This window comes from Paraburkholderia unamae, assembly GCF_003268775.1.
GTDB classification, from domain to species: Bacteria; Pseudomonadota; Gammaproteobacteria; order Burkholderiales; family Burkholderiaceae; genus Paraburkholderia; species Paraburkholderia unamae.
Map to the genome: position 1 here is coordinate 57,672 of NZ_QLSU01000014.1, position 114,093 is coordinate 171,764.

General features: G+C 65.4%; 108 protein-coding genes (2 of these 108 running past the window's edge). 57 read left to right on the forward strand and 51 right to left on the reverse strand.

The features are described 5' to 3' along the window. Positions 1-5 carry the 3' portion of a helix-turn-helix transcriptional regulator gene (locus tag C7401_RS22875; protein WP_112173690.1) on the forward strand. It extends 856 nt beyond the left edge of the window, so only the last 5 of its 861 coding nucleotides appear in the window; its start codon lies beyond the left edge, outside the window; its stop codon occupies positions 3-5. Between the two features lie 48 nt (positions 6-53). Here C7401_RS22875 and C7401_RS22880 read toward each other — a convergent pair whose 3' ends face one another. Continuing rightward, positions 54-362: a DAHP synthetase I family protein gene (locus tag C7401_RS22880; protein WP_112173691.1), complete on the reverse strand. Its 309-nt coding sequence runs from the start codon at positions 360-362 to the stop codon at positions 54-56. Positions 363-493: 131 nt separating this feature from the next. Here C7401_RS22880 and C7401_RS22885 point away from each other — a divergent pair, with 131 nt between their 5' ends. Further along, the gene (locus C7401_RS22885) at positions 494-2,251 is read left to right on the forward strand and encodes a SulP family inorganic anion transporter (protein WP_112173692.1); all 1,758 of its coding nucleotides are present in this window, start codon (positions 494-496) and stop codon (positions 2,249-2,251) included. 104 nt (positions 2,252-2,355) lie between these two features. Further along, on the forward strand, positions 2,356-3,045 hold the full coding sequence (locus C7401_RS22890; protein ID WP_112173693.1) for a VIT1/CCC1 transporter family protein: 690 nt from the start codon (positions 2,356-2,358) through the stop codon (positions 3,043-3,045). An 18-nt stretch (positions 3,046-3,063) separates the two neighbouring features. Here the strand turns inward: C7401_RS22890 and C7401_RS22895 are convergent, their stop codons facing one another. Continuing rightward, entirely contained in the window at positions 3,064-3,825 is a 762-nt protein-coding gene (locus C7401_RS22895; RefSeq protein WP_112173694.1) for a YoaK family protein, read from the reverse strand. Positions 3,826-4,178: 353 nt separating this feature from the next. Between C7401_RS22895 and C7401_RS22900 the strand changes: the two genes are divergently transcribed. From C7401_RS22900 to C7401_RS22920, 5 genes are all read left to right on the forward strand, one after another. Then, positions 4,179-5,339 carry a GGDEF domain-containing protein gene (locus C7401_RS22900; protein ID WP_112173695.1) on the forward strand — a complete coding sequence of 387 codons (1,161 nt, stop codon included), beginning with the start codon at positions 4,179-4,181 and terminating at the stop codon, positions 5,337-5,339. Positions 5,340-5,446: 107 nt separating this feature from the next. Then, positions 5,447-8,599, forward strand: a complete 3,153-nt coding sequence (locus C7401_RS45340) for an eCIS core domain-containing protein (protein ID WP_220092837.1) — start codon at positions 5,447-5,449, stop codon at positions 8,597-8,599. A gap of 10 nt (positions 8,600-8,609) precedes the next feature. Beyond that, positions 8,610-9,530: a hypothetical protein gene (locus tag C7401_RS22910; protein ID WP_146757973.1), complete on the forward strand. Its 921-nt coding sequence runs from the start codon at positions 8,610-8,612 to the stop codon at positions 9,528-9,530. A gap of 49 nt (positions 9,531-9,579) precedes the next feature. Then, positions 9,580-10,326: an SDR family oxidoreductase gene (locus C7401_RS22915; protein WP_112173697.1), complete on the forward strand. Its 747-nt coding sequence runs from the start codon at positions 9,580-9,582 to the stop codon at positions 10,324-10,326. Positions 10,327-10,511: 185 nt separating this feature from the next. Further along, positions 10,512-11,144, forward strand: a complete 633-nt coding sequence (locus tag C7401_RS22920) for a hypothetical protein (RefSeq protein WP_112173837.1) — start codon at positions 10,512-10,514, stop codon at positions 11,142-11,144. 52 nt (positions 11,145-11,196) lie between these two features. On the opposite strand, the gene C7401_RS22925 is transcribed toward C7401_RS22920, so the two are convergent. Further along, positions 11,197-11,778: a hemerythrin domain-containing protein gene (locus C7401_RS22925; protein ID WP_112173698.1), complete on the reverse strand. Its 582-nt coding sequence runs from the start codon at positions 11,776-11,778 to the stop codon at positions 11,197-11,199. A 169-nt stretch (positions 11,779-11,947) separates the two neighbouring features. Continuing rightward, positions 11,948-12,604, reverse strand: a complete 657-nt coding sequence (locus C7401_RS22930) for a TetR/AcrR family transcriptional regulator (protein ID WP_112173699.1) — start codon at positions 12,602-12,604, stop codon at positions 11,948-11,950. Positions 12,605-13,065: 461 nt separating this feature from the next. Between C7401_RS22930 and C7401_RS44455 the strand changes: the two genes are divergently transcribed. From C7401_RS44455 to C7401_RS22940, 3 genes are all read left to right on the forward strand, one after another. Next, on the forward strand, positions 13,066-13,248 hold the full coding sequence (locus C7401_RS44455) for a hypothetical protein (protein WP_133254592.1): 183 nt from the start codon (positions 13,066-13,068) through the stop codon (positions 13,246-13,248). A gap of 57 nt (positions 13,249-13,305) precedes the next feature. Next, positions 13,306-13,611, forward strand: a complete 306-nt coding sequence (locus C7401_RS22935) for a hypothetical protein (protein WP_220092838.1) — start codon at positions 13,306-13,308, stop codon at positions 13,609-13,611. A 118-nt stretch (positions 13,612-13,729) separates the two neighbouring features. Continuing rightward, the gene (locus tag C7401_RS22940; protein ID WP_165842030.1) at positions 13,730-14,326 is read left to right on the forward strand and encodes a nuclear transport factor 2 family protein; all 597 of its coding nucleotides are present in this window, start codon (positions 13,730-13,732) and stop codon (positions 14,324-14,326) included. A gap of 49 nt (positions 14,327-14,375) precedes the next feature. Here C7401_RS22940 and C7401_RS22945 read toward each other — a convergent pair whose 3' ends face one another. Continuing rightward, entirely contained in the window at positions 14,376-14,660 is a 285-nt protein-coding gene (locus tag C7401_RS22945) for a hypothetical protein (protein WP_112173702.1), read from the reverse strand. Positions 14,661-15,012: 352 nt separating this feature from the next. On the opposite strand from C7401_RS22945, the gene C7401_RS22950 reads away from it, so the two are divergent. From C7401_RS22950 to C7401_RS22975, 6 genes are all read left to right on the forward strand, one after another. Then, a complete protein-coding gene (locus C7401_RS22950) occupies positions 15,013-15,588 on the forward strand; it encodes a hypothetical protein (RefSeq protein ID WP_146757974.1) in 576 nt (191 codons plus the stop codon). 299 nt (positions 15,589-15,887) lie between these two features. Then, the gene (locus tag C7401_RS22955) at positions 15,888-16,364 is read left to right on the forward strand and encodes a MaoC family dehydratase (RefSeq protein WP_341869261.1); all 477 of its coding nucleotides are present in this window, start codon (positions 15,888-15,890) and stop codon (positions 16,362-16,364) included. 34 nt (positions 16,365-16,398) lie between these two features. Next, a complete protein-coding gene (locus C7401_RS22960; RefSeq protein WP_112173705.1) occupies positions 16,399-17,490 on the forward strand; it encodes an acyl-CoA dehydrogenase family protein in 1,092 nt (363 codons plus the stop codon). Beyond that, positions 17,478-18,680, forward strand: coding sequence for an acyl-CoA dehydrogenase family protein (locus C7401_RS22965; RefSeq protein WP_112173706.1), 1,203 nt, complete (start codon positions 17,478-17,480; stop codon positions 18,678-18,680). Before C7401_RS22960 ends, C7401_RS22965 begins: the two co-directional genes overlap by 13 nt. Positions 18,681-18,709: 29 nt before the next feature. Beyond that, on the forward strand, positions 18,710-19,876 hold the full coding sequence (locus tag C7401_RS22970; RefSeq protein WP_112173707.1) for an acyl-CoA dehydrogenase family protein: 1,167 nt from the start codon (positions 18,710-18,712) through the stop codon (positions 19,874-19,876). A 15-nt stretch (positions 19,877-19,891) separates the two neighbouring features. Continuing rightward, on the forward strand, positions 19,892-20,827 hold the full coding sequence (locus C7401_RS22975) for an HpcH/HpaI aldolase/citrate lyase family protein (RefSeq protein ID WP_244314979.1): 936 nt from the start codon (positions 19,892-19,894) through the stop codon (positions 20,825-20,827). 146 nt (positions 20,828-20,973) lie between these two features. Here the strand turns inward: C7401_RS22975 and C7401_RS22980 are convergent, their stop codons facing one another. From C7401_RS22980 to C7401_RS23005, 6 genes are all read right to left on the reverse strand, one after another. Continuing rightward, positions 20,974-21,873: an SDR family NAD(P)-dependent oxidoreductase gene (locus C7401_RS22980; RefSeq protein ID WP_112173708.1), complete on the reverse strand. Its 900-nt coding sequence runs from the start codon at positions 21,871-21,873 to the stop codon at positions 20,974-20,976. 43 nt (positions 21,874-21,916) lie between these two features. Further along, on the reverse strand, positions 21,917-22,933 hold the full coding sequence (locus tag C7401_RS22985) for an NADP-dependent oxidoreductase (RefSeq protein WP_181565656.1): 1,017 nt from the start codon (positions 22,931-22,933) through the stop codon (positions 21,917-21,919). 68 nt (positions 22,934-23,001) lie between these two features. Further along, entirely contained in the window at positions 23,002-24,204 is a 1,203-nt protein-coding gene (locus C7401_RS22990) for an acetyl-CoA acetyltransferase (RefSeq protein ID WP_112173709.1), read from the reverse strand. 13 nt (positions 24,205-24,217) lie between these two features. Further along, on the reverse strand, positions 24,218-25,669 hold the full coding sequence (locus tag C7401_RS22995; protein WP_112173710.1) for a hydroxymethylglutaryl-CoA synthase family protein: 1,452 nt from the start codon (positions 25,667-25,669) through the stop codon (positions 24,218-24,220). Between the two features lie 331 nt (positions 25,670-26,000). Further along, a complete protein-coding gene (locus C7401_RS23000; RefSeq protein WP_112173711.1) occupies positions 26,001-26,576 on the reverse strand; it encodes a MarR family winged helix-turn-helix transcriptional regulator in 576 nt (191 codons plus the stop codon). A 115-nt stretch (positions 26,577-26,691) separates the two neighbouring features. Continuing rightward, complete coding sequence (locus tag C7401_RS23005; protein ID WP_112173712.1) at positions 26,692-28,311, reverse strand: long-chain-fatty-acid--CoA ligase; 1,620 nt, start codon at positions 28,309-28,311, stop codon at positions 26,692-26,694. Positions 28,312-28,667: 356 nt separating this feature from the next. On the opposite strand from C7401_RS23005, the gene C7401_RS23010 reads away from it, so the two are divergent. From C7401_RS23010 to C7401_RS23020, 3 genes are read left to right on the forward strand one after another with little or no spacing between them, the layout of a single operon-like run. Then, a complete protein-coding gene (locus C7401_RS23010; RefSeq protein ID WP_112173840.1) occupies positions 28,668-29,150 on the forward strand; it encodes a hemerythrin domain-containing protein in 483 nt (160 codons plus the stop codon). A 34-nt stretch (positions 29,151-29,184) separates the two neighbouring features. Next, positions 29,185-30,681: a phosphotransferase family protein gene (locus C7401_RS23015; protein ID WP_112173713.1), complete on the forward strand. Its 1,497-nt coding sequence runs from the start codon at positions 29,185-29,187 to the stop codon at positions 30,679-30,681. Beyond that, the gene (locus tag C7401_RS23020) at positions 30,678-31,250 is read left to right on the forward strand and encodes a nuclear transport factor 2 family protein (RefSeq protein WP_220092839.1); all 573 of its coding nucleotides are present in this window, start codon (positions 30,678-30,680) and stop codon (positions 31,248-31,250) included. Before C7401_RS23015 ends, C7401_RS23020 begins: the two co-directional genes overlap by 4 nt. A gap of 53 nt (positions 31,251-31,303) precedes the next feature. On the opposite strand, the gene cysQ is transcribed toward C7401_RS23020, so the two are convergent. Next, entirely contained in the window at positions 31,304-32,071 is a 768-nt protein-coding gene (cysQ, locus tag C7401_RS23025) for a 3'(2'),5'-bisphosphate nucleotidase CysQ (RefSeq protein ID WP_112173715.1), read from the reverse strand. A 1,044-nt stretch (positions 32,072-33,115) separates the two neighbouring features. On the opposite strand from cysQ, the gene cysD reads away from it, so the two are divergent. From cysD to C7401_RS23045, 4 genes are read left to right on the forward strand one after another with little or no spacing between them, the layout of a single operon-like run. Next, a complete protein-coding gene (cysD, locus tag C7401_RS45345; protein ID WP_373864454.1) occupies positions 33,116-34,042 on the forward strand; it encodes a sulfate adenylyltransferase subunit CysD in 927 nt (308 codons plus the stop codon). Next, positions 34,042-35,955 carry a sulfate adenylyltransferase subunit CysN gene (cysN, locus tag C7401_RS23035; RefSeq protein ID WP_112173717.1) on the forward strand — a complete coding sequence of 638 codons (1,914 nt, stop codon included), beginning with the start codon at positions 34,042-34,044 and terminating at the stop codon, positions 35,953-35,955. Before cysD ends, cysN begins: the two co-directional genes overlap by 1 nt. Positions 35,956-36,006: 51 nt before the next feature. Continuing rightward, entirely contained in the window at positions 36,007-37,236 is a 1,230-nt protein-coding gene (locus tag C7401_RS23040) for a DUF1214 domain-containing protein (RefSeq protein WP_112173718.1), read from the forward strand. Positions 37,237-37,279: 43 nt separating this feature from the next. Continuing rightward, positions 37,280-38,551: a sulfotransferase family protein gene (locus C7401_RS23045; protein WP_112173719.1), complete on the forward strand. Its 1,272-nt coding sequence runs from the start codon at positions 37,280-37,282 to the stop codon at positions 38,549-38,551. Between the two features lie 61 nt (positions 38,552-38,612). Here the strand turns inward: C7401_RS23045 and C7401_RS23050 are convergent, their stop codons facing one another. From C7401_RS23050 to C7401_RS23090, 9 genes are all read right to left on the reverse strand, one after another. After that, entirely contained in the window at positions 38,613-39,554 is a 942-nt protein-coding gene (locus C7401_RS23050) for an NAD-dependent epimerase/dehydratase family protein (RefSeq protein WP_165842033.1), read from the reverse strand. Between the two features lie 77 nt (positions 39,555-39,631). Next, positions 39,632-40,468, reverse strand: a complete 837-nt coding sequence (locus C7401_RS23055; protein ID WP_112173721.1) for an SDR family NAD(P)-dependent oxidoreductase — start codon at positions 40,466-40,468, stop codon at positions 39,632-39,634. A gap of 39 nt (positions 40,469-40,507) precedes the next feature. Beyond that, positions 40,508-41,245 carry a glucose 1-dehydrogenase gene (locus C7401_RS23060; protein WP_112173841.1) on the reverse strand — a complete coding sequence of 246 codons (738 nt, stop codon included), beginning with the start codon at positions 41,243-41,245 and terminating at the stop codon, positions 40,508-40,510. Between the two features lie 45 nt (positions 41,246-41,290). After that, positions 41,291-42,064 carry a glucose 1-dehydrogenase gene (locus tag C7401_RS23065; RefSeq protein WP_181565658.1) on the reverse strand — a complete coding sequence of 258 codons (774 nt, stop codon included), beginning with the start codon at positions 42,062-42,064 and terminating at the stop codon, positions 41,291-41,293. An 82-nt stretch (positions 42,065-42,146) separates the two neighbouring features. Beyond that, positions 42,147-43,208, reverse strand: coding sequence for a DUF7064 domain-containing protein (locus tag C7401_RS23070; protein ID WP_112173722.1), 1,062 nt, complete (start codon positions 43,206-43,208; stop codon positions 42,147-42,149). Positions 43,209-43,225: 17 nt separating this feature from the next. After that, on the reverse strand, positions 43,226-43,861 hold the full coding sequence (locus C7401_RS23075) for a flavodoxin family protein (RefSeq protein WP_112173723.1): 636 nt from the start codon (positions 43,859-43,861) through the stop codon (positions 43,226-43,228). 61 nt (positions 43,862-43,922) lie between these two features. Beyond that, entirely contained in the window at positions 43,923-44,759 is an 837-nt protein-coding gene (locus C7401_RS23080; protein WP_112173724.1) for an SDR family NAD(P)-dependent oxidoreductase, read from the reverse strand. Positions 44,760-44,830: 71 nt separating this feature from the next. Then, positions 44,831-45,934: a Gfo/Idh/MocA family protein gene (locus C7401_RS23085; RefSeq protein WP_112173725.1), complete on the reverse strand. Its 1,104-nt coding sequence runs from the start codon at positions 45,932-45,934 to the stop codon at positions 44,831-44,833. A 297-nt stretch (positions 45,935-46,231) separates the two neighbouring features. After that, a complete protein-coding gene (locus C7401_RS23090; protein WP_112173726.1) occupies positions 46,232-47,227 on the reverse strand; it encodes a DUF7064 domain-containing protein in 996 nt (331 codons plus the stop codon). A 516-nt stretch (positions 47,228-47,743) separates the two neighbouring features. Here C7401_RS23090 and C7401_RS23095 point away from each other — a divergent pair. From C7401_RS23095 to C7401_RS23130, 8 genes are all read left to right on the forward strand, one after another. Then, positions 47,744-49,453, forward strand: a complete 1,710-nt coding sequence (locus C7401_RS23095; RefSeq protein ID WP_112173727.1) for a DUF1302 domain-containing protein — start codon at positions 47,744-47,746, stop codon at positions 49,451-49,453. 20 nt (positions 49,454-49,473) lie between these two features. Then, positions 49,474-50,850 carry a DUF1329 domain-containing protein gene (locus C7401_RS23100; protein WP_112173728.1) on the forward strand — a complete coding sequence of 459 codons (1,377 nt, stop codon included), beginning with the start codon at positions 49,474-49,476 and terminating at the stop codon, positions 50,848-50,850. Positions 50,851-51,048: 198 nt separating this feature from the next. Beyond that, positions 51,049-52,134, forward strand: a complete 1,086-nt coding sequence (locus C7401_RS23105; RefSeq protein WP_112173729.1) for a WD40/YVTN/BNR-like repeat-containing protein — start codon at positions 51,049-51,051, stop codon at positions 52,132-52,134. Positions 52,135-52,164: 30 nt separating this feature from the next. After that, positions 52,165-54,618, forward strand: a complete 2,454-nt coding sequence (locus tag C7401_RS23110) for an efflux RND transporter permease subunit (protein WP_258397195.1) — start codon at positions 52,165-52,167, stop codon at positions 54,616-54,618. A 53-nt stretch (positions 54,619-54,671) separates the two neighbouring features. Beyond that, positions 54,672-55,604 carry a thiamine pyrophosphate-dependent dehydrogenase E1 component subunit alpha gene (locus tag C7401_RS23115; RefSeq protein ID WP_220092840.1) on the forward strand — a complete coding sequence of 311 codons (933 nt, stop codon included), beginning with the start codon at positions 54,672-54,674 and terminating at the stop codon, positions 55,602-55,604. Continuing rightward, a complete protein-coding gene (locus tag C7401_RS23120) occupies positions 55,601-56,593 on the forward strand; it encodes an alpha-ketoacid dehydrogenase subunit beta (RefSeq protein ID WP_112173730.1) in 993 nt (330 codons plus the stop codon). Before C7401_RS23115 ends, C7401_RS23120 begins: the two co-directional genes overlap by 4 nt. 26 nt (positions 56,594-56,619) lie before the next feature. Further along, on the forward strand, positions 56,620-56,850 hold the full coding sequence (locus tag C7401_RS23125) for a biotin/lipoyl-containing protein (protein WP_112173731.1): 231 nt from the start codon (positions 56,620-56,622) through the stop codon (positions 56,848-56,850). A 21-nt stretch (positions 56,851-56,871) separates the two neighbouring features. Beyond that, positions 56,872-57,621 (forward strand): 2-oxo acid dehydrogenase subunit E2, encoded by a 750-nt coding sequence (locus C7401_RS23130; RefSeq protein WP_112173732.1) that lies wholly within the window; start codon positions 56,872-56,874, stop codon positions 57,619-57,621. 259 nt (positions 57,622-57,880) lie between these two features. Here C7401_RS23130 and C7401_RS23135 read toward each other — a convergent pair whose 3' ends face one another. The 3 genes from C7401_RS23135 to C7401_RS23145 are packed head-to-tail and all read right to left on the reverse strand — an operon-like array spanning position 57,881 to position 60,374. Continuing rightward, the gene (locus C7401_RS23135) at positions 57,881-58,672 is read right to left on the reverse strand and encodes an enoyl-CoA hydratase/isomerase family protein (protein ID WP_112173733.1); all 792 of its coding nucleotides are present in this window, start codon (positions 58,670-58,672) and stop codon (positions 57,881-57,883) included. Between the two features lie 30 nt (positions 58,673-58,702). Continuing rightward, a complete protein-coding gene (locus tag C7401_RS23140) occupies positions 58,703-59,512 on the reverse strand; it encodes an enoyl-CoA hydratase/isomerase family protein (protein ID WP_112173734.1) in 810 nt (269 codons plus the stop codon). Between the two features lie 10 nt (positions 59,513-59,522). Then, complete coding sequence (locus C7401_RS23145; RefSeq protein ID WP_112173735.1) at positions 59,523-60,374, reverse strand: MaoC/PaaZ C-terminal domain-containing protein; 852 nt, start codon at positions 60,372-60,374, stop codon at positions 59,523-59,525. A 318-nt stretch (positions 60,375-60,692) separates the two neighbouring features. On the opposite strand from C7401_RS23145, the gene C7401_RS23150 reads away from it, so the two are divergent. The 4 genes from C7401_RS23150 (at position 60,693) to C7401_RS23165 (ending at position 63,737) form a co-directional block, all read left to right on the forward strand. Beyond that, entirely contained in the window at positions 60,693-61,475 is a 783-nt protein-coding gene (locus C7401_RS23150; RefSeq protein WP_112173736.1) for a tyrosine-protein phosphatase, read from the forward strand. Positions 61,476-61,583: 108 nt separating this feature from the next. Continuing rightward, positions 61,584-62,993 carry an aromatic ring-hydroxylating oxygenase subunit alpha gene (locus tag C7401_RS23155; RefSeq protein WP_112173737.1) on the forward strand — a complete coding sequence of 470 codons (1,410 nt, stop codon included), beginning with the start codon at positions 61,584-61,586 and terminating at the stop codon, positions 62,991-62,993. A gap of 26 nt (positions 62,994-63,019) precedes the next feature. Next, entirely contained in the window at positions 63,020-63,397 is a 378-nt protein-coding gene (locus C7401_RS23160) for a Rieske (2Fe-2S) protein (RefSeq protein ID WP_112173738.1), read from the forward strand. 7 nt (positions 63,398-63,404) lie between these two features. Next, on the forward strand, positions 63,405-63,737 hold the full coding sequence (locus C7401_RS23165; protein ID WP_244314981.1) for a DUF1488 family protein: 333 nt from the start codon (positions 63,405-63,407) through the stop codon (positions 63,735-63,737). Between the two features lie 55 nt (positions 63,738-63,792). Here the strand turns inward: C7401_RS23165 and C7401_RS23170 are convergent, their stop codons facing one another. The 3 genes from C7401_RS23170 to kce all read right to left on the reverse strand — a co-directional run bounded on the left by C7401_RS23170 (position 63,793) and on the right by kce (position 67,215). Then, positions 63,793-64,662, reverse strand: coding sequence for an oxidoreductase (locus C7401_RS23170; protein ID WP_112173739.1), 870 nt, complete (start codon positions 64,660-64,662; stop codon positions 63,793-63,795). Between the two features lie 15 nt (positions 64,663-64,677). Next, positions 64,678-66,213 (reverse strand): AMP-binding protein, encoded by a 1,536-nt coding sequence (locus C7401_RS23175; protein ID WP_112173740.1) that lies wholly within the window; start codon positions 66,211-66,213, stop codon positions 64,678-64,680. Between the two features lie 66 nt (positions 66,214-66,279). Beyond that, positions 66,280-67,215, reverse strand: coding sequence for a 3,5-dioxohexanoate:acetyl-CoA acetone transferase (gene kce / locus C7401_RS23180; RefSeq protein ID WP_112173741.1), 936 nt, complete (start codon positions 67,213-67,215; stop codon positions 66,280-66,282). A gap of 279 nt (positions 67,216-67,494) precedes the next feature. On the opposite strand from kce, the gene C7401_RS23185 reads away from it, so the two are divergent. Then, positions 67,495-68,661, forward strand: coding sequence for an acyl-CoA dehydrogenase family protein (locus C7401_RS23185; RefSeq protein WP_112173742.1), 1,167 nt, complete (start codon positions 67,495-67,497; stop codon positions 68,659-68,661). A gap of 81 nt (positions 68,662-68,742) precedes the next feature. Here the strand turns inward: C7401_RS23185 and C7401_RS23190 are convergent, their stop codons facing one another. The 3 genes from C7401_RS23190 to C7401_RS23200 all read right to left on the reverse strand — a co-directional run bounded on the left by C7401_RS23190 (position 68,743) and on the right by C7401_RS23200 (position 72,704). Then, complete coding sequence (locus C7401_RS23190; protein WP_112173743.1) at positions 68,743-69,546, reverse strand: enoyl-CoA hydratase-related protein; 804 nt, start codon at positions 69,544-69,546, stop codon at positions 68,743-68,745. A gap of 125 nt (positions 69,547-69,671) precedes the next feature. Beyond that, a complete protein-coding gene (locus C7401_RS23195) occupies positions 69,672-71,258 on the reverse strand; it encodes a phytoene desaturase family protein (protein WP_112173744.1) in 1,587 nt (528 codons plus the stop codon). Positions 71,259-71,309: 51 nt separating this feature from the next. Then, a complete protein-coding gene (locus C7401_RS23200; protein WP_112173745.1) occupies positions 71,310-72,704 on the reverse strand; it encodes an aromatic ring-hydroxylating oxygenase subunit alpha in 1,395 nt (464 codons plus the stop codon). A 324-nt stretch (positions 72,705-73,028) separates the two neighbouring features. Between C7401_RS23200 and C7401_RS23205 the strand changes: the two genes are divergently transcribed. Genes C7401_RS23205 through C7401_RS23215 form a run of 3 tightly spaced genes read left to right on the forward strand, consistent with a single transcriptional unit; the run spans position 73,029 to position 74,160 of the window. Beyond that, on the forward strand, positions 73,029-73,460 hold the full coding sequence (locus C7401_RS23205; protein WP_112173746.1) for a PaaI family thioesterase: 432 nt from the start codon (positions 73,029-73,031) through the stop codon (positions 73,458-73,460). A gap of 42 nt (positions 73,461-73,502) precedes the next feature. Beyond that, positions 73,503-73,706: a hypothetical protein gene (locus C7401_RS23210; RefSeq protein WP_112173747.1), complete on the forward strand. Its 204-nt coding sequence runs from the start codon at positions 73,503-73,505 to the stop codon at positions 73,704-73,706. A 55-nt stretch (positions 73,707-73,761) separates the two neighbouring features. Beyond that, positions 73,762-74,160 (forward strand): putative quinol monooxygenase, encoded by a 399-nt coding sequence (locus tag C7401_RS23215; RefSeq protein WP_112173748.1) that lies wholly within the window; start codon positions 73,762-73,764, stop codon positions 74,158-74,160. An 82-nt stretch (positions 74,161-74,242) separates the two neighbouring features. Here the strand turns inward: C7401_RS23215 and C7401_RS23220 are convergent, their stop codons facing one another. From C7401_RS23220 to C7401_RS23240, 5 genes are all read right to left on the reverse strand, one after another. After that, the gene (locus C7401_RS23220; protein ID WP_112173749.1) at positions 74,243-74,770 is read right to left on the reverse strand and encodes a hypothetical protein; all 528 of its coding nucleotides are present in this window, start codon (positions 74,768-74,770) and stop codon (positions 74,243-74,245) included. After that, positions 74,767-75,831 carry a phosphotransferase family protein gene (locus C7401_RS23225; protein ID WP_112173750.1) on the reverse strand — a complete coding sequence of 355 codons (1,065 nt, stop codon included), beginning with the start codon at positions 75,829-75,831 and terminating at the stop codon, positions 74,767-74,769. The genes C7401_RS23220 and C7401_RS23225 overlap by 4 nt, the downstream gene beginning before the upstream one ends. Positions 75,832-75,843: 12 nt before the next feature. Continuing rightward, positions 75,844-77,067: an Rv3169 family protein gene (locus C7401_RS23230; RefSeq protein ID WP_112173751.1), complete on the reverse strand. Its 1,224-nt coding sequence runs from the start codon at positions 77,065-77,067 to the stop codon at positions 75,844-75,846. Positions 77,068-77,142: 75 nt separating this feature from the next. After that, positions 77,143-77,952 carry a hypothetical protein gene (locus C7401_RS23235; RefSeq protein WP_112173752.1) on the reverse strand — a complete coding sequence of 270 codons (810 nt, stop codon included), beginning with the start codon at positions 77,950-77,952 and terminating at the stop codon, positions 77,143-77,145. 222 nt (positions 77,953-78,174) lie between these two features. Beyond that, a complete protein-coding gene (locus C7401_RS23240; protein ID WP_181565659.1) occupies positions 78,175-79,332 on the reverse strand; it encodes a phosphotransferase in 1,158 nt (385 codons plus the stop codon). A 296-nt stretch (positions 79,333-79,628) separates the two neighbouring features. Here C7401_RS23240 and C7401_RS23245 point away from each other — a divergent pair, with 296 nt between their 5' ends. From C7401_RS23245 to C7401_RS23255, 3 genes are read left to right on the forward strand one after another with little or no spacing between them, the layout of a single operon-like run. Further along, complete coding sequence (locus tag C7401_RS23245) at positions 79,629-80,819, forward strand: cytochrome P450 (RefSeq protein ID WP_112173754.1); 1,191 nt, start codon at positions 79,629-79,631, stop codon at positions 80,817-80,819. Between the two features lie 46 nt (positions 80,820-80,865). Beyond that, entirely contained in the window at positions 80,866-81,030 is a 165-nt protein-coding gene (locus tag C7401_RS23250) for a rubredoxin (RefSeq protein WP_112173755.1), read from the forward strand. 14 nt (positions 81,031-81,044) lie between these two features. Then, positions 81,045-82,202 (forward strand): 4Fe-4S binding protein, encoded by a 1,158-nt coding sequence (locus tag C7401_RS23255; protein ID WP_373864453.1) that lies wholly within the window; start codon positions 81,045-81,047, stop codon positions 82,200-82,202. Between the two features lie 2 nt (positions 82,203-82,204). Here C7401_RS23255 and C7401_RS23260 read toward each other — a convergent pair whose 3' ends face one another. Further along, on the reverse strand, positions 82,205-83,533 hold the full coding sequence (locus C7401_RS23260; protein WP_112173757.1) for a hypothetical protein: 1,329 nt from the start codon (positions 83,531-83,533) through the stop codon (positions 82,205-82,207). Positions 83,534-83,713: 180 nt separating this feature from the next. On the opposite strand from C7401_RS23260, the gene C7401_RS23265 reads away from it, so the two are divergent. From C7401_RS23265 to C7401_RS23300, 9 genes are all read left to right on the forward strand, one after another. Further along, entirely contained in the window at positions 83,714-84,880 is a 1,167-nt protein-coding gene (locus C7401_RS23265; RefSeq protein ID WP_112173758.1) for an enoyl-CoA hydratase/isomerase family protein, read from the forward strand. 62 nt (positions 84,881-84,942) lie between these two features. After that, positions 84,943-85,692, forward strand: coding sequence for an electron transfer flavoprotein subunit beta/FixA family protein (locus C7401_RS23270; protein ID WP_112173846.1), 750 nt, complete (start codon positions 84,943-84,945; stop codon positions 85,690-85,692). A gap of 18 nt (positions 85,693-85,710) precedes the next feature. Further along, positions 85,711-86,658, forward strand: a complete 948-nt coding sequence (locus C7401_RS23275; RefSeq protein WP_112173759.1) for an electron transfer flavoprotein subunit alpha/FixB family protein — start codon at positions 85,711-85,713, stop codon at positions 86,656-86,658. Between the two features lie 29 nt (positions 86,659-86,687). Then, positions 86,688-87,053: a DUF4286 family protein gene (locus C7401_RS44460; protein ID WP_146757977.1), complete on the forward strand. Its 366-nt coding sequence runs from the start codon at positions 86,688-86,690 to the stop codon at positions 87,051-87,053. A 37-nt stretch (positions 87,054-87,090) separates the two neighbouring features. After that, positions 87,091-88,500 (forward strand): FAD-dependent oxidoreductase, encoded by a 1,410-nt coding sequence (locus tag C7401_RS23280; RefSeq protein WP_146757978.1) that lies wholly within the window; start codon positions 87,091-87,093, stop codon positions 88,498-88,500. A 125-nt stretch (positions 88,501-88,625) separates the two neighbouring features. Further along, positions 88,626-90,116 (forward strand): phosphotransferase family protein, encoded by a 1,491-nt coding sequence (locus C7401_RS23285; protein ID WP_112173761.1) that lies wholly within the window; start codon positions 88,626-88,628, stop codon positions 90,114-90,116. Between the two features lie 184 nt (positions 90,117-90,300). Continuing rightward, entirely contained in the window at positions 90,301-93,126 is a 2,826-nt protein-coding gene (locus C7401_RS23290) for a PEP/pyruvate-binding domain-containing protein (protein WP_181565661.1), read from the forward strand. A gap of 115 nt (positions 93,127-93,241) precedes the next feature. Next, positions 93,242-94,279 carry a hypothetical protein gene (locus C7401_RS23295; protein ID WP_146757979.1) on the forward strand — a complete coding sequence of 346 codons (1,038 nt, stop codon included), beginning with the start codon at positions 93,242-93,244 and terminating at the stop codon, positions 94,277-94,279. Between the two features lie 47 nt (positions 94,280-94,326). Beyond that, positions 94,327-95,298: an AraC-like ligand-binding domain-containing protein gene (locus tag C7401_RS23300; protein ID WP_112173764.1), complete on the forward strand. Its 972-nt coding sequence runs from the start codon at positions 94,327-94,329 to the stop codon at positions 95,296-95,298. Between the two features lie 24 nt (positions 95,299-95,322). Here C7401_RS23300 and C7401_RS23305 read toward each other — a convergent pair whose 3' ends face one another. The 15 genes from C7401_RS23305 to C7401_RS23375 form a co-directional block, all read right to left on the reverse strand. Beyond that, on the reverse strand, positions 95,323-95,601 hold the full coding sequence (locus tag C7401_RS23305) for a hypothetical protein (RefSeq protein ID WP_112173765.1): 279 nt from the start codon (positions 95,599-95,601) through the stop codon (positions 95,323-95,325). Next, on the reverse strand, positions 95,594-96,229 hold the full coding sequence (locus tag C7401_RS23310) for a cytochrome c oxidase subunit 3 (protein WP_220092841.1): 636 nt from the start codon (positions 96,227-96,229) through the stop codon (positions 95,594-95,596). The genes C7401_RS23305 and C7401_RS23310 overlap by 8 nt, the downstream gene beginning before the upstream one ends. After that, on the reverse strand, positions 96,222-96,947 hold the full coding sequence (locus C7401_RS23315; RefSeq protein WP_112173766.1) for a hypothetical protein: 726 nt from the start codon (positions 96,945-96,947) through the stop codon (positions 96,222-96,224). The genes C7401_RS23310 and C7401_RS23315 overlap by 8 nt, the downstream gene beginning before the upstream one ends. Before the next feature lie 157 nt (positions 96,948-97,104). Next, positions 97,105-97,563, reverse strand: a complete 459-nt coding sequence (locus tag C7401_RS23320) for a hypothetical protein (protein ID WP_112173767.1) — start codon at positions 97,561-97,563, stop codon at positions 97,105-97,107. 168 nt (positions 97,564-97,731) lie between these two features. After that, positions 97,732-98,562, reverse strand: a complete 831-nt coding sequence (locus tag C7401_RS23325; protein ID WP_112173768.1) for an N-acyl homoserine lactonase family protein — start codon at positions 98,560-98,562, stop codon at positions 97,732-97,734. Positions 98,563-98,625: 63 nt separating this feature from the next. Further along, positions 98,626-99,348 carry an IclR family transcriptional regulator gene (locus tag C7401_RS23330; protein ID WP_112173769.1) on the reverse strand — a complete coding sequence of 241 codons (723 nt, stop codon included), beginning with the start codon at positions 99,346-99,348 and terminating at the stop codon, positions 98,626-98,628. A 28-nt stretch (positions 99,349-99,376) separates the two neighbouring features. Further along, positions 99,377-100,282 (reverse strand): NAD(P)-dependent oxidoreductase, encoded by a 906-nt coding sequence (locus tag C7401_RS23335; RefSeq protein ID WP_112173770.1) that lies wholly within the window; start codon positions 100,280-100,282, stop codon positions 99,377-99,379. Between the two features lie 73 nt (positions 100,283-100,355). Further along, complete coding sequence (locus C7401_RS23340) at positions 100,356-101,828, reverse strand: aldehyde dehydrogenase (protein ID WP_181565662.1); 1,473 nt, start codon at positions 101,826-101,828, stop codon at positions 100,356-100,358. Positions 101,829-101,846: 18 nt separating this feature from the next. Next, positions 101,847-102,560, reverse strand: a complete 714-nt coding sequence (locus C7401_RS23345) for an ABC transporter ATP-binding protein (RefSeq protein WP_112173771.1) — start codon at positions 102,558-102,560, stop codon at positions 101,847-101,849. Then, a complete protein-coding gene (locus C7401_RS23350; RefSeq protein WP_112173772.1) occupies positions 102,547-103,359 on the reverse strand; it encodes an ABC transporter ATP-binding protein in 813 nt (270 codons plus the stop codon). The genes C7401_RS23345 and C7401_RS23350 overlap by 14 nt, the downstream gene beginning before the upstream one ends. Then, a complete protein-coding gene (locus C7401_RS23355; protein WP_112173773.1) occupies positions 103,356-104,402 on the reverse strand; it encodes a branched-chain amino acid ABC transporter permease in 1,047 nt (348 codons plus the stop codon). The genes C7401_RS23350 and C7401_RS23355 overlap by 4 nt, the downstream gene beginning before the upstream one ends. Then, a complete protein-coding gene (locus C7401_RS23360) occupies positions 104,399-105,268 on the reverse strand; it encodes a branched-chain amino acid ABC transporter permease (protein WP_112173774.1) in 870 nt (289 codons plus the stop codon). The genes C7401_RS23355 and C7401_RS23360 overlap by 4 nt, the downstream gene beginning before the upstream one ends. A 37-nt stretch (positions 105,269-105,305) precedes the next feature. Continuing rightward, the gene (locus C7401_RS23365; RefSeq protein ID WP_112173775.1) at positions 105,306-106,484 is read right to left on the reverse strand and encodes an ABC transporter substrate-binding protein; all 1,179 of its coding nucleotides are present in this window, start codon (positions 106,482-106,484) and stop codon (positions 105,306-105,308) included. A 46-nt stretch (positions 106,485-106,530) separates the two neighbouring features. Beyond that, positions 106,531-107,427, reverse strand: a complete 897-nt coding sequence (locus C7401_RS23370; RefSeq protein ID WP_112173776.1) for an alpha/beta fold hydrolase — start codon at positions 107,425-107,427, stop codon at positions 106,531-106,533. Beyond that, positions 107,427-107,825 (reverse strand): hypothetical protein, encoded by a 399-nt coding sequence (locus C7401_RS23375; protein ID WP_224041539.1) that lies wholly within the window; start codon positions 107,823-107,825, stop codon positions 107,427-107,429. The genes C7401_RS23370 and C7401_RS23375 overlap by 1 nt, the downstream gene beginning before the upstream one ends. 367 nt (positions 107,826-108,192) lie before the next feature. Here C7401_RS23375 and C7401_RS23380 point away from each other — a divergent pair, with 367 nt between their 5' ends. From C7401_RS23380 to C7401_RS23400, 5 genes are all read left to right on the forward strand, one after another. Continuing rightward, positions 108,193-109,506, forward strand: a complete 1,314-nt coding sequence (locus C7401_RS23380) for an MFS transporter (RefSeq protein WP_220092842.1) — start codon at positions 108,193-108,195, stop codon at positions 109,504-109,506. A 90-nt stretch (positions 109,507-109,596) separates the two neighbouring features. Next, a complete protein-coding gene (gene tcuA, locus C7401_RS23385) occupies positions 109,597-111,021 on the forward strand; it encodes an FAD-dependent tricarballylate dehydrogenase TcuA (RefSeq protein WP_112173777.1) in 1,425 nt (474 codons plus the stop codon). Further along, positions 111,008-112,177: a tricarballylate utilization 4Fe-4S protein TcuB gene (gene tcuB, locus C7401_RS23390; RefSeq protein ID WP_112173778.1), complete on the forward strand. Its 1,170-nt coding sequence runs from the start codon at positions 111,008-111,010 to the stop codon at positions 112,175-112,177. The genes tcuA and tcuB overlap by 14 nt, the downstream gene beginning before the upstream one ends. A gap of 87 nt (positions 112,178-112,264) precedes the next feature. Beyond that, positions 112,265-112,936, forward strand: coding sequence for a GntR family transcriptional regulator (locus tag C7401_RS23395; protein WP_112173779.1), 672 nt, complete (start codon positions 112,265-112,267; stop codon positions 112,934-112,936). 276 nt (positions 112,937-113,212) lie between these two features. Then, positions 113,213-114,093, forward strand: partial view of an efflux RND transporter periplasmic adaptor subunit gene (locus C7401_RS23400; protein WP_112173780.1) — the 5' portion only. The gene runs 280 nt beyond the window's last position; the window shows 881 of its 1,161 coding nt (coding positions 1-881); its start codon is at positions 113,213-113,215; its stop codon lies off the right edge, out of view.

The following is a 114,093-nucleotide window of genomic DNA, read 5'->3' on the forward strand; positions in this document are numbered from 1 at the left end:
CTTGAGCGGTGACCTGAGCGGTGACCTGAGGCATCCGGCCTGACCCGGCCCGGCTAGACGCGCGGCAGATCGTCCATCGATTTTTCGACGCTGCCGTCGGGCACTTCCATGTCGATGCCGTCGATGCCATTGGGATGCGGAACCGGCTTGATCTTCGGCCCGAGGTAGCGCCTGCCGCCCAGCGTGAAAACGGAATACACCACGGCGCCCGAGCGGATGTCCTGCGTGACGTCCGCGATCTCGGAGATTTTGGGCTGCGAGAGCCAGTCGTGCGTCTGGGGGTCGATTGCCGCCCAGCGCACATGCGTCACGCGGTCCGTGGAAGCGCTGATGCGCACGCCGTCGATACCATATGTAGCCATTGCCGTCCCCTCCGAGCGCAGATAGTTATGGTAGTCCGTTGCTACTCCGATAGCCAGTGACCGGCAAGCGGCGGAAAATGCCTTAATCTGGCCTGACCCCAATGGACCGGCCGATCGGCAAGGAGGAACCGATGGACGAAGGGCACGTAGCCGCTGTGAGCCAGGCAGGCGCGCCGCCGCCGCGAGGCTGGCGCGCGATCTTCACGGTGGCGCAATGGCTGCCGGGCTACCGGCTGCCCTGGCTCGGCGCGGATCTCGTGGCGGGCGTCACGCTGGCCGCGTATGCCATTCCCGTGTCGCTCGCCTATGCGACGCTCGCGGGGTTGCCGCCGCAATTCGGCATTTACTGCTACCTGGTCAGCGGTATCTGCTATGCGTTGTTCGGCTCGTCGCGCCAGTTGGCCATTGGGCCCACGTCGGCGATCTCGATGCTGGTGGGCGTGACGGTCGTCGATCTCGCGGGCGGCGATGCGGCGCGTTTCGCATCGATTGCCGCGTTGACGGCGCTGCTCGTCGCGCTCATGTGCCTGATCGGGTGGCTGCTGCGGTTAAGCTCGCTCGTCAACTTCATCAGCGAAACCATTCTGCTCGGCTTCAAGGCCGGCGCCGCGCTGACCATCGCGCTCACGCAGTTGCCCAAGCTCTTTGGCGTGAAGGGCGGCGGAGAGGCGTTCTTCGAACGTATCGCGGTTCTGGCGGGCCAGCTACCGCAGACTCATTTCGTCGTGCTTGCGTTTGGCATCGGCACGTTGGCGCTGTTGCTGCTCGGCGAAAAATATCTGCCGGGGCGGCCGGTCGCCTTGATCGTGGTGGCGCTCTCCATCGTTGTGCTAACGGTTACGCCACTGGGGGCGATGGGCTTCTCCGTTGTGGGCGCGCTGCCGCGCGGCTTGCCCGATTTGCGGCTGCCTGGCGTGCGCGTCAGCGACGTGGACGGCATCGTGCCGCTCGCGTTCGCATGTCTGTTGCTCTCGTATGTGGAGAGCGTCTCGGCGGCGCGCGCGATCGCGCAAAAGAACGGCTACGAGATCGATCCGCGCCAGGAACTGCTCGGACTCGGCGCGGCGAATCTCGCCGTGGGGCTCTTTCATGGCTATCCGGTGGCGGGCGGCCTGTCGCAATCGTCCGTCAACGACAAGGCCGGTGCGAAGACGCCGCTCGCGCTCGTGCTCGCCTCGGCTGCCATCGGCCTGTGCCTCATGTTCCTCACCGGCCTGCTGACCAATCTGCCCAATGTCGTGCTTGCGGCGATCGTGCTGGTGGCCGTCAAAGGCCTGATCGACGTGCGCGAGCTGCGCCACCTGTGGCGCGTGAGCCGCTATGAGTTCGCGGTCTCGATGGTCGCGTTCGTCGCCGTCTTGCTGCTGGGCATTCTCAATGGCGTGATCGTCGCGGTGCTCGCTTCGATGCTGCTGCTCATCGGGCGCGCCGCGCATCCTCACGTGGCGATTCTCGGGCGCATTCCCGGCACGCACCGCTATTCGGATGTCGAGCGTCATCCCGACAACGAGGCAATACCCGGCGTGCTGATGTTCCGCGTGGAGGCGTCGCTGCTGTACTTCAACAGCGACGCCGTGCGCGCCGCCGTATGGGAAGCGGTTCGCCGCGCGCCGTGGGCCGTCAAACTGGTGATCGTCGATTTGTCCAATTCGCCGGCCGTGGATATCGCGGGCGCGCGCATGCTCGCGACCTTGCACGCGGGGCTTGCCGAGGCGGGCGCGATCCTCAGGATCGTCGCCGCGCATGGCAGCGCGCGCGACGTGCTGCGCGCGGAAGGGCTGGAGCAGCAGGTGGGCCATATCGGCCGCAGCGCCTCGGTGGACGATGTGATCGCCGCGTATCTGCACGAGTTCGATCCCGGCGCCCCGGCGTCGCCCGGCCGCCCCTGATGGTGCCTGATGGTGCCTGATGGTCCCTGATCGCCCTTGATGGTTCGGTTGACTTATCATCGTTCGGGCAGTCCGTCGCGTCCGCCACCTTTCGACGAGGTCTCATGAGCAACGCCAGCAACGCCAGTCACGCCCGGCAAGACGAATCCGAAAAGCGCGAGCCGGTTCTCAATACCGTGGACCGCGTGACCGAACTGTGTTTCGGCCTCTTCATGGCCTTGACCTTCGTGGGCGCGGTCAAGGCGGTTTCGACGGGCGAAGACCTCGGGCGCAAGATGTTCTTTTCCGCGCTCGGATGCAACCTGGCGTGGGGTCTCGCCGACGCGGTGATGTTCCTCGTGCGCACGCTCGCCGATCGCGGGCAACGCCTCACGCTCGCGCTGACCGTGAAGCGCGAGCGCGACCCGGCCGCCGCCGTCCGCTCATTGCGCGACGCCTTGCCGAGGGCGCTGGAGCCGCTCGTCGACGACGCCGAACTCGAACTCATTCGCGTGCGCCTCGCGGCCGTGCCCACGCTGCCGCCCCGCGCGCATCTGGTGCGCAACGACCTGCTCGGCGCGCTCGGCATTTTTCTGCTTGTGGTCGTCTCGACCTTCCCGGTGGCGCTGCCGTTTCTCGTCGTCAGGGATCATGTCACGGCGCTCGTCGTCTCGCGCGTGCTCACGCTGGCGATGCTGTTCGGCGCGGGCTATGCGCTCGGCCGCTACACGGGCGCGGGTGCGCTGCGGGCGGGCCTTGCCATGACGGTGCTCGGCGTCGTGCTGACCGCGGCGATCATTGCGCTGGGCGGCTAGCCGAAGGGCGCGCGCGGCTCAAACACGCTCGCGCAGCGGCAGGCGCCGCAGGTCGTCGGTCAACGGAACGCTCGCGAGTATCACGAGCACCACCGACAAGGGCACGCCCGCCGCGAAGCCGAAATGGCGGAAGGCCAGCGCGCCCAGCGTGCCGCCCACGAGGAACATGGCGAGCAGGGAGCCGAGCACGCGCACGCGCTGCATGTCGGCCGCCACGTGATGCCCGGCGGCCACGGGCACGCCCCAGTTCCAGTACAGCGCCTTGCCCAGTTCGATGCCCAGGTCCGTCACGATGCCGGTGACGTGCGTGGTGCGGATTTCGGCGTGCGAGATTTTCGTGATCATGGCGTTTTGCACGCCCATGACATAGCAGAGCAGCGCGACCGTGACCGGCACGAACAGCACGCGGTGCACTTCCAGATTCGCGCCGAGGGCGGCAAAGCACAGCAGCAGGGCGGCTTCGAGCAGCAGCGGCAAGGCGTAGACGCTGTGCGCGCCGCGGCGGCGTCCCCAGTTGATCAGGATGGCCGAGGTCGCCGCGCCGCTGGCAAAGGCGATCACGGAGCTGATCGCGGCCAGCGCGATGCCGAAATCGCCGAGCGCGACGTTGTCCGCGAGCGACGAAACGATGCCCGACATGTGCGAGGTGTACTGCCCGACCGCGAGAAACCCGCCCGCGTTGATCGCGCCGGCCACCCAGGCGAGCGCGCGGCCGAGCCGCAGGTTGGCCCGCTCGGTGCGGTCGACTGAGGTGAAGCTGCGCAGGTAATGGATAGGCACGGCGGCTTTCCGGGCGGCGGGCGTGAAGTGAGATAGTGTACGACGCTCGCCTTGGGCGCGGCCTGGCCCCACGCCTTGCCGGATATGCGGCGAGTTGTCGCACGGTCGGTCGGGAAACGCCGCCGGATCGCCGTTTTCCGGATTGACCCCCAAGCGCTTTAAATGCCGTTCGACCGTATTGAGCCGTTACCCGTTTGCGATACGATACGGTTCTTTATCGCCTGGACCGATCGGGCTTTTCGCGGCTTTAACATATTTCGTTTCGCTTTCATTTGCGGTGAATTCGCGCTGTTTTAAATCGGCGCGCCCCGTGTTCGCGCCCGACTACGACTGACCCCGCCCGATCCCTTTTCATGCCCAGCACCCTCGCGCTATTCGGCATCCTGATCGCCTCGTGCCTGATGAGCGTCGCCATACTGGGTTCGCTGCGGCGTGCCGCCGTGCCCGGCATCGACCGCTGGTGCGCGGCTTATGCTCTGCTCGCGGTGGTCTCGTCGCTCGTGCTGTTCATCGACGAGCGGCCCGCGCCCGCCGCGATCATGGTCGTCGGGTTTATCACCTTCGTGGCGGTCGCGCTGCTCGTGCAGGGCACGCGCCAGTTCTTCGGCATACGTCCCGCGCGGCGCGACGAGACGGCGGCGTTCATCGTCGCCTATGGCGCGCTGGTGTATGTCACCTGCGTGGCGCCGGACGTCGAAATGCGGGTTGCGCTCGTCTCGGCCGTGCTGGCTTACGGGCGGGTCGCCGTGGGCACGCTCGTGCTGCGGCACGCGCCGCGAGACGGCGCGCGCTACGGCTACTGGTTCGTCACCGTGGCCGCGTATCTCGGCGCGCTGGTGCATGGCGCGCGCGCCGTGGGCGTCGCCATCGGCGCGATGGCGCCGGTCACCTATCTGCAACCGACTGCCTGGAGCGTGTTGTTCGTCGGGCTCGCGATCATCACGCTGCCGTGCATGTCGATCGGCATGGCGATGGTGGCGCACGATCAGCTCGTGCGCAGAATGGAGAAGCTCGCGACGATCGACGAACTGACCGGCGCGCTCATGCGGCGCGCGTTCATGGCGAAGGCGAACGCCTTGCATGCGCGCGCGCTGGCGGCGGGCGAGCCGCTTGCCGTCGCGATCCTCGACATCGACAACTTCAAGGCCATCAACGACGGCTTTGGCCACGCGGCAGGCGATCGCACCTTGACGCATTTCGGCGCGGTCGTGGCGAGGGAGTTGCGCGCGTGCGACCTGTTCGGGCGCCTGGGCGGCGAGGAGTTCGGCGTGGTGTTCGCCGGCACGCGCAAGCCCGAGGCCCTGCGGTTCACGAACGCGCTGCGGCTGGCGCTCGAGCGGGCGGCGCACGACGGCGTGCGTTGCACGTTCAGCGCGGGCGTGGCCTGCATTGCGCCGGGCGACGCGCTGGAGGCCGTGATGGCGCGGGCGGACGCCGCGCTTTACGCGGCCAAGGCCATGGGGCGCAACCGCGTCGTGACGGCCCCGGACGCCGGCGCGCTGTCGACGGTCTAGCCGCACGCCGCCTGGCAAAAGGCGCTTCGCACTGATCCGATCATTCCTATAATCGTTAGGCATGTGCGCCGGCCACGTTGCCGCCACGATCCGGGAGGCGCCCCGCCGTGTTTGCTCCCAAGGCCGCCAGGCCCAAAACGGTGCCAGCCGGGAGATCCGCGCGCCGGCCGCCGAAACCGCTCGCGAACCCGCTGTCGAACGCAGCTTCGCCCGTCCTGGGCGAGCGGCCCGGCCGTGAAACCGGCGAGATTCCCCGCTTTGCGCCCGAGCGCGCCGAACCGGCGCCGCCTGCGCGCGCGCCCGTTGCACCACCCACAGCGCCACCCATTGCGCCACCCGCGCTCGCAGCCATTCAGGCGAAGACCGTGCTGGGCCGCAGCGACGACCCGCTGGAGCACGAGGCCGACCATATCGCCGACCAGGTGATGCGCATGCCGGCCCCCGATTCCGCGCCGACCGCGCACGCGCCGCCACAGCTCATGCGCAAGCGCGCGGCGCATGACGAGACGCCGACGGCCGACCCCGCCGCCGCTACCACCACGACCGCCGCCGCTGAAGCCCCCGCCATTGTCGAGCAAACGATCCGCTCGCAGGGGCGCCCGCTCGACGCCGCCGCGCGCGCGTTCTTCGAGCCGCGATTCGCGCGCGACTTTTCGGCGGTGCGCATCCACGAAGGCGGCGTGGCGGACACGGCGGCGCGCGCCGTGTCCGCCCGCGCCTTCACCTTGGGGCGCGATATCGTCTTCGGCGGCGGCCACTACGCGCCGCATACGGCGCGCGGGCGTCATCTGCTCGCGCACGAACTGGCGCATGTCGTGCAGCAGGAAGCGGCCCCCGCGCGCGGCGTGCTGCGCCGCGATTCGACGCCGCCCGCGCTCGCGCTCAAGGCCAACGACGAGATCGCGGTGGCCGTGTACGGGCTGGCGAGCAACCCCGAGCCGGATCGCACCTATTCGCGGCGCTATCGCATCGACGCCCAGGGCGCGATCCTGATCGACGACGGGACCAACAAGGTCTCGATCGCGCTCGCCGGCCTCGCCGCCGCAGCAGCGGCCCGCAAGATCGCCGACAGCCTGGTCGATGCCGAGCTCTTTCGCGGCCCTCACGTGTGCGTCACGGGACCGGGGCAGGGCGCGCCGGTCTGCGCCGATGCGAAGACGGCGATGTCGCCGGCCGTCGCTCGGGCCTACGGCAACTTCATGGCGTATATCAAAACGACGCACGAACCGGCCGAAGCCGTCGCGCGCTATTACCAGTGGGTTCACGACCACGCCGACAGCCCGGAATTCCTCACGATCACGCCGCCCGAACTGTGGGCGCAGAGCCTGCGCCAGCCCGAGCGGCCGAAGGACCCGGAGGCGGAGCGCACCCAGGAGTGGCTGCGCTTCATGAAGGCGCGCCTGGCCGAGAACGCCAAACTTCCCGCCGAGGAGCAGGCGCGCGCGGTCGAGGCGCTGCGCCGCTTCCAGGACTGGTACGAGCAGCACCGCAACGACAAGGACTTCGCGAAGGCCGATCCGGCCAAGGTCTACGCCGAGATTTCAGTCGGCCTGCTCAAGCGCGATGTCGAGGCGTCGGCGCGCAAGAAGATCGAGGCCGACAAGGAGGCCGCCGCGCAGTCGCCGGAGGTGCTCAAGGCGAAGTCGGCCAAGTTCGACGAATTCCTCGCCAAGGCGATGAAGCTCTGGGGGTATTCGTCGCGCCGGTTCCCGTATTCGATTCCGCTCGACTCCGAGGGCAAGGACATCCTCGTCACCGGCGACCCGGCGTTGCAGCGCGTGCTCGACGCGCTCGCCAACGACCTCGTGCAGTGGGCCAGCATCCATATGCAGGATGCGAACTATGCGACGGTTTCCGTCAATCAGGTGCTGCTCAATCTGCTCCAGGGCGGCTATTCGGAGCGCATTGGCGAGGCGCAGCAAAAGCCGCTCGAACACGAGACGATCGACCGCAACGAGTTGCTGCCAAAGAGCGTGCTGGCCTCGTTCGGCGAGACCGTGGCGACGGGGCTGTTCGCCGTGGCCGTGGTGGGGCTTTTCGTGGGGGCCGAGGTCATCACGGGCGGCCAGGCGACGTGGCTGCTGGTCGGCATGGCGGGCTACAGCGGCCTGCAATCGTACCGTGCGCGCCGCGACGAGATCGAGCGCGGCAACTACGACGTGCCCGTGCCGCTCACCCTGCTGCATTCGGCGGGCGACATCATCGGCGTGAGCCAGCTCCTCGAAGGCATCACGGGCCAGCGCCTCGGCACGGAGCAGTCGCTCGGCAGCGAGGCGCGCTCGTCCCAGACGGGCACGGGCGGCGGCAGCCTGCTCACGCTGTTCCTCGGCAGCCGCGCGTATCGGGCCGGGCAGCGCGTGGGGCAGACGGCGCGGCTGTCGATGCCCGGCACCGTGCCCGCAGGCCCCAACGCGCACGTGCCGCTGCCGCCCGCGCCGCCCCGCCCGGTCGCGCCGCAGGTGAACCCGGCTATCGGCGCCGTGGAGAACGCCGCGCGCGCCGCGCTGCCCGAGAATCTGCGGCCGGGGCTCGACATCTGGTCGGCGGAGATTCGCCAGAACGGCGGCAATCCGGAAACCGTGTTCCGCAGGATTCCTGCCGAGCGCATCCGCGCGCAGGCGCAGACGTTTCTGGACCGCTACCAGGCCGCCGTCACAGCCGCCGACCGCGCCGCTTATCAGGCCGCGCACGCCACCGACGACCCGTTGCGTCCCCAGTTGCGCAACAACCAGCCGGTGCCCGATTCGAGAGTCACGCTGCACTTCGAAAACGAGCCGCCCGGTGCGCACGAGATCGCCCAGGCCACCGAACTCTCGCGGCGCACCGGCGAGGAGATTCATCTCTTCGGCGACACGACGAGCGGCATTCAGTATCCCGGCATCGACGGCACCATCGGGCAACCGCCGCGCGCGCTCTCGCTCAAGCGGGCCGTGGCGCAGGCGCATCCCAATCTCGCGCGCCAGATGGCGTCCGATGCGCTCGTTTCCGCGCAGCGCGCCGGTTACTCCCATGTCGAAGTGCGCATCGACATGCCGGGCAGCCGGGTGGCCGACATCCAGGCGGCGTGGGACGGGCCGCCGCCGCGCGCCACCGACCCGATCCCCGGCCCGGCGTTTCAGGGTGATACGATTGCCCGCATCATCGTTCGCGGCTCGGATGGCGAATGGACGCTGAGCCCGCCGCTCGCGGGACCGGCTCGCACCGGCGTGACGCCGGTTCCGCCGCGGCCCGACGTGCCCGACAAACGCAAGAAGCCCTGACCGGATGCCTGTGAGACGCACATTCCTGCCCGCAGTGGGCGCCGCCGAAGGGGCGGCCGCGCTCGCGCGCGTGCTCGCGCGGCGCGGTTGCGAGGTGCGCGCGCCCGGCGACGGCGAAGATGCGCCCGCTTCGGGCATGCGAGTGTTCCGGGCCGCCGGGGTCGTGCAGTCCGGCGTCGATGTCGCGTGGGTGCTCGAAGAAAGCGCGGCCGAAGCGGGCGGCTGGGACGCCGCGCTGGCGCAGGCGCTGTCGGCGCAAACCGGCGGATTCGCCGTGAGCGTCGAGACTTCACGCTCGCCGGGGCGCGCCGGGTACGCGGTGTTCTTCGCAGGCAGAAGCATCGAATTCATTTCGGAGAACCAGGCACAGGCGGCCTTCGCTGAAGGGCTGGCTTCCGAAGGCGTCTATGCGGCGTTCGCGCAAGTTTATCCGCTGCTGACCGGCTGGCCCTTTCCCGAGCTGCAAACATGGGCGGAACTCAAACCGGTGGCGGCGGCGCAATGCCCGGCCGAGCCCGCAGGGCGCCCGATGCCGGACGAACCAGGCGAGGCGGACGTGGCAGGCAAGCTGGCGCTGGCGGTGTTCCCGCTCGTCGCCGGCGACGAATTTTCGGCTGCCTGGCGTGGCGTCGCGCCGACCGCGATGACGAACTGGACGTGGCAAGCCGCCGAGACCGCGACCGCCGGCATTCCCTACGTGATGCTGACGCGCGCAGGCGATCTCGACGTCGCGCTGTGTGAATCGCTCGCGGTGCAACTCGACGTGCCCGCCGCGGCGGTCGGCCTGAACGGGCCGGGCGCGCCGTTCGACTGGTGGCGCGCGCAATCCTCGCAACGCGGTGCGGGCGTGGGAGCCGAGAGTTTCGCGGGCGCCCTGATGCCCGCCATGTCTGCGCTCGGCGAGCGCCCCGGCATCATCCGTCTGCGTTGACCGGGAGCGTGTCTAGCCTGCCACGCGCCGAACATCCGAGGAGGTCCGCATGCCCACTTCCACGCTTGATCTGAGCCAGCGCGTGGCGCTCGTCACCGGCGCCTCGCGAGGCATCGGCCGCGCCATTGCGCTCTCGCTGGCGGCGGCCGGTGCGGCGGTGGCCGTCAACTACCGGCAGCGCGAGTCTGAAGCCGACGAGGTGGTCGCGCGGATCGCAAGCGCCGGGGGGCGCGCGATAGCGGTGCGTGCCGATGTCTCGGTGGCGCACGAGGTCGAGGCGATGATCGACGCGGTGCAGAGCGGGCTAGGCGCAATCGACGTGCTCGTGAACAACGCGGGGACGGGGTTGATCCGCGACATCGACGAGCTCACCGAAGCAGAATTCGACCGCACGCTCGCCGTGAATCTGAAGTCGGCGTTCTTGTGCACCCAGGCCGTGTTGCCGGGCATGCGCGCGCGCCGCTGGGGCCGCATTGTCAACATTTCGTCGGCTGCCGCGCGTGGCGGCGGGCTGGTCGGCGTGCACTACAACGCGTCGAAAGCCGGACTCGAAGGCTTGACGCGCGGCTACGCGGCGCGCCTGGGCCGCGAAGGGATTACCGTGAACGCCGTGGCGCCCGCCCTCATCGACACTGAAATGGTCGCGCCGCTGAAAGCGGCGAACGTGGTCGAGCGGATGCCCGTGGGGCGGCTTGGCGAACCCGACGAAGTCGCGCAGGCCGTGCTGACGGTGGTCGGCAACGCGTTCATTACGGGGCAGACGATTGCCGTCAATGGCGGCGTGACTTTTATCTGAAACGCCGGTTGACCGACCTTCCGCACGACCGGGAAAATTCTTGCCGGGCGGCCTAAACTGGTTGCTATGGCGAACATGTGCATGCCGGTTTGAGCCCGTGGCGGTTTCGAAGCGGGCGCGCGCAGCGTGCCGGGCCAGACGATGCGCGAGCGACGCAAGCGCATGGCGAGCGTGAGGTGAGCATCATGACAGGGCGTGATCGATGCCGGCTGCTGTTCGTGGCGGTGGCGCTATGCATCAGCGCAACGGCGATTGCGGGCAGGGGCGGCGGCTGGGTTCATGGCGGCGGCGGGGGCTATGGCGGTGGCTATGGCGGCGGCGGTTACGGCGGCGGCTATGCCAGCATGAATCACGGCGGCAGCTGGAGCGGCGGCGCGCATGGCGCGTATTACGGCGGCGCGTACCACGGCGGCGGCTATTATCACGGTGGTTACTGGCACGGCGGCTACTACGGCTGGCACGGCGGCTACTATCATGGCGGCTGGTACGGCTGCTGCGGGTCGGTGAGCGTCGGCTTCTACTTCGGTCCGGGCTTCATCTACGGCTATCCGTTCTATCCGTATTACTACCCGCCTTACATCGCCAGCGTCTACTACCCCTATGTGTCCGGCGACTTTTCGCAACCCACGCAGTACATCGAGCAGGGCCAGGGCCAGGCCCAGTTCCAGGGCGGCGGCGCCGACATGAACGACCAGGGCGGCGCTGCGCCGGAACTCGCCTACTGGTACTACTGCGATGCGCCCCAAGGCTACTACCCGTACGTGAGGGCGTGCCCAGGCGGCTGGCAGAAGGTGCCGGCACGGCCGCCCGACAGTTGACGCCGTGAAGTTGCGGGGCGCGCTCGCGCTCCCCGCAGCGCACGTTCCGCGCTCAGGACTGCGGCTCGGGCATCGTCTGGACGATCAGCGTGTAAAGGCCATCGAGATCGTCCTCGGTTTCGAGACTCTCGAACGGATCGCGATTCGCGCCGAACGCCTCGTCGATCTCCACCCAGTCGGCGGTGGTGAGGTAGCGCTGCGCGGCGGGCAGAATCACCGTCTCCTCCAGGTTCCGATGATTGGCGTAGAAGCCGGCGTAGCCGTTCACTTCGTCGCGCAACGCGGCCAGCATGGCGGGGCCGCCCAGTTCGTAGCGCGTGAGCGCACGCTCCAGCGCGCGAACCCGGCGCGCGCCGTCTTCGTGCTGGCGGCCGAGTTCATCGAGGACGGCATCGCATTCGCCGGTGCGCTCGCGCAGGCGCGCAAAGAGGTATTGCTCCTCCTTCGGGTGATGAATCCGCTCGGGGAATTCCTGAATGTAGTAGAGCATCGCGCGCAAGAGCATCGCCGCCGGCGCACCGGCACTGCGTGCCATGCAATCGGCCATGCGCGTCATGCCGGCCACGACGCTCGCAAGACGCCTGTGTTCGCTCAACATCACCTGAATGGCGCTGTGCCGCGTGACGAGTTCCATGTCGCTCTCCCTGCTGGAAGCGGCCGACCGGAAGGGGGCGTGCCGTGGCCGCGGGTCTCGTTCACTATGCGCGCCGTGCGTCACGGCGCATTGATATTTGTCAAATTACGGCGGGCTGCGTGTGGGGGGAGAGGGGGCTTGCCGCAGGGCCTCGCGGCAAGCGGCGCGCCTATTGAGGCGCTTTGCTGAGCGCCTTCCACACGACCTTGGTGACCTGCCTGAAGGCATCCGAATCGGCGCTGCCCTTGCCGGCGCGCCGGATGTACACGACGAGCCCGTACAGGTGCGAAACGAGCTGTGCGCCGCGCAGTACGCATTCGTTGGCGCTGAGCGCGGGATTGAGCTCGGCAATCAGGTCGGCAAACATTTCCTGAAACTCGCCCGTGATCTTTGCCATCAGGTCGCGCGCGAATTCCTCGTGCTCCGCGAGGCTCCAGCATTCGAAAGAGAAGGCGCTCACGCTGGTGCCGGGGCCGGTCAGTGCGGCAAACGTTGCGTCGACGATGGCGTCGAGCCGCGCCTCGGGCGACTGGCGGCTGTCGCGCGCCATCGCGACGAAGTTATCGAAATAGCGCCTGACCATCTCCTCCATCGTGGTGCGCAGCAATTCTTCGCGTGTAGCGAAATAGTGTTGCAGCGTGCGCAGCCGGATGCCGGCTTCGCTGGCGATGCGCCGCTGGGTGAAACCGGCATTGCCTTGCGTGGCGAAGACGTTGATGGCGACTTCGATGATTGCCGGTACCCGGGTCGACCGGTTGCCGCGGCGCGCGGGCGCGCCCGCCGTCGTGCCGAGCACCTCTGCCGAAGTGATGATCATCTCTTTCATAGGTAGCAATTCTCCCATGCCGCAGCCTTCGAAAGGTCCGGCACGCGCGCCGCGTGTGCTGCGTCGCTAATGCGCGCCTGCATGGACGATGAGCCGCTGGCCTGCAAGCTCCCGCTTGCCTTTGACCGCCTGGATGAGAAGGATAGTCGCATGACTAACTAGATTGGGTCAATTGACTAATATCTAACATCTCGTCCGTGCGCCTCCCAATCCCGTTCCTATCGTTGCGGAGTCTCGCCTGTGCTGTCAACTCGCGAAACACCGGTCAGTGTTTTCCCCAAACTCCTTTCGCTTGAAAATGGGTCAAGCGACTACTAATATTTAGTCAAACGACACATTGTGCATCGCGTGATCGTCATGTCGGACCGACGTCTGAAAACCGGCCTTGCGACTCGATCGCACGCGTGCGCCGCGGCATTTGCCGGCACGTGCCCAGGGCCCTTCTGGTGGAGCGAAGCGTGATGAAACGACGAATGGAGATAGCCGGGTGGGTGACGCTGGGCGCGGCGCTCGCCAGTGCCTTCGCGTGGCGCGCGATGCAGGCACCGAGCGCGCCGCCAGTCAGTGCGCCGTGCTTCTACTACGCGGGAACCTGCGCGCCGCCGATCGCCATGCCGGTAGGCCGCATTCAGTTGATTCCCTGAACGCGTCCCGCGATTCCATCCAATCCAATCGCATCAAGACGACAACGACATTGCCTGATGCCGGCGCACGAGTCGCATGAAAGCGCGGGCTTAAACGTAGGGAAACGGAGGAGTGAAGTGGACATCGTAAAAATCGCCGTGGATTCGGGCTTGCAGGTGAAACTCGAAGGTTGCATCGATCGTGATGAGAACCGCAGTGTGGTCGGCTCATTGCAGGCCTTGCAGCGATTTGCGGAGGCGCTGCGCTCGTCGGTCGCGCTCGAAACGCAGGACGCGCTTGAGCCGCTTTACTGGCGCGACCCGCTTGTCGATTGCCGCGCCATCTCCAAGCTCATCGAGGCTGACCCGCTGATGTTGATTTGAACGCGCCCGCGCAGGCGGTGAGACAGGGCGGCATCGCGACTCGTCTGTCTTGTCTTGAATGGGACGCCTCGCGAGCAACAGCATTGACCAACGATCCGAACGATCACGCGAGCCGGGAATGGAACTGGACGAACCCACATTACGCACGTTGACTGAATGCGCCGACCGCGCCGCCATAGAGAAGGTGCTCGGCCTGTACTGCCGGGCGATCGACCGGCTCGACGTCGAGCTGCTGCGCAGCATCTACCACGCCGATGCCACCGACGATCACGGTGCGATGCATCTCCCGGCGCATGAATTCGCGCCTCGCATAGTCGAGATGCTGTCGCGGGTGTGCACGTACTCGATGCATACGGTCACGCACGCTGTGGTCGATCTGCATGGCAAGCAGGCGACTTCGGAAGCTTATTATTTAGGTTTCCATACGATAGACGGAAATGAAACGGCAGTCGGCGAATTCTTCGGCGCCGCCTATCTGGAAGCCCAGCGCGCCGCAGGGCTGGCGAACCAGCCACATGAATATGTGTGTGGCGGCCGCTATCTCGATCTGTTTGAAAAGCGTGACGGCGAGTGGCGCATCCTGCGCCGGAAGATCACCAACGAATTCAGCGTTTGCCGGCCGCAAAGCGCGGTCCAGGAGGGAATGCCCGCGAGCTTTTATACGCCTGGCACGCGTGACAGGAATGATCCCGTGTATGGATTGATGACCCGGTGAGCGGTTTGGGTCGAACGCCTGCGCGTTCGGCCGGCGCCTGGCTGGCGAATTAGCTGGCGAATATGAACGCCGCGCCGAGCAGCGCGCCGTAGAAGCCGAACATCAGGGCGCGTTGCTCGTCGAACGCGCGCCGCCAGAGCAACCCGGCAATGAAGCAGGCGCCGGCCAGGCCGAGAACCATCAACAGCGTGCCCAGTTGCAATCCGCACATGTCTCCAACCGTGCCGGGCATGAGTTCGAAGTGCGAAGCAGTCAGTTGCAGGCCGATGCCGACAATGCCGATCAACACCAGACCGAGTGCCGGCAAGCCGTGATGGTTCGATAGTTCTTTCATGTCTCCTCCTGCGCGCACGCGGTTCAATCACCTGGCGGTACGCGATCTTCACGCAGTATAGTATCCGTTAAGATGGTATGCATAGATTCAAATATTAGGGGATACACCGAGCAGGAAGGAGTTGGTCGTCAACCGGTTCTTGATGTAAGGAAAATTCTGGTTTCGATAAAAATCCGCTAAAAGCGCGCAAATTTTTAGTGCATCTCCTCGATGATCGCAAGGTGAGGCGGCGGGTGACGCGGTCTGTTTAAATATGTACATATGCATACGAATATTGTATATTCGACCGCCAGTTCATTCGAGGTGCCAGGGCTCGCCTCGTGACATCACACAGCGAAAAGCAGGGGGAAGCATGCAAGGCACAGCCGCCGACCGTTCCATCAGGGCCGCAAAATGCGTTCTTGCCGTCGCCATGATGGTGATGGCGTTCCACTTCTGGCAAGCCATTGCCAACGAGGGAGTGGGGCACGGTGCCGGGATGGACGTGTTCCTCGCGGGCTACCGCGCCAGCGCGTGGCAGGCTGTCATCAACGCCGACCTGATCGTGGGCTTGTTGATCGCGGTTAGCTGGATCTACTGGCGCGAGCGTGGCGCGGCGAGTGCGCTCTCCTGGATCGGCGTCATTCTCTGGTGGGGCAATATCGCCGTGGCGGCCTACGCTTATCGCCAGCTCAACCGCAGCAGCGGCAACTGGCGGGCATTCTTCCTCGGCGCGCGAGCGAAAACTGCATCCACGCACGGCGGCGCGCCGCACGAGAGACAGGGGACGTATTGCGTGCTGCTCTATCTGGCGGCGCTGCTGGTCATCGGCTTCATCGTGTTCAAGTGCTGGTCCGTGCGCTTTGCGTTGGTCCCGACGATTGGCTACGTGTGGGGCCTGGGCTGTTTCGTACCGCCCCTGCTGCTGGGCGCGCGCTCGCGCGGCTGAACCCGCGCCGGCGCGCGAAAGCGCCGGGCATACCGCATCACTGGCGCCTGCCTCGCATTCGTGTGGGCAGGCGCTTTCTTTTTGGCCCTGCGGACTATCTCACGGGCGTACGCCCGGTCTCTTCTCCGATCTTCTTCCTTGCGCGCGTGCCGCCACTGCCGCGCCGTATTCCACATCGCCTCGACAATGCGTTGCCGGAAAGGATTGCTACAACGGATCGATACATATAATATGCATGCATCCGATCTAATGGGAGACGAGTGCCGGGGCGAACGCCGCTCCGAGACGCTCGAAACAACATCAGGGAGAAAACGGCAATGGCAGGACTGTATTTCGAACAATTCGAAGTCGGCCAGCAGTTCAATCACGACGTGCGCCGCACGGTCACCGAGACCGACAACGTGCTGTTCAGCACGATGACGCTCAATCCCGCGGCGATCCATCTCGACCGCGAGTACGCGAACGGCACGGAGTTCGGCAGGCCGCTCATGAACAGCGCGTTCACGCTGGGTCTGATGGTCGGCATCTCGGTGGGCGACACCACGCTCGGCACGACGGTCGGCAATCTCGGCTGGGACGAGGTGCGCTTTCCAAAGCCGCTATTCGAAGGCGACACGATACGCGTCGAGACGACGGTGCTGGAGAAGCGCGCGAGCAAGTCGCGTCCCGATAACGGCATCGTGGTGTTTCTGCACACGGCGATCAATCAGCGTGGCGAGGTTGTGGCGTCATGCAAGCGATCCGCGCTGATGTATTGCCTCAGTGCCAAGAAATAACGGCGCGTCACCTTACCGACAGGTTCCCATCGTGATGCAAACGTCGCTGGACCCGGAATCCAAAAGCCTCATCGAGCAAACGCTGCGCCGTTTTCTCGCCGATTGCTACGACCCCGCCGCCAGGCTCGAACGGCTGGCCGCCGACGCCGTCGATTACCGCGAGCATTGGGCCACGCTCGCACATCTCGGCGTGCTCGCGCTCGCCTTCGATGAGGATCACGGCGGCCCAGGCGCATCGCCCAGGGATCTCGCCGACGCGGTGCGTGTGCTCGCGCCGGGTCTGATCCTGGAGCCGTTTGCGCAAACGGCCATCGTTGCCGGCCGCGTGCTCGCCGCAGGCGCCGACGCCGCCACGCGCGCGGCGTGTGTCGAGCGTCTTGTCGAAGGCAGCCGCGTGACCGTGCTCGCAGGCGGGCGCGACGCCCGGTGCGACCGTTTGCGCTGCGAAAGAACGGCCGACGGCTTGCGCCTGACCGGCTCGCTGCGCGTGGTGCCCTATGCGGTGCAAGCGGACGAGTGGCTGATCGTCGCCGACGACGCGCAGGGCAAGCCCGTGATCGTGCGCGTCGATGCCGCCCGAAGCCACGCAAAGTTGAGCGGATACCGGCTCATGGATGGCCGCCCGGCGGCCGACCTCGTGTTCGAAGACGAACACGTCGAGCGGGGCGGCCTCTGGCTCGAAGGCGAAGCCGCGCAACGCGCCATGGACGGCGCGCGCCTTGACGCCGTCAATGTGCTTTGCGCGGAGGCCGTGGGCGTGATGGAGTCCTTGATCGCCGTGACTGGGGAATATCTGCGCACCCGCGTGCAGTTCGGTGCACCGCTCGCGACGTATCAGGCGTTGCAGCACCGCTACGTCGACATGTACATGGCGTACATCGAGTCCAGCGCGATCTCGCGCGAATACGCCGACGCGCTTGGCGCGGAAGATCGCGAAGCGCGGGCGAGGCTGGCATGTTCCGCGGCGCTCGTGGTCGCGAGGGCCGCGCGCCTGGTGGGCCACGAGGCCATTCAGATGCACGGCGGCATCGGCGTGACGGACGAATTGATGGTGAGCCACGGCAACGCCCGGCTCGCCGTGATCACGAGCATGTTGCGCGACTGGAGGCCGGAGTGGAAAAGTTGATTGACGACGCGTTCGATGAAGAGGCGTTCCGCGAAGACGTGGCGCAGTTCGTTGGCGAACATCTTTCGGCGCGCACGCGCCACAACGTGGCGAATGGCCTGTATCTGCACAAATCCGACTACGTGGACTGGCAAAAGGCGCTGCATCGCAAGGGCTGGTTCGGCGCGGCGTGGCCGCGCGAATACGGCGGCCAGGGCTGGTCGGTCAAGCGCGAGCACGCGTTCGTGCAGATGTGCGCGCTGCACGCGGCGCCGCCCATCATTCCCTACGGCGTGAACATGGTGGGGCCGGTCATCTACACCTTCGGCTCCGAAGCGCAAAAGCAGCGCTACCTGCCCGGCATCCTGTCGAGCGATACCTGGTGGTGCCAGGGATATTCGGAACCCAACGCGGGCTCCGATCTCGCTTCGCTGAAAACCGGCGCGGTGCGCGACGGCGATCACTATGTCGTGAACGGCACGAAGATGTGGACCACCGAAGCGCACTGGGCGGACATGATGCATTGCCTCGTGCGCACGGGCAAGGGCGAGCGCAAACAGCAGGGCATCACGTTTCTTCTGATCGACATGAAGACGCCCGGCATCACGGTCGAGCCCATCGTCACGCTCGATGGCGTGCACCACACGAATCAGGTGTTTTTCGACAACGTGCGCGTGCCGGTGGAGAACGTGGTCGGCGCGGAGGGCGAAGGCTGGAAGCTCGCCAAGTTTCTGCTTTCGCGCGAGCGCGCATTCATTGCCGATACCGGCAACAAGCTGCGCATGCTGCGGCAGATGCGGGAAACCGCACAGCAATACACGGGCTCCCTGTCGCCTGGCGAACGCGAGAGCGTGATGGCGCGCATGGCGGAGTTCGACGCGTCGCTAACCGCGCTCGTGGCGCTGGAGCGCCACTACGTCGACGAATGGACCGCAGGCCGCGACGACGGCATTGGCGCGTCGATCCTCAAGGTGCGCGGCTCCGAACTGCTTCAGTCGATGACGACGTTCTGGCGCGAACTGCTCGGGCCGTATGGCGCGTGCTATCACGCGCGGGATCGCGAGGCCGGAGCGGGCCTGGGTTCGCCGCAGCCGTGGGTGCAGGCGGCCTCGATCAACTACGCGTATTTGTATGGGCGCTGCTGGAGCGTTTTCGGCGGCGCCAATGAGATTCAACGCAACATTATCGCGGCGTCGCTGCTGCGAGCCTGAGTGAAACTCGACACGGGGTGCACAGCCAAATGATTGAACGAACGCTATTTCTCGAAGAGCACGCTATCTTTCGAGCCGCAGTCCGAAAATTCATCGAGAACGAGATCACGCCGTTTCATCTTCAGTGGGAGCGTGAAGGCATCGTGCCGCGCGCCATCTGGGAGAAAGCCGGCGCGGCGGGTTTGCTCGGTTGCTCGATTCCCGAAGAATACGGCGGCACGGGCGCCGATCATCTGTTCGACTTCGTGCTGGTCGAAGAACTCGCGCGCGCGGGCATCACCGGGCCGGGCTTCGCCGTGCACAACGAAATGGTGATGCCTTATATCCTCGCGTTCGGCACAGAGGAGCAGAAGCGCCACTGGTTGCCGAAGATGGTCAAGGGCGAGGTGATCGGCGCGCTAGGGCTCACGGAGCCGCACGCAGGCAGCGACCTCAAGAACATTCATACGCGCGCGGTGCGTGACGGCGATGAGTACGTGATCTCCGGCCAGAAGGTGTTTATTTCCAACGGTCAGTTGTGTGATGTCGTTGTGCTCGCAACCAAGACGAATCCCGAGGCGTCCAGCAGCGGGGTCTCGCTCTTTATCGTCGAGGCTTGGCGCGAAGGCTTCAAGCGCGGCCGCCGGCTGGAGAAGATCGGCCTGAAGGCGCAGGACACCTCGGAGCTTTTTTTCGAGGACGTACGCGTTCCCGCTTCGAACCTGCTCGGGCCGGAGCACGGCGGCTTCAAGCTGCTGATGAAGAATCTCGCGCAGGAGCGCCTGACCCAGGCGGTGCGCTCGGCGGCTGTGGTGGAAACGGTGCTCGATTACACCATCGACTACGTGGCCAGCCGCGAGATGTTCGGCCACACGCTCGGGGACTTCCAGAATACGCAGTTCAAGCTGGCCGACCTCAAGACCGAAGTCACGATCGGGCGCGTTTTCGTTGACCGCTGCATCGAGCTATTCATGGCAGGCAAGCTCGAAGGCAACGACGCCGCCATGGCGAAGCTCTGGCTTTCGAACCTGCACGGGCGCGTGGTCGACGAATGCCTGCAATTCTTCGGCGGCTGGGGCTACATGACCGAATATCCGATCTCGCGCGCGTTCGTCGACGCGCGTATCACGCGCATTGCCGGCGGCTCGATCGAAGTGATGAAGCACATCATCGGCCGCAGCCTGTTCGAAAAGCGCGGCAACGCAAACCACCGATAAGAGGGGAGTCCACTCATGGAACCAGCGAAAGCCGTTCCGCTGCGCTCGATGCTTTTCGTTCCGGGCGACAGCGAACGCAAGCTCGCAAAGGCGGTGACGTCGCCGGCCGATGCGCTCATTCTCGATCTCGAAGACGCCGTCGCGCCCTCGCGCACGCATATCGCGCGCGAGATGGTGCTGGAGTATCTGCAATCGCGCCCGCGCAGCGGACGGGCTTCGCAGCAGCTCTGGGTGCGCGTCAATCCGCTCTCGACGCCCGCCGCGCTGCGTGACCTTTGCGTGGTTGCCGGCGCGCCGGACGGCATCGTGCTGCCGAAGGTCGACTCGGCCGCAGACGTCGTCCGGCTGGCGCGCTATCTCGACGCGCTGGAAGTGAGAGAGGGCGTCGAGGAAGGGACGATTCGCATCGTGCCGGTCGCGACGGAAACGCCGCTGTCGCTCTTCGCGCTCGGCGGCTACGGCGAATGCAGCCCGCGCCTCGCGGGCATGACGTGGGGCGCCGAGGATATCGCGGCGGCGCTTGGCGCGAGCACCAACCGGCGCGCCGATGGCGAATACGACACGGTCTACCAGCTTGCGCGCGCCCTGTGCCTGGCCGGAGCGGCGGCGGCGGGCGTTCAGCCGATCGACACGATGTTCGCGGACTATGCCGACGCGGCCGGCCTGCAAGCGGACGCGCGCGCGGCGCGGCAGGCGGGCTTTAGCGGCAAGATCGCCATTCACCCCGACCAGGTCGAGATCATCAATCGCGCGTTTTCGCCGAGCGAGGAGGAGGTGAGCTGGTCGCAGCGGGTGGTCGACGTGTTCGGCAGCAACCCCGGCCTCGGCACGGTGGGCCTGGACGGCAGGATGCTGGACATGCCGCATCTGAAGCAGGCGCAGCATATCCTGCATCTCGTGGCGAGCTTCAAGGCGCGCGCCGCGGCGGCAAACGAGGTGACGTCGGCCTGAAGCGTGAGTGGTGTTGGCGTGACGGGCACGGCCCGTCACCCGTAAAAACCAACGGGATGCCCGGTCAGTGCAAGACCGGCATCCCGTTGGTTTTTTGCTGCGCCCCTCGAAGGCCGTTGCAAGCGCTTTCGAGGGGCGCGGCATACTTACGGTTCGAGCCAGCTGTCGCGGTCGATACCGGCGTTCTTGCGCGAGAACTTGATGATGTCGGCAATCGCCTGGTCCAGTTCCTCGGGATTCTTCGTCGCGGGCGTAATCGGGCCATGCTGCCAGCTTTCCGCCACGGAATAGCCATAACCCCACGCTTCGAAAATCCGGCCGCTCACGCCGCGCGAAGCGGGACTCGCCAGCCACGTGACGAGCGCGGCGATCCACTCGGGATTGCGCCGCTCCAGCTGCTCGGGCGTCCATTCCTTGAGGCCGTGCGTCATGCGGGTTTCGGCGCGCGGTGCGAGCGCGTTCACGGTGACGCCATAGCGCGCGAGTTCGCGGGCCGCCACGATCGTCATGGTGGCCACGCCGGCCTTGGCGGCCGCATAGTTGGTCTGGCCGATGTTCGCGTAGAGCGCCGAATGCGAGGTCGTATTGATCACGCGCGCATCGACGGGCTTGCCGGCCTTCGACTGCTCGCGCCAGTAGGCGGCCGCGTGGTGCATCGGCGCGAAGGTGCCCTTGAGGTTCACGCGAATGACGGCGTCCCAGTCGGCCTCGGTCGTATTGACGAGCATGCTGTCGCGCAGGATGCCCGCGTTGTTGATGAGGATGTCAAGGCGTCCGAACGTTTCGACGGCGTTCTGCACCATGCCCGACGCCGCGCTCCAGTCGGCCACGTCCGACGTGTCGACGATGGCCTCGCCGCCGAGCGCGCGAATTTCGTTGACCACGTCCTGGGCCGGCGCGACGTCGTTGCCGAGACCGTTGGCGGCGGACCCCAGATCGTTCACGACGATTTTGGCGCCTTGCCTTGCGAGCATCAACGCGTGGGCGCGGCCGAGTCCGCGGCCTCCGCCCGTCACGATAGCGACACGACCTTCACAGATTTTCATGGGTTTGCTCCGACTGTTGATGGGTGACTTCAATGAGGGATGGCTAGCGGTGATGCAGATGGATCAGCCGCTTGCCATGGTTTTCGCCGCGATACAGCGATGCGATGGAACCGGGCGCCTGCTCGATGCCTTCGACGATCTCTTCGCGATAGCGCAGCCTGCCATCGCGCACCCAGCCGGCGAGCCGAGTGACGGCCTCTTCGTAACGGTGCTCGTAATCCCACACGAGAAAGCCTTGCATGCGCGCGGCCTTGTTGAGCAGATGCCGCTCGACGCGCGGGCCGTGCGGCCAGGGCTCCCAGTTCGCGACCGACGCCGTGCCGCAGACCACGATGCGCGCGCCCTTGTTGATGTGCTGCAACACGGCGTCGCTGATCGCGCCCGCCGTGTTGTCGTAGTAGACGTCCGCGCCGCCGGGCAGCGCCGCGGCGAGCTCACGCTCGAACGTGGCGCTCTTGTAGTCGAGCGCGGCGTCATAGCCGAACGCTTCGACGCAGAGTTGCGCCTTGGCGGGCCCGCCGGCGATGCCGACCGTACGGCACCCCGCGATCTTCGCGATCTGCCCCACGGCCGAACCCACCGCGCCGGCCGCGGTCGACACGACGACCGTGTCGCCCGGCCGCGGCTCGCCGACTTCGCTCAGGGCGAACCACGCGGTAATGCCGTTGATGCCGAGCACGCCGAGCGAAAGCGAGAGCGGCAAGTCTCGCTCCTTGACCTTGCGGCGAATGGCCTTGCCGTCCGTGAGCGCATACTCCTGCCAGCCGAGCATGCCCATCACGAGGTCGCCCTCTTCGAAACCCGGATGACGCGAGGCGACGACTTCGCCGGCCGAGAAACCGCGCATCACTTCGCCCAGGCCGACGGGCGTGCTGTAGTTGGCGGCGCTGTTCACCCAGCCGCGCATGGCGGGTTCGACCGAGAGATACGCGTTGCGAACCAGCAATTCGCCTTGCGCGAGTTCGGGCAAGGGGCGGCTGACAATCTCGAAGTGTTCGGCCTGGGGAATGCCCGCCGGCCGGGTTTTCAGTAGAACTTGACGGTTTTCACGTGGCAGCATGGTGAGGGATGCGAAGGGTTTGAGCGCAGCACGGCGAGCCGCGCCACCGGAGGGCGGCGCGGCGGGGATCAGCTATGCAGGCCGAGCACCGAGATCGCCGCGATGCCGAGGTAGGGAACCCCGCCGAGGTTGTGCGTGAGCCCGATGCTCGGATTCGCGAGCTGTCTTTCCCCGGCCCGCCCGAGCAACTGGTTGTAGACCTCGTAGGCCATGCGCAAACCCGACGCGCCGATAGGGTGTCCAAAGCACTTGAGCCCGCCGTCCACCTGGCAGGGCACGCCGCCGCCGGTGCGGTCGTAGAAGCCGTCGAGCACGTCGTGAACCGCGCGGCCTTCGGGCGAGACGAACAGGTCTTCCATCGTCACCAGTTCGGTGATCGAGAAGCAGTCGTGCACTTCCATGAGGCTTAGCTGCTTGCGCGGGTCGGTGATGCCCGCTTCGGCATAGGCGCGCTTCGCGGCTTCGCGCGTGGTGCGCACATAGCTGCCGTCCCATTGCGTGGTGGCCGTTTCGACGCCCGAGCCGATGGCGAGCTGAATCGCCTTGACGGTCACCATGTCGCGGCGGCCCATCGCGCGCGCGATTTCCGGTGTCGTGACGATGGCGGCGGCCGCGCCGTCGCTCACGCCGCAGCAGTCGAACAGGCCGAGCGGGTCCGCGATCATCGGCGCGGCGAGGATCTGCTCGATGCTCACGCGCTTGCGGATATGCGCCTTGGGGCTCAGCACGCCGTTTTCGTGGCTTTTCCACGAGACGTGGGCGATGGCGCGCTTGAGATCCTCCTTCGATATGCCGTGCCGCGAGCGATAGCCCGCCGCAAGCTGCGCGAAGCCGGCCGGCGCCGAGCCGAGCGGCATCCACATGTCGTTGAACGTGCCCTTGAACGGCGGCGGCAGGCCGCCGTAGCCCGTGTCCTTGAGTTTTTCCGCGCCCACCGCAAGGGCGATGTCGGCCGCGCCCGACGCCACGGCGTACACCGCGCCGCGCAGCGCCTCGGTGCCCGTCGCGCACATGTTTTCGACGCGGCTCACGGGAATGCCGTCCAGTCGCAGCGCCATCGAAGCCGGAATCGCGGAGTTGCCGATATTGACCGCGTCCATGCACGAGCCGAACCAGGCGGCGTCGATCTGGCTGCGCTCGATGCCGGCGTCGGTGAGCGCTTCCTCGAAAGCCTCCGCGAGCAGCGCGGGCGTGCCCGCGTCCCAGCGCTCGCCAAAGCGCGAGCAACCCATGCCCAGTATTGCGACCTTGTCCTTGATGCCAGTTGCCATGGTATTTCCTCGATTACGCCTGAATCGGCGTGGCTTTCCAGAAGTAGCGCGGGTAGCCGCGCACCTTGTCCATTTCCTTGATGCGAAACACCATGCGCAGCGGCGTGCCGACATCGAGCCCGGCCTGGCCCACGTCGACCACTTCCATGAGCAGGCGCGCGCCGTTCTCGAATTGCACGAAGCCGACGTAGAGCGGCGGAGCAGGGTGATAGGAGAGCCAGTCGGCGGTATGCGTGAGCATGGAGGCGCTTGCGTCGGCGAGCGAAACCGGTTCGAGCTTGCCGCGCGGCGCATTGCAGCCCGGCGTCACGCAGTAGGGCAGTTGCGGGAACTGCACCGTGTTGCAGCAACGGCATTGGCCTGCCACGAAGCTCGCGAGCTGATCGCTCGAACGGTATTGTTCGGTGAGCGCCGTCTTGGCGTTCTTTTCGGCGCGCATGCCCCATTCCGCGTCGAGACCGCCTTCGTAGGAGAGCAAACGAAGATAGGCGTCGTGCGATTGCGCATCGGCAAGCGCGCCGCTCACGCCGCGGCGCGGCGCGAACTCGCGGATCGCATCGGTCGCGCGCAACACGAGCGCGTCGCATCCCTGGCCAAAGCCGACCAGCAGGATCACCTCGCCGGGCGCGGCCTTTTCGAGGACGTGCGCGAGCATCAGCAACGCATGCGTGCTGCCCGTGTAGCCGCAGTTTGCGTCGAGGTTGTCGGCTTCCGCGCTGGCCGGAATTTCCAGCTTTTTGGCCAGTGCGCTTGCAATGCCCTTGAACGGCGCGGGCATCACGAAATGGCTGACCTCGGAAGGATCGACGCCCGCTTGCGACAACGCCGCGCGCGCCGCGTCGGGCACGAGCTTCATATAACCTTCGTCGCGAATCCAGCGCTCTTCCCAGACGTAGTCGTAGTCCGCGCCGGCGGGGCGGAAGTGATCGACGAACAGCTTCGTCACGCTCGCCGCGCCGAGCAGATTCGCGATGACCCCTTCGCTGCCGAGCGTGAGCGCCGCCGCACCGGCGCCGCTCGCGATTTCCTGCGTGCTGGCGGCCTTGCCGCGCGGACGATCGCTCGCCACGAGCAGCAGGTTGCCCTGCGCGGCGCGCAAGGCCGACAGCAGCGCCGAGGTGGCGGCGCGCTGCGAGTGGGCGCAGTCGAGGGTTTGAACGTGGGCCGGCAGATTCAGTGCGCCCGCAACGATCGCGCTGTTCTGCAAATCGGCGAACGGCATCGTGCAGGAGCTTAGCCAGAGCGCCGAGAGGTCGGTGCGCGCGCGCTCGCCGAGCGCGTCGCGCGCAGCTTCGACCGCCATCGTCACGCTGTCCTCGTCCCAACTGCCGAAGGCACGCTGGCCCTTGCCCAGCGACCGCAGCGACGGCGCCATCCAGCCATGCGCGGCGGCAATCGCCGCGCGCTGCATCCTGAGCCTCGGAATGTAGCCGCCGAAGCCGGTAATCCCATAGGTCGAAGTCATCACATTGTGCCCTTCAAGGTTATCCGATTATATGGTATGCATGAATACGATACTTGACCATACCGAATCGAGTCAAGGCATTCGTGGGACAACGGTGCGGATAGCCGGCGAAGGGAGCGGCGGCAATGAAGGCGCGTTAACGCGGCGCGGCCACGCGCGTGGCAGCGTCAAGGTGCGAGGCAAATGGAGCGGGGATTGCGGGGAGTCGCCACGGACGTGGCGCCCGCGATGCGGGAGAGGGGAGAAGGCGCCTCGAACCGAAGCCGTTCAGGCTCGCCATTCAGGGCATGCGCAGCGGGGCGCGGCGCATGGATTGCGAGGCGCCGTGGTATCAGTGGTCGAGTTCGAAGCTCGTCAGCTCCTCGGTGTCGTCGACGTCGCTTTCATGCTTGAGCGACAGCAGATTCTTGCGCACGAGCTGGAGCATGGCGGCGAGTTGCACCCGCTGCTCACGGTCGAGGCCCGCGAGAATCAGCTCGTTCATTTCGTGGTTCTTCAGGCGCATCTGGCGCACGAGCTGGTTGCCGGCCGTGGTCAGATACACGCGCTTGACGCGCCGGTCGGTGTCGTCCGGGCGGCGCTCGGTGAAGCCCGAGACTTCGAGGCGGTCGATCAGGCCGCCCAGGGCGGCCTTGCCGAGCTCCAGCACGTTGGCGAGATCGCTCTGGATCATGCCGTCGTGGCGCGAGAGGTAGGCGATCACCCACCACTGCGAGCGCGTGATGCCGAGCGGCTTCATGAATTCGTCGAAGACGATACGCCGCAGGCGCGATACATCGTGCATCACAAAACCGAGGCGTTGATCCCAGTTCTCTTCGTCAGGCACCCGCGCGGACGCCCTCGCGGATTGACGACCGGCAGCCGCGGCACTCGTGGGCGCGTCTTTCTTTGCTGCGGTGTTTTTCATACGGTTTTCCTCGGTCACTGGGTTCAAAAGCAGCGCGCCGGCAGCGCCCGGCGCACTTTATTTCGGGTAAATACCGTAGACTAGAATACCATTTGGTTCGAGTCAAGACACGCAATCAAGGGTTGCCGCCGGCGTTTGCGCCCGCGGGCTCGCTGGCGCCGGCCAGCTTCGCCCGGATCTGCTTGCGCACCTCGACCCGTTGAATCTTGCCGGTCGCGGTGCGCGGCAGCGCGGCCATGTCCTCCAGCGCCTTGGGCAGCTTGTAGCCCGCAATCCGCTGGGCCGCGAACGCGCGCAACTCCGCAAGGCTCGCCTGCTGTCCGGTATGCCATTCGACTACCGCCACGACGATTTCACCCCAGGTCGCATCGGGCGCGCCCACCACGGCTACATCGCGTACCGCGGGATGCTGGCGCAGCACCTGTTCGACTTCGGCGGGATAGACGTTCTCGCCGCCGGAAATAATCATGTCCTTGATGCGGTCGGTGAGAAAGAGATACCCCTGGTCGTCCAGGTAGCCGCCGTCGCCGGTGCGGTACCAGCCGTCGATCAGCGCTTCGGCTGTCGCGTCCGGACGATGCCAGTAGCCCGACATCAGCGTGGGCGACTGAATCCAGATCTCGCCGGGGGCGCCTGCGGCCTGCGACTGGCCGTGCGAGTCGCGGATATCGACAAGCATGCCCGGCAGCGGCTTGCCCACCGAGCGCAGCAGATGTGGCCGGTTGACGTCGTGATCGCACGGCGGCAGGAACGTGACCGTGCCGCAGTTCTCCGTCATGCCGAAATACTGGCCGAACGCGCAGCCGAACGTTTCGATGCACCGCGCGAGCAGCGTCGCGTCCATGGTCGAGGCGCCGTAGTACACCGTCTTGAGCCGGGGCGCGGGCGCTTGCGGACCGATTTGTTCGAGCAGCATGCGCACGACGGTCGGCACCATGAACGTGCGCGTCACGCCATGCGCGCGCGCGAGCCGCAACAGGTTGGCGGGCGAGGCGTCCGCGGTGAGGATGCAGGTCAGCGAGCGCATCAGCCCGATCAGCATCCACGAGAGTCCGCCCACGTGGAAGTTGGGCATGGGCGAGAGAATGATGTCGTCGTCGTTCCAGTCGGTCCAGTGCGGCGAGCCCACTTCGACATGGCGCGAGAGGGACAGCGCCCGGTGCGAGAGCATGACGCCTTTGGAGCGCCCGGTCGTGCCGCTCGTGTACATCAGCATGGCGCAGGCGTCGGGCGCGCCGCGGCGCGCGGTCTCGTCCACAGCTGTGGTCGAGCGCAGCACGTTTTGCAGCGACTCGGCATCGCTTGCGCGCGTGGGCAAGAGCGCCGGTTGCTGCGGGATCTGCGTGAGCGCCGCGTCGATCGTGCCCCGAAACTCTTCGTCGTGGATGAGCAACCGGCTTTGCGAATCGTCGAGAATGAAAGCGATCTCGCCCGGCGCGCAGCGCCAGTTGATCGGCACGAGGGTCACGCCGGTGCGCAGGCAGGCGAAGAAAACGGGAAAGAACAACTCACTGTTCTTGCCGAGGTAGGCCACGCGCGCACCGGCGCCGATGCCGCGCTCCTGGAGCCAGGCGCCGAACCGGTCGCTCGCGCGATCGAGCTGCGCATAAGTCAGCGTGCCCTGGTCGGCGACGATGGCCAGCCGGTCAGGAAACCGCATCGCACCGCGTGACGGATAGTCGGCCATCCAGAGCATGGCGTCGAGATCGCCGATAGGTTGTGCTGCTTGTCTCATAGGCTTTTGGCTTCGCGATGAAGCGGCTGGTTTCGAAAAGACCCTTGGCATACGTGCGGTTCGCGCCGGGCGAGGGCGAACCCGGATATGATTGTACCTATATCGTCATCTAGCATACGAACTATGATGCGAAGTATGTGAGTGAGACGATTGACTGTCAAGACGTGATCAGCCATGGATAGATACGGGTAAACCGCGAATTCCGTGCCGCCGCTTTCCGCCCTTCGTTGTCGCGAGACCTCTTGCTCGACTATTTCCGTATGCACAAATAATATATTTAAAGGATCGATTTGCGGGGCGGCAATGTCCCCCGAAGTCTTTCCTTCGATCGAACATCAACGCTGGGGATGAATCGCATGAGTGACGATTCCGGATTCGGCTGGACAGATGCTTACCTCCTCGGGTATCAGCCGATGGACGCGACCCACCACGAATTCGTAGAGTGTGTGGACGCCCTGCTGAGCGCAAACGATGCGCTCGCGCCTGCGGCGCTCGATGCATTGATCGACCACGCGCGCCGCCACTTCGGAGAGGAGCGCGACTGGATGGAGGCGAGCCGGTTTCCTGCGCGCCAGTGCCACATCGAGGAACACGACAAGGTGATGGCCTCCGTGCTGGAGGTGCGTGCGCTCGTGGCCCAGGGCGATTGCACCTATGTCCGCCCGCTCGCGCGGGAGCTTGCGCGCTGGTTTCCTGGACACGCCGACCAGATGGACTCCGCGCTCGCGCAGTGGATGGTGCGCAAGCGCCTTGGGGGCGCGCCGGTGGTGCTCAGGCGCGACGTGCTTGCGAACGCGGCGCTGGCCGCCGGGTCGCCCCACGATCATCCACCATCATGATAATATGCTAGCGAACTAATAAGTGGGGGAGACAATGCTGATTCCGGCCAATCGTATCTGGACCGCGTTGAACGAGGAGTTCGCGAAACTCCAGGCGTATATCGCGGACAGCAGCGTGGATGGTTCCGCTGCCATGTCCATCGCGAACGCGCTGCAATTGCTGTTCAATCGCGAGACGGGGGGCGTGGCGGCGCTGCATGCGCGCGCCGCTCAACTCGACGCCGTGCTCGCGCGCATGCAGGACACACTGCGCGCTGCGGCACCGCAAGCCGTGGAGGAGCTGGCGGCGATTCGCGCGAGCCTGCTCGCAATGAAGGACGGGGGGCACGCGCTGCCGGCTTGCGAGAACGCGTGGCGCGACGCACTGGTTCGATTGCAGGCCGTCGTGGCGAGCGTCAATGCGCAGGCCGCGCTGCCGGCGAGCGTCAAGGCCGCACTCGCTCGCGAGCTGGCCGCGTGGGAGTCGGCCTATTTGCTCGCGCATACCGGGCAGGGCGATGAGGCGGCGAGCACCGGCCAGAGCACGGAAATCACGCGAGAAAACCTGAGCGCCTATTTGCAGGACCGCTTCGATGAACCGGGGCTTCGGGTCAGCGCGTTTCAGCCGCTCGCGGGCGGTTATGGCAAGCAAACGGTGCTGTTCGATGTCGAAGGCAAGGCATTGTCGGGATCGTTCGTCATGCGAAGGGATATCGGTTCCAAACCGTCGGTTGCAAACGACTGCCATTTGATCCGTGATGAATTCCCGGTGATCAAGGCCGCGCACGCACGCGGATTCCCGGCGCCCGACGCGGTGTGGCTCGATACGGCGCACCGGCTGCTGCCGGGCGGAGACTTCATCGTGATGCGCCGCTCGCCGGGCAAGCTGCCCGGCAACTTCTTCGGCGCGCGCAGCCAGGTGCCCGCGAGCCTCGCTTCGTCGCTTGCCGACGTGATGGCGCAGTTGCACACCATGCAGCCGCTGACCGAGTTGGGCGATCTCACCGAATCGATCTGCACGCAACGCTGGAACCTGTCGCGCGGCGAATGCACCGCACTCTACATTCGTAGCTGGTACGAGCTTTACCTGAAGACGGAGCACACGCCTTCACCCGCGCTCACCGCCATTTACGGCTGGCTGCTAGACAACGTGCCGATGCGCGCCGGCCGGCCTTCGCTGTTGCATGGCGACATTGGCTTTCACAACTTCCTGTTCGATGACGACCGGCTTTCGGCCGTGCTCGACTGGGAGTTCGCGCACGTGGGCGATCCGGCCGAGGAACTCGGCTATGTGAGCGTGACGGTGGGCGGCTCACTCGACTGGGCGCAACTCATGCAGCGCTATATCGAAGGCGGCGGCGAACCCGTTGATGACGCAACGATGCGCTTCTTCAAGGTATGGGCCTATGCGCGCAACGCCACGGGCGCGAATCTCCTGTCCACGCTGTTCTCCACCGGCCACGCGGCCGACCTCAAGCTTGCCATTCTGCCGGTGGCGCATATTCCCCATTTCATTCGCGGCGCGCAGGCGCTGATCGACGAGCGCGCATGATGAGCACGACGACCCCGACAGCCCAGGCTCAAGGCGAGCACGCCGCCGCGCCGCGCGACGCGCAACTCCAGGCGCTGCTCGACAAGGACGCGCTTTACGAACTCGCCGTGCGCTACGCGCGCGCCATTGACCGGCGCGATCGCGCGCTGCTTCTGAGCGTCTATCACGAGGACGCCGTTGACGACCACGGTGTGATGTTCAAGGGCGCCGCCGCCGCATTCGCCGACTGGCAGCCCGAAGTCATGGCGCCGTTCGAGGTCACGGCACACTACATCATGAACACGTCGTACCGGCTGGACGGGGATCACGCGCAAGGCGAGTTGTATTTCGTGGCATATCACCGCACGAAGGCGCCCGATGCGAAGGAGGTGGTGATCGGCGGGCGCTATCTGGACTGCTATGAACGTCGCGCGAACGTATGGAAGATCGCGCATCGCACGCTGGTGTGGGACTTCTCGCGCGAGAATCCGCTCGATCCCGCGCAGCGCGACTTCCTTGCGTCGCTTGGCGAATCGGGCTGCGGCGGCGACGACGTTTCATTCGGCTTGTTGCCGCTTTTCAAGCGCTAACCGGCGTTGACAAAGGGGAGGGCGCCGATCGGCCCCGCCCCCGCCTTCCCGCTTCAATCCAGACCGCTCGCGACAAAATGCGGATTGTCGAGCCCCGGCTTGGCGTAGCGCAGTTCGCTGCCTTCGAGCGTGCGCACATGGCCGCCCGCCGCGCGCACCACGGCATGACCGGCGGCGATGTCCCATTCCATGGTGCGCCCGAAGCGCGGATAAATGTCGGCCTCGCAGGCGGCGATCAAGCACAGCTTGAGCGATGAGCCGGCAAATACCGAGCGCGCCACGCGGCGGCCCGCCAGGAAGTCGGCGAGCGGCGCCTCGCTGCCGTGCGAGCGGCTCGACACCACCGTGCAGCCTTCGAGCGGCGCGCGCCGGCACGTAATGGCGCTACGCACGCCCTTTTCCTCGACATAGGCGCCCGCGCCCACCACACCCGCGAACAGCCGGTCGAGCGCCGGCGCGAAAACGACGCCCAGCACAGGCTCGCCATGCTCCACCAGCGCGATGTTGACCGTGAACTCGCCGTTGCGGCCGATGAACTCCTTGGTGCCGTCGAGCGGATCGACGAGCCAGAAGCGATCGGTCACGTCGGGAATCCGCCCCGCTGACGCCGCTTCTTCCGAAATGGCGGGAATGTCCGGCGCGATGCGCGCGAGGCCGGCCAGGATCACGGCTTCCGCGCGTTCGTCGGCGAGCGTGACGGGCGACGCGTCGGCCTTGTTGTCCACGGTGAAGTCCGTGGCGTAGACGTCGAGAATGACTTTGCCCGCCTCGCGGGCGACGGCGGCGATCTCTTCACACAATTGTTGCGGGTCGGGGCACATGGGCTGCGGTTTCCTTCGTCTTGTGAGTATGCCTTGTATGCTAGCCGTCCCGCGGGCCGCAATACCGGGAAAATTGATATTTACAATAAGATATGCATGCGATACAAATCGCGCATGGATACGCCCGAACGCTCAGCCCTGACGCTCGATGAGCTCAATCACAAACGCACGGAGGCGGTCCGGCTGCGCCTGGCGGGCGCGACGCTACGCGAGGTACGTCTAGCCACGGGCCTCAGCACGCCGACCATCGTGGCGGCGCACCGCGCATTCCTCATGGGCGGCTGGCCGGCGGTCAAGGTCAGGCCGCGCGGTCGTATGCCGGGAGACGGTCGATGCATCGACGCGACGGCGGAAGCGCAATTCGTGCGGTTGATGCTCACGCATACGCCCGAACAGGCGGGCGCTGGCGCTGCGCTATGGGACGCCACTGTTGCACGCCACGTATTGCGCGAGCGCTTCGCGCTGGAGTTGGGCGCGCGCAGCATGACCAATTATCTCGCCCGCTGGGGGCTCGCGGTAGAGAAGCCGCACGAGCGGCGCGAGCGCGCAAGCGAGCCCTTGCGGCGCTGGCATGCAACGATCTATCCGGGCATCGCCGCGCGCGCCCATGCGGAAGGTGCGGACATACTGTGGGTCGATGAACTCGCGCTGCACTTGCCAGGCGGTGCGCAAGGGGCCGCCGTGCGGGCCGTGAGCAATCGCGGCAAGCAGATGTGGCTCGCCTACGAAGGCGTATTGCGCGCGCCGATCCTGATCGAATTCCTCGACCGTCTGATTCGCACGACGCAGCACAAGGCGTTCGTGCTGTTCGACGGCATGCAGTGGCACCGCGCCGCCGCGCTCACGCACTGGCTCGCGGACCGGGCCGAACGCATTCTGGCCTTTCACCTGCCGCAAAGCTTGGCCGACAGCGTACTCGTGGCGCCGGCGCGCCCTGTGGCACCGGCGCCGTTGCAGTTTCGCTGCGCGGACCCTTTCGCCGCGCAAGTCAAATATCTAATTGCTCAGTCGGCGTTGTCGGATGCAAGCATACGATATCCAACCATAACCAGTGGGAGGAAATCGACGACTATGACACTGACTCATCTTCAACGGCTCGAAGCCGAGAGCATTCACATCATGCGCGAGGTGGTCGCGGAGGCCGAAAACCCCGTGATGCTCTATTCGATCGGCAAGGACAGCGCCGTCATGCTGCACCTTGCCATGAAAGCGTTCTATCCGGCCGTGCCGCCATTTCCGCTGCTGCACGTGGATACGACGTGGAAGTTCCGCGCCATGTACGAGCACCGCGATCGCATGTCGCGCGATCTGGGCATGAACCTCATCGTGCATACGAACCCCGAGGGTCTTGCGCAAGGCATCAATCCGTTCACGCACGGCTCGGCGATTCATACGCAGATCATGAAGACGGAGGCGCTCAAGCAGGCGCTAGAAAAATACGGCTTCGACGCGGCGCTTGGCGGCGCGCGGCGCGACGAGGAGAAGTCGCGCGCGAAGGAGCGGATCTTCTCGTTTCGCTCCGCAAGCCACCGCTGGGACCCGAAGGCGCAACGCCCCGAACTCTGGAAAGTGTTCAACGCACGCAAGCACAAGGGCGAGAGCATGCGCGTGTTTCCGTTGTCGAACTGGACCGAGCTGGACATCTGGCAATACATCTACTTGCAGAACATTCCGATCCCGCCGCTCTACCTGGCGCAGGCGCGCCCGGTGGTGGAGCGCGACGGCATGCTCATCATGGTCGACGACGAGCGCATGCCGCTGCGTGAAGGCGAAGTACCCATGCTGCGCAAGGTCCGCTTTCGCACGCTCGGCTGCTATCCGCTCACGGCGGCGATCGAATCGGAGGCCGACACGCTCGAGGCCGTGATTCAGGAAATGTTGCTCACGAAAACCTCGGAGCGTCAGGGCCGGCTGATCGATCACGATTCGGCGGGGTCGATGGAGAAAAAGAAGCAGGAGGGGTATTTCTGATGTCACACGTATCCGAACTCATTGCGTCCGATATCGGCGCCTATCTGAAGTCCCATGAACACAAGAGCCTGTTGCGCTTCATCACCTGCGGCAGCGTAGACGACGGCAAGAGCACGCTGATCGGGCGGCTGCTCTACGAATCGAAGATGCTGTTCGAGGACCAGCTTGCGGCGCTCGAAGCGGACTCGCGCAAGATGGGCACCCAGGGCGAGCAACTCGACTTCGCGCTGCTCGTGGACGGCCTCGCGGCGGAACGCGAGCAGGGCATCACCATCGACGTGGCGTACCGCTTCTTCTCGACGGACCGGCGCAAGTTCATCGTCGCGGACACGCCGGGCCACGAGCAATACACGCGCAACATGGTGACCGGCGCCTCCACGGCCGACGTGGCGGTGCTGATGGTGGACGCGCGCAAGGGCATCCTCACGCAAACCCGCCGCCATAGCTATCTCGTCTCGCTGATCGGGATTCGCAAAGTCGTCGTCGCGATCAACAAGATGGACCTCGTCGATTACTCGGAGAAGGTATTTCGTTCGCTATGCGAGGAGTATGCGGCCTTCGCGAGTCATCTCGGCTTCGACGCCATCACCTACATTCCGATGTCGGCTTTCAAGGGCGACAACATCACCGGGCCCAGCGAGAACACGCCGTGGTATCGCGGCACCACGCTGATGGGCTACCTCGAAACCGTGCCCGTGGACGAGGAGCATTTGCAGAAAGCGCCGTTCCGCCTGCCGGTGCAGTGGGTCAACCGCCCGAATCTCGACTTCCGCGGCTTCGCGGGCACGATTTCGAGCGGCATCGTCAAGGCGGGCGACGCGGTGCGCGTGTTGCCCTCGGGGCGCACCAGCACCATCGCCCGCATCGTGACCGCCGACGGCGACATGGAGCGCGCCGTGGCCGGCCAGTCCGTCACGGTCACACTGGCCGACGAAGTGGACTGCTCGCGCGGCGACGTGATCGCCTGCTCGGACGCCCCGCCCGAATGCGCGGACCAGTTCGAGACGACGATCGTCTGGATGCACGACGAGCCCATGCTGCCGGGGCGCACGTATCTGATGAAGCGAGGCAATCGCACGGTCAACGTTCAGGTCACGGACATCAAGTACCAGGTCGACGTCAATTCGATGGAACACCTGGCCTCGCGCCAGCTCACGCTCAATACCATCGGCGTATGCAACATCAGCGTGGACCAGCAGATTCCGTTCGACGCCTATCGCGAGAATCGCGACACGGGCGGCTATATCCTCGTCGATCGCCTGAGCAATCACACGGTGGGCGCGGGCATGCTGCACTTCGCGCTGCGCCGCTCGAAGAACATCCATTTGCAGCCCATGGAAGTGGAGAAGGCGTCGCGCAGCGCGATCAAGGGGCAAAAGTCCTGCGTGCTGTGGTTCACGGGACTTTCTGGCGCGGGCAAATCGTCCATCGCCAACGCGCTGGAAAAGCGCCTGCTAACCATGGGCCGCCATACCTATTTGCTCGACGGCGACAATATCCGGCACGGCATCAACAAGGACCTGGGATTCACGACGGCCGACCGTGTCGAGAATATCCGGCGCGTGGGCGAGATCGGCCGCCTGATGGTCGATGCGGGCCTGATCGTGCTCACCGCGTTCATCTCGCCATTCAGGGCGGAGCGCGAGATGGCGCGCAGTCTGCTCGCGGCCGGGGAATTCATCGAAATCTTCGTCGATACGCCCATTGAAGTGGCGGAGCGGCGCGATCCCAAGGGACTCTACAAGAAGGCGCGCCGCGGCGAGCTGACGAACTTCACGGGCATTTCCTCGCCGTATGAAGCGCCGGAAACCCCGGAAATCCGCATCGACACCACGGCGCTTACCGTCGAGCAGGCCAGCGAGGCGATCATCGCGCACCTGAAGCAGTTCGGCATTCTCGTCAACGACAAGTGAGCGCATGCGCCTGGCGCGCGCCACGACATCATATCAACCGGAGGAAACGACATGACAGCTTCACAGATTACGGCAAGCCCGCAGTTGAACGAGGCGTGGTTCGCTTACCACGCAGCGCTCGATGAAATGCGCCAGCAGATGGAGGCAACCCCGCGCTTTCAGCAAACGCCGCAGCATCGCGCCAAGGCTTATCACACGCTGATGGAAATGCAGGCAATGGCGTACAACTTCGCGATTGCGCCGCGCATGCTGCATCCGCGCATCTTCGTGAATTGCGGCTGGTCCACCGACATGTACACGCTCGGCCAGAACGGGCAGGACTTTCTGTACGGCGTGGCGTTCGTGGACGGTGCGCAGACTTACCGGTTGAAAGGGCGCATGGGAGACATATCGCTCTTTCTGCTGCAAACGCTCAACGGCCTGTTCGGCGAGCCGGACGTCAAGGTGGACGGCAATTACGACTGGGCCGACTTCAAGGTGGACGACGACGGGCGCTTCGAAGTGATCCTGAGCCCGCAGCGGCATGACGGCAACTGGATTCGCCTCAATCCCGAGATCGGGTTCCAGTTCATGTTGATCCGCCGGGCGCTGCCGCGCTGGGACGGCGATCCGGGCGAACTCAGCCTCGAACGGATCAGCGAGTTGCCGCAAGACCACTACGACGGCGACGAGTTCGACGAAGCCACCATGGCCGCGCGCATCCGGCGCGCCACCTTGTTCGTGCGTTACCTCACGCACGACTTCAACGTGAACCTGTACGACATGTATTTCGCGCAGGCGGGCGGCAAGAAGAACGTCATGGGCCTGCTGCCGGGCACCGTGACGAGCCAGGTGGGCAGCCCCACCTCGAACTATGCGATGGGCGTTTTCGAATTGAAGGACGACGAGGCACTCGTGATCGAAATGGACCAGGTGCCAAACGGCGTGTACTGGTCGTTCCAGCTCGGCGATGTGTGGTCGCGCTCGCTGAATTTCAGTTCGCGCCAAAGCAGCCTCAACAACTGGGAATCGACCGTGGATGGCGACGGCAAGCTGCGCATCGTGGTGTCGCTGCGCGACCCCGGCGTGAACAACTGGCTCGATCCGTGCGGTCGCGTGGAAGGCACGGTGGTGTTCCGCAACTATCGCGCGACGAGCAGCCCGGTGCCGACGTCGCGGCTCGTGAAGTTCGCGGAGCTGGAGCGCCTGTTGCCCGCCGGCACGAAGCGCGTGAGCGCCCAGGAGCGCGAGGCCGCCATGGAACGGCGTCGTCAGGCCATGCTGAAGCTGTACGGCGAATAATTTATTATTGCGCCCCCGCAAGGGGGCGGAGGAGGAGATAACTGTGAGTGACAACAACTATCGCGTGAAATCGTGGACGCCGCCGCCGAGGCCCGAATGGGTGCAGCGCATCAACGAGGAGGGGCGGCATCTGGACCTGCGCGGCATTATTCCGCTGGATGCCGATTCATTGATCAGTCATGCGAAGCGAAATACCGGGCTTGACGACTTTGGCGGCGACGACTGGCTCGAACCATTTCAGATCTACGTGCGCTCGCTCGACGAGGAGGCGGATCTGAACCTGATGGGCCGCATCCTCTCGCGCAGCGACCTCTTGATGTATCTGGAGTTGCGCTTGCGTGTCGAGGCACTGTACAAGCAGCACCCCGAGATCGACGACGTCGTGCTCGCGCCGCCGGTGCTGGTCACAGGCTCCGGGCGCAGCGGCACCTCGGCGCTACAGAACCTCATGGCACTCGACCCCGACAACGGCACGCCAACCCACTGGGAAGCGCTCTTTCCGTGCCCGGCGCCGGAGGCGGCCACCTACCATAGCGACCCGCGCATCGATCTGGCGCACGCGCGAATGACGCAATGGAACCGCGTGACGCCGGAACTGACGTCGATTCACGAGTTCGGCGGCGCCATGCCGACCGAATTGATCCAGCTTGAAGCGGCGAGTTTCCAGAGCCCCGCGTGGATGATCTTTTGCGGCTTCACGCCGAGCTACGACCAGTACATCTATGCGCGGCCAAGCCATAAGCCTGCTTTCGACTATGCCAGGCGCGTGCTCAAGGTGCTGCAATGGAAGAATCCGCGCAAGCGCTGGCTGCTGAAAAGCCCCGACGCGCTGCGGGTGCTGCCCGACTTCTTCGCGGCGTTCCCGAATGCGCAACTGCTCTGGATACACCGCGACCCTGTGAAGACGATGTCGTCGGTCACGAGCCTGATCGGCACGATCATCTGGACGCGCAGCGACCGTCCGATGCCCGAGCAGGCGGTGGCGCAACTCACCAATCCGCGCGGTTTGGCAGGGCTGTTCGACAAGGTCATTGACGAAATCGAAAGCGGGGCGATTCCGCGCGAGCGCGTGCACCATATGCAGTACGGCGATTTCATTGCCGATCCGGTCGGCCAGGTCGAGCGCGCTTACGGTCAAATGGGCATCGACCTGAGCGATACGGCGCGAAACGCCATGCAGGCGTATCTGGAAGCGAACCCGCGCGAAAGCCGGCCCGCGCACAAATACAACGTGGACGCGCAAGGCCATCTCAGCGAGGAACGCGAACTCTTCAAGCGCTATCACACGTACTTCGACGTCAAGACCGAAGCGTGACGCACGCGCCGGACCTACGATGAACCCGCCGCGCCTTTAAAGGCGCGGCTTTTTTCTTGCGTCAGGCCGGTGCGCGAACCCAGGCCGGCAGGGCGCGTTCGCCCATGGCGTCGCGATAGGCGGGGGCCACGCAGTCCTCGAAAATGTCGAGACGGGTGTCTTGCGGCGTCCAGCCGAGTTCGGCGCGCGCGCGCGGCGAGCGCGTGCGGCTGCACGACGAGAACACGATCGGCCCCATGAACTTGTCCCAGATCTCGGCGGCTTCGCTCACGGTGACGCTGCGTGTCGCCACGTTCAGATGCCGCGCAATCTGCTGCGCAAGCGAACGGTAGCTCGCTTCGCCTGAAACGGCATGGTAAAGGGCACCCGCCACGCCTTTTTCCAGCGCGAGCCGGTACACCTCTGCCAGGTCATCGACGTGAACGTTCGAATAGACGTTGAGCCCGCGCCCCACGTAGCACACGGCGCCGGTTTTCGAGGCGGAATGGTACAGATCGGCGATCACCTTGCTGCCGCCATGTCCCCACACCAGCGGCGGCCGGATGCAGATGGCGCGCACGCCGCGCTGCGCATGCGCGCGCACCATGTTCTCGATATCGAGGCGCGGCGCGATCTGGCGGCGCGGCGGAAAAGCCTCGTCCTCGGCATAGTTGTTTTCGCTCCAGTCGCCATTGGTGCGCTCGGAAAGCAGGCTCGTGCCGCCCGTGAAGAGGAACGGCTTGTCCGTGCCCTCGAAATTGGCGAGCAGCGTGGAGACGACATGGCGCTCGTCTTCGAGCATCAACTGGGCGGCCCAGACGATGGCGTCGTGCTCGCGCCCGAGCGTGGCGAGCAGGGCGTCGTCGCTCAGGTCGCCCTGTAGCGTGACGAGGCCGGCCGCTTCGAGCGCGGCGGCGCTAGAGGCGTTGCGGATAAAGCCGGTGACGCTGTGGCCCGTCGCCAGCAGGCGCGCGGCGACATGCTTGCCGATATAGCCCGTGGCCCCAAACAATAGGACATTCATAATCTGCATTCCTGTTTAATTTGCTGATCGATTGCCGCGCGACAAGGCACGCTAAAACTCCGCAGTGCGCGACGCGCTCACGCCTTGCCGGTTGCGAAGCCTCGGCAGTGTTCGCGGTCGTAAAGCGCGCCTGCGCCTTCATAGGCGCTTTCCGAGCCCGGCAGCTCCTCCAGGTAGGGAAAGCGCGTGAGCTGGTTGCCGCCGCTCACGTCCAGAACGGTTCCGGTCACGTAGGTCGCGCCCGCGAGCCAGCGCACCGCGTCGGCCATGTCGTCGGGCTCGCCGAGCCTGCCGAGCGGCACCTCGCGCACGAAGCGCTCGCCCACGCCAGGCGTGTTGTAGAGGTCGCGCGCCATCTCGGACATGACCGTGGCGATGCGAATGCCGTTCACGCGCACGCGCTTCGGGCCATATTCGATCGCCGCGTAGCGCACGAGGCATTCGGTGCCGGCCTTCGCGCATGCATAGGAGAAATGCGGGGCGATGGGGTGGGTCGCGCTCATCGAGGAGATCAGCACGATCGATCCGCCGTCGGTCATCGCTTCGGCCATGTCGCGCACGAAGTAAGTCATGCCGAACAGGTTCACCTGCACGGCCTGCTGCATGATGGCGGGCGTGGCGTTGGCGATCATGCTCATGGTGGGCGTGGCCGCCGAGTTGACCGCGATATCGATCCTGCCGTAGCGCTTGAGCGTTTCGTCGCGCAGCGCCGTGATCTGCGCTTCGTCGCCGCCGTCGCACGCAATGGCGGTGCCGCCGATCTTCTCGGCGAGCCGCTTGAGCGGCGCGAGGCTGCGCGCGGCGACCACGACCTTGGCGCCCGCCGCCGCGAGTCCTTCCGCGATGCCCCAGCCGGTGCCGCCCTCGGCCGACGCGCCGAGCACGACCGCCACCTTGCCTGATAGATTGTCCATGTGTGTCTCCATTGGATTGGTTTGAGAGAAACGCGCGCGTTAGCGGCAAGTCAGTCCGCCATCGACGACATACTCCGCGCCCGTGGCGAAGCGCATGTCGTCGGAGGCGAGCAAAAGCATCATGTGCGAAAGTTCGTCGGGTTCGCCTACCCGGCCGGCGGGTACCACCGAAAGAATCTGCTGGAGCGAATCGGAGTCGCCCGCGGTCATGTGGGTGCGAAACGGGCCGGGGTGCAGCGAATTCACGCGTATGCCGTACTGCGCCAGTTCGAGCGCGGCGACCTTGGTCATGCCGCATACGGCGAATTTGGAAGCGGTGTAGGCGAGCGTGCAAGGCACGCCGCGCAATCCGCTCGTCGACGACACGTTGATGATCGAGCCGCCGCCCGCGCGGCGCATGGAGGGCAGCACGGCCTGCATGCCGAGGAAGGTGCCGATCTGGTTCACGGAGATGACGTTGCGCACGTCCTCTTCGCTGAGCTGCTCGATGGGGGCGACCACGCCGAGCACGCCCGCGTTGTTCACGAGCACGTTGACCGGCCCGAACTGCGCTTCGGCGAGCGCCACGCTGTGCTCCCATGCTTGCGTGCGAGTGACGTCGTGGTGAACGAAGCGTGCGCGCTCGCCGAGTTCGTGAGCGAGCGCCTCACCGGCCTCGTCCAGCACGTCGCATAGGACGACGCTCGCGCCCTCCGCGATCAACCTGCGTGCAAAGGCGGCGCCCAGCCCGCGCGCCGCACCCGTGACCAGTGCGGTCTTTCCGCTGACTCGTCCCATGATGGTCATGTCCTTTCCGGTTCAGTGAATTCGATGAATGTGCGTCTATTCGGCGAGGCTGCCGCCGTCGACGACGAGCGCATGGCCGTTCACGAAGCTCGCCTTGTCCGAACAGAGCCAGATGGCCGCTTCGGCCATTTCGTCCGGCGTGGCGAGGCGTCCCATGGGCGAGTGGTTTTCGAGCATCTCGCGCACCTGGGGCGACGTCTGCATGATTCCTTCGATCATCGCCGTGCGCGTGACGCCGGGGCACAGCGCGTTGACGCGAAGGTTCTGCCGCGCATACTGGAGCGCGGCCGACTTCGTCGCGCCGATGACGGCATGCTTGCTCGCGGTATAAGCGGGTTGAAACGAGGTTCGCGAGGCAATGAAGCCCGCGAGCGACGCGGTATTGACGATCGCGCCGCCGCCGTTGGCGAGCATCGCGGGAATTTCGTGGCGCAGGCACGCCATCACGCCGAAGAGATTCACTTCGAAGGTTTTGCGCGTGGTTTCCTCGCGCCATTCGCCGTCGCCGGAGAGCGCGACGCCCGCGTTATTGAACGCGCAATCGAGGCGGCCGAAACGCGCGAGCGTGCCGCGCACGAAGTCGGCCACGACCTGGTCGTGCGTGACGTCGCCATCCAGCGCAATCGCGGGTTTGCCCAGTTCGGCGATCAGGGCGGCCGTTTCGTCGGCGCGTTCGCGGCGCACGTCGGTGACGACGACGCTCGCGCCGCGCCGCGCGAAAAGCAGGGCGGCCGCGCGCCCGATGCCGTCACCCGCGCCTGTCACCAGGGCGACCTTGCCGGTGAACCACTGTTCGATGCTATCGGTCATTGCATTCCTCGTCGGTGGTCGCAACGGCGGCGCGCATCTGGCGCGCACAGACCGTTTGCGTGAGGCGGAGCGCGCGGCGGCCTCAGCGCGCCTGCACCTCGCGAATATGGAAATTGGACCAGGTGTCCATGAGATCGCCTTCACCGCGCCGTCCGTCGTAGCGCAAGCGCATGCAATGCATATGGACGAGCAGGTTCTGCCAGTACATCTTGGGAATCATCGAGACCGTTTCGCCCACTACGTGGTGGACGTCGCCGCATGCGTCTTCGATATCGATTTCGATGGCCTTGACGACCAGGCTCTCGTTGTCGATCTGCGTGCGCACGTCGATGCGCACGACGGGCCGAGGCTCGCCGTTCACCGCGAACCAGCCGCTACGCAGGTTCAGGCTGGGCGTGGGACCGCCGGACTCCCACTTGTTGGTGCCTTGGCTGTCGGGGCCTTCTACGCTCTGGTGCCAGCCCGGCCCGAATGCCTCGCTCTCCAGCAAGCCGGTATCGAGCCAAGCGAGCACGAAAGCGCAGTCGGCGCCGAACCAGCCTGTGATCCAGCGGTAGGGCGGCGTGCGTTCCGGTTGCTCGGGGCGCGCATAACCCCACGAACGGTCGCGCACATAGAAGCCGTCGATCACATGGCGCTTCGCGTCGAGCGTGAGTTCGCCGCGCGTTTTCATGAGCTGCGTGAAGTGCTTGCCGCCTGGCCGCCCCACCGGTGGCAACGCGGCTTCATAGTTCAGGCGCAGGGCGAATGCGCGTGCCGGATCGTCGACTTCGATCGAGATACGGTCGAGCGGCTTGTCGATTCGCAGCCGCATTTCGCAGGAGCCCATTTGCAGGCGATAGTCGCGGATATCGGCGACGGCGGGCAGATATTGATGCTCGACGAAATAGTCGGCGGCGAGTTGATGGCGCAGAATGCGCGCACCCTGATAAACGAATATATGCGCCGACATCGTGTTGAGCACGGGATGCCAGAGCAGATAGATATTGCACTGAATGTCCTCGTGCGGAATGTTGAATCCGTAGAGATTCGTTTCAATGCTGGTGAAGGGCGCATCGGGCGCCACGGGATGAAGGAAATCGTCCTCGGGCGTGATCTCGCTGAAGGCGAGCGCGCAGCCCGCGTGAGCGCTTTGTTTCCACATCGAAGGGTTCTCCGGGTTCACACGCGGGCAACGACGAGGCGCGTGAAGCGCGCCACGCGCTGCCGCGCGACTTCGGACAGACCATAGGGCGGCAAGGGCAGGCGCAGGCCGACAAAGCGCGCGATTCTCTCGCCGGAGGACATCAGGTAGGTGATGGTGCGAATCAGGCTTCCCACATTGCTGCCGTGGTGCTCGAAACGCTCACCGCCGACGAAGCGCCCGCCGTGCTGCTCGGCCTCCTCGCGAATAAGCGCGAGATTCCTTTTCGACGAGCGCCGGCACACCACATAGACCGCGAACGCCGTGGCCTGTAGCGCGGCGCGCATCTCGGCGCGCGCGAGCAGCGACCAGATCGGCACGCACGGATGGTGCTGCCACGTGTTGGAGACGAGGCAGATCAGGTCATAGCGCGCGCCAAGCGCCTGCTCCGGCTCCACGACGACGGGCAGGCGCGCCCCCGCTGCCGCCGCTCGCGTCCAGCGCTTGACGTCGGCAGGCGAAAGCGGTCGTTGCAGGCGCAACGATGGGTCGGCGAAATCGACCCGCGCCGTGGCGACTTCGTAGCCGGCAAGGGCGAGTTCGCCCGAAGCCAGTTCCACCACGCGCTGCGCCTCGCCCGTGAACGTGTAATAGATGAGCAGCGCCTTTTTCATGACCGTGCCTTTCGTGCATGGGAAAGAGATAGCCGGGCGCGCGGCATGCGCGCCATGCACGTCACGCCTCGCCGCCCATGAAGCTCGCCACGATGGCTTCGATTTCCGGGTCGGTCTTGCGCGCGACTTCGCAAAGGAAACGCGAGTCGTTGCCCACGGGGTAGCGAATCTGCGGCGAATCCGCTTGCAGCGCGGCCAGCACGGTGTCGGCGATCACGGAAGGGTCGAGCATCGTGTCCCATGACTTGTTCGCCACGGCGAGAAACCCGTCGTAGAACGCGCCAAAGCGTGCCGCGTGTTCGGGCGAGAGCGCCGCACGATCGCGCGCCACGCTCTCGAGTTGCCCCGTGACCATGGGTGTCTTCACGCCGCCCGGCTCGATCAGGACGACTTCCACGCCATCGGCCTTGGCTTCGCGGCGCATCACGTCGGCCATGCCCTCCAGCGCGTGCTTTGACGCGACGTAGTGGCCGAGAAACGGCAGGCCGACCTTGCCGGCGAACGAGCTGATGAGCACGAGGCGGCCCTTGGCGGCGCGCAACGCGGGCATGCAGGCCTGGAAGATCGCCGCAGCCGCCACGGTGTTGATTTCGAGCGTGCGGCGCAGGCCCGCGAGCGAGGCGATTTCGAGCGGCCCGGTCGGGCCGACCGCCGCGCAGACCGCGACCGCGTCGAGCGACGGCAGGGCAAGCGCCTTGAGGTCGTCGAGCACGCGATCGGCGTCGGCCAGATCGAGCTTGAGCGTGCGGCTCACGCCCGGTGCGCTTGCGCGCAGGTGCGCGGCCTCGTTGTCGTTCAAAACTGTCGCGGTGACGGCGTAACCCTGCTGCACCAGTTGCTTCACCACTTCGGTGCCCATGCCGCCGGCCGCGCCGACTACCAATGCTGTGCGACTCATTCAGTTCTCCTTGTTGTCCTTGTTACCTTGGGGCGCTGCTCGCCCCGCCATGTCTTGAGTGCTTGCGTCGTTCAATTCACCCGCTGCCGCTCGCCCGTGCGCGCGGCGGTTTCGATGGCGTGCAGCAGCTTGTGCCGGATCACGGCGTCGTCGAAGGTGGGACAAAGCCGCGTGCCGTCGCGCAGGTCTTGCGCGAGCCGGACATAGGCCTGCGCGACATTGAAGGAGAATCCCGGCGCGGGTTGCGGCGGCGCCCAGCGGTAGCGCCCGGGGACAGGCAGCGCTTGCAATGCCGTTTCTCCGCCGCGTGCGCCGAGTACCGAAAGCTCGAACATTTGCGCGTGGCCGCCGTTCGAGACGATCTGGATATCGCCTTCGCTGCCGTTGATTTCCCACAGCAGATTGGTGCCGCGCGAGACGCCGCCGCGATAGTGAATGGCGAGCGCCGCGCCGTTGCCGAGAAGGCCCGTCACGCAAAGCTGGTCATGAGCGGTCATCGGCAGCACCTCGCCGGTTTCGGCCACGGTGAAGCGCGTGTTGCGGTTCGCCGCGGTTGCCGTGACTTCGGTGATTTCGCCCAGCACGTGGCAGAGCGCATCCACGGTATGGCCAAGCGGAATCGTCAGCATGGTCGCGCCGTTGCGGATATCGCCGGTGTAGGCGTTGGGCTGCTCCATGACCGGCCCCCAGTTCATGCCGGAGCCGATCAGGGTGGTGGACAGCACCTCGCCTACGTAGCCTTGCTGGATCAGGTCGCGCACATAATTGATGGCGGGCGCGCTGCGCGCCTGCAAACCGACCACGGCATGCAGGCCTTTGCGACGCGCCAGTTCGGCCAGTTCCGCGGTTTCGGCGAGACCATTGCCAAGCGGCCATTCGCAATAGACGGCCTTGCCCGCTTCGAGCGCGGCGCTCACGAGCTCGTAATGGTGCGGCACCTTCACGGCGACCACGACGAGATCGACGTCGGGGCAGGTCACGAGATCGTGATGATTGTCGAACGCGTGCGCAACGCCGAACTGGCGCGCGGATTCGGCGGCCGTGCTCGCGCGGGTCGTCGAAACCGCGGTGAGGGCGAAGTCGGGGATCGACTTGAGCGCGGGGATGTGCGCAACCGCGGCCCAGCCGCGGTCCGGACTTGCCCCGATGATGCCGACGGAGATTGTACGGGTCATGTAACGGTTCCCAGGGTGTCGCGCACCGCTGGCGGCGGCGAATAAATATGAATAGATATGGTATGCAACAATACAATAATTGCGCGGTGAGCGCGACCTGGCTTGTGCTCTCGTATACCCGTATGGGAAGAATGTGGCGGGATTGCGCCGTTGGCGGCGACGATGCGGCCGCCATCGCATGCCGGACTACGCGAGCGCGCGAGCAGTGGAGGGTGAGTTGCGCGAGGCGCGCGAGAGCTCAAGCGCGCGAGGCCCGTGTGCTGTTGCACGGTGCTTCGCGCGCGGCGTGGCGCCGGTTCAATCCGGCTGGTTCATCTTCCACACGTAGTCGTTCCACTGAACTTCCTGGGTTTCGCCCCAACCCGTCTGGCCGTTCCAGTCCCATTCGACGAGCCCGACGTGACAGTTCATGTTCGACCAGCCCGACCAGTTGCTTTGCGCGGTGACCTTGCCGGTGAGCCGGTAGACCTCGCCGGTGCTGTCCTCGAACTCGTACTCGTGGCTGAGCGGGCGGCACAGCGGAAACTCCCGGTGCGTGATTTTCGATGCCCGCACGATGCGGCGCTGCTCGCCGCGCACGACCACCCAGCCGTCCTTGAAGATGCCGGCCGGAGGCTCGAACTTGCCGATCCAGTCGGGGTTTCTCGCGGGGTCGTCGTGCGAGCCGACGCAGAACGCGAAATCGGCGCCGAACGCACCGGTCACCCACGTATAAGGCGGCACCGGTGCATGCGCCTCCGGTCGCTGCTCGCCCCACGAGCGGTCGCGCACCGGGTAGCAGTCGACTGCATGGCGTTCGCCGCGCAGCACGAGCGTGCCGGTTGCGTGCATGACCTGCTCGAAGTGCTTGCCGTTGGCGCGCATGACGGGCCGGTCGGTTGCCTTCAGTTCGACGTCGAACGACGTCTCGCGTACCGGGTCGTCGAACGTGAGCCGCACGTGCTCCGTGGGCACGATCACCTGGGCGCGAAAGCCATTGGGCAACTGGATATCGTGCCCGTCGCCGATCACGGCCGAGGCCATGTAGTCGCGGAACTCGAACAGCTCACATTCGAGGTGCTGCTGCTTGTGGCCCTTGAAAATCATCAGGCCGGCGGTGACGACCTTGAGGTTAGGGTGCACCCAGCAATACGCGAAGCAGTTGATCGCGGCCTGGGGCACATGGAAGTTCCAGTACCACGTTTCGGTCAACGTGTCGCCGGGCTCCCCCGTGCCGTGGAAGAACTCGTCGGCCGGCGTATGCACGCCAAAGCCGCCGCCTAGGTTGCTGTTCCAGTCTGTGTCTTCAGCCACGATTTTCTCCTGATTCGGTAGTGAGCAGAATGCCAGCCTGCGCCAGCCGCGGACAAGCCGTGCATGCGCGCGGCAAACCACGGGCGCGGCGGCCGGCACCGCGGGTGTTCACGTTAATAATGCTTGTATAACGTATTCATCAATACTAGATGATCGTGGCCGACATTACCTGTCCGCCGCGACATCGTCAATCCCCACCACTACCACGGTGTCAGCACGACGGCACATCCGCACAGCGCTTATTCCACCGCTCATTCCAGCGTATCTCCGGGCTTCCCGCCGTTAGCGCCGCGCGGCACGTCAACGCCGGTGAGGATCTCCGCGGCACGCTCAACCCGGCGGGAAACAGTCATCCAAAAAGCGTGTTTGAAAAATTATTGACTGCATGAGAACGGTATGCCAGCATACGAACACGGTGACGAAAAAGGGTGCCGGTAGTGAAAGAGAAAGGTCCAGGCGGCGCAAGACAGGTCAGCTTCGGGCCACACATAACATACACATGGAGACGATACGCAAATGGCGGAGGAGACTAGGAGCGAGTTCCACAGATTCTGGCGTGCGGTGCTGGCGCTCAGTGTCGTTACGATTTGCGCGCTGCCGGGCGTGGCGCGCGCATGGCAGTTCGACACCGGCATTCCGGACCTCACGGTCCAGTGGGACAACACGGTGCGATACAACCTGGGCATTCGCGCCGAGGATTGCGATCCCAACATTTGCGGCAACGGCAAGGGCGCCGGCGACGTGACCGCGCACCAGTCCGATTCGAAGTTCGCCAAGGCGGGCGATATCGTTCAGAACCGTATCGACCTCGTGTCGGAACTCAACGTCATCTACAAGAACGACACCGGCGTTCGGGTGAGCGGCACGGGCTGGTACGACTTCGCGTATGCGGGCGGGCCGTCGGGCGATCCCTTCTTCCTCTCGCAAGGGATCAACGCGTTTCCGAACAACAAGTACACGAGCTATATCGACCGCTGGAACAACGGGCCTTCCGGGCAACTGCTCGACGCCTTCGCGTTCACGAAGTTCAACGTCGGCAGCGTGCCGATCAGCGTGAAGCTCGGTCAGCACGAAATCTACTGGGGCGAGTCGCTTTTCTGTTTCGTGTGCGGCGTGGCGTACAACCAGGGACCGGTCGATATCCGCAAGGCCATGACCGACCCCGGCGCGCAGGCGCAGGAACTGTTCCTCCCGCGCCCGCAGATCTCGTTCTCCGCCGCGCTTCCTTATAACCTCACGCTGGCGGGCCAATACTTCTTCGACTGGCAGGCGTCGCATCTGCCCGACGGCGGCACCTATTTCGGTCCGGCGGACTTCTTCACGCTGGGCGGCGGGACGGTGGTGCCGATTCTCGGTGTGCCGACCAACTTCGTGGGCAAGCAGAACCCCGACCACCAGACCGGCGACTTCGGCATCGCGCTCAAGTGGCACCCGGAGTGGCTCGACGGCACCGCCGGTTTCTACTATCGCGAGTACACGACCACCTTCCCGCAGATGGTGATCGACGGCGTGTCGAACGGCGTGCTCAACGTGGGCCTGAACTACAACGCGCCGCGTGAACGGATGTTCGCCTTCAGCTTGTCCAAGCAGATTGCCGGCATCTCGTTCGGCTCGGACCTGACTTACCGCACCAACGCCGAGCTTTCCGCTTATCCGTTCGCCAACGTGATCCAGCAGAACCTCTCGGGCGCTGACTGGATTCCGCGCGGCGACGTGTTCACGGCGGTGGCGAACATGGTGGCGTTCGTCGGCAAGACACCGATTTTCGACTCGGCGACGTTCACGGCCGAAGTGAATTACGCAGGATTGCAGAAGGTGACGCACGACCCGTACAGCCTCTATTACGGTCTTGCGCAGAACTGCGGTTCGGACGGCGTGGCGACGCACCACGGCTGCCCGACCCGGAACGCAGTGGGCATCGCGGTTCAGTTCATGCCGATCTGGTACGGCGTCGGGCCGGGCATGAACCTCAGCATGCCGCTGTTCGTCGGCGTCGGACTGAGCGGCAATTCGCCGGTCATGTTCGGCGACAACCAGGGCCAAGGCTCGTACAGCATTGGCTTGAGCCTCGATATCCAGCAGCAGTACACGGTGTCGCTGAAGTACAACGGCTTCCTTGCCTTGCATAGCAACGACAGCCTCGGCGCCGCCTCGTTCAGCAATTCGAGCCTCGGGAAGTATTGGGACCGCAACTGGGTGTCGTTGACACTCGAGGGCAAATTCTAGGCATCATCAGGAGACGCAACATGATTCGCACCATTCGATTCGTGCCCACCGTACTTGCACTGGCGTTCGCGGGGCAAGCCTTCGCCGCGGTGAGCGCGGACGACGCAAAGCAGCTGGGCGGCGCCACGCTCACCAGTTTCGGCGCGGAGAAAGCGGCCAGCAAGGACGGCTCGATTCCGGAGTACGACGGCAAGGGCATCGCGCCGCCGGCCGACTGGGATCCGAAGCAACCGGGCCGCCGTCCGGACCCGTTCCACGAGAAGCCGCTTTTCTCGATCAACGCGCAGAACTGGCAGACCTATGCGGACAAGCTGACCGAGCTGCAAAAGGAGATGTTCAAGAAGTACCCGGACTACCGCATGGACGTGTACCCGTCGCATCGCACGATGGTGTTTCCGAAGTACGTAATCGACAACACCTTGAAGAACGCGACGTCGTGCAAGGCGGTGGACAACGAACTGCGCCTCGACGGTTGCTATGCGGGCATTCCGTTCCCGCTGCCCAAGACGGGCAAGGAAGTGATGTGGAACCACCTGCTGTTCTACGGCACCCCGACCAACGCCGAAAACCAGCGCACGTGGCACGTGCCGCCCAATGGCAGCGCGTATCTCGCCAGCGCCTCGCATGGCTTCGAGGCGTTTCCGATCTACGATCCGAAGCGCACCACGCCGCTTGACGGCAAGGACGTCTACTGGCGCGTGCGCCTCGACGACTACGCGCCGGCGCGCGCGAACGGCCAGAAGCTGATCCTCGTGAACGCGGTCGACCAGGTCAACATCGGCCAGCGCGCCTACCAGTATCTGCCGGGCCAGCGGCGTGTGAAGCTCGCGCCGGACCTCGCGTACGACACTCCGTCGCCGACCAACGGCGGCGTCGGCACGGTGGACGACGCGAAGCTGTTCCTCGGCGCGATGGACCGTTTCGACTTCAAGCTCATCGGCAAGTCGGAGAAGTTCCTCGCCTACAACACCTATGGCGCGACCGACTACAAGACCTGCCCGGAGGACAAGCTGGTTTCGACCAAGCACTTCCCGAACCCCGACTGCATCCGTTGGGAACTGCACCGCGTGTGGGTGGTGGACTCGACGCTCAAGCCGCAATTCCGCCATATCTACCATCGACGCACGTTCTATTTCGATGAGGACGGTTACGGCGCGGGCATCCAGGAAGCCTATGACGCCTCCGGCAAGCTGTATCGCGGCGCGTTCAACACCTTCTATACGTACTGGGAAAAGGACGGCGGCAACGACGGCTCGGTCGTCAATCTCGACCTGATCACCGGCGAGTACGTGATGCAGGGTACGGCGGGCGCACCGGGCGCCGGGTTCTGGCCGGTCGAACCGAAGCCCGATGTGTTCTACAGCCCCGAGGCGCTGGCCGGGGAAGGGATCAACTAGCTTCCGGCGGTACGAGTGGGCTCTCGCGAAGTCAGCACACGAATGAGCGTCCGCTCTCTTGCCGCGACGGATGGGGCGGCGCCGCGCCGTCGCGAGCGACGTACATGAACGAGCGCAATGTTTTGGGCTATGAGGTGCACAGTGCTATTACTTGAGAGTCTTCGCAGCGTTTGCAGGGCGGCGCGCGGCCGTCACGCGATGTGGGGCAGCGCCGTCGGGGTGTGTGTTGCGGCGCTGCTGGCGGCCGCGCCCGCGCACGCATTCGAGAATCCGGAGCGTACGCCCGCGATGTCGAGCACGCTGGCGGCGCGCTCGCCGCTGATCGGCACGGCGCGCGCGGGCAAACGCATTGTCGCGGTGGGCTTGCGCGGGCATATCGTTTATTCGGATGACGAAGGAAAAAACTGGCGGCAGGCGAGCGTACCGGTTAGCACGGATCTGGTGGCGGTCTCGTTTCCCACGGCGCAGCAGGGCTGGGCGGTGGGGCACGGCGGGATCGTGATTCACAGCGTGGACGGCGGCGCCACGTGGACCAAGCAGATGGACGGCGAACGCTTCTCCGCGCTGGCGGTGAGCTACTACGGCAAGCTTCAGCAGACCAATGCGTCGCCCGAGACGAAGCGCGCGCTGAACCAGGCGCAGACACTCGCGACGGACGGCAGCACGCGCGCCTTGCTCGACGTGTATTTCGACAGCGAAACGAGCGGCTTTGTCGTCGGCACCTTCAACCGCATCTATCGCACGGAGGACGGTGGCAACACCTGGACGCCGTGGATGGAGCGCTCGGGCAATCCGCGCGAACTGCACTTCTATTCGATTCGGGGCGAGAACGGCCGCGTGCTGTTGACAGGCGAACAGGGGATGGTCTGGCAACTCGACGCGACGCGCACGCATTTCGAACCGATCCAGACGCCCTATAAGGGCACGCTGTTCGGCTCGGTGCTTTCCGGCGCGGACATCTTCGTGTTCGGCATGCGCGGCAGCCTGTTTCATAGCGCGGACAGCGGCCGGACCTGGGAGAAGGTCAAGGTGCCGAGCGAGGCGGGCATCACGGGCGGCATGGCGCTCGGGCCGGGCCGCATGCTGCTCGTCAACCAGGCGGGCACGGTGCTCTATACCGGCGACGACGGCAAAAGTTTCGAGACCGTCAAGCTGCCCCACCCGATGGCCTATTACGGCGTGGGAGACGCACCGGACGGCAACATCGCGCTCGCGGGTTCGCGCGGCGTGCGGGTGGAGGCATTGCCCGAAGCGGACCGCGCGGCGACACGCGGTGCGAATTGATCGAATCGCGCTAAAGAAGGCATAGACATCATGGTGACAACAGGCAGCGACGAGTCGATGGCGGTCGTTTCGGACCCCAAAGATTTCGACCAGAAGTCGGGGAATTTGCTGGAGCGGCTCATTTTCAACCACAGAATCTGGGTGGTGGCCGGCTGCATCTTCCTCACTCTGTTTTTCGGATTCCAGTTGCGTGGGCTGGTCGTGGGCGCGAGCTACGACAAGATGCTGCCGCACGCCCACCCGTACATCAAGAATTTCCTGGAGAACCGTGGGGAGTTGCGCGGCCTCGGCGACACGTTTCGCGTGGCTGTGGAGAATCCTCGGGGCGATATCTTCGACCCGGCGTATCTCGACGCGCTCGCGAAGATCAATGACGAAATCTTCCTGCTGCCGGGCGTGAACCGCGCGTGGATGAAGTCCATCTTCACGCCGGTCGTGCGCTGGACCGAGGTCACCGAAGACGGCTTCGTCGGCGGGCCGGTGTTGCCCGACACGTTCAACGGGTCGCCCCAGTCGATCGAGCAGTTGCGCATCAACATCGCGCGCGCGGGCGTGGTGGGCAGCCTTGTTTCGAACGATTACCGTTCGAGCATGATCATCGTGCCGCTGCTCGGCGACGGCGCCGAAGGCAAGCGCGTGGACTATCACGCGCTGTCGGTCGCGCTCGACGAGATTCGCGCGAAGTACAGCAAGCTCGGGCCCGACGGCAAGCCGCTCGTGCGCGTGCATGTCATCGGTTTCGCGAAGCTCGTGGGCGATCTGATTCAGGGCCTGGGCGAGGTGATGTACTTCTTCCTCGCCGCGGCCGCGGTCGCGACGATCATCATCTTTCTGTTCACGCGCTGCGTGCGCAGCACCGTGCTGGTCGTTGCCTGCTCGTTGATCGCCGTGGTCTGGCAACTCGGCATGGTATCGATGCTCGGGCGCGAACTCGATCCGTTCTCGATCCTCGTGCCGTTCCTCGTGTTCGCGATCGGCGTGTCGCATGGCGCGCAGAAGATGAACGGCATCATGCACGACGTCGGCCGCGGCACGCACAAGTGGGTGGCGGCGCGCTACACCTATCGGCGTCTGTTCTTCGCGGGCATGACGGCGCTGCTTGCCGACGCCGTGGGCTTCGCGGTGCTGACCGTAATCGACATTCCCGTGATTCGCGAGCTGGCCCTGACCGCGAGCCTCGGCGTGGGCGTGCTGATCTTCACGAACCTCATCCTGCTGCCGGTGCTGCTTTCGTATGTGGGCGTGAGCAGGAAGGCGGCACTGCGCGCGCTCGCGCAGGATCAGGACGAGGCGCGCGGCAAGGGCATGGGCCGCATCTGGACCGTGCTCGAGCGCTTCACGGAAAAGCGCTGGGCGATCGGCGCGGTCGTGCTGGCCGTGATACTGGGCGGCGTGGGCTACGTGGGCGGCATGAAGCTGAAGGTGGGCGACCTCGATGCGGGCGCGCCCGAATTGCGGCCCAACTCGCGCTACAACCTCGACAACGCGTTCATCACGAGCCACTACGGCATTTCGAGCGACGAACTCGCCGTGATGGTCAAGACGCCCGCCGGTAAATGCGGCACCTTCGAGAACCTCACGGAAGCCGACCGCCTGGCGTGGACGCTCGCGCAAGTGCCGGGTGTGCAACGCACTACGTCGCTGGCTGACACGATTCGCTCGTACACCATGGGCTCGTTCGACGGCAACCCGAAGTGGATGACGATCAGCGAGAGTCAGAGCCTGATCGACCCGCAGGTCAATAACGCGGTGGCGTGGAATTCCGAGTACCTGAACGGCGATTGCACGCTGCTGCCCGTCATCGCCTATCTGTCCGACCACAAGGCCGAGACGCTCGACCGCGTGATCCAGGCGGCGAGCGACTTCGCGGCGCGCCACGACACGAGCGAGCGCAAGTTCCTGCTCGCCGCGGGCAACGCGGGCGTGGACGCCGCGACGAACATCGTCGTGAACGAGGCGAATCACACGATGCTGCTGTACGTGTACGGCGCGGTGATCCTGCTGTGCGCGATCACGTTCCGCAACTGGCGCGCGGTGGTGGTGGCGGTGCTGCCGCTCGCGCTCACGTCGCTGCTGGCCGAAGCCGTGATGGCGGCGCTCGGCATTGGCGTGAAGGTGGCGACGCTGCCGGTGGTGGCGCTGGGCGTGGGCATCGGCGTTGACTATGCGCTGTATCTGCTGAGCGTGCAGCTCGCGCAGCAGCGCCTGGGCCTGAGTCTTTCGCAGGCCTACAAGAAAGCGCTGGGATTCACCGGCAAGGTGGTGGGGCTCGTGGGCGTGACGCTCGCGGCGGGCGTGGTGACGTGGGCATGGTCGCCGATCAAGTTTCAGGCCGACATGGGGATCATGCTGACGTTCATGTTCCTCTGGAACATGGTGGGCGCCCTCGTGCTGATTCCGGCGCTCTCGTGGTTCCTGCTGCGCGGCGTTCGGCAAAGACAGACGACGGCGGTCGTTCAACTGGATGGACTGGGAGGACAATGATGAATCGACAAGCGGGACCGGATAGAAAGACGCTGGTGGAGATGTACCGGAAGATGACCTTGATAAAGCAGAACGACGAACGGTTCCGCTCGGTCATCAAATCCGGCAAGCTCGTCTTGCCGTATTACTCGCCGCGTGGCCAGGAGGTGATCCCCTCGGCGGTTTCGGTGCATCTCACCAACGAAGACTACGTGTGCACGATCTATCGCGGCATGCACGACATGCTGGCCAAGGGCGTGCCGACGAAGCTGCTGTGGGCGGAATTCGCGGGCAAGGCCACCGGCACCTGCAAAGGCAAGGGCGGCCCGATGCACATCACGCACCCGGAAAGCGGCGTGATGGTGACCACCGGCATTGTGGGCAGCAGCATGCCCATCGCCAACGGCCTGGCGCTCGCCGCGCAGGTGCGCGGCGAGTCGCGCGTGAGCGTGGCCTACTTCGGCGACGGCGCGAGCAATATCGGCGCGTTTCATGAAGCGCTCAATCTGGCCGCGGTGTGGAAGCTGCCCGTGATCTTTGTGTGCCAGAACAATCAGTATGCCGAACATACGAAGTACGAAGTGGGCACGGCAGCCGCGCGCATCGCCGATCGCGCCGTGGCGTATTCGATGCCGGGCGTGCGCGTGGACGGCAACGATCCCGTCGCCATGTGGAGCGCGGCGCGCGACGCCGTGGCGCGTGCGCGCGCGGGCGAGGGACCGACGCTCATCGAAGCGATGACTTTCCGCTTTCACGGCCACGTATTCGGTGACGCGGACGGCTATATGGAGCCGAAGGAGAAGGCCGCCGCCATGGAGCGCGATCCGGTGCCGGCGTTTCGCACGTGGCTCATCGAGCGCGAACATGCCACGGAGCCGGAACTGGCCGCCATCGAAGCGCAGGTCGAGAGCGAGATCAACGAGGCGCTCGAGTTCGCGATGTCGAGTCCGTATCCCGACGTGGCCGAGCTGAAACGGGACGTCTACGCACAGGAGCTCACAGCATGAGCGAGGCAACGAAGAACGTGAATACGATCCAGGCGATCAATCTGGCGCTGGATCACGCGCTGGCCGAGGACCCGCGCGTGCTGGTGTTCGGCGAGGACGTGGCCGATCGCGAGGAAGGCGGCGTGGTGGGGGTGACCAAGGGGCTCTCCACGAAGCACGGCGCGAGCCGCGTGCGCTCGACGCCGATCTCGGAGCAGGCGATCGTGGGCGCGGCCATCGGCGCGTCGATCGCGGGCATGCGTCCGGTGGCGGAGATCATGCTGATGAACTTCACCGCAGTGGCGATGGACATGATCACCAATCACGCCGCCAAGCTGCGTTTCATGTCGGGCGGACAGACCAGCGTGCCGCTCACGATCCGCACCATGACGGGCGCGGGCTTCAGCACGGGCGGCCAGCACTCGGACTTTCTGGAGGCGTGGTTCGCGCACACGGCGGGGCTCAAGGTCGTCGTGCCCTCTACGCCCGCGGACGCCTATGGCCTCCTGCTCTCCTGCATCGACGATGAGGATCCCTGCATTTTCGTCGAAAACATGGTGAGCTACTGGACGCCCGGCGAGCCGCCCGTGCCGGGCCGGCGCATTGCGCTCGGCAAGGCCAACATCGTGCGCGAGGGCAGCGACGTGACCGTGATCGGCTACAGCCGCCAGGTGGCCGACATCAGCGCCGTTGCCGAAAAGTTCGCGAAGGAAGGCGTCAGCGTGGAAGTGATCGATCTGCGCACGATCTCGCCGCTCGATACCGAAACCATCCTCAACTCGGTGGCGAAGACGCGCCGCGCCGTGATCGTCCACGAGGCGGTCAAGAACTTCGGCGTGGGCGCCGAGGTGGCCGCGTGCATTCAGGAAGCACTCTTTGGCCAGCTCAAGGCGCCGGTGCGCCGGGTCGCTTCGGCGTTTTGCCCCGTGCCGTTCGCCAAGCCGCTGGAGGCCGCGTTCGTTCCTGGGCAGGACCAGATCGAAGCCGCCATTCGTTCGACGCTGGATTGAATCACTTTATCGACGCAGGGGTTAGTGTGACTACACAAGTTCTTTTTCCGAAGATCGGCTTCTCGATGGAAGAGGGCACGCTCGCCGAGTGGCTCGCGGCCGACGGCGCGGACGTGGCCGAGGGGCAGCCGCTCTACGCGCTGGAAAGCGACAAGTCGGTGCAGGAGATTCCCGCGCCCGCAAGCGGCAAGCTCAAGATACATGGCGCGATCGGCGAGCTTTACAAGGTCGGCGATCTGCTGGCCGAAATCGGTTGAGCCTCGGAACGGGAGTTCGCAATGAGCCACACACTTGAACTCGCCTTGCCGCCGTGGCCCGATGTCGATTACGCCGCGTTCGGTGAAATCGAAACGGTCCCGCTGTCGCGCATCCAGAAGCTCGGCGCGGGTTATCTCGCGCGCAACTGGGTGACGATACCGCATGTCACCCACCAGGACGAGGCCGATATCACGGCGCTCGAACCCGTGCGCAAGCGCCTGAGCGAGGAGTCGGGCGTCAAGGTCACGCTGCTGCCGTTCCTCATCAAGGCGGTGGCGGCGGGACTGGCGCGCTTTCCGGCGTTCAATGCCTCGCTCGACGCGGACGGGCAAACCCTCGTGCTCAAGAAGTACTTCCACGTCGGCTTCGCCGTGGATACGCCGAAGGGCTTGATCGTGCCCGTGGTGCGCGACTGCGAGCGCAAGAGCGTGGTCGAGCTTGCGTCCGGGATCGCCGCGCTCGGTGCGCGGGCGCGCGACAAGGGCCTGCCGATGGCGGACATGGTGGGCGGCTGCATGACCGTCAGCTCGCTCGGCCATATCGGCGGGACGGGCTTCACGCCTATCGTGAACGCGCCCGAGGTGGCGATACTCGGCGTGATGCGCGCGCAGTGGAAGCCGCAGCGCGAAGGCGACGGCATGAGCTGGCGGCTCATGCTGCCGTTGTCGCTGAGCTACGACCACCGCGTGCTGAATGGCGCCGACGTGGCGCGCTTCGCGGCGCATCTCGCCGACATGCTGGCGAAGCCGGAGAGCTTCCCGCTTCTCTGAGTGTCGCCCCGGCGCTGTAGCGGCCCGCGCCGACGGCGCCTGCCTTTACCTTGCGTATATTCCCATGCACATCGGAGTGCCCGCGGCCACGCGGGCGAACGAAACCCGCGTTGCAGCGACGCCGGAGAGATGGTGTTCGGCGATGCGAAGCAGGTTATCGAGGAGATGGTGAAGGCGGCGAGCCGGGCGGTTGGTGTGTGGCCGGTGTGCGGCGCGAGCGTCGTCAAATGAAAACGCTCGCGCCGCGCCGCTCAGGCGCTCAGTCGAACTTCGCGCCGCTGCGCGAGAGCATGGCGGTGACGCCGTTGCCGAAGTCGGTGCTTTGCGCGCAACGCGCCACCGCATCGGCCTCCATGGCGAGCAGGCGCGAAAAGTCAGGATAGGCCGCGCTGTTCAAAAGCCGCTTGGTGCCCGCCATTGCCACCGACGGTCCGGCGGCAAGACGCGCGGTCAGTTCGCTCACCTTGTCGTCCAGTTCCTCGTCGGCAACGACGCGCGTGACGACGCCAAGTTCGAGCGCCTCGTGCGCGTCGATGCGCTCGCCGAGCAGGGCAAGGCGCTTGGCCGCTTTCACGCCCATCGCCCCCACGAGCAGCCCGCTCAACCCGCAGTCCAGGCTCAGACCAATCAGCACATGTGCGGCGAGAAAATAGCTGCTGCTGCCGCAAATCACGAAATCCGCGGCGAGGCACAGGGCCACGCCCGCACCGGCCACGGAGCCGCGCGTGGCCACGACAATCGGCTTGCTGCAATCGAGCAGCACTTGGGGCAGCCGGTTGCCCACCATCAGGCGGCGCTCGAACACGTCGTAGCGTTCGTCGGGCGGCAGCGTCAGGGGCTCGTGGAAGCTCTTGACGTCGCCGCCGCCGCAGAAGTGCGCGCCCTCGCCGCGCAGCAGGATGCATTTGACGTCGCGCTCGCTATCGGCCAGGCGCACGAGTCGAATCAGTTCGCCCGTGAGTTCGGGGCTCAGCGCATTGCGCGCGTCGGGACGATTGAGCGTGATGGTGGCGACGCGGCCGGCCACGTCATAGGTGATCTGGGTAGTCATGGTGACGATCCGTAGAGAGTGGGGCGGAGATCACGGCGCGGGAAAGCGCGGCTTGCGGCCCTCGCGAAAGGCGGCAATGCCCTCCTTGAGTTCGCCGTTCTGGAGCAGCGTCAATCCTTCGCAGGCAAGCGAGTTGTCGAGCACCGAAGCGATCATCTGGCGCAGCGGCAAGTTGGTGCACATCTTGGTGTAACGGATGGCCGACTGCGCGCCGTTGGCGATCTGCCGGGCGAAGCGCTGCACGGTGGCGTCGAGATCCGCCTCGGCCACGCTGTAGTTGATGAGGCCGATGCGCGCCGCCTCGCCGGCGTCGAGACTATTGCCCGTCAACAGGAACTCCTTGGCCCGCGCATAGCCCACGAGTTGCGGCCAGATAAGCGCGCCGCCGTCCCCGGCGACGAGACCGATGCGCACGTGCGGGTCGGCAATGCGCGCGCTGTCCACGGCCACGATGATGTCGCACAGCAAGGCCAGCGTCGCGCCAAAGCCGATGGCGTCGCCGTTGATGCGGCAGATCACCGGCTTGGGGCATTCGAGCACGCCCGCGACGATCTTGCGGCCTTCGCGCAGCGAGTGCAGAAACGGCTGGCGATGCTCGATCTGCCGCGTGAGCCAGTTTAGATCGCCGCCCGCGCAGAAGGCGCGCCCCGCGCCGGTCAGGACGACGACCGAAACCTCCGCGTCGTCGGCGAGGTCGTCGAAGATCGTCGCCAGTTCGCGGTGCAGCGTGGCGTCGATGGCGTTCAGCGTGTCGGGCCGGTTGAGCACGACGGTGGCCACACCGGCCTCTTTCGTGATCGCAAGGCTCTCGTAGCGTGCGTAGTCGATGGTGGGTTCCATATCGGCGGCCTCAGGCAATGTCGGCGCGGCCGTTGTTCAGCACGACCACGTCGCGTTCGGCCACGCGCGCGACGAAGCTGATCGTCGAACCGTCGCGCCAGAACTCGGTGACGATGGTCTCGCCCGGATAGACGGGCGAGGAAAAGCGCAAGCGCAGCGAGCGCAGGCGCGCCGGGTCGTTGTCGCACCATGTTTGCAGCACCGCTCGCGTGGCGACGCCCAGCGTGCAGAGCCCATGAAGAATCGGCTGCTCGAAACCGGCCTTGCGCGCGAGCGCCGGGTCGGCGTGAATCGGGTTGTAGTCGCCCGAGAGCCGGTAGAGCAGGGCGGCGCGCCCGAGCGTCGGAATGCTGCAACGCGCGTCGGCGGGGCGCTCGGGAATGGGATGCGGCGCGGGTGCCTCGTTTGTCGTGCCGCCGCTGCCGCCGTCGCCGCGCAGCACGTAGGTCGAGGTCACGGTGCTCACGAGGCGCTGCGTGTCCTGCTCGTGCAACTGTTTTTCCTGGTAGAGCATCACGCCCTTGCCGGGTCCTTTGTCGACCACGCGCGTGACGCGAAAGCTGCCCACATACGTCTTGCCGACTTCGAGCGGCTGGTGCATCTCGAAGGCCTGTTCGCCGTGCAGCAACCTGACCCAGTCGATTTCCAGCGCCGGGTCCTTGACCCAGCCGCCCGGGTGGGAGATCACGTTGACCATGGAGGGGAAGACCTTGAGGCCGTCCTCATAGGCGAACTGGAGCTGGGCCGGGTCGTGCGGCGCCTCGCCGATGCCGATGCCGAGCGCGTACAGCATGCAGTCGCGCGCGACGAGCGGATGCTCGATGGCCTCGAATTTTCTGGAAAGTACCTTCTCGAGATTCATGGTGGGTCTGCTCGTGTGAGTGGGTTGCGCAGGCGCGACCGGAGGGCGCGGAGCACGGCCGATCGTTAAAATTAATATACGGAAGCATACTAAATGTGTCCACGATTTTGTGGGTGAAAACGAGCAATGGCGCGTGATTCAAAGAATAGTTGCGTTTGTTTTGGTGAAAATTATCGTTCGCAACATGACGATATTTGAATTGGATGTTATGCTTCAGAACGAATATCGACCGGCGGCTTTCGCCCGACGTGATTCCACGCCGTGGTTTCGCGTGGTGTTTCCAGGTAGTGACGACCAGTGACGACGAAAGAGATCACCATGACCGACGCTTACATCCGCCTGCGCGGCGCGCCGAATTTCCGGGACTTCGGCGGCTATCACACCCGCGATGGGCGCTACGTGCCGCAGCGCAAGCTGTTTCGCTCCGACGTGCTTGCCGGCTTGACGCCCGAGGACTTCGGGCAAGTGGCCGGGCTCGGCATCCGGCTCGTGTGCGATTTGCGCGGGGCGCTGGAGCGGGAGCGCGAGCCGACGCCCTGGCCCGCGGGGCAGTCGCCCGAGGTCCTGCACATGGACGTGAACGCCGATCTGCGCTCCGGCGAGTCCTGCATTCTCGACATGCTGCGCGAGAGCACCACCCAGGCCGCCGCCGAAGCAGCGATGCTTCAGACCTATCGCGAGATCGCGCATGCGTTGCAGCCGCATCTCGCGGCCTTGTTCAAGCGGCTGGCCGAGGGCGAGGGCGCGCCGCTCATCATTCATTGCACCGCGGGCAAGGACCGCACCGGCGTGCTGGCGGCCGTGATCCAGATGGCGCTCGGCGCGCCGCGCGAGCACGTGCTTGCCGATTACCTGCTGACGGCGCGCTATCGCGACCCGGCCCGGCTCGAACTCACCATCGCCGACCTGTTGCTCGTGCTGCTGGGCCGCGAGCCGTCGCGTGCCGTTGTCAGCGCGCTGGCGGCCGTGCGCGAGTCGTATCTGGAGACGGCGCTGGAGGTCATCGAACTGGAAAACGGCTCGCTGGAGGGCTATCTCGCGGCAGGCGGCGTCGATGCCGCCACGCTGCGCGAGGTCCGCGAGCGGCTGCTCGCCGGATAAGGCGCACGACAGCCGCGCCACCGCAGTCCCACCGTGCTCTACCCGAGCCATCCATTTCGTCCGGCGCCCACGCGTGCCGGCCAACATTGACAATACGAGAGGTTTGAAATGACCGGCACTACTTCTGGGGAGCGCAAGCGCGGCCACGCGTCGGCTGTGAGTCCGCTCGTTTGCGAGCTTCATGCGAACGACAGCCGTCCGCTTCCGCTTGCGCTGCGCGCGGCGGGCACTGTCGATCCGCTGGCCCGTCCGGTTGCCTTCGCGAAGTATTGGGACGCGGCGTTTGCACAGCGTGAAACGGAGCATGTCTGGAAGAAGACGTGGCAATTCGCGTGCCGCGAAGAGGATATTCCCGCCGTTGGCGATCGCGTCAATTACGACGTCGGCAACCTGTCGTTCATGATCGTGCGGAGCGCACCCGATGAAATCCGTGCGTTCTACAACGCATGCCTGCATCGCGGCACGCGCCTTTGCGGCGGGCTTGGCTCCGGCGAGCGCGTGCGCTGTCCGTTTCACGGCTGGGAATGGAATCTCGACGGCAGCCTGCACAACATTCCGAGCCAGTGGGACTTCCCGCAGACCGAGGGCAGCGACTACAGCCTGCCCGAAGTGAAGGTGGGCCGCTGGGGCGGTTTCGTGTTCGTGAACGCCGATCCCGAGGCGGCGCCGCTGGTCGAGGCGCTCGGCGTGCTGCCCGAGCATTTCGCCAGCTGGAAGCCGGAAGAACGCTTCACCTTCGTGCATGTGCGCAAGCTCGTGCGCGCGAACTGGAAGGTCACGCTCGAAGCGTTTCTCGAGGCCTATCACGTGATCGAGACACATACGGACGCGTTGCCGTTCACCGGTGACGCCTCCACGCAGTACGACATCTGGGACGACGGCAAGAGCCACGTGAGCCGGCTCATCACGCCGCTCGGCATTCCGAGCCCGCATCTGGGCGACGGCGCTTCGGCCCAGGCGGCCGTCGACGCCGTCACCCAGGTGTTCGCGATGGCCATGGGGCCCGACGCCGTGGTGCCGCGTTTCGACGCCGCAGCGGGACGCGGGCGCGCCGAAGTCGCCGAGTGGCGCAGGCAGTTGATGAGCAAGGCCCTGGGGCGCGACTTCTCCGCGCTCACCGACGCGGAACTCGTGGACACCGTCCAGTATTTCATGTTCCCGAACTTCTGCCCGTGGTACGGCGAAGGGCTGCCGCTGAGCTATCAGTTCCTGCCTTACAAGGACAATCCCGAGGAGTCGGTGATGGTGATCCGCCTGCTGCTGCCGCTGCCGGGCAACGGCGTGCCGCGTCCGCCGTCGGCGCCCGTGATCGAACTGGGTTTCGACGAGACGTTCGAGGGTGTGCCGCAACTCGGCCTCATCAGCCACATCTTCGAGCAGGACATGAGCAATCTGCCGAACATTCAACTCGGCTTGCGGGCCGCGAGCGACGCGCGCGCGTTTGCAACACTCGGGCAGTACCAGGAGTGCCGCATCAGTCATTTCCACGAGACGCTCGATCGCTACGTCGACCAGTGAGCCGGGCTTGACCCTGAGTTGAACTTATGGAAACGGAAAAGGTAGCCGCCGGGGCGCAATTCGTCGACGCCATGGCGTCGTCGGAGCTGGCCTCGGGCGCGCAGCGCGCGGTGAACGTGAATGGCCGAAGCATTCTGCTTTGCCGCGTGGGCGGCGAGGTGCATGCGCTCGCCAATCTATGCCCGCATGCGCACCAACCGCTGGAAGGCGGGGCGATCGAGGGGGGCGCGATACGCTGCCCGCGTCACGGTGCGTGTTTCGACCTTGCCAGCGGGGCGTCGCTGAACGGCGTGACGCGTACGGCGGTGCGCACGTTCGCGGTGCGCGAGCGCGCGGGGCGTATCGAAGTCGATGCGCCCCGCGCGAACGTCGGCTATTTTCCGGATTTCAGTCAGGATGCCTGAGGTTGTGATGATGCCTGTATCGATCGTCGTAGTGGGCAGCCGGCGCGCCGTGCGCTACGAAGAAGTGACGCTTTCGCGCGACGGCAGCCTGGTGCTTTTCACGGGCCGCTTCGGCGAGCGCGAAGTGCGTTGCGCCATTGCGCGCGAAACGCTGGAGCAGCATTTCTGGCTGCCCGAGGGCGCGAGCGAGTCGTATGTCATCAAGTCGTTTCTCGACGGGAGCCAGCGCATCACGGCGGCCGTCGAGCGCCGCTTGCTCAGGGAGCGCCGCGAGCCCGTGATGCTCGGTTCGCGCGACTTTCGCGATCAGGCGAAGGTCGCGCTGCATGTAGCGGCTTGAGCGCCGGTTAGCGCCGGATAGTGCCTGGGCGCGTCCACCGGCGCACGCGAGCGCTTCAGGAGCCGCGTTTCTGCGCGAGTGCTTCCTCGCGTTCATCCCGGTCCGTCGAGACGGACAAGGCTCGCCATGCCTCTATATTGGCCCGGAAGCTGTCGATCTTCGCCAGTGCGAACTCGACGGCGTCGGAACCGGCAGCGTACCGCAGCGGCGGGCTGGCGGACTCGGCAAGGCCAAGCAGCGCGCCCGCGAGCTTCGCGGGGTCGCCAATCTGCCGATGGTTCATCGAGCGATGCCGTTCCACGAGTTGCGCCGTGAACGGCGCGTAATCGTCGATATCGAACTGGCCGTAGCCGATCGAGCTGGCGTCGAGAAAATTCGTGCGAAAGAAGCCGGGCTCGACCAGCGTCGCGTGGATGCCGAACGGCTTGAGTTCGTGCGAGAGTCCTTCCATCCAGCCTTCCAGTGCGAACTTCGAGGCGCTGTAGATGGAGGAGCCCGAGAACGAGACGAATCCCGCAATGGAAGACACGGTGAAGATGTGCCCGCCGCGCTGCTTGCGCATGGCGGGCAGCACGCCGCGCGTGAGGTTCATCGCGCCAAACACGTTGGTTTCGAATTGCGCGCGCACTTGCGCGTCGGACGTGTTCTCGAAGCAGCCTACCTGACCGTAGCCGGCGTTGTTCACGAGCACGTCGATGCGCCCGAAGCGCCGGTACGCGGCGTCGAGCGCCGCGTGCACGTCGTCGCTGCGCGTCACGTCCAGCGGCACGGCGAGCAGGCGCTGCGCGTGCTGCGGCGGCGCTTCGATCGCGCCGGGATGGCGCGCCGCCGCGACCACCCGATGTCCCGCTTCCAGGGCGGCTGCAACGATTGCCGCGCCGATGCCGCGCGACGCGCCCGTGACCATCCAGACCTTGCCCGTCATCCGTGTTCTCCTCGTCTAGTTGTGCGCCGTGCGGTGGCGCGCCTTGAGCACCCTGCGCAGGAGCTTGCCGGTTTCGGTTCTCGGCAGTGCGTCGACAAACTCGATCGTGCGCGGGCATTTGATTTTCGAAAGCCTCGCGGCGCAATGCACGAGGAGGTCCGCGCGCACAGCGTCGCCGCAGGCGCTCGCGGGCTTGAGCTGCACGACGGCCTTGACCTGCTCGCCGTAGACGGCGTCGGGCACACCGATCACCGCCGCATCGAACACGGCCGGGTGCGTCAGCAAGACGTTTTCGATCTCCTGCGGGTAGACGTTCACGCCTCCCGTCACCACGAGATCGGCGCGCCGGTCGCTGATGTAGAGGTAGCCATCGGCGTCGAGATGGCCGATGTCGCCGTATGTCGCCCAGCCGCGCGCGTCGACGGCCGAGGCCGTTTTCGCGGCGTCGTTGTGATAGGCGAAGCCCACGCCGCCGCTGAACCAGATCGAACCGGTTGCGCCCGCAACGAGTTCCGCGCCGTCGTCACCGACGATATGCGCGGCGCCGCATATCGGCCGGCCGACCGAGCCGCGATGCCGCAGCCAGTCGTGCGAGTCGATATAGGTGACGCCCGCGTTTTCGGTGCCGCCGTAATATTCGTCGAGAATCGGACCCCACCATTGGATCATCGCGTCCTTGAGCTCGGGCGGGCAAGGCGCGGCGGCGTGAATGGCGCGGCGCATCGAAGCGAGGTCGTAGCGCGCTCGCGTTGCCCCGGGCAGTGCGAGCAGCTTCACGAACATGGTGGGAACCCAGTGCGAATGCGTGACCCGATGCCGCTCGATGGCGGCCAGCGCCGCCTCGCTGTCGAACTTGTCCATTACCACGGCCGTGCCGCCGCACTCGATCACGCGCACGTTGAAGCGCCCCGTGGAGTGATAGAGCGGCGACGGGCTCAGGTAGACGGTGCCGGCGGAAAGCTCGAAGATCGCGCGCAAGCGCTGTTCCAGTTCGGGCAGCGCGTAGCGGTCCTCGTAGCGCGCGAGCGGCCGCCGGATGCCGCGTGGCTTGCCGGTGGTGCCGGAGGAATAGAGGAATTCGCGTCCCACGGGCCGCGGCGGCAGTTCGCCTTCGTCGCTCGCGGTGAGCACGGCGGCTTCGTAGCACTGCGCATGGTTCTGGGTCTCGCCAATCACGAAGTGCCCGATCAACTCGTTTTGCAGGAGCGGTGCGAGATCGTCGGCGATAGCCGCGGTGCGCGTGGTGGTGATGAGCAGTTTCGCGCCGCAATCGTTGACGATGTCGGCGACCTCGAAGCGGGTGAGTTGCGTGCTCAGCGGCGTGTAGTAGATCCCCGCGCGGCGCGCGCCGAACCACAGCTCGAAGGTGCGCGGGTCGTTGTCCATCAACAGGGCGATGCCGTCGCCGGGCGCGAGGCCGAGCGAGATGAGCCAGCGCGCCACGCGCGAGGCGCGGCGGTCCAGTTCGCCGTAGGTGAGGGAGGCGCCGCCGGTGAACACGGCGGCGACCTTGCCGGGGTGCAGCATTGCGTTGTCGTGCAATCGGTCCATGCAGGCGCCTTTTGTCGGTTCGTTAGCCGGGGCGTGATTGAGTCGTGCGTCGCCGCGCCGTTCCGGTCAGAACGCGACCTGGTCGCCGCCCTTGAGGTCGAGCATCTTGCGCGCTTCGTCGGGCGTCGCGACTTCGAGCGAGAGTTCTTCGAGAATGCGGCGGATCTTCGCGACCTGCTGCGCGTTCGATTGCGCGAAGCGGCCGCGCTCCAGATAGAGGCTGTCCTCCAGACCGACACGCACATGCCCGCCGAAAAGCGCGCTTTGCGTGACGAAGCGCATCTGGTGACGGCCCGCCGCGAGTACGGAGAGGTAGTAGTCGTTGCCGAACAGACGATCGGCGACCGCCTTCATGTGCGCGAGATTCTCCAGGTCCGCGCCAATGCCGCCGAGAATGCCGAAAATGCACTGCACGAGGAACGGCGGCTTGAGCAGGCCGCGCCGCACGAAATGGTCGAGCGTATAGAGGTGGCCCACGTCATAGCATTCGAATTCGAATTTCACGCCGTGACGATGCCCGAGTTCGACGATGATCGTCTCGATGTCCTGGAAGGTGTTCTTTAGCACGAAGTCCTTCGTGCTCTCCAGGTAGGGGCGCTCCCAGTCGAACTTGAAGTCGTCGATCTTCTGCGCCGCCCCCGAGATATTGAAGTTGATCGACCCCATGTTGAGCGAGGCCACTTCGGGGCGCGCCGCGCGCGCGGCTTCCACACGCTGGTCCATCGACATGCCGAGGCCCGCGCCGGTGCTGACGTTGAGCACGGCGTCGGTGCGGCGTTTGATGGCCGGCAGGAACTTCATGAACAGATCCGCGCTGGGCGAGGGGCGGCCGGTTTGCGGATCGCGCGCGTGCAGATGAATGATCGACGCACCGGCTTCGGCCGCACCCACCGCCGCTTCGGTGATCTGCTCGGGTGTGATGGGCAGGGCGTCCGACATGGTCGGCGTATGAATCGATCCGGTGACGGCACAGGTGATGATGACTTTGTCTGCCTGACGCATGAGCTCGCTCCTGATGGCGGGATGGGCAAGGACGGCCGCATCCTCTATTGTGTTTTTGTGCATACGATACGTAAGGATACTATATTTCGGCGCGACGGGAAATCACTGGAGTTGGGATATGAGCGCGGAAATGGATGCGGGCTGCCACGTACCGATGATTGAGCGTCTCGTCGTCAGCGCTTGAATAAGCGTTGCATATCGTATGCAAGCGTACTAGAATTGCGCCAGAAGAGTGCCATTGAGGGTGCTCGCTTGTTCAACGTCTGCGATCGAGTCTCTATGAACTTCGCCTTGTCAGAACTGCACCAGGAAATCGATGCCAACGTCCGCAAGGTCTGCGCGGGTTTCAGCGACGAGTACTGGACCGAATGTGAGGAGCAAAGCCGCTTTCCGCAGGAGTTTTACGCGGCCATGGCGGCCGCCGGATGGCTCGGCATCACGATGCCCGAGGAACTCGGCGGCTCGGGTCTGGGGGTGACCGAGGCGGCGGTGATGATGCATGCCGTGACCTCCAGCGGCGGCGCGTATTCGGCCGCCTCGACGCTCCATATCAATCTGTTCGGCCCGCATTCCATCGTGGTCCACGGCACGCCCGAGCAGAAACGCCGCTGGCTCGTGCCACTCATCAAGGGCGAGCAGAAAGCCTGCTTTGGCGTGACCGAGCCCGACGCGGGGCTCGACACGACCAGCATCTCGACACTGGCTACGCGCGTGCCCGGCGGCTATCGCGTGACCGGCCGCAAGCTGTGGACGTCGACGGGCCAGGTCGCCGACAAGATTTTGCTGCTCGCGCGCACCACGCCGAAAGTCGACTGCGCGAAGCCGACCGAAGGCATGTCGCTGTTCTACACCGACCTCGACCGCAGCAAGATCGAAGTGCGCCGCATCAAGAAGATGGGCCGCAACGCGGTCGATTCGAACGCGGTGTTCATCGACGATCTGTTCATTGAGGAGGCCGATCGAATTGGCGAAGAAGGCCGCGGCTTCCACTATCTGCTCGACAGCCTGAATCCCGAGCGCATTCTCGTGGGCATCGAGTCGGTCGGGCTCGCGCGCGACGCGATCCGGCGCGGCGCGAACTACGCGCGCGAGCGCATTGTGTTCGGCCGGCCGATCGGGCAGAACCAGGGCATTCAGCATCCGCTCGCCGAATGCTGGACGCAAACGGAGGCGGCCTACTGGATGTGCCTGCGCGCGGCGTGGCTCTACGATCAGGGGCTGCCCTGCGGGGCGGAAGCCAATGCGGCGAAGCTGCTCTCGGCGCGCGCGGCCTTCGATTCGAGCACCCGCGCCGTGCTCACGCACGGCGGCATGGGCTATGCGCGCGAATACCAGGTGGAGCGGCTCTTTCGGGAGTCGATCCTGCCGCGCATCGCGCCGGTGACCGAGCAGATGATCCTCTCGTTCATTGCCGAACGCGTGCTCGATCTGCCGAAATCGTACTGATATGACCCGGCCGCGATCCGGCGGCCTCATACCGGCGCGGGCCGCATAGGCCCGCGCCGTTTGCGTCGATGCCTTGGTGCCTCAGCGATTCTTCCACACCGGCGCCCGCTTTTCGAGGAACGCGCGGCGTCCTTCCTGCGCGTCCTCGCTCGCGAGCACCGCGCGAAGCGACGGATACTGGGCGGGGTCGAGCGCGCTTTCGAGGTCGGGCAGATCGAGGCTTCGATAAGCCATCTCGCGCGTGGCCGCGAGCGAGAGCGGCGCGTTGCGCGAGAGCTTCACGGCGAGCGCGCGCGCCATTTCCATGACGTCGCCTTCGGCGACTGCGTTCACGAAGCCAAGGCGCAGCCCTTCGGCCGCGGTGATGATGTCGCCCGATAGCGCGAGGCCCAGTGCGCGCTTGGGCCCCAGCTCGCGCGTGAGGCGCACGACGCCGCCCGCGAGCGCGGCAAGTCCCACCTTCACCTCGGGCAGGCCGAAGCGTGCGCCCGCGCCAGCGACGATCAAGTCGCAGGCAAGCGCAAGCTCGAAGCCGAAGCCTAGCGCCACGCCATTCACGGCGGCGATGACCGGCTTGCGCCCGCGCGCGCGGCGCACGAGTTCCGAGCCGAACATCGGCGCCTCATACAGTTCCGGATGCGCGTTGGCGTATTGCAGATCGAAGCCCGCGCTGAACGCGCGCTCGCCCGCGCCGGTGATGAGCGCGACGCGCAGCGCCGGGTCGTGCTCGAACGCGTCGAGCGCCGCGCCGAGTTCCGCGCACGCGGGTGGATGAAAGGCGTTCAGCACGTCGGGCCGGTTGATCGTGAGCGTGACGACGCCATCGGTGGCGGAGGCCTCGATGTACCGGAAATTTTCGGCGAGGGAGGGTATCGGGCTGTTCATCGCGGGAAGAAGAAGTGGCAACGGCCGCCGGCAAGACGCGCGAACCAATGCGTCGTGCCGAGGCCGTTGTGTGGAGGCGGTAGATGAAGCGCCCAGAAGCACGGCAGGCGCTGCTCAAACAAGGCTCAAACGGCGGCGATCCCCGCCAGCTTGATGCCGAGATCCTGCATCACCTTGATGGCGGTTGCGCGGCCGCCGCCCGTCACGGCGCCGCCCGGATGCTGGAACGGACCCGAGAGGTACAGCCCGCCGATGCCCGGCACCGCGTACTGTGCGATTTCGGAGAACGGACGCCGGCCCGACCACTGATGAATGTACGAGCCCACGCCGAAGATGTCGCCGTTGCGGAAGTTCGGGTTCCAGTTCTGCATGTCGAGCGGCGTTTCAGCATAGCCGGCGATGATGTTGCTCTCGTCCATGTTCGTGCAGTACTTCGAATACTCGGTAATGACCCACTCCTTCACCTCGTCGCGTTTGCGCTCCCAGCCGGCCAGGCCCCCGTCGGCGAGCAGGAGCGGCGCGAACGTGTAGAGATAGAGCGTGTGCTTGCCCGCGGGCGCGCGCGACGGATCGTGATTGGTGTGCACCTGGATCACGGCGTTGAAGTCGTCCGGCATGCGCCCGTAGCGCATGTTGTCGAACGTCTTGCGAAAACGCGCCATGTCGGCCGGCACGACTTCCGTGCATACGGCCGTGTTGCAGCGCGCATCGGCCTTGTACTTCGGCGCTTCGTTGAGCGCCCAGTGCGTGTTGACCGCGCCGAACTGGCTCAACTGCACCTTTCTGCCCTGATCGATCAGATACGGATCGAGACCCGGCAGGAACTTGCCCAGGTCGTGCGGGTGGATGCCGCCGATCACCGCGCGGCTCGCGCTCAGCGTTTCGCCGTCCTCCAGCTTCACGCCGGTGCAGCGGCCGTTCGAGACGATGTATTCGGTGACGAGCGCGTTCGTGCGCACCTCGCCGCCGTAGTGTTCGATGCAGCGCTTGAGCGAGTCGGCCAGCGACTGCGAGCCGCCGACCACGATGCCCGCCTTCTTGCGGTGCTGGATCGCGGCGAGGAAGTAGGGCGTGACGCCCGTGCCTTTTTCCTCGGGGCCGATCATGAGCTCCGAGGCCCACTTGAGGAAGTGCAGGCGCACCTTCTCGTGCGTGTAGATCTCGCAGATGACGTCGTAGCTGCTCTTGAGCATGGCCGAAACGAGTTCACGCCCTTCGCGGCTTTGTTCGAGCAGCGAGATGAACTGGCCGAACGGCAGCGGCGGCTTGAACGTGCCGGAGAGGAACAGCTCCGACATGGGCATCATGCGTTGCACGAGCGAGCGGTGGGCTTCCGCGTCGACGGGCGACACCTCGGCGATCGCCTGGCAGGTCTTGTCGAGGTCCGTGTACGTGAAGAGCGCCGTGCCGTCGTCGAATGCGGTGGCGTGAAACGGGGCGTCGCCGGTGTCGGCGAACGAAAGGCCGAACTTCGAAAGCAGGCCCAGTTCATCGCTCGCGATCATCGGATTGGCCATGACGAGCACCATGGTGGTCGCATGGGTATCGTGCATGAAGCCCGGCGCCGTGACCGCTTTGGACACCACGCCGCCGCCAACCTGGCCGTTCTTTTCGAGCACCAGCACTTTCAGCCCGGCCTTCGACAGATAGGCCGCCGCAGTCAGCGCGTTCTGTCCCGCGCCCACGACAATCAGGTCATAAGACTTCGACATACTCTTTCCTCTTATAGGTGAGACACATTGCGTGCGCTGCGCAGCCGGCCTTCATTGCGGCGGCGTGGCGCTCAGATAGCGGTCGATTTCGGCGTGCAGTTGCAGGATCCGCTGCTCCTGCTCCGAGTAGCGGTTGAACCGGAACGCGCGCGAGTGCAGGCCGCGCTGCACGCCCTCGACGTTCGAGATGTCCTGGTCGAGCACCTCGCCCAGTTCGTTGTCGAGCTTCGAGTTGTAGCGGCGCGCCGGACGCGTTTCGCCGCTAATGTCCACGTGCGGCTCGACGCCCATATAGGCGGGCGGGCGCACGTTCCCTTTGAGCTTCCGGCTGATGACCCAGACGTGGTAGTAGCTCTTTTCGGGGTCGGTCGGGTGCGGCAGGAAACGCATGACGAGCACGCCTTCCGGGTGCGTGTTGAACGTCATGTTCGGGAAGATCGAGTAATTCCAGTCGTCGGTGACCTGGCTGTCCGAAAAGCCGCTGTAGTCGATCCCGTAGGGGTTGTCCGGCACGCGCTTGGCGGCGAGCAGCGCGTCGCGCGCCTGCATGGCGCGGCCCTCGTACGCCGCCGGGTCGACGCCCGCCTCGGCGAGCATATAAGCGAGGCCCGGCGCCACGGTGCTGCGGTCCTCGCAGCGCGGGCTCGGATAGCCGATGGCTGTGTGCAGCCGGCCGTGGCCGTTGCGAAAGAAGTCCAACTGGTAATGCACTTCGTCGACGAACGGCTTGGCCTGAGGATGCGTCTCCTGCAAGTGATAGGACTCCAGGAACGCTTCGAGCACGACCTTCCAGTTGGCGTCCAGCTCGATCACGACGTCCTTGACCACATGCATCTGCTCCATCTGGTAGCTCTGCATGAAATGCGGAATTTCAGCGAGGAAGTCGGCAAGCGGCGGGGCCTCGTCGTCCATGTTCACGAACACGAATCCCGCCCACGTCTCGCAGCGCACCGAGGGCAGGTTCAGGCGGCCTTTGAGGACTTCGGGCTTGAAGGTCGACACATCGGTGATGAGGTTGGTCTGGCCGTTGATCTTCCATTGCCAGCCGTGAAACGAGCAGGTGAAGCGCTCGCTCTTGCCGAAGTCGCCGTGCACGAGTTGATTGCCGCGGTGCTGGCAGACGTTGTAGAACGCCTCGATGCGATCGGCCTCGGTGCGCACGACCAGGATCGATTCGCGCCCGAGGTCGTACTTGAACCAGTTGCCCGTTTCGGGAATATCGGACGCCCGGCCGGCGCAGGTCCAGGTGCGGGTCCAGAGCCCGTCCCACTCTCGCTGCGCGTGCGCACCGCTGAAATAGCGCTCCGGGCTCACGTGCAGGTAGTCGTCGCGATTGGGGTAGAGCTCGCGCATGGGCGGCGATTTCTCGTCGTGACTGCCCGGCGGCGCCTCGGGAGCGATGGTGTACTCGCCCGGAACGACTTCCTTAGGGTAATGAAACGGCATTGAAGTCTCCTTCTCAGTCTCTGAGTGGGTCAGCGCCCGCACCTCGCGCGCATGCGCCGGAATCCGTATTTCTGATTATCGTATGCAACAAGACGATACGCTATGTGAGAAAAACGCGTCAAGCTGAATTGCCGGTCGACCAGCAAAATATCCGGCAACATTCGTCAATCTTGTATGCTACGATACGATATGTCGAAAGACATGAGTGAGACAAAAGCGTGAGCGACGGAGCACGCGAGAAAAAACGGCGCGGAACAGGGAGGTGAGCGCGATGAGCGCTCGCCGCGCGCTCGAACAGGACACGGTGTTCACAAGAGGCATGCGATGCACCATTCGGAAGACACGATTGCCGAACGCTCCTTTCAGGAGCTGCTCGATTTGCGCCACGACGCCGGACCCGACGGCGAAGCGCGCACGGTGCTCGCCATCGAGGCGATGCACCTGAACGCGGGGCGCGTGCTGCACGGCGGCGTGGCGATGACCATGCTCGACGTGGCGATGGCCAACGCATGCCGCGCGCGCGACACGCTCGGGCGGCGCGCGGTGACTGTCGAAATGAAGACCAGCTTCTTGCGGCCGGGCGGGGTGGCGGGCGACCGCGTGGCGGCGAGCGGGCTGGTGCGGCACGTCACGCAGTCGATGGCGTTCTGCGACGGCGAGTTGCGCGACATGGCAGGCACCTTGCTGGCCACGGCCTCGGGAACGTTCCGATACGTGAGCCCGGGCTCGCCCATCGGCACGACAACGGCCGGCTGACGCGGCTGCACGCATTCACAAGAGGATTGAGGAGGAGATCGGATGAAACTTTATACTTCGGACAACTCGGAATTGATGGAAGTGACGGCCATCAATTCGAACGGAACGCGGTTGATCGTCACCGGCACGATCATGGGCGCGATGCCTGTGGAGGCCATCCTCACCGGCACCGAATTGCGCAAGATCTTCGCGCTGCTCGGCTTCAGGACCATCCTCGCCGCATTGAGGATCATGTTCACGAAATAGGCAGCATTCAAAGGCATTTCAGGATCACTGACACGGCTTAACGGAGGAGACACGCATGGCATCGGCAATCGTCACGAAGGACAATCTGTTCGTTTCGCGCTTCAAGGTCGACCCCGCGCGCAAGACGGAATTTCTTTCGATCTTTCATGCGCTCGGCAGCGGCGCACTCCCGGTTCTCGAAGCGCAGACCAATCTCGTTTTTTGGGGTTGGGGGCGCGACGGTACCGAGTTCGTCGCCATCGAATCGTGGAAGAACGAAGCGGTGGTGAACGAGGTGCGCGCGTCGCCCGACTTCAAGGCGGCCGTGGGGGCGATGCTCGCGTGCTGCACGGCGCCGATGACGATGGAGCTGTTCAGCGGCATGGATGGCGCGCGCGACGTGTTCGAACTGTATCCGAGCGGCCCTTCGCAGGTGCACCCGAGCAGCGGCGATATCAACGTCAAGTTCATCTGAGGCGTAGCGTCTGCGTATTGTCGGGAGCGCATGAAGCGGGCGTGCCGTAAGGTCCGCCCGCTTCGTCGTTTTGCGCTCGGGGTCAACGGCGCGGACCTTGGCCCTTGAACGCCGGCGCAATGAGCCGGGCCTCCTGTTGCAGTTCATACGCGATGTATTCGCGGATCAGGCCGCGCGCCTGCCGGTAGTGCGCGGTGTCCTTGATGCCGGTGTCAAGCATCTGGAGCATCTGGAGCGCAGCAAGCGTTTGATAGACCTGCTCGCGCAGGTTCAGGGCGCGGGCCCGCACGCGCGGGAGATCGTCGCCAGCGCTTTCGAGTTCCGCTGACTCGTTGTCGAGCGTCGAGCGTATGCGCTGTGCAAGGCTCGCCTGGGCTTCGCCCAGCGTGTCGATCTGGGCGGCCAGTTGCGTGAGGAGCGAACGGGTCTTGTCGATATCGTCGAGCAGAATTGCCGTTTCCAGGCGAAGGCGCACTTCGACGTGACGCACCATGTGCCGGCACGTTGCGAGCGCGCTTTTCACGGACATGCGCCCAAGCTCGGGATCGGAGGCGTCGAGCAAGGCATGATCGACGCAGTGCAAGATTTCCGTGGCGGTTGGATAGATCACGGCGCGTTCTCCACCGAGGTGTTCAGTTCAGCGAAATAGGACGGATCGGGCGCGGGCACCAGGCCCATGGCGTGCGCGAGCAGGAGCTTGCTGAAGTGCAGCACTTCGGTGCCGGTCCAGGCCTGCCGGATCGGCGTGGCGGGCGAGCGATGGACCGACGCGCCGGCGCGGTGGCTGAACGCCAGCATGCGCAGCGCGCGCACCATGTAGTAGTACTGCACCGAAGCCGCGCTGACCGGCGCCCCGCCAACGCTGCGGTAATAGTCCAGCGCTTTCTCCAGATCCCACAGCACCTTGCCGTCGCGCACGATGGTCGGCGTGAACTCTTGCAGGAAGGCGAAGTCCGCGGCGGGGTCGCCGATATGCGCTTCCTCCCAGTCGCTCATCGCGACGATTTCGCCGTTCGCGAAGATCTCCTCGCCAAGCCCGTTGGTGCCCTTGCACAGCGTGATGCGCGAGGCGGCAGGCGCGCGCTCCTTGAGCCATTCCACCGCTTCGAGCACGATGGGTATGGGCTCGATGCGCTGCGACTCGATCAGCGCGAGGACCGAGTCGAGGTAATGATGCGCCGCGCTCGCAGTGTCGGGCGCGGTGCCGAGCACCGCGTTCAGTTCGAGGGCGCGCCAGTCCACCGCGTGGACGAGTGCCAGCTTGCGCATGTGCTCCTGCGAAATGCGCATGCGCAGGTCGTCGTATTCGGGCGAGGGGTCCTTGAAGTGGGGAATGTCCCAGCTTCCGGCCACATGCTCGCGAACATAGAAGGGCCGGTCGGTCCATGCGGGGTCGTCTTCCCACCAGAGCACGCGCGCGACCGGCACCGCAGTGCGGCCCAGGCGCTCATAGATGAAGTGCTCCTGGTTCAGCGGCGAAAAGTCCACGCTGCCGGTGGCCGGGTCGCGGCGAAACACCAGATGCCGCGCCTCGCCCTGGCCGCCGGCGCACGTGACGAACCAGGTTTCGCGCGACGTGCCCCGGCCGAACTTCTCGACCTCGACGACCTCGCATGCCGGGCCGAGCTTGTGGCGCAAATAGGGTGTCAGGCTCGCTTTCGAGAATTCCATCGCGCGCGCTCCTTATTCGAAACCATAGGGCGCATACCGGCCCTGAATGAAGTTTTCCACCTGACCCTGGCCGCGATGGCGCGTGCCGTTCGGCGCGATCAACTCCGTGCGCACCAGAAACTCCAGGCCGTGGATCTTCTCGCCCGAACCGAGCCCGAACGCGGCGAGCACTTCCGCGCTGGTCGCGCCGCGGCCCGTTTTCGGTTGATAGGGCGTGTAGAGAAAGGGTTGCTCGCTGAAGTCGAAGTCGTCCCACTCCATCGCCAGCGTCTCGCTGCCGTGGTAGGTGTGCATTGTGCCGCCGTCTTTCCAGCTGCCGGGCGTATAGCCCATCGTCTGCACGACCCAGGGCGGCGCGGCCACTTCGAAGTGCTGCGTCCACGCGCGATTCTGGTCGTCGGTGAGGTGAATGGTGCCGCCCGTGAAGATGCGCGTGCCTTCCTTGAAGCGCAGCTCGTGGCGAGCCGCCTTCAGCGCCACGGTCGGGCCCTGCCAGCCGTTGAACAGGTTGCCTTCGAACGGCGCGCCGAAGACGTCGTTCATCTTGACCTGCTCGCCGTCCGGTGACTCGTGGATATGATAGAAGCCCGACCACTCGCCCGCTTCGAACAGCGTCCAGAAGCGCAGTGCGCGCGGCACGGCCGGGGCTTCGCGCGGCGGCAGCCATTCATGATGACCGCCAAGCGGCTTGCGGTCGGCATAGAGCCCCCAGGAGTGATCGCGTGCGCCGCTCCAGGTGCCGGGTGTCACGTCATAGCGCTTGCCGTCGAACTCGATCACGCCGCTCGCCACGCCGGGCTGCGAATAGCGGGTCTGGTCGGTGGTGATGCGGCCGCGCGTTTCGGCGATATGGTGGGCCTCTTCGAACGCCGGGGCCACGCCGGTCCACATGATGTCGAACGACAACGCCGAGTCGTTCGCTTCGAGGCGCAGCCGGATCGCCTTCATCGGCTCGACGAACTCGTAGCTGAGCGGGCCGATCACCGTGTCGATCTGCTGGCGCCAGCAGCGCGAAAAACGCACGGAGTGCTGGCGGCCCGCCACGTTGATGATGGCGTAGGCGCCCACCATGTCTGCGTTGGGATTGATGCGCATGCCCGTGAGCAAAAACACCTTGTGCTCGGCGCTGAACACGCCGAAATAGTAGCCGTCGTCCCAACTCAGGTCGGTGGACGGAATGTGCGCGAACGGACGTGATGCCTGGTGAACCGGAAACTCATCGTATTTGCTTAGCATGGCTAAATGGTCGATATCGAGTTGAGAAACGGTGTGCGCGGCTCAGGGGCCGCTCAGGTGTGGCTCAGATGCGCCTCAAGCGCCAGCCTGTTGCAGTAGCGCTTGCGAGCTTTCCTGCTTCTGCCTTGCGACGAGCGGAATGGCGAGCCACGCGATAAAGAGCGCAAAGAGAATGGTGAGCGTGGCGGCGAACACCTTGACGCCGTGGCCATAGGGGCTGTTCAGCGCGAACCACACCGGCCAGCAGGCGCCGGCCGCGCCCGCGATGGCGCCGATCGGGGCGAGCGCCACGATCATGATTCGGCTCCAGCCCGGCAACAGCGCTTCATAGCGCGCGATGAGCGCAGTGGGCGTGATCAGCATGGCCATGCTGGCGAACGACCAGTAGACCGGTTGCAGGCCGAACGGTTGGTACGGTTGATCGCCGAAATACGACCACAGGCCGACGCGGATCAGCGGTACCTCGTAGATCCACGCGCTGGCGGTCACGCCAAAGAGCATGAGCCAGATCGTGCGCGCCGTGTAGCGCCGCTCGCGGAATGCGGGCACGAGCGACAGATACGCAAGGCCGAAGTAAAACGTATAGGAAATCGCGGCGTGCCACGGCACCCTCTGGCCGAGGCTTTCATACGCGAGCTGCTGGCCGTTTTGCGCGTGCGTGGCGTCGAGCAGGCGCGTGAGCAGCGGTTCCAGAAAGCACGTGACGGTGCCGCCCAGACAATAGAGCAGCGGGTTGGGAGAGCGTTCGGCGATGCAGCGATACATGGCCAGCAGGTAAGTCAGCACGGCCAGTGCGGAAAAGAGATAGAGCGCCCACATTTGCGCGTCCTGCGGCATGTCGAAGAGCGGCACGCGCATATAGTCGGGCATCGTTTGATACACCATGATTTGTCTCCTCACATACGATAGTCGCCTGGATGTGACGCATATTCGACTCCATCGAAAAAGTGGAAAAGATGGAGGAGGCAACGATCGGGTTGGCTTGTTTTGACTACATAGTACGCATACGTACAATATAGTCAAGCGACAATGGCGGGGATGACGACGAAGAAAGCGAGGAGCGGGCTCGCCGGTGTATCTGCGGCGAGCCTCGCATGGGCGGCGGGATTATGTGGCCAGTGCGTCGAGCGTGCCCACGTCGTCCATTGCCGTGGCAATGCGGCGGATGAATTCGAGCGTGATATCGCGCGGCTGCATGTCGGGCAGGCCGGGCGGCGGCGTCAGCGTGACGGTCCACCAGGTCAGCGCCGTGACCAGTTGCTGCCGGTAGGCGTTCCAGCCCTCGTCGAAGGACACTTCGGGTCCGCCCGCGTCGCGCAGCGCGTCGAGATAGCACTGGATCAATTCGCGCTCCCAGGCCCTGCGGTCTTCGACGGTGAGCGCCGTGGCCAGGGTGTACGCGAGGTCGCGCCCCCAATGGCCGCGCGAGGCGCACTGCCAGTCGCTCAGGCCCATTTCGCCGCTTCCCGCGACATACCAGTTCTTCAGGTGCACGTCGCCATGCGAGAGGAAGTGGGGCGCGGCGGCGTGCAGGTCCATGCTGCGCAGCGTCGCGGGCCAGATTTCCTCGTAGCGGCGATAGAGGCGGGCGGGAATGACTGCTTCGGCGGCAAGGAAGCCCTGGCTCGAACCCGCCTTCAGGCCGAATGCGCCGCACTTTTCGAAGTAGGCGGGCCACGTGGGCAACTGTTCCAGCGCGGCGCGTATTGCCGGATGCGCGTAGGTGGTCCCGTGCATCTTGCCGAGCAGGCGCATCTGGCTGCGGGCGCGCTCGATCGTCATCACCGTCTTGTGATTGCAGAACTCGGTCACGCTGCCCGATAGATCCTCCAGCATGATGATCGAGTTGAAGCTGACCGGATCGAAGCGCGCGTGGAATCCGCGCGGCACCTCCACGTCGAGATGCGGGCGAATGGCGTTGTAGAAGTGGACTTCCGTGAAGGCGCCACCCGAAACGCCCAGCACGATGCGATTGGCCAGTTCATGGCTCGCTTTGCAGAACAGCGCCTGCGGCAGGCCCGCTTCGCGCCCCGCGCGGTTGTACTCGACTTCGATGCGGCGGCGGTTCGACGACCCGCTGTCGGCCGGTCCCAGTGTGTGGCCGGTCACCGCGGCGCCCGGCACGCCCCGGCATAGCACGGCGCTCAGCCAGCGGTCGGTGATCGAGTCGAATGAAACGGGAAGGTCGTCGGCCGTCGTTGCCTCGGGCTGGCGTTGATGATCGCGCTCATACGCTGTCTGTATTTCCGAAATCAAATCGTTCATGTCGTTTGTCCCTCTCTCCTGTCTCTGCCAAATGCCTCCGGATTCCCTGACGCTCTTGCCGCGCATTTTGCGCGACACACAAGGAATGCTACACCTCTCATAACGTATGCTACCATACGTAAATTGAATCGATGGTCTGTATCGGCCTACATCTGTCGCGCAACGTGAGGCCAGAACGAGTGAATCGCGTTTTTATACTAGAAAAACGTATCCATCGATATCAAGACATTCACTGACGTAGTGGTGAACCCTGGGTGCAAACGAACCCAACAAGGAAACGAGGAGGACGACAGATCATGCAAGCGACCGTGCCGGACCATGTGCCCGCCGAACTGGTAAAGGATTTCAACTACGCGGACATGCGTGGCGAAACCGATGTCTATGAACATTTCCGCAAGCTGCACGACGGGCCGGACATTTTCTGGTCGCCGCATCATGGCGGGCACTGGGTGGTGACGCGCCACGAGGATATCGCCCACGTGCTGACGAACAAGACGGACTTCTCGAACCGCTTCCAGTCGTTGCCGAAGAATCCCATCGCCTTGCCGCTGCTGGAGTACGACGATCCGCTGCACATGGACTTCCGCAAGGTGCTGGCGCCATTTTTCACGCCCAAATCGATCGGTGCGCTCGAGCACGTCTCGCGGGAGTTGACCAATCGCTTGATCGACGACTTCCACGCGAAAGGCCATTGCGAATTCGTCAAGGAATTCTCGCAGCGCATGCCCATCATGATTCTCATGAGCCTGCTGGCGCTGCCCGAAGAAGACACGCCGTATCTTCTGAAGATTTCCGAGGAGATCGTTCGCTCCGCCGATCCGCAACTGCAAGAAGCCGCATTTGCGCGCGTCGCCGGTTATATCGCCGAAAAGGTGTTGCCCGCGCGGCGCGCGAATCCGGGCACCGACATTTTCAGTTCGATGCTCCAGGCAAAAGTGGATGGCGGCCGGGCGATGAGCGACGAAGAGATCATCGGTTTCGGCACGCTGCTGATCGCGGCCGGGCTCGACACGGTCGCCTCGATGCTCGGGTTCATTACGCTCTTTCTCGCGCAGAACCCGGCGCAGCGGCAACAACTGATCGACGATCCCGGCTTGATCAACGAGGCGCTGGAAGAATTGATGCGGCGCTTTCAGATTGCCAACGTGGCGCGCATGGTGATTCGCGACATGGAATACAAGGGCGTGCAGTTCAAGGCGGGCGATTGCATCCTGACGCCGACTTCCGCCGCGGGTATCGACGCGCGTCGCTATCCCGATCCGTTCTCGGTCGACTTCAAGCGTGCGGACAAGAAAAGCATCGTGTTCGGCTTCGGCGCACACCAGTGCATCGGCGCATTTCTCGCGCGCACGGAATTGCGGGTGTTTTTGCGCGAGTGGCTGCTGCGCATTCCGCACTTCGAACTGAAACCGGGCGAGACCGCCGTTGCCGTGCCGGGCAAGGCGAACGGCATGCGCTATTTGCCGCTGGTCTGGGATCGGGCATGAGCGACCACGCCACGGTAGCAACGAGAGGGACGGGGGCAATGGCCGAATGAAAACGTATATCTGCCTTTTTTGCGGCTTCGTCTACGACGAGGCGGCCGGCATGCCGGAACACGGCATTGCCGCCGGCACGCGCTGGGAGGACGTGCCGGAAGCATGGGAATGCCCCGATTGCGGCAATCCGAAGTCGGCCTTCGTCATGGAAGAACTGTGAGCGGGAGATTGCCTGTGAGCACGCACGACGATGTGATCGTCCAGCACCTGATCGACCCGGAACTGTGCATTCGCTGCAATACCTGCGAGGAGACCTGTCCTTCCAATGCGATCAGCAATGATTTGCGCAACTACGTCGTGGACGTGGATATCTGCAACGGCTGCCAGGCCTGCGTGAGTCCCTGCCCGACGGGCGCCATCAATAGCTGGCGGCCGGTGCTCAGGCAATCCGCCTACACGCGCGAACAGCAGTTCGCGTGGTCGGCGTTGCCCGAAGCGCCGAGCGACCCGGCGCTGGACGCTGTGCCGCCGGGGCGAGGCAGAGGGGACGGCAGCGTCGTGGTCGAAAACCGCTTTACGCCTGCACGTCCCGCGCTCGCGCGCGTCGTGGAGAATCGCTGCGTTACGCCGCGCGCCGACGCGGCGGTTCATCACATCGTGCTCGATGTGTCGAACGACGATTTTCCGTTTCTGGAGGGGCAATCCGTGGGCGTGCTCGCGCGCGGCGTTGACGCGCAAGGCGCACGGCACGCCATGCGGCTCTATTCGGTAGCGTGCTCGCGCGACGGCGAGGAGGGCGTGGCGGGGCGGCTGGCGCTAACCGTCAAGCGCGTGATCGAAAATCGCGGGGGCGAGGAGGCCCGCGGAATCTGCTCGAATTATCTCTGCGATCTGACGCCGGGCGACGCCGTGGAACTTGCCGGGCCCTATGGCGCGGACTTTTTGATGCCTGACGACACGACAGCGCCGCTCATCATGATCTGCACGGGCACGGGCGTCGCACCGATGCGGGCCATGCTCGACAGAAGCCGGGCCTTGCCCGCGCCGCTCGCGCCGAAACGGCTGTTCTATGGCGGCCGCACGCCACAGGAGATGGCGTACTTCGACGAGTTGCAGACGGTGCACGGCGCAACGTGCGACATCGGGTTCGCGCTGTCCCGGCAAGCCGGGGAGTCAAAGCGCTATGTGCAGGACCTGCTGCGCGAGCGCCATGACGTTCTCGCGCAACTGCTCGCACGCGAGAACACGCACGTCTATCTGTGCGGTTTGCGCGGCATGGAGGCGGGCGTGTTCGAAGCGCTCGCGCAGGTATGCGAGCGGCACGGCCTGAACTGGCAGGCGCTGGAAGCGGCGATGACGCAGCAGCGCCGCCTCCATGTCGAGACCTATTGAGCTCAGACCGCTTGCGCGGCGCTTGCCTGCCGGTCTTCGGGGGCGCGCCGCGCGAACTCGCGCAGCGCAGCGCCGATCTGGTCGTCTTGCCATTCGCTGAGAAAGACGACCAGTAGCTGGAGTTGGGCGCGCGCGAGAAAGTTGTTTCTGAGCGCCGGGTCGTGGCGGCCCTCGATCGCGCGAATAGCGCCGATTTCGCGCTCGATCAGCGCGGGCGCATCGAGTATCCACGCGATGCCCAGCACGGCGACCGCGAGCCTCACGAGTTGCGCGAGCTCGTCGAGATCGATGGCAGGGCCGCCGCCACGCCGGTATTCGTCGACGAAAAGCGCCAGCAGGTCGCGCCGGTGCGCGTGCAGAAAACCGGCTTCGGCCGCGCACGTCATGCCATAAAACGCCTGCGCGACGTTCATCTGGCCGACGCTCCCCCAATCGAGCAGACCGGCCTGCAACTCGCCGCGAGCATCGCGCCAGAACCATGCGTTGTCGAGATTCATGTTCCAGTGGCACAGCGCAATATGGTCGGCCGACGCGTTGAGCGCGGCGCGGATCGCCAGTTCATGCTCCAGCACGAAGGGCGCTTCGTTCACGAACTGGTTGAGGAAACCGCTGTTGCGCAGGTGCTCGGGAAAGAGCTGCGGGGCTTGCGCCACGAAGTCCAGCAGTTTCGCGAGCTTGGCCTGCAATTGCTCCGGCGTATAGGGAATGCGGCTGCCGGGGTCGATGTGCTGCGCGTCGAAGGGAAATGCCTGCTGCGTTTCAAGGCCGAAATTCCCGGCCTTGTGATAGGCGGCCAGGCGAGCCATGGCTTTCGTGAGCGCGCGATAGTGCTCGACAGGATTATCCAACTCGTCATCCAGGCATTTGTCATGGCGCGGCTCGATGCCGTTTTCGCCATATTCGATGCGTTCGGTGATGAGGATGCCGGTCGTGGTCGCCGCATGGTAGTCGGCGAAATAGCAGGTCGGCACCGCAACGGGAAAGCCGCTTCTGCGTGACAGCAAGGCAAAGCGAACCTCGGGTTCCATTAGTGGTCCGAACAGTTCGCGCAGCGGGTCGCCAAAGTCGCGCGTGAACTTGACGAACAAATGGGTGTGCAGCCCCGGATCGTCGCGCGCATAGGCCACCGAAAGCGAGACCTTGCGCCCCATGCCGCCGCCGAAGAATTCGGTAAAGCCCGTGATGGCCGTGACGCGGTTGTCCTGCGCCAATGCGCCGGTCCACCGGAACGCCGCGGTGAGGAAGTCCGCGCCCGCTTCGCGCAGGGCTTCCACGCTGACGGGAAACGGCAGCGCCGATCGATCTCCCACGACGCGATCTGGATCATTCATGGCTGGCGGCCTCAGTTGATGAGTGAACGAATGTTGTCAATCAAGAATATCATATTGAAGCGAACAAAATACGGTGACATCGTCCAGCAAGCACTTGAGTATCGTATGGATGCATACTACAATGCGTTTCAAGCGTGACCAATCCCCGTTGCCGTCTCATGCTGCAAAGGAAAAGAGTTCATGAGTGACGTACTGGATGTTGTCGACGCAGTGACGCCTGGGCGCGCCGTGACGGTTGCGGCGAATGATGCGCCCGAGCCCGCGCTCGACTTTCGGTTGTCCAACCGCGTCGCCATCATGACGCTCAACCGTCCCGCGGTGATCAACGCGCTGTCGCACGACATGGTGCGTGAGATGGCGAGCCTCGTCGAGCGCTGCCGCAGCGACCGCGAGATCGTGGCCGTGGTGCTGCGCGGCGCGGGCGTGAAGGGCTTTTGCGCAGGCGGCGACGTGCGCGCGCTCTATCGGGCGGCGACGCTCGGTTACGGCAACTGGCGCGAGTTTTTCGTGGACGAGTATCGGCTCGACTTCGCGCTGCATTCGCTGCACAAGCCGCTGGTGGCGTTGATCGACGGCGTGACGATGAGCGGCGGTATGGGGCTCGCGCAGGCGGCGTCGCTGCGCATCGTGACCGAGCGCACCCGCCTCGCCATGCCCGAAGCGCGTATCGGTTTCGTGCCCGACGTGGGCGCCACGCGCTTTCTCGCGGACCTGCCCGTCGAACTCGCGCTTTATGTGGCGCTGACGGGGCAATCGCTCACGGGCGCCGACGCCATCCGTTACGGCCTGGCCGACGCTTACGCGCCGGGCAGGTCGCTTCAGGGTTTCGAAAAGCGCCTGGGCATGCTCGACATGGACGACGTGCGGCAGAGTATCCGCGATGTGTTCGTGTCGCCCGCCAACGCCGTGCCGCCGTCGGAAATCGTCGAATTCATGCCCTTGATCGGCGAGCACTTCGCGGCGCGAAGCTCGGTCGAGGAAATTGTCGAGTCGATCGAGTGCGCCTTGCAGCGTGAGCGCCCGGTGCGCGAGCGCGAATGGCTACAGACCACGCTCGACGCACTGCTGGCGGGCTCGCCGCTCATGCTCAACGTGACGCGCGAAGCGCTGCTGCGTGGCCGGGCCATGTCGCTTGCCGACTGCTTTCGCATGGAGTTCGATCTGGCCACGCGTGCGATCGAGGTGGGCGACTTCTGCGAGGGCGTGCGCGCGCGCATGGTCGACAAGGACGGCGCGCCGCGCTGGATGTTTCGCGCGCTCAAGGACGTCAATCCGGCAATCGTGCGGCGCTTTCTTTGTGCGCCCAGCCGGGTGGGACCGCATCCACTCGCCGATCTGGGCGCGTGAGTGCGCGAGGCGCGACGACATGGGCGGCAATGGACGATTTTTACACGGAAGAACCTGAATTTATGAAGATCCTGGTTGCAGTGAAAAGGGTGGTGGACGCCAACGTGAAGGTCGGCGTGAAGTCCGACGGGTCGGGCGTCGATGTCGCCAGTCTGAAGATGGCAATGAACCCGTTCGACGAGATCGCGGTCGAGGAGGCGGTCCGGTTGAAGGAAGCCGGAGTCGCCAGCGAGGTGATTGCGGTGTCGTGCGGTGTTTCGCAGTGCCAGGAAACATTGCGCACCGCACTCGCCATCGGTGCGGATCGCGCCGTGCTGGTCGAGACCGCCGGGGAGTTGCAGCCGCTGGCCGTCGCGAAGCTGCTCAAGGCGCTGGTGGACAAGGAGCAGCCTTCGCTCGTGATTCTCGGCAAGCAGGCGATTGACGACGACTCCAATCAGACCGGCCAGATGCTCGCCGCGCTGGCAAACCTGCCGCAAGCGACCTTCGCTTCGAAGGTCGTCGTGGCGGACGGCCGGGCCACCGTGTCGCGCGAGGTGGATGGCGGCGCGCAGACGCTCTCGCTCTCGCTGCCCGCGGTCGTCACCACCGATCTGCGCCTGAACGAACCGCGCTACGTGACGCTGCCTAACATCATGAAGGCGAAGAAGAAGCCGCTGGAGACGCTCAAGCCCGACGAACTGGGCGTTGACGTCACGCCGCGCCTGACGACGCTGAAAGTCGTCGAGCCGCCGAAGCGCAGCGCGGGCGTACAGGTGCCGGACGTGAAAACGCTGGTCGGAAAGCTGAAAAGCGAAGCCAAGGTGCTGTGAGAAGGGAGCAAGAGAAAAATGACGATTCTGGTGATTGCCGAACACGACAATGATTCGGTCAAGGCAGCGACGCTCAACACGGTTGCGGCGGCGCAAAAGTTGGGCGGCGAGATTCACGTGCTGATTGCGGGCCACCACGCGCAGGCGGCCGCGCAAGCCGCGGCGAAAATCGCGGGCGTGGCGAAGGTGTTGCTGGCCGACGCGCCGCAACTCGAAGCGGGCCTTGCGGAAAACGTGGAAGCCACCGTGCTCGCGCTCGTGCAGCAGGCGGCGAATGCGTACTCGCACATCCTCGCGCCGGCCACGGCGGCGGGCAAGAACGTCGCGCCGCGCATTGCCGCGAAGCTGGACGTCGCGCAGATCAGCGACATTACGGCGGTCGTGAGCGCGGACACGTTCGAGCGCCCGATTTACGCAGGCAATGCGATCGCAACGGTGCAGTCGCGCGACGCCGTGAAGGTCTTGACAGTGCGCTCCACGGGCTTCAGCCCGGTGGCGGAGGAAGGGGGCGGCGCTTCGATCGTGAGCGTCGATGCCGCGCCCGAGAGCGGCCTCTCGCGTTTCGTGAGCCGCGAAGTCACCAAGCTGGACCGGCCGGAACTCACCAGCGCGAGCATCATCGTCTCGGGCGGCCGCGGGCTTGGTTCCGGCGAGAACTACACGAAGGTGCTGGAGCCGCTCGCCGACAAGCTCAACGCGGCGCTCGGCGCATCGCGCGCGGCCGTGGATGCCGGCTTCGTGCCGAACGACTACCAGGTCGGGCAAACGGGCAAGATCGTCGCGCCGCAGCTTTATCTTGCGGTGGGCATTTCGGGGGCCATTCAACACCTGGCCGGCATGAAGGACTCGAAGGTCATCGTCGCCATTAACAAGGATCCCGAAGCGCCGATTTTCGGCGTCGCCGACTACGGCCTCGTGGGCGATCTGTTCGAGACGGTGCCGGAACTGCTTGCCGAGCTCGGCTAGGAACTGGACCGTTTGAACAGGAAGCGACGATGAAAAGGCATGCGCTGATCGTGTTCTCGAACCCGGTGCCGGGCCGGGAGAGCGAATTCAACGAGTGGTATTCGCAGCGGCACATTCAGGATGTTCTGGAGGTGCCGGGTTTTCTGAGCGCCCAGCGCTTCCGGCTCGCGCAGGACGACGCGAATGCGCAGTGGCAGTATCTCGCGATCTACGAGTTCGAGGCCGAACTGCCCGAGGGCGTGCTCGCGGAACTGTTCAACCGCGCGGGCAGCGCCCGCATGGTGTTGTCCGATGCAATGGACATGCAGCACTACAGCGCGACGCCGTGGGTCGCGATTACCGAAAAGCTGGGCGCGAACCCAAACCCAAACCCAAACCCAAACCCAAACCGTTAGCCGGCTCCGGCCCGGCATCACAAGAACAGGAGACGAGATGAGCAGGGACTTCGATATCGTGATCGTGGGTGGCGGCGGCGCCGGGCTTGCGGCGAGCATACTCGCGCGCGAAGCGGGCGCGAGCGTGATGGTGCTGGAAGCGGACACGAAGCTCGGCGGCGCCACGGCGCTGTCCGCCGCCGTGATGTATGCGTGCGCAACGAGTGTGCAGCGTGCGCGCGGCATCGACGATACGCCCGACGCCATGTATCGCTACATGACGACGCTCGCGGGCTGGGAGTGCAACACGCATATCATGCGCGTGATGTGCGAGCAAAGCGGCCCCGCGCTCGAATGGCTGATCGGGCTGGGCGTGCATTTTCCGCCCGAGTATCTGCTTTGCTCGGGTGTGGACGAAGTGCCGCGCGGGCATCCGAGTCACGGCGTGGCCGACGCGCTCATCAACGCCGCGGGCGCTGCGGGCGTGGAGTATGCGCTCGGCACGCGCGTCGACCGCTTGCTGGTCGAGAACGGCCGGGTGGTGGGCGTGTCCGCGGGCGGGGAGGAACTGCGCGCGGGCGCGGTCATCATCACGACCGGGGGTTTCGGCAACAGCCCCGAAATGATCGAGCGTTTCTTCCCGACCGCCGCTTCGCACGGCGACTGGACCTATGCGGTTCACTACGCCGCGCCCTATATCGTGGGCGACGGCCTCAAGCTCGGGCAGAGCGTGGGCGCGGGCGTGGTCGGCGTGGATTGCGGCCTGTTGCTGCCCACGAGCGGTCTGGGCAAATGGATCGAAGCGTTCCTGCCGCCGTGGATCATGCTCGTCAACACGGCGGGGCGGCGCTTCATGGATGAGTCCGCGCCGTATGCGGTGTCGGGCTATCTGCTCAACAGCCAGGCGGACAAGCGCGCGTATGCGATTTTCGACGAGCCGACGCTGGAGAAGGCAAGCCAGGACATGCGCTTCGCCGACCCGTACCACAGCGGCACGGCCATGCCAACGTGGGAGTACAACCTGCTGCGGCAGAGCATCGAGAACGGCAAGGTCCTCAAGGCGGACAGCATCGAGGAGCTGGCCGCGAAGATCGGCGTTGATAGCGAGACGCTGCGCGCCACCGTCGAGCAATACAACGCCGATTGCAACGAGGGACGTGACAGTCAGTACTTCAAAGCGATGGAGCAGCGCTTTCCGGTGCGCACCGGGCCGTTCTATGCGCGCGAAGTGCGTGCCTGCGTGATCGGCCAAACCGGCGCGGGGCTCGACATCAACGACGACGCACAGGTGCTCGACGAACACGGCCGCGTGATTCCGGGGCTCTACGCGGCGGGCGAGGTGCTGGGTTGCGCCGTAGGCAAGCGGTATTCGGGCGGCGGCATGGGCATCTGCAATGCGATGGTGTTCGGTCGTATCGCGGGGCGGGCGGCGGCCGAAGAAGCCTTGCAGTATGCGCTCGAACAGTAGAAGGCCGTGAAAATGCCGCTGGTGTGTCCGCGCCAGACGTGCTGACTGCTTGGCGGTATGTCGGCCAACCGGCGGCTGAAAAGCAATCTCCGTAATTCCTTCGTGACAGACGATGAGGGGAAGCGATGCTCATACCGGCACAACGGATCTGGAGCGCGTTGAGCGACGAAGTCGCGAAATTGCAGGCGCAATTCGCGGACAGCGACGTGGACGGCTCGGCAGTCATGGCGATTTCGAACGGCCTGCGATTGCTGCGAAATCGCGAGGCGGGCGGCGTTGCCGCGTTGCGCGTGCAATGCGACGGGCTCGATGGCGTGCTTGCGCAACTGGAGGTGATGCTAGGCATGGCCGGGAGCGATGTCATGGACGACCTGCGCAAGCTGCGCACGCAGTTGGATGTGGCGCGAGCGCAGACCGCGTTGCCCGGCATCGAAGCCGCATGGCTTGCCGCGCTCGGCCGCTTGCAGGCGCTCATGGCGCGCGTGAACCAGGGCGGAAGCCTCGCCCCCGGTGCGAAAAAGGCGGTCGCGCGCATCCTGACCGATTGGGAAACCGCGCACATGTCGGCACAAGGCGCGGCCTCGGCGTGCAGCGGCGGCGACGCCGGTGCGACGCAAATCGATGCGCAAAAGCTCGAAGCGTACCTGTGCGATCGCTTTGACGAGCCGGCGCTTCGCGTGACCTCGTTCCGGCCGCTCGCGGGCGGCTTCGGCAAGCAGACGATCTTGTTTGACGTGGCAGGCGAGGCGCTCAGCGGGGCGTTCGTGATGCGCCGGGACATGTCGGAGCGGCCGTCGGTGGAGGGCGATTGTCACCGCACGCGGGACGAATATCCGGTGCTCAGGGCCATGCGCGCGCGGGGCTTTCCCGCGCCGGAGGCGCTTTGGGTCGACACGGCGCACAGGCTTCTCCCTGGCGGCGATTTCATCGTCATGCGTTGCTCGCCGGGCAAACTCTCCGGCAGCGTATTCGGCGTGCGCGCGCAGGTACCGGAGAGCCTCACCGTTACGCTGGCGGACACCATGGCGCATCTGCACACCATGGCGCCGCTCGTCGAAGTGGGCGAGTTGACCGATTCCTTGTGCGCCGAAGGGTGGAAGCGCTCGCGCGGAGCCTGCACGGCGCGTTATGTGCGCAACCTGTATGAGCTTTATTTGGAGGCGGAGCACACGCCTTCGCCCGCGCTCGTCGCGATCTATGGCTGGTTGCTCGACAACGTGCCGGACCGCAAGGGGCCGCCGTCCATGCTGCACGGCGACTTCGGGTTTCACAATTTCCTGTTCGAAGGGGACAGGCTTTCCGCCGTGCTCGACTGGGAATTCGCGCACGCCGGCGACCCGGCGGAGGATCTCGGCTATGTCCACGTAACCGTTGGTGCGGCGATCGACTGGGCGCGCATGATGGAGCGCTACGTGGCGGGCGGCGGCGAACCGGTGGACGACGACACGCTGCGGTTTTTCCGCGTGTGGGCGTATGTGCGCAACGCAACGGGCGCAAATCTGCATGCGGCCATGTTTTCCAGCGGCCGGGCCGACGACCTCAAGCTGGCTATCCTGCCCGTTTCGCACATTCCGCAGTTTATCCGCTGCGCGCAGGCATTGATCGACGAGGCGTAGGTCCACAGTCACCTCGCCGCCGCGCGAAGCCCATACCAGGCAGTCCTTTGTTCACGAATGGATAAAGCGGCAAGCAGTCCCGGTTAAGACTGCCATGCGCAATTGCGTTGAAATGATCTCGCAGGTTTGACCCGCCAAAACGATGAGCCGGGTTGTGAAACAGCGAACGGGAGACATCCAGATCATGCGAATCAATGAAGCGCAACAACAAGGGGCCGGGGTCGAATCCGGGGGCAATGGGTACGCGCACGCGCCGCAACGCGCGCCAATGGTGCTCGGGTTCGACGACCCGGCGTCGCACGGCGCGCTCGTCGGCGGCAAGGGGCGCAATCTTGCGCTGATGAGTCAGGCAGGTTTTCGGGTGCCGCCGGGCGTCACGATCACCACGCAGGCGTATGCACACATGCTGGCTTCGGCCACGGTGCGTGAGCGGATCGGCGCGTTCGTGCAAGGAATGCGCTACGACGACACCGATGACCTCGCGAAGCGCACGGCCGGGATTCGCGAGTTGATCGAAGCGACGCCAATGCCCGAGCAGGTCGCGTCGGAAATCCTGGCGGCCTATGCGCGCCTTGCCGAGCTGGCGGGCGGCGCGCAGCCCTACGTCGCGGTGCGCTCCTCCGGCACGGCCGAGGATCTGGCGGAGGCCTCCTTTGCCGGCCTGCACGATACGTATCTCGACATCAAGGGGGGCGAGGCCCTGCTGGAGGCGGTGCGCCGTTGCTGGGCGTCGATGTGGACCGCGCGCGCGGTCGCCTATCGCCACACGAACGGCTTCGACCACTTCGCCGAGGCGCTCGCCGTGGTCGTGCAGGTGATGGTGGAAGCCGATGCGGCCGGGGTGATGTTCACGGCGAACCCGCTGAGCGAGCGGACCGACGAAATCCTGATCAATTCGAGCTGGGGCCTGGGTGAGGCGGTGGTGAGCGGCATCGTGACACCCGATGAATTCTTGCTCAGAAAGCGCAATCTTTCCGTCAAGGCGCAAACGCTGGGCGCGAAGCAGTCGTTGATTCGCCGGAAAGCGGGCGGCGGCACGCTCCACGAGGAGACCGCGCAGGCGCGGCGCGATCAATTCAGCCTCGACGTGGAGCAACTGGCCTTGCTTGGCGACCTGGGGCGGCGCGTCGAGGCGCACAGCCAGGGCCTGCCGCAGGACATCGAATGGGCATTGGCGGGCAACGTCATTTACCTGCTGCAATCGCGCCCGGTGACGGGCGTGAACTTCGCATGGGAAGAGGACATCGAACTTCCCGAGAAAGAAGAAGACGAGGACGGCACGATCTGGGAAAAGTCGTGGGCCGAGGAGGGGTTGACCGGCGCGAATTGCCCGCTGTTCTATACCACGCGCGCGTGGGCCTACGATCGCGCGTACACGAATCAGCTCAAGGTGTATGGCTTGAAGGAAGGGGATTTCAATCTCAAGCACTTCAAGTATTACCGCAGCGCGATCTATTACAACACGGCGACGGAAAAGGCCTTCGCACGCCACACGATGATTCCGCACGCGCGCAACAGCCCGTTTTGCTGGGGCGGCACGCGCTTTATCGAGCCGCAGGCGCACGATGAAATCGTCAACGCGCCGTTCTCGTGGACCCAATACCTGAAGATGGTCGCGCGGCTTCAGCTTCATCCCATGACGGCCTATATCGGCTGCCGCGCGCATGTCATGAAGACGTGGTTCCAGCGGGAAAAGTGGAATCCCAAGGCATTCGACCGCCATGCGCTGAGAAATCTCGACGACGAGACGCTCAAGCGTACGATCCTCCAGTGGCTTTACGACGAGCAGCTATACGACGACGAAATCACCGTCTGGTTCTACAACCTGCGCGACGCCATCAATATGCTCGCATGGCTCGTGGCCAAATGGTACCGGGGCGACAATCCCACGGCGATGGTCGACCTGATCAGCGGCGCGGCCGGGGAAACGCCCACGTCGCGGGAAAACAAGGCGCTGTGGGAATTCACCCAGCGCATCCGCAATAGCCCGGCGCTCAAGGCATGTTTCGACGAATACAAGGAAGAGGCGTTCTTCGCAAAGCTCGCGCAGTCGGATGAGGGGCGCGCGTTCCTGACCGATTACGAGGCCTTTGCCGCCGAGCATCCGCATCGCGGCCATAGCGACCGCGACATCTACTGGGTCCGCCGTGGCGAAAGTCCCGCTGTCGACTACCGGGCCATTCAGGCGCTCATGACGGCCGACCCGGAAGACAGCCCGCACAAGCGCGAAAAGGAGACCAACGCTCGCCGCGCCGCCGTGATCGAGGACGTGACGCGCAGCATCGCCCAGCAGGCGCTCGGGCCGATCAAGGTGCAGGCCTTCAAGGTCGTTCTGGAATATGTGAGCACGTTTCTCGTGGAGCGCGATCTCGAACGGTATTCGTACGACAAGCACACGTATATCCAGAAGCTCATGTTCCTCGAAGTCGGCCGGCGCCTGAAGGAGCGCGGCATCCTCACGGGCGAGCGCGACTTTTATTTCCTGGGCAAGGAGGAACTGTTCGCCGTGCTGGAGGGGCACGCCAACATGACCCTGGCGCGCGCGAAGATCGCGGGCCGCATGAAGAATTTCGACGCCTATCACCACAAGGAGTGGAGCCCGCCGCCTTATCTCGTGAAGGGCAACGCTCACGATCCGAGCCGGCTCGACGACGGGAGCGATCCCAACCGGCTGCGCGGCATTCAGCAAAGCCGCGGTGTCGTGACGGGCCGCGCACGCGTGGTCAAGACGCTCGACAAGATCGGCACGATCCAGAACGGCGAGATTCTCGTTTGCAACGCGACGGATCCGGGCTGGACGCCCGCGTTCCTGATCATCAGCGGCATCGTGACCGAAACCGGCGGCGTGCTGTCTCACGCAGCCTGCCTGTCGCGAGAATATGGCTTGCCGGCCGTGCAGATTCCCAATGCCATTCAACGCATTCAGGACGGCGCGACCATTACCGTGAACGGCGACACCGGTGAAGTGATACTCGCGGCCGAAACACCTGAAGCCGCCGAAGCGGCCTAGCCGCATAGCGGATCGCAAGGTTGCGAGCCGGGCGGCGGCGCTGGCATGCCGCCCGGTACGAACCCGGACACAACCTCAGTCACAGCCTCACTTCAACGGCTGCTGGAGCATTGAAATGCAAGCGAAAACCCGAGGTGTGCCTCGAATCGTGGTGTATGGCGTCGGTCAGTTCGGACAACATATCGTCCGCTTCGCGGTGGAGAAGGGCTGGCCGATCGTGGCGGCCTACAACCGCGCGGGGGACAAGATCGGCAAGGATGTGGGACGGCTCGCCGGGCTCGGCTATGACCTTGGCGTGCCGGTGCAGGACTGCGAGACAGCCGACTATGCCGGTGTGCAAGCCGATATCGGCGTGGTGACCACGACCAACCGGCTGGCGCAGAACATGCCCGCCTACCGTCGCTTGATGAAAGCGGGCCTCAATGTGCTTTGCCACGGTGCGGAGGCCTATTATCCACGCGCGGTGGACAAGGTGCTCGCCGCCGAAATCGATGCCCTCGCGCGCGCGAACCGGGTGACGTTCACCGGCGGCGGGATCTGGGACATGTCGCGCATCTGGATGGGCATTGCCGCCGCCGGTCCTTGCACGGAGCTTCGCGCGCTGCGTCATTCCAGCATTTCCGACGCGCAGAGCATGGGCCGGGAGCAAATGCTGATTTGCGGCGTCGGCATGAGCGTCGACGAATACGAAGAACGCATGGTCAAGGTGGCCGGAGAAATAGGCGGCTATTACAAAACGATTCCGTGGCAGGTCATGGCCGCGCTCGGTTACGACGTCACGCAGGTGAGCGAGCGTCGCGAGCCGGTCTTGTTCGACACGCCGATTTACTGCGAACTGCTTGAGCGAGAACTGGAGCCCGGCGTTTGCGTCGGCACGCGCCTTGTCATCGAACTGGAAACGGCGCAGGGCGTGAGCGTGAGCGCCAGGATCGAGCCACGGCTGTTGCGTCCCGGCGAGGTCGAGCACACGCTCTGGGAGATCGACGGCAAGCCGGTTTCGCGTATCCGGGTGGAGCGCGACGATCAGGCGCATTACAGTGCGTCCAGCCTCTTTAACCGCATACCCGACGTGATCGGCGCGCCGCCCGGCATCATGCCGGTTTCGAAACTCGGCATGCTCAGGCACACGGCCTCGCGCGGCGCGCCGGTTTGAGGACCGGGTTGCGGGAAAGACGCCGGTCGCGCCCACGGGAGCCAATCATGCTGGACATGCTGGAATCTCGCAGTGAGACGCATGACGATGCGTGCAACATCGACACCTTCCGGGCGCGCTTCACGTCGTCGATATGCTCGAGCGATCTGTACACCATCGAAGGCGGGGCCGCGTTTTCGATGCGCTTCGACGGCGTTCAACTGGGCGCGGTCGAAATATTTCGCTTCGACGGGCAGGGCATTCGCGGCGGCATGCGCACCCGGCGGCATATCCGCTGCCAGCCCGCCGACGATGTCTTTCTCGTGCTGCCGTTGAACGACGCGCTGGAAATCTCGCAACGCCAGCATCGAAACGTGGTGCAGCCGGGGCACTTCGTGTTCATTTCATCGGCGGCGCCGTCTGAGGGCACGTGCGGGGTTGCGCCGAACCACATCTATTCGGAACTCGTCATCAAGATGCCCAATGCGCTGCTGCGCCAGCAGGTGCCGCATATCGACGATATCTGCGCCGTGCCGATCGACTCGAATACGGGGGCGGGCCGGGTGGTGCGCAACCTCATCGAGTCGCTGCTCGCCGAGGGGCGCGCGTTGACGAATGCACAGGCGCTCACGTTCGGACCGGTGCTGATCAACGCTGTGGGCGTCGTGGCGCGGGAGGCGAGCGGCTGCGAGGAGCCGGGCCGCCGCGCGCGCAAGCACGCGCACGAGCGCATACGCATGAAGGCGCTTGCGTTTATCGAATCACATTTGTCCGACCCGCAACTCGATACCGCGAAGGTGGCGGAGCATTGCCGCGTGTCGCTACGCCATCTTCACGCGAGTTTCGATTCGGCGGCCACCTCCGTTGGCGCGATGATTCGAGAGATGCGCTTGCAGTGCTGCCGCGCCGAACTCGTAAACCCGTTGCTCAGCCACAAGTCGATCATCGAAATCGCGATGGCCTGGGGCTTCAATAGCTCCGTGAGTTTTACGCGCGCCTACCGGCGGCGGTTCGGCGTGGCGCCCAGCCAGGAGCGCTGATCGTGTGGTGGTCGATGCGCGTGTTCACGGTGACGCGCTTGCGGTTGACAGCCAGATCGCGGCCACGGCGGTGCCCACGCCCAATGTCCAGCCCGCGAGGCCGAATTTCAGCGGCCAGGGCGCGGTGCGTGCGTCCATGAATTGCATCATCACGGCCGCCGTTTTGGCGAAGGCCAGCACCACGATGACGAGCGCGGGCGCAACGCCGAACGCCAGTGCATTGCCGCCGGTTTCCCATGATGCGATGGTGGCAGCGACGAGCACGGCCCACCAGACGATCAGACGCCGCCCGGTTTTATCCACGCGCGCCTCCCAGCAGGTAGAACAGGGCGAACAGCACGATCCACAGGAGATCGACGACGTGCCAGAACAGCCCGCCGCTCTCGATCAGAAGGAAACGTTGCGCCGTTAGCGGCGGCCGCGCGGAAGCGCGCATGAGGACGAGGACCACGAGGCCCAGCAGCACGTGCAGCAGATGAATGGCCGTGAACGTGAAGTAGTACATGAAGAAGTCGCTCGTGAGCGGCGTTACGCCCCGATGGATCTTCTGCGCGTATTCGGCGAGCTTGCAGACGACGAAGCCGCCGCCAAGCGCGATCGAAATGCCGAAATGGCGCCTGGCGCCAGGACGTTGCTCGCGCAACCGATGCATGCCGAGCGCGACGAACAGGCTGCTGGAAAGCAGAAGCAGACTGCCGAGCAGACCCAGGCGCCGGTCCAGCAGCAGATGGTCGGCGGCAAAAGCGGCGGGGGCGTTGGAGCGCGCCAGCGCGAAGCACAGGAAGAAGGCCGCGAAAACCATCAGGTCGCCGAATATCAGCACCCAGACGCCGGGCTCGCCCGGTATGCGCGGCGAAGCGCGCAAGGCGTGCATGGCGGGCGTGGCGTCGCGCGGTTCCTCGCAGGCGGCAACGGTGCTCGCCTTAGCCACACTGGCACTCCTGGCGCGTGATCGCTTTCAGGCACAGCGTGCACATGACGGAAATCCAGATACCGAAGCCCACGAGGGGAAACCAGAAAACGAACAGACCGTTCCATGCGAAGGGCCCCGTGCGGGGAATGAAGGCAAACGCGCCGGCCTCGAAAATGATGGCGATCCAGATGGTCAGGAAACCGAACCAACGTGGAAACGCGCCGTTGCGCGCGGTGCCGGCCTTCAACGCGAGCCAGCCGATCGGCACCATCTGGAAGATGAAGTATTGGTCGGTGGTGACGAGCGTCAGGTTGGCGAGGTCGTGAATGAGCGCGGTGGCGTACGCGGCGCGATCCGGATGAAAGGCCGCCGCGCCCCACAGGATGGGCGGGAATACCAGAAACATCGACATGAGCGCGCCGCCCACGAGTTGCAGGACGGACCAGATTGGCCAGCCCGTTTCCAGCTTCGACATCTGAACGCATACGACCATGGCGATCGGCACCATGAACGCGCCGGTCCACGAGCAAATGGTGGCGCCAATGCGGATTGGGATCGTGTTCGCCTGATAGAAGGCCGCGACCTGCTCCGGCGGCCAGGTCGCGGCCGGCAATGGCAGCAGCCGGATGAGGAAGCCCCATGCGAGGGCAAAGATCACCGCGAAGGCGACGCCCCACCAGATCAGCAGGCGCTGCGCCCGCGGACTCGTTGACAGTCTGATGCTCAATTCGGCCATTCTCGCTCCATACCGATGCAAGTTATCGACGCATGTAACTCATACATATGGTATTGAAGCATACGAGAAAGGTGAAATTAGCGCAAGCATCCTCAGTCCGCACGGGGAACGTGCGGATCTGTCGCGCCGGGCAGTCTGGGCAAACCTCGCGAAGCCGTCAGGCAGAGTGGCCGAGGTCGCCGCAGAAGAGGTTTGAAAACCCGTCCGCCGGGCTCGCCCTGAGCACGATCGCGTAGTTGCCCGAGCGCAGTGCGGACATCGCGGCCGGAACGCTTTTCCAGATTTGCATCGGTCGCGTTTCGTCGAGCAGGACGTGCTGGTTCAGATCGAACGCCGGTTTGGGCCCCAGATTTGCGCAGGTGCCCGGGTAGATGTATGAATACATCGTCGCGGGTCGTGCGGTTTCGGAGGGCAGGCCGCTCACGAGGAGCATGACCTGGGTGGTCGCGGGGCCGGTCGGCATCAACGTCGCCACCGCAATTTTCCCGGCGTTTTGCGGCGTAGCCGCAAGGGGAACTTCGACCGCTGCGGGGCGCTGCTGCGCAGCCGCCATTCCACCGGACATGGCGGCAATGCCGAGAACAGCCGCCAGCGCGGGCCAGGCATGAACGTTCATCGTCCACCTCCTGCTTCGAGCCAGATACTGGGCACTACCTCGATAAATATAGTTCGTTTCAGGGAAAACACGGCAACGAGGCACGCAAGTCGCGCGACATCGAAGCGGCTCGCGGCGTCGCACAACGACGCCGCCGGATCGGGGTGACGGATTGCCTGGGCTTGCGGCTCAGATGGGTGCGCGCTCACCCACCGCGCCGCTCACGCAGTCCGAAGACACACAGGCGATCTTCAACCCCGCGCCCTCCACGAGCGGATAGCGTTCGAGCACCAGCGGGTCGTGCCCCGGAATGAAATGATCGGGGGAATCGGCCAACGCCATCAGCTTGCGGTAGCCCGCCAGCATCGCGGCAACGTCGGCGGCGATCGGAAACGGGTTGTTCTGCTCGAGGTTGGCGTAGTAGTGCGCGGCGTCGGAAGCCAGCACGATCCAGCCGCGCGCCGTATGCACGCGTACGGCTTGCAGGCCGCGCGTATGGCCGCCCACGAATACGCCTTCGATGCCGGGCTTGAGCGTCCAGTCGCCCGCGTGGAATTGCACGCGGTCCTCATAAACGCGCCGCACGAGGTCGCAGACGTCGTCGACCGAATACGCGCGCCGCAGGTAGGGCTCGCACATGCAGCGCCCGGTCGCGTATTCCACTTCGGCGTCCTGAATATGAATGCGCGCGGCGGGCAGTTTGTCGAGATTGCCCGCATGGTCCCAGTGCAGGTGCGTGAGGATGGCATCGGTGATATCGGCGGGCGCCACGCCGAGTGCGCCGAGCGCCTCGATGGGGCAGTGGTCGAGCTCGCGCTTGCGGCTCGCCGCGCTGCGCGCGCCGAAGCCGGTATCCACGAGCACGGTGGTCCCCGGTCCCTGGATCAGCCAGACGAAGAAGTCGAGCGGCATGGGGCCGTCGTGGTCTTCGAGGTACATGAAATTGTGGCGGCGCGGCCGCGGCATGCGAGCGAAGCGCAGCGCGTGAACCGTGTATTGGGGCAGGTCTGTTGTCGTCATGAAGGTTTGGATTGAAGTCTCGCGCGCCGCTCGATCGCCCCTCAGCCGGCTCTCAGTCGCCCGTCATGCGGCGGGCCAGCGGCCGCCCAGGCGTTCGCTGAGCGCGCGGCCCGCTGCGAGCAGCAGCGGCGTCATGTGGGCGATGGCTTCTTCTGAGTAGCGTTCGAGCGGGCCGGAAAGCGACAGCGCGCCGACGAACTGGTCGCCGCTGCCGAACACCGGGCACGATACGGCCGCGCACGAGGGGTTGCGTTCGCCGAACGAGGTGAAGACGAGCGGCGTGTCTTTCGGCAGCGAAGCGCATGCGCGCCCGAAGTAGTAGTTGATGACTTTCGCGGGCGCGCCGCGGCCAAGCGGCAGCAGGTCGCCCGCGTTGACGTTGTCGAGCGTCGAATGGCGCGAGTCGACGCGGAACAGGCACAGCCGTTGTTCCTCATCGTAGCGCACGTGAAACGACGCGCTTTCGGTGCCCTGGCCGACCAGCCGGTCGAGCGTTTCGAGCACGCGCTCGCGCAGCGGGTGGCTCGCGTCGTAGGCGCGGCCAAGCCGGAACGCGAGCGGGCCGAGCTCGTACTTGAGGTCGGGGCGCTGCACCACGAGCGCGCCTTTTTCCAGCGAGGCCACGAGGCGCAGAATCGTGCTCTTGTACAGGCCGGTGAGGCGCGAAAGCTCCGACAACGAAACCGGCGCGGCCGCGCCCTCGACGGCGGCCACGATGGCGAGCGCGCGGTCGACGGCGGCGACGCCTTCTGCGTCTTTGGGCGGGGTGGCGGTTTCCTGGGTCATGGGCAAGGCGTGATGGAGAGCGAAAGCGTTATTTTCCCTCAAAGAGCAGGCTGATGGCCGGTGCGTACCGTTCGCCATGCCCGGCGGCAATGGCGCGGTCGAACGTCTCGACCAGATTGCGCGCGCCGCATGCGTCCACGCCCACGCGCTCGGCGAGCGCCACCGCGTAGCTCACGTCCTTGCGGGCGTACGAAACCGGAAAGGCCTTTTCCGGAAACGCTTGCGGCAGGATCGCCTTGAAGCCGTGGTTGCGCAGCGCGAAGCTGTCCGCGGAGCCTTTCGAGAGCGCGTCGAACAACACCTGCGGATCGACACCGGCGCGCCGCCCGATTGCGGCGGCCTCGGCCAGTGCGAGCACGGTTTCGTAGAGCACCATGTTGTTGAGGATCTTCACCACCTGGCCCGCGCTCACCTTGCCCGCGTGCAGCACGTCGCTCGCGAAGGTGCGGATCAGCGGTTCGAGGCGCGCGTACAGGTCGGCGTCGGCGCCCACGGGCACGGCGAGCGTGCCGGCTTCGGCGGCGGCGCGCGTGCGCATCACGGGGGCGTCGGCAAAGCGCACGTGGCGGCGAGCGAGCGCTTCGGCCACGTCGAGCGTGATGTCGACCGACGAGGTGGAGAGATCCACCACGCACTGGCCTTCATGCAGGCGCGCGGCGAGGCCGTCCTCGCCGTTGCTGCCATCGGCGCCGCATACGACCGAGCGCACGGCCTCGCCCGAAGGCAGGGAAAGGAAAATGATGGACGCCTCGTTGGCGATCTGCTCGACGCTGGCGCGCGTGACACCGTGCTGCGCGAGCCGTTCGAGCGGCTCGGGGTTGCGGTCGCACGCCAGCACGCGCGCGCCGCTTTTGGTGGCGAGATGGCGGCACATGGGCTCGCCCATGACGCCGACACCGATAAAGCCGAGAACGAGAGAAGCGGGTTGGGTCATCAATTGAAATCCGTATGGGTTTGCAAGGAAAATGCGGAATCGGGAGCGCCTGAATGAGACTATCAAGTCGCTATCAAGCCGGCACATTGGCCGGATTCATGCTCCAGTAAATCCCTTTCGACTGCTGATAGAGCCGCACGCCGCTCACGCCTTTCTCGCGGCCGATGCCGCTTTCCTTGAAGCCGCCGAAGGGCGTGGCGATCGAAAGCTGCTTGTACGTGTTGATCCAGACGGTGCCCGCTTCGAGCGCGCGCGCCACGCGCCATGCGCGCTGGTAGTCGGCGCTCCAGATGCCGGAGGCGAGGCCGAACACGGTGTCGTTGGCCTGGGCGATCAGATCGTCTTCGTCGTCGAACGGCAGCACGCACAGCACCGGGCCGAAAATCTCTTCCTGCACGGTGCGCGCGCGGTTGGAGAGCCCCGTGACGATGGTCGGCAGGTAGAACGAGCCGGCGTCGAGCCGCGCGTCGTCCGGGCGCGCGCCGCCGCACACGATTTCACCGCCTTCGGCACGCGCGGCGTCGACGAGCGACTCGATGCGCGCGCGATGCGCGAAGCCCGCGACCGGCCCCATTTGCGCGCCTTCGGCGTCGGGCAGATCCACGCGCAGGGCGCGCGCGCGCTGCGCGAGTTTTTCGACCACGGCTCCGAGCACGCGGCGTTGCACGAAAAGACGCGAGCCCGCCACGCACGACTGGCCGCTGCCTTCGAAGATGCCGTCCACCACACCGGCGACGGCGGCGTCGAGATTCGCGTCGGCGAACACGATATGCGGCGACTTGCCGCCCAGTTCGAGACCGACCGGGATCAGGCGCTGCGCCGCGACCCCCGCGATGGCGCGCCCGCTCGCGGTGCCGCCCGTGAACGACACCATGCCCACGCCGGGATGCGCGACCAGCGCCTTGCCCGCGAGCGCGCCGGTGCCGGGCACCACGTTGAGCACGCCGCGCGGCAACCCCGCTTCGAGCGCGATGCGGCCGACGCACAGCGCCGCGGAAGGCGTGATTTCCGAGGGCTTGAGCACCACGGCGTTACCGGCCGCGAGCGCGGGCGCGACCTTTTGCGCTTCCATGGTGAGCGGCGAGTTCCACGGGGTGATGGCGGCCACGACGCCATAAGGCTCGTAGGCGGTCATCGAAAGATAGTCGCCGCGCGAGGGCGTGACTTCCGCACCGAGCGTCTCGCAGACGGCCGCGTAGTAGCGCCAGGTCGAGGCGGCGCTCGCCACCTGGGCGAGGCACTCCTTCCACACCTTGCCGTTCTCGATCATCTGAAGCTGTGCGAGTTCCGCGGCATTCGCGTCGATGCCGTCGGCGATTTTCGCGAGCACGCGCGCGCGCACATGCGGCAGCATGGTGCGCCACGCTTTCGAGGCGGCGGCTGCGCGCGCGCTTTGCACGGCGGCGGCGATCTGCGTGTCGCCCGCGGCGCTCACGCGGTAGTTCACCGCGCCATTCGCGGGATTCACCGACTCGAAGGCGTGGCTGTCGTCGCGCACCCACTCTCCGTCGATCAGCATGGGCTTCAGTTCGTCATTCGATTTCATCGTGTTCGTTTCCTTGGGTCAGATGCCGAGAAAGGCTTTTTGCACGTCGGCGTCGGCCAGCAACTCCGCGCCCGTGCCGCTGCGTGTGATCGCGCCCTGTTCGAAAACGTAGGCGCGCCGCGAGAGCTTGAGCGCGAGCCGCGCGTTCTGCTCGACGAGCAGGACGGCGAGGCCCCGTTCGCGGTTCAGGCGTTCGATGGCCTCGGCGATTTCGGCGACGATCTTCGGCGCAATACCGAGCGACGGCTCGTCGAGCATCAGCAGCGCGGGCTGCGCCATGAGCGCGCGGCCAATGGCGACCATCTGCTGCTCGCCGCCCGAAAGGGAACCCGCCTGCTGGCGGCGGCGCTCCGCCACGCGTGGAAAGAGCGCGTAGATCTCGTCGAGCGTGCGTTGCTTGACCGCGCGCGAGCGCACCGTGTGTGCGCCCACTTCGAGGTTTTCGAGCACCGTCATGTCCGCGAACAGGCGGCGGCCTTCGGGCGAGAGCGCGATGCCGCGCGTCACGCGCTGGGCCGCGCCGCGCGCGCGCACGGATTCGCCGTCCCACAGGATGTCGCCGGAGGCGGCGGGCACGAGGCCCATGACGGCCTTGAGCGTGGTGGATTTGCCCGCGCCGTTCGAGCCGATCAGGGCGACGATCTCGCCTTGCGCCACTTCGAACGACGCGTTGCGCACCGCTTCGATCTGGCCGTAGTGCACGGCGAGGCGGCTGACTTCAAGCGTGCGCATGGTCGGGCGCTCCCAGGTAGGCTTCGATGACGGCGGCGTCGCCGCGCACCCCGGCGGGGGACGCGTCAGCGATCTTGCGGCCCTGCACGAGCACGACAATGCGGTCGCACAGGCTCATGACGAGCGCCATGTGGTGCTCGACCAGCAGCAGCGTGAGCTTGCGCTCGGCGCGCAGGGTGCGCAGCAGTTCGCCGAAGGCCACGCACTCTTCGGGGTTCAGTCCCGCGGCCGGTTCGTCGAGCAGCAGCAACTGCGGGCGCGTGGCGATGCCGATCGCCACGCCGAGTTTCTTCTGGAGTCCGTATGGAAGCGCGCCGGCCAGGGTGTCGCGCACGGGACCGAGCCCCGTGAGTTCCAGCACCTCGTCCACTTCGTGGCGCAGGCGTTCGAGGTTCGCGCGTTGCAGCATGCCGCCGCGCCACTGCGTCCATACGGAGCCGGGCAGCGTGGAGATCGCGCCGCGATAGAGGTTCTCGGCCACGCTCACCTGCGGATACACCGCCGCCGACTGGAACGTGCGCGCGAGCCCGAGGCGCACGACGCGGCTGGGCGCAAGCCCGGTGATGTCGTGTTCGCCAAGATGCACGGTGCCCGCGCTCGGCTTGAGCGCGCCGCAAATCAGGTTGAAGGCGGTGCTCTTGCCCGCGCCGTTCGGGCCGATGAGGCCCACGGTTTCACCGGCGGCCACATCGAAGCCGAGATCCTGCACGGCGCGCAGGCCGCCGAAACGTTTGGACAGGCCCTGCACGCGCAGGAGCGGCGCGGGGGCGTGGGTTGGGGCGTGGGTTGTGCCGTTCATTGCGCACCTCGCTGCGGACGACGGAAATGGGCAGCAAAACGAGCGGCAAAACGACCCGGCACGCTCGCGAGACCTTGCGGCATGAAGCGCAGGATCAGGATGAGCGCGCAGCCGTAGAAGATGTTCTGCGTTTGCACCGCGCCGCGAAAGAGTTCGGGCAGCGGCGTCATGATGAGCGCGCCCACCAGCGGCCCGAGCGCATAGCGCCGGCCGCCCACCACCAGCATGATGATGAGGCTGACCGAAAGGCCGTACTGGAAGCTCTCGGGCGAAACGAAGCCGATATACGGGGCGAGCAGCGCGCCCGACAATCCGGCAAACGCGCCCGCCGCCGTGAAGGCGAAGTGCTGCGTGCGCCGCACGCCGAGCCCGCTCGCTTCGGCCAGCGCCGCGTTTTCGCCGACCGCCTCGATCGTGTGACCGGCGGGCGAGCGGAACAACGCGACGAGCGCGCCGATCGACAGCAGCGCGAGACCGGCCGCGAGGCAGTAGAACGACAGGCTGGAGTCGAGCGCGAAGCCGAACAGCGAGGCGGGCGGAATGCCCGCGATGCCGTTCGCGCCGCCCGTCATGCTCTCCCAGGCGAGCATGACGAGCCGCACGAACTCGCCGAACGCAAACGTGAGCAGAACGAAGTACACGCCGCGCAGGCGCAGCATGACGAAGCCGAGCAGGAGCGCGACACCGGCGGCGCACACCGTGGCGCACAGCGCCGCGAGCGCGAACGGCAGGTTCAGGCGCATGGAGGCGAGCGCGCAGACATAAGCCCCGATGCCGACGAACGCGCCGTGGCACAGCGACACCTGGCCCGTGCGCGTGAGAATGGCGAGCCCTGTGACGGCAATGGCGTTGATCGCCACGAGCACGGCGAGGTGCAGATAGAAGGGCCGTTGCAGCACGATGGGGATGGCGGCGAGCAGCACGAGCGCAACGGGCGTGATGAGCGCCGTGCGGTGCGTGAGCCCGCGGCGCGGCGGCGCGGAACTGGGCGCGAGCGCGCCGCCGCCCGCGAGCGCGCGGTTGGAAAGAGGTTTGGTTTTCATGCCGTGGAGCGGCCGAAGAGGCCGGTGGGACGAATGATCAGGATCGCCATCACGAGCCCGAAGATCGCGATGTCGGAAACGCTGCCGTCGAGAAACGTGCTGCCGAGACTCTCCGCCACGCCTAGCAGCAGGCTGGCGAGCGCGGCGCCGGGAATGCTGCCGAGGCCGCCGAGAATGACCACGATGAAGGCCTTGAGCATGGGCGTCGCGCCGATGAAGGGCGACACCGAAAAGAGCGGCGCCATCAACGCGCCCGCCACCGCGGCGAGCCCCACGCCGAGGCCAAAGCCGAGCGGATAGACGAGGCGCGCGCGTATGCCTTGCGCCGTGGCGATCTCCATGTCCTGCACGACGGCCCGCAACGCGCGGCCCCAGCGCGTCCAGCGCAGGAATACGTAGAGCAGGGCGAGCGCCGCGGCCGAGCAGCCGACCACGACGAGGCGCGAGGCGGGCAGCATGACCGGCCCGAGGCTCACCGCGCCCACGGCTACCGGCGGCATGAACTGCGGGTCGGGGCCGAACGCGATGAGCGCCAGGTTTTGCAGGATCATGCCGAGCCCGATGGTGGCGATCATGCCGTTCAGTTCGTCGTTGCGAAACGGCTTGAGCACGACCCACTCGACGAACCCGCCGAACAGCACGGCCGCGACGAAGGCGAGCAGCACGGCGGCATAGAACGTCAGGTGCCAGTCGGACACGAACACGTAGGCGGCGACCGCGCCGAGCATGTAGAACTCGCTGTGCGCGAAGTTGACGATACGCATCACGCCGAAAACGAGTGTGAAGCCCACCGCCATCAGCAGATACAGCAGTCCGATGATGACGCCGTTGCTCAGCGCCTGAACGATCAGGGAGGTCAGGTCCATGGTGGCGATCTCCGTTGGAGGGCGGCGGAGCGCGGCGTCACTGGCAGGCCGCGGGCGTGCAGCGCGCGCGCACCACTTCCTGGCCGTCCTTGACTTCGGCGATATAGAAAGGCGCGTCGATCTGATGATTGATGCCGTACTTCGCCGCGCCGGTCCAGTTCAGTTGCCCGAGAATGCCGGCGTAGTTCTTCGTCGATTCGAGGGCGTTTTTTACGCGTTCGCTGTCGGTCACGGTGCCGGCCTGCTGCATGGCGGCGAACAGCATGTGCGTGCCGTCATAGAACGCGGGGCTGAAACCGTTCATGCGCTTGCCGTATTTCTTGTAGTAGCGCGCCGAGTAGTCCTGCACGGCCTTGTTCGCGGGATCGATCGGCGTGTTCACGAGCATGCCTTCCGCTGCGTCCTTGCCCGCTACCGCGACGATCTCGGCTGTGGCCGGTCCGCCGCTGCGCACGATCAGCCCCTTGAAGCCCAGTTCGCGCGCCTGGCGCACGATCAGGCCGGCGGTGGCGGGAGAGTTGCCGTCGAGTTCGATCGTGTCGACGCCGGTGGCGATGATGCGCGTGAGCAGCGGGACCATGTCCACGCGCTGGCGCTCGAAGAATTCCTTCGAGGAAAGCTGCGCACCCGCGCGCGCATAGGAGGCGTCGAGATCGCGCGCGATCTGCTGGCCGGTTTCGTCGTTCGGGAACAGCGCGCCGACCTTGCGGATATGTTTGGCCTTCACGAGCCAGTCGATCTGCGGCTGCGAGGTTTCCTCGGTCGTGAGGTTCGGGCGGAACGCATAGGGCTTGTCCTTGCCGAGCGCCTTGGGCGTGAAGCCGAGCGTGAGGATGATGACCTTGTTGCGCTCGGTGACCGGTTCGATGGCAAGCGCCGCCGCCGCGCCCACGGGGCCGATGATGTACTTGACCTGGTCCTCCGAAACAAGCCGGTTCGCAGCGGTCACGGCGTCGTTCGCCTGGTACTTGTCGTCGTACGGGACCACCTGGACCTTGTACTTCTTGCCGCCGACGTCGAGGCCGCCCTTGGCGTTCACGTCGTCGGCGGCGAGTTCTGCGCCGTAGAGCAGCGCCTGGCCCCAGGCCGCGCCCGCCCCGGACAACGTGACGATCGCGCCGATCTTGAGCGTGTCCTGCGCGTGCGCGGCGCTCGCGCCGAAGGCGCCCAGGGTGCCGATGGCGGCAAGCGCGGCGGCGGCAATACGGTGGTTCATCGAGAGTCTCCTTTTCTGGTTCTGTGTCTGTTTCTGGTGTGTCTTGTCAAACGTCGCGCGAGGCGGCGTGAATGCGATCGAGCACGGGCAGCAGATAGCGCCGGAACTGCGCGGGGTTTTCGCTCATCGGAAAGTGACCGACCTCTTTCATTTCGATCACTTCGGCGCCAGCGATGCCGGCCGCCGTGCGCCGCGTGTCGTCGGGCGAGCACGAAAAGTCGTATTCGCCGGTCAGCAGCCAGAGCGGCGTGACCGTGGTGTCGATGTTGCCGAGACGGCCGCGCAGATCGCCGTCCACGCGGTAGAAGTGCAGGTCGCCGCGAAACACGCCGGGGCCGCCCTGCATGTATTGCCAGAGCGTTTCGTCGCGGTACTGCGCGGGGCTTTGCGGCGCCACGAGCCCGGAGACGAGCGCTGCGCACACTTCGCCGCCGTGGACGTCGCCGCGATGCAGCCAGGATGTGTCGTACCAGGGCGCCTGGTAGTCGGCGGCTTCGACGCCGATCAGCGCGCGAAACTCGGGGCCGTGGTCGTTGGCGAGTTGCAGGACGATGCGCCCGCCGATCGAGCAGCCCATGACGACCGGCTGGTCCAGCCCGAGCGCGCCGATCACCGCGCGGATCGTCTCCACATAGCGCGCCGTCGTGAGGGCGTATTCGCCGGGTTGCGCGCCGGGCGGCGGATACGACTTGCCGTGCCACGGCATGTCGAAGGCGATCACGCGAAAGCGTTCGGTGATGGCGTCGTCGCACATCAGGTGGCGGTACTGGCGCGCGTCGGCGCCTGCGGTGTGAAGGCACACGAGCGGGATACCCTGTCCCGCTTCTTCCACGTACACGCGGCAGGCCTCACCGCCGATGGGCACGCTCAGATAGCGGCCGATGATCGCCTCGTACGGGGGCACGGCCTGCGGCTTGTCGCGGCTCTGGAATTCGGCGCTCATCAGCGGGCCTCCTGGCGCGGCAGGTTGAGGACGTCTTTCACGTATTGCAGGTGCGCCAGCAGGAATTGCATGTCGCCTTCGATATGCATCTCGCCGCGTTTGGTGAGCGCGAACAGGTCGTGCCAGCCGGCGCGCGGCATGGTCTCCCACAACGCCTGCCATGCGCGTGCGCTGCCGCTGACCGAGAGGCGCGTGGCGTGCAGCAAGGGCACGCGCGCCTCGCAGGCGCTCACGCGGCCCGCCTCGCAACGCACGAGATGCGCGATCGAACCGATCCGCACGATCCAGTCGGCGGTGAACGTCGGCGCGCGCCGGGCGAACGCGTCGCTGCGCGCTTCCGGACGCTTCATTGCGGTGACGAGGCGCTCGCTCAGCGCCTGCTCGTCGATGCTGGTCACGTGACCTCCTTGCGGTTCGGTTTGCTTCGATGGTCTGCTAGACAGACCGTCTGTTCTGTTTTATGAGTGAAGTTTCGCGACGAAGGACAGTCGAGTCAAGCGGATTGAAGCCAGGGAATGTCCTGGGAGAAGCCCGGTGAGGCGCCTGGATATTCAAGTAAATCGATGATTGAAAGGGGTAAACAGCGCCGATCCGATTTTTCGCCCCCATTTTTTCGGCGCTGAAAACCGGCTTCTCTAACTTCCCGCCTGCTCACTGCCTCTTGAGTATTGCTGGATCAATGTATACATTTCAGCCTCGTGCAAGACGACGCATGTAGACATTGAAGGCGGGCGCTGCGAGCAGCCCGCAAGAGGAGACGACATCGTGGTGATCGACGAACAAGTGGTGCTCGGCCGGATACGCCGGCACATCCTGCCCCTCTTGATGCTGTGTTATTTCGCGGCCTATCTGGACCGGGTCAACCTCAGTTTTGCCGCGCTTTCGATGAACGCCGATCTGGGGCTGTCGGCGTCCGTGTTCGGCGCGGGGGCGGGCATCTTTTTCCTCGGCTACGTTTTGTTCGAAGTGCCAAGCAATATGGCGATGCAGCGCTTCGGCGCGCGCCGCTGGTTCGCGCGCATCATGCTTTCGTGGAGCGTGATCTCGCTGCTGTTCGCCTTCGTGCGCACGACGCCGCAATTCCTGGGGCTGCGCTTCCTGCTCGGCGTGGCCGAGGCCGGCTTCTACCCTGGCGTGATGTTGTTTCTCACGCGTTGGTTTCCTTCGGCCTCGCGCGCTCGCATGATCGGCGCGTTCGCCGTGGCGTTGCCCGCTTCGGCGGCGATCGGCGCGCCGGTCTCGGGGTTCATTCTCAATCTGCATGGCTTTCTTGGCCTGCGCGGCTGGCAGTGGCTGTTCATTCTCGAAGCGTTGCCCTCGCTCGTACTTGGCTTCGTGCTGCTGCGCAAGCTGGTCGATTCCCCGCGCGAGGCGCACTGGCTCGCAGCCGACGAAAGAGCGTGGCTGGAGCGAACGCTCGCGGCCGAGCGCCGCGCGTTGCCGCCATCGTCCGCGCACGGCGCGGCGGGCGCATGGGGCGCGCTGCGCAATCCGCTCGTGTGGCTGCTGGGCTTCATTTATTGCGGCATCGTCGCCGCGAATTACGGCGTGAGCTTCTTCTTGCCGCAGATCGTCCGGGCGTTCGGCGTGTCGTTGACGGCTGTCGGCCTGCTGTCTTCGCTGCCCTTCGTGGCCGGCGCGCTCGGCCTGCTGTGGTGGGGCGCGCGCTCGGACAAGCGGCGCGAGCGGCGCTGGCATCTGCTCGTGCCCGGCATCGTCGCGGTGCTCGCGCTGATCGTTGCGGCCGCAACCGACTATCCGCCGCTGCGCTTCGGCGCGCTGGTGTGCGCAGGGTTCGGCGCGTTCGCGAACCTGCCGGTGTTCTGGACGCTGCCCGCCTCGATGCTGCCGGAGAGCGAGGCGCCGGCCGGCATCGCGGTGGTGAGCTCGATCGGCAACGTGGCGGGCTTTGCCGCGCCCTATGCGGTGGGCGCGCTCAAGGATATGACCGGCACGTTTGCCAGCGGCATGGCGGCGCTCGCGGTCTTCATCGCCGTGACGGTGGTGGTGGCGGCGCGTGTGGTGAACCGGCGCTCAGGTGTCGCGCAAGGGCTCGTCGCGCCGGACGCGGGCGCTTGAGAGGCAAATGCGACACAAGCGCGAGAGCAGCGCTCGATGAACGCAGCGCCTGAATTGACGTATCGGACTGGAAGGGAGAGAAGGGAACTCATGATAGATGTGCTCGTGATCGGCGGCGGCAACGCTGCGCTGTGCGCCGCGCTGATGGCGCGCGAAGCGGGGGCTTCGGTGCTGATGCTGGAGGCCGCGCCCCGCGCCTGGCGCGGCGGGAACTCGGCGCATACGCGCAACCTGCGTTGCATGCACGACGCCCCGCAGGACGTGCTGGTCGACGCCTACCCGGAAGAGGAGTACTGGCAGGATCTGTTGAAAGTCACGGGCGGGCTGACCGACGAAAAGCTGGCGCGGCTCGTCATACGCGCGTCGTCGAACTGCCGCGGCTGGATGCGCCGCCACGGCGTGCATTTCCAGCCGCCGCTTTCCGGCGCACTGCACGTGGCGCGCACGAACGCGTTTTTCATGGGCGGCGGCAAGGCGCTCGTCAACGCCTACTATCGCAGCGCCGAAAAGCTGGGCGTGCAGATTCGCTACGAAACGCCGGTGCAAACGCTCGATCTCGACGACGGACGCTTCATCGCGGCGCGCCTCGCCAACGGCGAACGCATTGCGGCGCGCAGCTGCGTGCTGGCGGCGGGCGGCTTCGAATCAAATCGTGAATGGCTGCGCGAAGCGTGGGGCCAGGTGAACGGCGAATGGGTCGCGGACAACTTTCTGATTCGCGGCACGCGCTACAACCAGGGCGTGCTGCTGCGTCACATGATCGATGCGGGCGCCGACATGACCGGCGACGCCTCGCAGTCCCACTGCGTGGCCATCGACGCGCGCGCGCCGCTCTATGACGGTGGCATCTGCACGCGGGTGGACTGCGTGTCGCTCGGCGTCGTGGTGAACCGCCAGGCACAGCGCTTCTACGACGAAGGCGAGGACTTCTGGCCCAAGCGCTATGCGATCTGGGGGCGTCTCGTTGCGCAGCAGCCCGGTCAGATCGCCTGGTCGATCATCGACAGCAAGGCCGTGGGCCGTTTCATGCCGCCCGTGTTCCCCGGCACCAGGGCCGGGTCGCTGCCGGAGCTGGCGCGCGCCATCGGTCTCGACGAACCGGCGTTCATGCAGACGCTGAACGCCTTCAACGCATCGTGCAAGGTCGGCAGCTTCGATCACGCGGTGCTCGACGATTGCCACACGCAAGGCATCGCGCCGCAAAAGAGCCACTGGGCCTTGCCGCTCGACACGCCGCCGTTCTACGCGTACGCGCTGCGGCCGGGCATTACGTTCACCTATCTGGGATTGAAAACCGACGAGACGGCCGCGGTGCGCTTTGGCGGCCGTGCGAGTCCGAACCTGTTCGTGGCGGGAGAAATGATGGCGGGCAATGTGCTGGGCAAGGGCTATACGGCGGGAGTCGGCATGTCGATCGGCACGGCGTTTGGCCGTATCGCCGGAACGAATGCGGCGAGCGCGGCGCGCGGGGCGGCCGATTCACAACGCAATGGAGCCTTGCATGCAGCAGCTTGACGCCCTCACTCGCGAAGCCAGTGCGCTCGGCGCGGGCGAATACGCCGCTGTCGATGCGCGCGCCGCCGAACAGGAAGTGGCGCGCGTGATGCAGATCTGCAATGCGTGCCGTTACTGCGAAGGATTTTGCGCCGTGTTTCCGGCCATGACGCGCAGGCTGGAGTTCAATCGCAGCGACGTGCATCTGCTGGCGAACCTTTGCCACAACTGTAGCGCCTGCCTCCATGCGTGCCAGTACGCGCCGCCCCACGAATTCGCCGTGAACGTGCCGCGCGCGATGGCGCAGGTGCGCGCTCACACCTATCGCGAGTACGCGTGGCCGGCCGCGCTGGGTTCGCTGTACGCGCGGGCCGGGCTCGCGGTGGCGCTGGCGACGGCGGGCAGCCTCGCCGTGTTCCTGATGCTGGCCATCGCGCTAACGGGCGGCCTGAATACGCAGCCGGGCGACGCGAACTTCTATGCAGTGTTTCCGCACAATCTGCTTGCCGTGCTGTTTGGCCTGGTGCTGCTGTTCGTCTGCGGCGTGTTTGGCGTTGGCGTCGCGCGTTTCTGGCGCGAGGGCGAGGCGCATCCGGTCGAAGCCGGTGCGATCGGCGAAGCGGTGCACGATGTGCTGTCGCTGCGCTATCTGGGCGGCGGCCACGGCGAGGGATGCAACAACGAGAGCGATGCGTTCACGCTGGCGCGACGCCGCTTTCATCACCTGACGTTCTACGGCTTCATGCTGTGCTTCGCCGCGACCTGCGTGGCGACGGGCTATCACTATCTGCTGGGCTACGAGGCGCCTTATCCCTTGTTCAGCGTGCCGGTGGTGCTGGGCACGCTGGGCGGCCTGGGCTTGCTCGTCGGACCGGCGGGCCTGCTGTGGCTCAACCTGAGGCGCAATCCGCTCCAGACCGATCCCGGCCAGAAGCCCATGGATCGCGGCTTTATCGCCTTGCTGCTGCTCGTTGCGGGCAGCGGGCTGCTGCTGCTGGCGCTGCGCGAGCAGGCGAGCATGCCGTTCTGGCTCGCGCTGCATCTGGGCTGCGTGATGGGGCTGTTCCTGACCATGCCGTATGGCAAGTTCGCGCACGGCATCTACCGCAGCGCCGCGCTGCTCAAATGGGCGGTCGAAAAGCGCCGGCCCGCCAGGCTCAAGCTCGGCGGCGACTAAACCACGAAGCAGGGCGCCCGGCTCCCGGCGGATACAATGACGCCTTGAATTCGCGCCGGGCGCCCTGGCACGACCTGCCGTCTCACCATGCCACTCAAACCGTTTACCTCCGAGGACGACGAGAACCCGGCGCTGCCGCGCGCCGAGTTCGTCTACCGGCAACTGCGCAGCGCCATTCTGGAAGGTGGGCTGCCGGCCGGCACGCGGCTGCGCGAGATCGAACTGGCGCAGCAGATGGAAGTGAGCCGCACGCCCGTGCGCGAGGCGTTGCGCCGTCTGGAGAGCGAAGGCATGGTGACGGCCGACCGCGCGCGCGGCCTGATCGTCACCGAACTCACGGGCGAGATGGTGCGCGAGTTGTACGCGATGCGCGAGATGCTGGAAGGCACGGCCGCGGCATGGGCGGCGCGCAACGCCACGGCGGTCGAGCTGGCGGCGCTGCGCACCATTGCGGACCAGGACGCCGCGCTCGTGGGCGATCCGCTGCGCCTCGCGAGGAACAATCATCTGTTTCATCAAACGCTGTACCGGGCCGCGCATAACCGCTATCTGCTGAAATCGCTCAGCTCGCTTCAGGCTTCGATTGCGCTGCTTGGCAGCACGGGACTGGCCGCCGGACAGCGCGCGCATTTCGCGGTGAGCGAGCATCAGGCGCTCCTCGCCGCCATCGAGCGCCATGACGCGCGCAGCGCCGAGGACATCGCGCGCTCGCATATTCGCGGCGCGCTGGAGGCGCGGATGCTGGTGTTGGGGCGGTAGGTTTTTTTGGGGCCGGTTTTCCTCTGCGTAGCGTGTTTTTCAGCGTCCAGTCTCCCGTATCCCGTGGCTAGAGGATGATCGCCGTTGCCCTATCCGTACGGGAAACATAGGGAATTGCATTTCGAGCGGTGCCCGTAAATGGCAGTCGAGGGAGCGACCGCAAGGCGTTTATGGTTAACTACGTGCGTGACATCGCCATGAGGCGATCAAGCTCACGCGTGACGAGCCATCGGACGCCGAAACCTACCGTCCAGATCTTCTTCGGTGGAGCCTCGAGTGCCAGACTTCGAACCCAAACGCTGTCGACCGTGGCTGATCGTTCTTGCGGCGCTGTTGCCGCTGGCGGGTTTCGGATGCCGCGACCAGCAAGCCCAGAGCGGCGCGGCGCCGCCGCCGAGCGTGCTGGTCGAAACGGTTGCGGCGCACGCCATCCCCCGTGTGATCGAATTGCCGGGCCGCATCGAAGCGATCCGCTCCGCGGAGGTGCGCGCCCGCGTGGACGGTATCGTCGAGCGGCGTCTGTTCGAGGAGGGCACCGACGTGCGCGCCGGCGCGCCGCTCTTTCTCATCGATCCGCGCGACTACCAGGCCGCATTGCAGCAGGTGCAGGCGGCGCTCAACCGGGCTCAGGCCGTGCGCGGCAATGCGGCCTCCGAGGTCGCGCGCTTCAAGCCGCTGGTGGCGCGCCAGGTCGTGAGCGCCCAGGAATACGAGGCCGCGACTGCCGCGCTCGAGCAGGCCGAGGCGAACGTTGCGGACGCACGCGCCGCCGTGACGCTGGCGCAACTGCGTCTCGATCGTTGCACGGTTCGCGCGCCGATTGCCGGCCGCGTGGGGCGGGCGCTCGTCACCGAAGGCGCGCTCGTCAGTGCGGCGGGCGCGACCTTGCTCACGCAGGTCAATCAGCTCTCGCCCGTGAACGCCGTTTTCACGCAGTCGAATATTTCGCTGCTGGAAGTACGCAAACAAATCGCGTCGGGTTCGCTCTCCGCGCCGGCCGCCGAGAGCGCAAACGTGCGTCTCACGCTCGCGAACGGCGACGATTATGGCGAGACGGGCGTGCTCGACTTCACCGATCTCGTCGTCGATCCTTCCACCGGCACCCAGGTTCTGCGCGCGCGCTTCAATAATGCGTCGCGCATTCTGTTGCCAGGGCA

Coding starts and splice junctions, on each gene's coding strand:
- C7401_RS22880 (WP_112173691.1), bottom strand. CDS start 362: ATGGCTACATATGGTATCGACGGCGTGCGCATCAGCGCTTCCACGGAC.
- C7401_RS22885 (WP_112173692.1), top strand. CDS start 494: ATGGACGAAGGGCACGTAGCCGCTGTGAGCCAGGCAGGCGCGCCGCCG.
- C7401_RS22890 (WP_112173693.1), top strand. CDS start 2,356: ATGAGCAACGCCAGCAACGCCAGTCACGCCCGGCAAGACGAATCCGAA.
- C7401_RS22900 (WP_112173695.1), top strand. CDS start 4,179: ATGCCCAGCACCCTCGCGCTATTCGGCATCCTGATCGCCTCGTGCCTG.
- C7401_RS22915 (WP_112173697.1), top strand. CDS start 9,580: ATGCCCACTTCCACGCTTGATCTGAGCCAGCGCGTGGCGCTCGTCACC.
- C7401_RS22920 (WP_112173837.1), top strand. CDS start 10,512: ATGACAGGGCGTGATCGATGCCGGCTGCTGTTCGTGGCGGTGGCGCTA.
- C7401_RS22925 (WP_112173698.1), bottom strand. CDS start 11,778: ATGGAACTCGTCACGCGGCACAGCGCCATTCAGGTGATGTTGAGCGAA.
- C7401_RS22930 (WP_112173699.1), bottom strand. CDS start 12,604: ATGAAAGAGATGATCATCACTTCGGCAGAGGTGCTCGGCACGACGGCG.
- C7401_RS44455 (WP_133254592.1), top strand. CDS start 13,066: ATGAAACGACGAATGGAGATAGCCGGGTGGGTGACGCTGGGCGCGGCG.
- C7401_RS22935 (WP_220092838.1), top strand. CDS start 13,306: ATGCCGGCGCACGAGTCGCATGAAAGCGCGGGCTTAAACGTAGGGAAA.
- C7401_RS22940 (WP_165842030.1), top strand. CDS start 13,730: ATGGAACTGGACGAACCCACATTACGCACGTTGACTGAATGCGCCGAC.
- C7401_RS22945 (WP_112173702.1), bottom strand. CDS start 14,660: ATGAAAGAACTATCGAACCATCACGGCTTGCCGGCACTCGGTCTGGTG.
- C7401_RS22950 (WP_146757974.1), top strand. CDS start 15,013: ATGCAAGGCACAGCCGCCGACCGTTCCATCAGGGCCGCAAAATGCGTT.
- C7401_RS22960 (WP_112173705.1), top strand. CDS start 16,399: ATGCAAACGTCGCTGGACCCGGAATCCAAAAGCCTCATCGAGCAAACG.
- C7401_RS22970 (WP_112173707.1), top strand. CDS start 18,710: ATGATTGAACGAACGCTATTTCTCGAAGAGCACGCTATCTTTCGAGCC.
- C7401_RS22975 (WP_244314979.1), top strand. CDS start 19,892: ATGGAACCAGCGAAAGCCGTTCCGCTGCGCTCGATGCTTTTCGTTCCG.
- C7401_RS22980 (WP_112173708.1), bottom strand. CDS start 21,873: ATGAAAATCTGTGAAGGTCGTGTCGCTATCGTGACGGGCGGAGGCCGC.
- C7401_RS22985 (WP_181565656.1), bottom strand. CDS start 22,933: ATGCTGCCACGTGAAAACCGTCAAGTTCTACTGAAAACCCGGCCGGCG.
- C7401_RS22990 (WP_112173709.1), bottom strand. CDS start 24,204: ATGGCAACTGGCATCAAGGACAAGGTCGCAATACTGGGCATGGGTTGC.
- C7401_RS22995 (WP_112173710.1), bottom strand. CDS start 25,669: ATGACTTCGACCTATGGGATTACCGGCTTCGGCGGCTACATTCCGAGG.
- C7401_RS23000 (WP_112173711.1), bottom strand. CDS start 26,576: ATGAAAAACACCGCAGCAAAGAAAGACGCGCCCACGAGTGCCGCGGCT.
- C7401_RS23005 (WP_112173712.1), bottom strand. CDS start 28,311: ATGAGACAAGCAGCACAACCTATCGGCGATCTCGACGCCATGCTCTGG.
- C7401_RS23010 (WP_112173840.1), top strand. CDS start 28,668: ATGAGTGACGATTCCGGATTCGGCTGGACAGATGCTTACCTCCTCGGG.
- C7401_RS23015 (WP_112173713.1), top strand. CDS start 29,185: ATGCTGATTCCGGCCAATCGTATCTGGACCGCGTTGAACGAGGAGTTC.
- C7401_RS23020 (WP_220092839.1), top strand. CDS start 30,678: ATGATGAGCACGACGACCCCGACAGCCCAGGCTCAAGGCGAGCACGCC.
- cysQ (WP_112173715.1), bottom strand. CDS start 32,071: ATGTGCCCCGACCCGCAACAATTGTGTGAAGAGATCGCCGCCGTCGCC.
- cysN (WP_112173717.1), top strand. CDS start 34,042: ATGTCACACGTATCCGAACTCATTGCGTCCGATATCGGCGCCTATCTG.
- C7401_RS23040 (WP_112173718.1), top strand. CDS start 36,007: ATGACAGCTTCACAGATTACGGCAAGCCCGCAGTTGAACGAGGCGTGG.
- C7401_RS23050 (WP_165842033.1), bottom strand. CDS start 39,554: ATGAATGTCCTATTGTTTGGGGCCACGGGCTATATCGGCAAGCATGTC.
- C7401_RS23055 (WP_112173721.1), bottom strand. CDS start 40,468: ATGGACAATCTATCAGGCAAGGTGGCGGTCGTGCTCGGCGCGTCGGCC.
- C7401_RS23060 (WP_112173841.1), bottom strand. CDS start 41,245: ATGGGACGAGTCAGCGGAAAGACCGCACTGGTCACGGGTGCGGCGCGC.
- C7401_RS23065 (WP_181565658.1), bottom strand. CDS start 42,064: ATGACCGATAGCATCGAACAGTGGTTCACCGGCAAGGTCGCCCTGGTG.
- C7401_RS23070 (WP_112173722.1), bottom strand. CDS start 43,208: ATGTGGAAACAAAGCGCTCACGCGGGCTGCGCGCTCGCCTTCAGCGAG.
- C7401_RS23075 (WP_112173723.1), bottom strand. CDS start 43,861: ATGAAAAAGGCGCTGCTCATCTATTACACGTTCACGGGCGAGGCGCAG.
- C7401_RS23080 (WP_112173724.1), bottom strand. CDS start 44,759: ATGAGTCGCACAGCATTGGTAGTCGGCGCGGCCGGCGGCATGGGCACC.
- C7401_RS23085 (WP_112173725.1), bottom strand. CDS start 45,934: ATGACCCGTACAATCTCCGTCGGCATCATCGGGGCAAGTCCGGACCGC.
- C7401_RS23095 (WP_112173727.1), top strand. CDS start 47,744: ATGGCGGAGGAGACTAGGAGCGAGTTCCACAGATTCTGGCGTGCGGTG.
- C7401_RS23100 (WP_112173728.1), top strand. CDS start 49,474: ATGATTCGCACCATTCGATTCGTGCCCACCGTACTTGCACTGGCGTTC.
- C7401_RS23105 (WP_112173729.1), top strand. CDS start 51,049: ATGTGGGGCAGCGCCGTCGGGGTGTGTGTTGCGGCGCTGCTGGCGGCC.
- C7401_RS23110 (WP_258397195.1), top strand. CDS start 52,165: ATGGTGACAACAGGCAGCGACGAGTCGATGGCGGTCGTTTCGGACCCC.
- C7401_RS23115 (WP_220092840.1), top strand. CDS start 54,672: ATGACCTTGATAAAGCAGAACGACGAACGGTTCCGCTCGGTCATCAAA.
- C7401_RS23120 (WP_112173730.1), top strand. CDS start 55,601: ATGAGCGAGGCAACGAAGAACGTGAATACGATCCAGGCGATCAATCTG.
- C7401_RS23130 (WP_112173732.1), top strand. CDS start 56,872: ATGAGCCACACACTTGAACTCGCCTTGCCGCCGTGGCCCGATGTCGAT.
- C7401_RS23135 (WP_112173733.1), bottom strand. CDS start 58,672: ATGACTACCCAGATCACCTATGACGTGGCCGGCCGCGTCGCCACCATC.
- C7401_RS23140 (WP_112173734.1), bottom strand. CDS start 59,512: ATGGAACCCACCATCGACTACGCACGCTACGAGAGCCTTGCGATCACG.
- C7401_RS23145 (WP_112173735.1), bottom strand. CDS start 60,374: ATGAATCTCGAGAAGGTACTTTCCAGAAAATTCGAGGCCATCGAGCAT.
- C7401_RS23150 (WP_112173736.1), top strand. CDS start 60,693: ATGACCGACGCTTACATCCGCCTGCGCGGCGCGCCGAATTTCCGGGAC.
- C7401_RS23155 (WP_112173737.1), top strand. CDS start 61,584: ATGACCGGCACTACTTCTGGGGAGCGCAAGCGCGGCCACGCGTCGGCT.
- C7401_RS23160 (WP_112173738.1), top strand. CDS start 63,020: ATGGAAACGGAAAAGGTAGCCGCCGGGGCGCAATTCGTCGACGCCATG.
- C7401_RS23165 (WP_244314981.1), top strand. CDS start 63,405: ATGATGCCTGTATCGATCGTCGTAGTGGGCAGCCGGCGCGCCGTGCGC.
- C7401_RS23170 (WP_112173739.1), bottom strand. CDS start 64,662: ATGACGGGCAAGGTCTGGATGGTCACGGGCGCGTCGCGCGGCATCGGC.
- C7401_RS23175 (WP_112173740.1), bottom strand. CDS start 66,213: ATGGACCGATTGCACGACAACGCAATGCTGCACCCCGGCAAGGTCGCC.
- kce (WP_112173741.1), bottom strand. CDS start 67,215: ATGCGTCAGGCAGACAAAGTCATCATCACCTGTGCCGTCACCGGATCG.
- C7401_RS23185 (WP_112173742.1), top strand. CDS start 67,495: ATGAACTTCGCCTTGTCAGAACTGCACCAGGAAATCGATGCCAACGTC.
- C7401_RS23190 (WP_112173743.1), bottom strand. CDS start 69,546: ATGAACAGCCCGATACCCTCCCTCGCCGAAAATTTCCGGTACATCGAG.
- C7401_RS23195 (WP_112173744.1), bottom strand. CDS start 71,258: ATGTCGAAGTCTTATGACCTGATTGTCGTGGGCGCGGGACAGAACGCG.
- C7401_RS23200 (WP_112173745.1), bottom strand. CDS start 72,704: ATGCCGTTTCATTACCCTAAGGAAGTCGTTCCGGGCGAGTACACCATC.
- C7401_RS23205 (WP_112173746.1), top strand. CDS start 73,029: ATGCACCATTCGGAAGACACGATTGCCGAACGCTCCTTTCAGGAGCTG.
- C7401_RS23210 (WP_112173747.1), top strand. CDS start 73,503: ATGAAACTTTATACTTCGGACAACTCGGAATTGATGGAAGTGACGGCC.
- C7401_RS23215 (WP_112173748.1), top strand. CDS start 73,762: ATGGCATCGGCAATCGTCACGAAGGACAATCTGTTCGTTTCGCGCTTC.
- C7401_RS23225 (WP_112173750.1), bottom strand. CDS start 75,831: ATGGAATTCTCGAAAGCGAGCCTGACACCCTATTTGCGCCACAAGCTC.
- C7401_RS23230 (WP_112173751.1), bottom strand. CDS start 77,067: ATGCTAAGCAAATACGATGAGTTTCCGGTTCACCAGGCATCACGTCCG.
- C7401_RS23235 (WP_112173752.1), bottom strand. CDS start 77,952: ATGGTGTATCAAACGATGCCCGACTATATGCGCGTGCCGCTCTTCGAC.
- C7401_RS23240 (WP_181565659.1), bottom strand. CDS start 79,332: ATGAACGATTTGATTTCGGAAATACAGACAGCGTATGAGCGCGATCAT.
- C7401_RS23245 (WP_112173754.1), top strand. CDS start 79,629: ATGCAAGCGACCGTGCCGGACCATGTGCCCGCCGAACTGGTAAAGGAT.
- C7401_RS23250 (WP_112173755.1), top strand. CDS start 80,866: ATGAAAACGTATATCTGCCTTTTTTGCGGCTTCGTCTACGACGAGGCG.
- C7401_RS23260 (WP_112173757.1), bottom strand. CDS start 83,533: ATGAATGATCCAGATCGCGTCGTGGGAGATCGATCGGCGCTGCCGTTT.
- C7401_RS23265 (WP_112173758.1), top strand. CDS start 83,714: ATGAGTGACGTACTGGATGTTGTCGACGCAGTGACGCCTGGGCGCGCC.
- C7401_RS23270 (WP_112173846.1), top strand. CDS start 84,943: ATGAAGATCCTGGTTGCAGTGAAAAGGGTGGTGGACGCCAACGTGAAG.
- C7401_RS23275 (WP_112173759.1), top strand. CDS start 85,711: ATGACGATTCTGGTGATTGCCGAACACGACAATGATTCGGTCAAGGCA.
- C7401_RS44460 (WP_146757977.1), top strand. CDS start 86,688: ATGAAAAGGCATGCGCTGATCGTGTTCTCGAACCCGGTGCCGGGCCGG.
- C7401_RS23280 (WP_146757978.1), top strand. CDS start 87,091: ATGAGCAGGGACTTCGATATCGTGATCGTGGGTGGCGGCGGCGCCGGG.
- C7401_RS23285 (WP_112173761.1), top strand. CDS start 88,626: ATGCTCATACCGGCACAACGGATCTGGAGCGCGTTGAGCGACGAAGTC.
- C7401_RS23290 (WP_181565661.1), top strand. CDS start 90,301: ATGCGAATCAATGAAGCGCAACAACAAGGGGCCGGGGTCGAATCCGGG.
- C7401_RS23295 (WP_146757979.1), top strand. CDS start 93,242: ATGCAAGCGAAAACCCGAGGTGTGCCTCGAATCGTGGTGTATGGCGTC.
- C7401_RS23300 (WP_112173764.1), top strand. CDS start 94,327: ATGCTGGACATGCTGGAATCTCGCAGTGAGACGCATGACGATGCGTGC.
- C7401_RS23315 (WP_112173766.1), bottom strand. CDS start 96,947: ATGGCCGAATTGAGCATCAGACTGTCAACGAGTCCGCGGGCGCAGCGC.
- C7401_RS23320 (WP_112173767.1), bottom strand. CDS start 97,563: ATGAACGTTCATGCCTGGCCCGCGCTGGCGGCTGTTCTCGGCATTGCC.
- C7401_RS23325 (WP_112173768.1), bottom strand. CDS start 98,562: ATGACGACAACAGACCTGCCCCAATACACGGTTCACGCGCTGCGCTTC.
- C7401_RS23330 (WP_112173769.1), bottom strand. CDS start 99,348: ATGACCCAGGAAACCGCCACCCCGCCCAAAGACGCAGAAGGCGTCGCC.
- C7401_RS23335 (WP_112173770.1), bottom strand. CDS start 100,282: ATGACCCAACCCGCTTCTCTCGTTCTCGGCTTTATCGGTGTCGGCGTC.
- C7401_RS23340 (WP_181565662.1), bottom strand. CDS start 101,828: ATGAAATCGAATGACGAACTGAAGCCCATGCTGATCGACGGAGAGTGG.
- C7401_RS23345 (WP_112173771.1), bottom strand. CDS start 102,560: ATGCGCACGCTTGAAGTCAGCCGCCTCGCCGTGCACTACGGCCAGATC.
- C7401_RS23350 (WP_112173772.1), bottom strand. CDS start 103,359: ATGAACGGCACAACCCACGCCCCAACCCACGCCCCCGCGCCGCTCCTG.
- C7401_RS23355 (WP_112173773.1), bottom strand. CDS start 104,402: ATGAAAACCAAACCTCTTTCCAACCGCGCGCTCGCGGGCGGCGGCGCG.
- C7401_RS23360 (WP_112173774.1), bottom strand. CDS start 105,268: ATGGACCTGACCTCCCTGATCGTTCAGGCGCTGAGCAACGGCGTCATC.
- C7401_RS23365 (WP_112173775.1), bottom strand. CDS start 106,484: ATGAACCACCGTATTGCCGCCGCCGCGCTTGCCGCCATCGGCACCCTG.
- C7401_RS23370 (WP_112173776.1), bottom strand. CDS start 107,427: ATGAGCGCCGAATTCCAGAGCCGCGACAAGCCGCAGGCCGTGCCCCCG.
- tcuA (WP_112173777.1), top strand. CDS start 109,597: ATGATAGATGTGCTCGTGATCGGCGGCGGCAACGCTGCGCTGTGCGCC.
- tcuB (WP_112173778.1), top strand. CDS start 111,008: ATGCAGCAGCTTGACGCCCTCACTCGCGAAGCCAGTGCGCTCGGCGCG.
- C7401_RS23395 (WP_112173779.1), top strand. CDS start 112,265: ATGCCACTCAAACCGTTTACCTCCGAGGACGACGAGAACCCGGCGCTG.